This is a genomic window from Mesorhizobium sp. B2-3-4 (genome assembly GCF_006442315.1).
Taxonomy (GTDB): domain Bacteria; phylum Pseudomonadota; class Alphaproteobacteria; order Rhizobiales; family Rhizobiaceae; genus Mesorhizobium.
This window is the reverse complement of the sequence record NZ_VFVY01000021.1, coordinates 56,657-143,023: the sequence shown is the minus strand read 5'-3', so window position 1 is coordinate 143,023 and position 86,367 is coordinate 56,657. Positions and strand designations below refer to the sequence as shown.

Here is an 86,367-nt window from a genome sequence, read left to right as displayed (position 1 = left end):
GGCCCCTGTGCAATACAGGAACCAGCCCTTAAATCTACCAGCTCAATGAACCGTCCAACTTTCGGGGGTCAGTTCATTGCCCGGCCTTTTGCTTCAAAATCGAGCTACCGGCCTATTTGCACTTGGCGATCGAGGACAGCGCCGCCGAAATGCCCTTCAGCGAAAAGACGTAGGAGGTCGGGTTGCCGCGGCCCGATTTCGCCGTGACCTTCATGTCCGAGCCGGTCTTCATGGCGGCGATCAGCACCGGTTCCTCGGCGGCGTTCTCGACCCAGGCCGACTTGCCGCGGGTGAACATCGAGAACGACTTCTTGTCGATGGTGACGGTGGCTTTGGAGCCTTCCTGGAAATTATAGCCGGCGATGAACTGGGGCTCATAGGAGACCTGCTGGCCGGGCCGCTGGCTGACGAAGAAGAACATGTCGCCATGGTCGAGCGTCGGCGGCTGCTTGTCGGTCGGCACGGTCAGCACGTAGCAGACCTTGCCGCCCGACGCCTGGTAGCTGTAGGTGCCCCAGGCATTGTGCTGGCCGATCTTGGTGGCCTGCTGCGCCAGGGCCGGCGCTGCCGAGGCCGCCAGGACCAGGCTCGAAACTAGTGCAATCAATCCGCGCATCGTTTTTCCCGTATTCCAAATGGTGCGGAGGCTGGCCGCATGGCGTCCTGCCGTCGCTTCATTTTGATTTAATCTGGGTTACCAAACGGTGAAGTTCCCAAGAGAAAAGGACCTTCACCCCAGGAAACCGCCGCCATTCCCGCGCCGCCACCTTGAAAGCGGCTGGCGCGACGTCCCTTCGGCGACTTGGAGGCCACGAAAACGGCAAGAGTTTGACTTTTGGTCCGTCGCTGAACGGCCCTGTCCAGAGACCGGGCCGGCGCGGCGGCATTCAGCCGCGGAACTCAGGATCTATCCGCGATGGCGTCCTTGGCGGCCTGCCGGTGCGCCGGGGTGATATGGGCGCTGACGGCGGTGATCGCGGCGGTCAGCACTGCGATGTCGTCAGTGAAGCCAAGGCCGAAGATGAAGTCGGGAATGAGGTCCACCGGCAGCACGAAATAGCCGAGCGCGGCCACCAATATGCCCTTGGCACGCAGCGGCGTGTTCTTGTCCATGGCACAGTAATAGGCGGCGACGACGTCTTCCATGAACGGAATCTGCCGCGCGGCCCTCTTGGCCGTGCGCCAGAATTTTTCGCGCACTTCGCCTTCGCCGCCCAGCTTGTCGCCAAAGCCGAAGAAGTCAAAACCGGATTCCTGCGCCATTCATCTCTCCTGGCGGACCCCATGCGCGTCCAAGCGCATGCCCGCGGATCAAAATGTGGTGAAAGCCGGACCCGGCTGCAAGATGCGGGCTCAAAAACGCCACCACGGCGCGAACTGCTCTCCAGTTCGACGCATGCGCCCCAATCGTGGCCAATTGGGCTGACTCTTAACAAACGGCCCTGAAGGTGGGGTGCCGGCTTCGACACTCCTTCACGTCTCAGCCGCCGGCAAAACGGTTCATCTTCCTGGCCAGTTCGATGTCGAGCGCGGTGACGCCGCCGGCGTCATGGGTGTTCAGCGTCACGTCGACGGTCTTGTAGACATTCGACCAGTCGGGGTGATGGTCCATCTTTTCGGCGGCGAGCGCGACGCGGGTCATGAAGGCGAAGGCTTCGGAGAAATTCCTGAAAACAAAGCTGCGCTTGATCGAGGCGCCGTCCGTGGCCAGCGACCAGTCGCCGAGTTCGGCAAGGGCAGCGGTGATGGCGTCCCTGCTGAGTTTTTCTCTCGTCATGATGATTTCCCGTGCTATCTCGGATTTGACCCTCACCATAATGCAAGTCGCCCCGAAGTGCCTTGCGGTTTTGGGGTTCCAAATGCACAAATGGCGCATATCGAATGAGCATAAAGCCCATAAATTCCATTCTTTTCGTCTGCCTCGGCAACATCTGCCGGTCGCCATTGGCGGAAGGCGTCTTTGGCGCCGTCTGGGCGCAGCGCGGGCAGGGCATGCTGCTCGATTCGGCCGCCACCAGCGGCTGGGAGGTCGGCTCCGCCCCGGATCCGCGTTCGATCGCGGTCGCGACGCGTCACGGCATCGATATTTCGGGGCAGCGGGCGCGCCGGATCACGCGGGCGGATTTTCAGCGCTTCGACCTGATCCTCGGCATGGACCGGTCGGTTGTCGCCGACTTGAAGGCGCTGGCGCCGGCGGCATTGCGCGACCGTGTCCATCTGTTCCTGGAATTCGCGCAAGGACAGGGGCGCGACGTGCCGGACCCCTATTACGAGGACCAGGAAGCCTTCGCTTCGGTCTATCGCATGATCCGCGAGGCGTCGGAGGCGCTGGCGGCACGGCTGACGGCGCGTGTATCGACACCCGACAGCGGCCAGGCTTCCTCGACGATATAGGGGCCGCCGCCGACCGAATCGCGCGACGACATCAGGACGAAACGGCCGATGCGGAAGGGCAGCGTCGAGAAATTGCCGCGCGCCGAGAGATATTGGGCGACATCGAGCGGGCTCGAATTGCGCAGCCGCGCCAGCGTCACATGCGGCGTGAACTTGCGGGGGTCGGCGGGCAGGCCGAGCCGCTGGCAGATGCGGTCGATCTCGCCCTGCAGCGCGGTCAGGTCGGGTGACGGGGCAACGCCGGCCCAGACGGCATGCGGCTTCTTCTGGCCGAAGGCGCCGACACCCGAGAGAGTCAGCGAAAAGGAGGGGCGATGGACACGGTCGAGCGCATTGGCGATCTCGTCGGCGACGTGGCCCTCGACATCGCCGATGAAGCGCAGCGTCAAATGGTAGTTTTCGACATCGATCCAGCGGGCCCCGGGCAGGCCGCCCCGGAGCAGGGACAGCGAAAGGGCGGCATCACGCGGAATTTCGAGGGCGGTGAAAAGACGCGGCATGAAGAGCCTCCCTTCCTCGAATCGAACTGTCATCCGTAGCGAATCATCGATAGTCGAATGGAGCAAGAGGTTTATTGGTCACAGGCTTTGCTAAAAGTTTCCCTTGGGGAAGGCGGCTCCGCCGGCTCTCATGAACCTCCAGGCACCGCCGCGATGGCCTTCTCGACCGTCGGCAGGATGCGCTCGACCATCAGGTCGACACCCCCGGCATTCGGATGCAGGCCGTCCTCGAGCTGCAAAGCCGGCTGGCCGGCGACGCCATCGAGGAAGAACGGATAGAGCGCAACATCGTATTTGCCGGCCAGATCCGGAAAGATGGCGTCGAAGGCCTTCTGGTAGTCGGCGCCGAGATTGGGCGCGGCCCGCATACCCGCCAGAAGCACGGCGATCCTGCGTTGCTTCAGCTTGCCCAGCATCTCGTCCAGGTTCTTTCTGGTGATGTCGGGGGCGATGCCGCGCAGCATGTCGTTGGCGCCGAGTTCGAGGACGACCAGTTGCGTGCCGTCGGGCACCGACCAGTCGAGCCGCGCCAGGCCGCCGCTGGACGTGTCGCCGGAGACGCCGGCATTGGCGACGGTGACGTCGTGACCCCGGGCGCGGAGGGCAGCCTGCAATTTGTCGGTAAAGCCCTCGCCGGGGCCGAGGCCGAACCCCGCCATCAGGCTGTCACCGAAGCCGACGATCTTGAAAGGCTCGGCGCGCGCCGACGAAATGGCGCCGCAAATGGCGAGGACAAGGATCAGGCCTGCGGCAAAGCGGGGTTTGAAAGACATGCGGCGAGCCCCATATGACAGTGAATTCTTCCGGCGACGGCTTGCGACAGGCAGAGCCTGCCTTCCCATATAGGACGCTTTCATTTTGACAGAAGCCGTCATCGCGCTGAAAGACGTATCCCTGACACTCGGCGAAGGCGCTTCGTCGGTCCACGTGCTGAAGGGGGTCAGCCTCGAAGTGGCGCGCGGTGAGGCGACGGGCATCGTCGGCCCGTCGGGGTCCGGCAAGTCGACATTGCTGATGGTTCTCGCCGGGTTGGAGCGGGTCGATTCGGGTACGGTACGAATCGCCGGCGAGCTGCTCAACGGCAAAAGCGAGGATCAGATTGCTTCGTTTCGTGGCCGAAACATTGGCATCGTGTTCCAGTCCTTCCATCTCATCCCTAACATGACGGCGCTCGAAAATGTCGCAGTGCCGCTGGAACTGGCCGGCCATGCCGATCCGTTTTCGGTGGCGGAGTGGCAACTGGCGGCGGTGGGCTTGAGCGACCGCGTCACGCATTATCCAGGCGAACTCTCCGGCGGCGAGCAGCAGCGCGTGGCGATCGCGAGGGCGCTGGCGCCGGCGCCGCGCATCCTGATCGCCGACGAGCCGACCGGCAATCTCGATCAGGCGACCGGGCGGCAGGTGGCCGATCTCCTGTTCGCCAAGGCGGCCGAACGCGGCATGACGCTGGTGCTGGTCACCCATGATCCGGGGCTCGCGGCGCGCTGCTCGCGCCAGGTTTCGATGCGCTCCGGCCGCATCGAAACGCCGGCGCCGGTCAAGGTCACCGCCTGATGCCGATGGCGCGGACCTTGAAGCTCGCCATCCGGTTCTCGCTGCGCGAGATGCGCGGCGGCCTCTCCGGCTTCCTGATCTTCCTCGCCTGCATCGCGCTTGGCGTCGCGGCCATAGGCGGCGTCAATTCGGTCGCCCGCTCCATCACCGCCGGTGTCGCCGACCAGGGCCAGATCCTGCTGGGCGGCGACCTGCGCTTCCAGATCAACCAGCGCGACGCCAGCCCGGCCGAGCTTGGCTTCCTCGACGGGCTGGGCGTCGTCTCGCACAGCGCCGGCATGCGCTCGATGGCCCGCCTCGCCGACGGATCCAACCAGGCGCTGGTCGAGGCCAAGGCGGTGGACGAGGCCTATCCGCTCTATGGCGCATTGGAGACCGAACCGGCGCTGACCAAGCATGAACTGTTCGGCAGGCAGTTCGGTGTTTTCGGCGCCGCGGCTCCCGACCTTTTGTACGACCGGCTGAATCTCAAGATCGGCGACCGGCTGAAGCTCGGCACGGCGACGTTCGAGTTGCGCGCCAAACTCGTCACCGAGCCGGATGCCGTGTCGGACGGTTTCGGCTTCGCGCCAAGGCTGATGATCTCGACCGAAGGACTGGCCGCCACCGGGCTGATCCAGCCGGGCAGCCTGGTCGAGAATGCGTACAAGGTCCGGTTGCCGGCCGGTGCCGACGAGGCGCGGCTGAAGGCCGTCCAGGACCAGGCGGCCAAGGACTTTCCGGAGGCCGGCTGGTCGATCCGCACGCGCGGCAACGCTGCGCCGGCGCTGTCTTCCAACATCGAGCGCTTCTCGCAGTTCCTGACGCTGGTCGGGCTCACCGCTCTGGTGGTCGGCGGGGTCGGCGTCGCCAACGCGGTGCGTGCCTATCTCGACGGCAAGCGCGGCGTCATCGCCACCTTCAAGAGCCTGGGCGCCTCCGGCGGCTTCGTCTTTGCCGTCTATCTCGTGCAGATCCTGATCATCGCCCTGATCGGCATGGGCGCCGGCCTGGTGCTGGGCGCGCTGATGCCGTTTGCCGCCAGTGCCGCGCTACAGTCCGTCATTCCGGTGCCGGCGCAAGGCGGCTTCTACCCCGGTGCGCTCGCCATGGCGGCCCTGTTCGGCCTGCTGGTGACGCTTGCCTTCGCGCTCCTGCCGCTCGGCCGCGCCCGCGACGTGCCGGCAACGGCGCTGTTTCGAGAAATGGGGCTGGAAGGCCGGGGGCTGCCGCGCCCCGTCTATGTCGTTTGCACGCTCGGCATCGCGCTGTTGCTGGCGGCGCTGGCGATCCTGTTTTCGGGCGACCAGCGCATCGCTTCGATCTTCGTCGGCGCCACTATTTTTGCTTTCCTGGTGCTGCGTGTCGTCGGCGCGCTGGTGCAGTGGGCGGCGAGGAAGAGCCCGCGCGTGCGCTTCGTGGCGCTCAGGCTCGCCATCGGCAACATATACCGGCCCGGCGCGCTGACGCCCTCGGTGGTGCTGTCGCTGGGGCTCGGACTGACGCTGCTGGTGACGCTGGCGCTGATCGACGGCAATCTCAGGCGCCAGATCTCGGGCAATCTGCCCGAGCGGGCGCCGAACTTCTTCTTCGTCGACATTCAGGGCAGCGAGGTCGATGCCTTCTCCGCGCTGATTGCAAAGGAGGCGCCGCGGGGAGCGCTGGCCAAGGTGCCGATGCTGCGCGGCCGGGTGATGGCCCTCAACGGCGTCGATGTCGACAAGGTCAAGGTGCCGGCCGAGGGCGCATGGGTGCTGAAGGGCGACCGCGGCCTGACCTATGAAACAACGCAGCCGGAAAACGCGACGCTGACCGAGGGCAAATGGTGGCCCGACAATTATGCCGGCGAGCCGCTGGTTTCGTTTTCCGACAAGGAGGGCAAGGAAATCGGGCTGAAGCTCGGCGACACCGTCACCGTCAACGTGCTCGGCCGCAACGTCACCGCCCGGATCGCCAATTTCCGCCAGGTCGAATGGGAGACGATGGGGATCAATTTCGTCATGGTGTTCTCGCCCAACACATTTGCCGGCGCCCCGCATGGCTGGATCGCGACGCTCACCGAAAGGAACGCCTCGACAGCCGACGACGCGCGCGTCCTCAATGCCGTCACCCGCGCTTTCCCGGCGGTGACGACAGTGCGGGTCAAGGATGCGCTCGACATCGTCAACCGGCTGGTCGGTCAGCTCGGCACGGCGATCCGGGCGGCGGCCGGCGTTGCGCTGATCGCCTCGGTGCTGGTGCTTGCCGGCGCGCTTGCAGCCGGCAACCGGGCGCGCATCCATGACGCAGTGGTGCTGAAGACGCTGGGCGCCACGCGCATGACGCTGATCTCGGCCTTCTCGCTGGAATACATGCTGATCGGGCTTGCCACCGCGATCTTCGCGCTCGCCGCCGGCAGCGCCGCCGCATGGTTCGTCGTCGCGCGCATCATGACCCTGCCGTCGCATTTCATGCCGGAGGTGGCGGTGGCGACCATTCTGTTTTCGCTGGTCATCACGGTCGGCATCGGCCTTGCCGGCACCTGGCGGGTGCTCGGCCACAAGGCGGCACCCGTGCTGCGCAACCTGTGAGCTAGCGGCGGCGGCGCCAACGACACCAGGTTAAATCTTGGTAAGAATGACGTCCCAAAAGCCCGGTGAAACGGCATTTCGGCCTCTCACGAACCGTTACATCCGGTTACGGTCTTGTTCTTGACGCGAATAACCATCATATTTCGCCGCAGGCATGCTGGAGTCCCGCCAGCGGCGCCTGGGTCCGCAAGAGGCCCGACACCGGACGGGGCAGAAGCAACGAGGATTTCCAATGGCTGATCCCATTCGCAACTACCAGACGTCGGCGGTGCCCGGCGTCCGCGCTGACATCGATCAGGGTCTGCGCGCCTATATGATCAAGGTCTACAATCTGATGGGGCTTGGCCTGCTCATCACCGGTCTTGCCGCCATCGGCACGATCATGCTGGCCACCACCACCGATCCGGCCTCCGCGGTCGCGACGCTGCCGAGCGGCGAGATGCTGACCTCCTTCGGCTATGCGATCTTCGGTTCGCCGCTGCGCTGGGTCGTCATGCTGGCGCCGCTGGCCGCCGTGTTCTTCCTGTCGTTCAGGATCCAGTCGATGAGCGTCGCCGCCGCGCAGACGACCTTCTGGGTCTATGCCGGCCTGGTCGGCCTGTCGCTGTCGTCGATCTTCCTGGTCTACACCACGGCAAGCATCTCGCAGACCTTCTTCGCCACCGCCGCCGCCTTCGGCGCGCTGTCGCTGTTCGGCTACACCACCAAGCGCGACCTGTCGGCGATGGGCTCGTTCCTGATCATGGGCGTGTTCGGCATCATCATCGCGTCGGTGATCAACATCTTCCTGCAGTCGTCGGCGCTGACCTTCGCCGTCTCGGCGATCGGCGTGCTGGTGTTCGCCGGCCTCACCGCCTACGACACGCAGAAGATCAAGGAGATGTATTTCGAGGGCGACGCTTCCGATGTCGCGGGCCGCAAGGCCATCATGGGCGCGCTGTCGCTCTACCTCGATTTCATCAACCTGTTCATGTTCCTGCTGCAGTTCATGGGCGACCGCCGCTAAGGGCTAGCCTCGGACTTCACTGGACCATCGAGTTTGGAAAGGGCGGCCCAACGGCCGCCCTTTCTTTTTGCACCGGGCTTTGCTCTTATCGGAGGCACAGAAAGGGCATGCCTAAATAATGAGCAATATTGCAATACGGGCGGCGACCGAGGCCGACCTCGACACCATCACCGAAATCTATGCCGACGCGGTCACCCATGGCACGGCAAGCTATGAACTGGAGCCGCCCGGCCGTGTCGAAATGGGAACGCGATTCGCCTCACTGACTGGCGGCGGTTTTCCCTATCTGGTGGCGCAAAAGGATGGCGCCGTGCTGGGTTACGCCTATGCCGGGCCGTTCCGGCCACGGCCTGCCTATCGCTTCATCGTCGAGGATTCGGTCTATGTGGCGCCTGACGCCAAGGGCCAGGGCGTCGGGCTGAAACTGATGCAAGGCCTGATCGCGGCGGCCGAAGCGGCGGGTTTCCGTCAGATCATCGCGGTCATCGGCGATGGCCACGCCGACAGCGCGTCGGTCAAGCTGCACGAGAAGCTCGGCTTTCGCCATTCCGGACGCCTCGAGGGCTCCGGCTACAAGCATGAGCGCTGGCTGGACACGGTGTTCATGCAGCTGTCGCTGAATGGCGGTGCGTCAGTGCCGCCGGATCCGGATTCGCTGCCGGAGCGGAAGTTTCGCGGGCTGGGGAATTGAAGAACTGGGGAACTGGAGAATTGAAGAACTAAGGAAAATTGAGATTTCAGGTGCTTAGCGCCCTTTTCCTCAATTCATCAGTTCTTCAATTCCCCAATTCCAATTTCCCCTCAGACCTGGACGACCTTCAGCTTCGCGTCGAACACACCAAGCACCCGGCCGAGCTCCTGGCCGCGTTTGAGGATGCGTCCGCCCGCCGCGATGACGGCGAACGCGCCCTGCTTGCGCGCCAGCTTCGGGTCCTTGACGATCTGGAACAGCGGTATTTCGCTGGCCCGTCGGAAGACGGAAAACACAGCGCGGTCAGTGAGATGATCAATGGCATAGTCGCGCCATTCATTGGCGGCGACCATACGTCCGTAAAGTCTCAGGATCTGGTCAAGCTCGCGCCGCTCGAAGCGCACCGGCTGGTCGAGACGCTCGCGTCGCGCCTCGTTGAGCGGGATCAATATCGCGGATGCGTCTCCATCCCCCATCCCGCCGCCGTCATCGGTCATGCCTCGATCCTTCAAAATGAATCTTTGCCAACCAAAGTTGGCCTCTTCGCAGCGCAATTGCAAGAGCCGGCGAAGCGAAGGCGGCGGTGTGCGGTTTCCGTCACGTCCAGTCACTTTTGTAACGCGGCCTGTTGGAATTGGTGATGCTTCGCCACAATCTCGCCATTTTTTATCCGCGCTCATGCCCCAATGTCCGACGAATTTACCGGCGTTGCCTGAGACGGTTCGGTCCGGCACCGGCTCGTAAACCCCAAGCCCCCCGCCCACGGGTCTGCGTCGGATCGAACCAACCTCGGCTTTTCCTCGGAAAAGCCAGGTGCGACGATCCCAAAACCTAAATGACCGGCGTCAGAAGCAAGCTGACGTCGGTTTTTTCATGCCTGAAGCCGCTGAAGCGGATCAGAGCCGCCGCAATCGGCATCGACGTCCCGGCAGAGACCGGCGAAATGAGCGATCCCCTTCGTTGCAAAGCGCGGCAGACTTGGTCCCTGTTGCCCTCGCTTGCCATTTCCGATGTCACTTAATAAGGTGTTAAGTGAAACGGGAACGGCAATGCCACGAGCGTCCAACTCCGCGGTAAACGAGCTGAATGGCGTGGCGTCGGCCGCGCCGGAGGCCGGCGGCGTCGGCCCCCGCATCAAGGCGTTGCGCACGGCACGGCGCGTCTCGCTGCGCCAGCTCGCCGACATGACCGGCACGACCGCCAGTTTCATCAGCCAGCTCGAACGCAATCTGTGCGGCGCCAACACCGGCACGCTGCTGAAGATCGCCGGCGCTCTGGACCTTGGCCTCAACGACCTGTTCGAAGACGGTGGCCGTCCCTTGCACAAGGTGCTGCGGCGCGAGGAACGGCCGGTCGTTCCAGTCGGCATGCAAGGCCGCAAGATGCTTTTGTCGCGGCGGCCGATCCATCAGTTCGAGGTCTATGCCGGACATTTCGAGGTCGGCGGCTCGACCGGCGACGAGGCCTATGTCCATAGCGGCGAACACGAAATGTTCATCGTGCTGAAGGGTACCGTCGAATTGACGCTTGCCGACGAGCGCCATGTGATGTGCGCTGGCGACAGCGTCGAATACGCGACTTCGGTGCCGCACCGCACCGTCAATGTCGGCGATACACCGGCGGAGGTGCTGTGGATCATCGGCCCGCCCACCGCCGGCGCTCTCGAACTCGATCAATACAGGCCCGGAAACCGCTCGCATCCGGGTGAATGACAATGAACGCGGGCTCTGGAATGGGAGATTGGACATGAGACTGAAGTTTGGACATGCGGCGTGCGTCGCCGTGCTTCTGACGGCAACGGCCGCGCTGGCGCAATCGAAGCCGGTGGCGGGCGCGGTGGCAGAGGGCTCGCTGAAAGGCAAGACGCTGACATTCGTCTCTTATGGCGGCATCTACCAGGACGGCCAGGCGGCGGCGCTCAAGGAGTTCGTCGACAAGTCCGGCGTCAAGCTGCTCAATGACGGCCCCACCGAGATCGCCAAGCTGCAGGCGCAGGTCGAGTCCGGCAATGTGACCTGGGATGTGGTCGATACCGACGATCTGCCGCCCTATGTCTATTGCGGCAAGCTGTTCCAGAAGCTGGATCTGAACAAGCTCGACGTTTCGAAAATCCCGGAAGGCCAGGTCGGCGAATGCTCGGTGCCGGCGATGAACTACGGCGTCGTGCTGATGTACAACACCGAGAAGTACAAGGATAACCCGCCCAAGAGCTGGGCCGATTTCTTCGACACGCAGAAATTCCCCGGCGTACGCGGCATCGATGGCTCCGGCAGCCCGACCGGCGGCCTGCTGGAACAGGCGTTCAAGGTTGCCGGCGGCGACCCGAAGGCAATGACCGTGGCTGACATCGACAAGGCCATCGATGTGGTGCGCAAGCTCGGCCCCGATACGATTTTCTGGAAGACGGGTGCCGAATCGCAGCAGCTGGCGGAATCCGGTGAAGCCGACATGCTGATGATGTGGACGGGCCGCGCCATGACCGCGGTCAAGAACGGCGCCAAATACACGCCGGCCTGGCAGGACTGGCTGGTGGTGATGGACCAGATGACCATCCCGGTCGGCGTCAAGGATACGGACGCGTCCTACGCGCTGATCAATGCCTATCTCGGCAAGCATTCCCAGGAGGTCCTGGCGGAACAGACGTCCTACACGCCCATCAACAGCGAGGCGCAGCCCAAGGTCGACGCTTCCGTCTCCGCCTTCCTGACCAACTCACCCGAGCGCCAGAAGCAGGGCTACAAGCAGAACTTCAAGTTCTGGGTGCCGAACTTCGCGGTCGCGCAGGAGAAGTGGTCCGCCTTGATGGCCGGCAACTGACCGGCTCACGCGGGAGCAAAGCCAGGTGAGCGCGCTCGACCCGACGACGCCTTCGGCCCCGAAATGGGCCGGCAGGGCATGGCGGCCGTTCGCGCTCACGCTGCCGGCGCTTCTGCTGCTGGCGGCCGTTATCGGCTATCCGCTTCTCACCATCGTCCTGCGCAGCCTTTCGGAGCCGCAATGGGGCGCCCAGAACTATGTCTGGTTCTTCGGCACGCCGGTCAATCTGACGGTGCTCCAACGCACCTTCGTCATTTCGGCCTGGGTCACGCTGGTCTGCATCATCTGCGCTTATCCCTACGCCTACCTGATGACCGCCGTCGGGCCGCGCGTGCGGCTCGCACTGGTGCTCTGCGTGCTGATCCCGTTCTGGGTGAGCGGCGTCGTGCGCACGCTCTCCTGGGTGATCCTGCTGCAGGATTCCGGCGTCATCAACTCGCTGCTCAGATCGGCCGGTTTTGACGGCGTCCGGCTGATCCGCACCCAGACCGGCGTGGTGATCGGCATGGCGCAGGTGCTGCTGCCTTTCATGATCCTGCCGCTCTACTCGGTGATGAAAGGCATCGATCTGCGGTTGATGCGGGCGGCGCAAAGCCTCGGGGCGCGGCCATCCCGCGCTTTCTTCACCATTTATCTGCCGCTGTCGCTGCCGGGGGTGTACGCCGGCGCGATCATCGTCTTCATCCTGGCGCTCGGCTTCTACATCACCCCGGCGCTGCTCGGCGGGCCGCGCTCGACCATGTTGTCGACGCTGGTGCAGACGCAGGTGCTCAGCCTTCTGCAGTGGGGCCGGGGCGGCGCCATGGGCGTGGTGCTGCTGGTTGCCACCTTCGTGCTCCTGGCGCTGGCGGCGCCGGTGATGCGCTCACGCTACCGGGAAGCGGGGCGGCGCTGATGGAGATGAAGCCGCTCACCCGCGTCATTCTCGGCCTGGTCTGCGTGCTGGTGGCGGTATGGCTGGTCGCGCCGACGCTCGTCGTCATCCCGATGTCGTTCAACGAAAACAAGTCGCTGGCGTTTCCGCCGCAGGGTTTTTCCTGGCAGTGGTACCAGAATTTCTTCACCAATCCCGATTGGTCGTCGAGCTTCCTCAACTCGCTGAAGGTCGCCTCGATCGTCGCGGTGCTGGCGACAGTGCTGGGCACGCTGGCGGCCTTCGGCCTCGACCGGATGCGGGCACGGCCGGCCACCGTCCTGCGCATGCTGATGCTGACGCCGATGGTGGTGCCGGGCGTGGTGCTGGCGATCGGCATCTATGCCGTCTATCTCGACGCGCATCTGGTTGGAACACTGACCGGCTTCGTGCTGGCGCACACCATACTGGCGCTGCCCTTCGTTCTGATCGCCGTCTCTGCCAATCTGGAAGTGTTCGACAGGCGGCTGGAGACGGCGGCGGCAAGCCTGGGCGCCGGCGCGGTGACGACATTCCGCACCGTGACGCTGCCTCTGATCCTGCCCGGCATGCTGTCGGGCCTGCTGTTCGCCTTCGCCACGTCCTTCGACGAGATCGTCGTGTCGCTCTTCATCACCAACCCCTATCTCAAGACATTGCCGGTGCAGATCTTCGCCTCGATCACGCGCGACGCCGACCCGACGGTGGCAGCAGTCGGCACCATCCTGTTTTGCGCCACGACACTGCTGATCGGCGGCGGCATGCTGCTTCTCGGCCGCGAGCGGAAAGGACGCCTATGAACCCGCGAGCGGAAAATCGGGGTGCCGCGATCGACCTCGCCAAGGTCAGCAAGGCCTATGGAAACTTCAAGGCGCTGGACGGCGTGTCGCTCAGGATCGAACCCGGTGAATTCATGACGCTGCTCGGACCGAGCGGGTCAGGCAAGACGACGACGCTGAACGTCATTGCCGGCTTCACCGACGTGACCAGCGGCAGCCTGCTGGTCGGGGAAAAGAGTGTCGTCGGCGTGCCGGCGCACAAGCGCAATATCGGCGTGGTGTTCCAGCACTATGCACTGTTTCCGCACATGACGGTCGGACGCAATGTCGCCTATCCGCTGGCGCTGCGCGGCATTGCCGGGGCGGAACGCGAACGCCGTGTCCGCCAGGCGCTGGACATGGTCAAGATGGCCGATTTCAGCCATCGGTTTCCCAGTGAGCTTTCCGGCGGCCAGCAGCAGCGCGTGGCGCTGGCGCGCGCCATCGTCTTCGATCCGCCGCTGCTGTTGATGGACGAGCCGCTCGGCGCGCTCGACAAGAAGCTGCGTGAATGGCTGCAGCTCGAAATCAAGCGCATCCACCGCGAGCTCGGCACCACCTTCGTCTATGTCACGCACGACCAGGAAGAGGCGCTGGTGCTGTCGGACCGCATCGCCGTGTTCAACCGGGGCGGCATCGAACAGATCGGCACCGGGCGGGAACTCTATGACGAGCCGGCGACGTTGTTCGTCGGCAAGTTCATCGGCGATTCCACGGTGCTGCGCGGCGACGCTGCCACCTCCGGAGGCGAAACGGCGATCGAAATATCAGGCCAGAAAGTGGTGACGGCCAGGCGTCTCGCCAATGGCGGCCGGCCGGTCATGCTGCTGCGGCCGGAAAAGCTGGCGCTCGCCCGTCGCGGCGCGGCGGATGAAGGCCGCAATCGGCTCGCCGGGCGTATCGGCGAAGCCATCTATCTCGGTTCGGGTTCGAAATATGAGGTCGATCTGGCCGACGGCTCGAAGGCGATCGTGCGCTCGACGCTCGAGGCGCAGTCCTTCGCCATTGGCGATGAGGTCGATCTGCTGTTCTCCGGCAGCGACGTGAAGCTGCTCGCCGATGACGACCAGGCCGACCTGACCCTCACCTGATTTCGAAACGGATCTGAAAAAATGCAAGCCGAGCACAATGGCGACGTGTCGTTCTGGTATGCCGACATAGGCGGCGTGCCTCGATATCGCCCGCCTCTGCCTGGCGATATCGAGGCCGATGTCTGCATCGTCGGCGCCGGCTATACCGGGCTGTGGACCGCCTATTACCTGAAGAAGGCGCAGCCTGCGCTGCGCATCGTCATCGTCGAGAAGGAGTTCGCCGGGTTCGGCGCCTCGGGCCGCAATGGCGGCTGGCTGTCGGGTGGGTTCAGCTGGTCGCGCGAGAAATACGCTAAGAGGTCGTCGCGCGGCGCGGTGATCGACATGCAACGCGCCATGTTCGGTTCGGTCGACGAAGTGATCGCGGTGGCAGAGGCCGAAGCCATCGATGCCGATATCCGCCGCGTCGACAACATGACCGTCGCCACCAATGCCGCGCAGCTGCAGCGCGCCAGGGCCGAGTACGACGAACTGCTGGCGTGGGCGATGCCGCCGGAGCGGCTTGCCTTCCTCGACGCGCGCGAGGCGCGCCAGCGCATCGCCATCGACAAGGCGCTCGGCGGTTTCGTGGTCCGCAATGTCGCGCGCGTGCAGCCGGCCAAGCTGGTGCAGGGGCTGGCGGCGGCGGTGGCGCGCGCCGGCGTTCCGATCTATGAGCAGACGCAGGTCCTGGCGATCGAGAAGGGCAAGGTCACCACGTCAAGGGGCATCGTGCGGGCCGAAAAGATCGTCCGCGCCACCGAAGGCTTCACCGCGGGCATTCCCGGCTATGAGCGTCTCTGGCTGCCGCTGAACAGCGCCATCGTGGTGACCGAGAAGCTGCCGCAAGAACTCTGGGACAAGATCGGCTGGAACGGCTACGAGGTGCTGGGCGATGCCGCCCACACCTATTGCTACGCGCAGCGCACGCGCGAAGGCCGCATCGCCATGGGCGGCCGCGGCGTTCCCTATCGCTTCGGCTCGCGCACCGATGTGCGGGGCCAGACCCAGCAGGCGACGATCGATCAGTTGCACGAGGTGCTGACCCGGCTGCTGCCGCAGACCAAAGGCGTGCGCCTCGACCATGCCTGGTGCGGTACGCTCGGCGTGCCGCGCGACTGGTGCACCACATCAGGCTTCGACCGTGAGAGCGGCATCGGCTGGGCCGGCGGCTATGTCGGGCTCGGGGTGTCGAGTTCCAACCTGTCGGGCCGCACCTTGCGCGACCTGGTGCTTGGCCGTGACACCGAGCTGACCCGGCTGCCGTGGGTCAACCGCACGGTCAAGAAATGGGAACCCGAGCCGCTGCGCTGGCTCGGCGTCCACACCATGTACCAGCTCTACCGGATCGCCGACCGGCGTGAAGCGAACGGTTTGGGCCGGACCTCACGCCTCGCTGCCTTTGCCGATCGCCTGACCGGGCACTAGCACTGCTTGAGGGACCCGTGCGGAAATCGCCCGCAGGTCACTGCGCCGGAGCGCTGCCGCTTACGGTCGAGGCAGGCCCGGATCAGGGTTTGTGGATGAAAGCCGCACCCAGGATCGGACCCGGCAAGCCATCCTTGCCGACCGACTGCAGAAGCACGGCGCAGCCGCCCTTCTTGGTGATCTCGCTCAGCGGCAATTCGAAGCGCTGCGCCTTGCCGTGCCACATGCCGGCGGTCTGGATTCCGGTGACCGCGTTCCAATAGGTCATCTTGCGGCCGGAGTTCTCGCCCTGGGCGATTTTGACGGCCTGCGGCGCCTCGAAATAGACGATGACGACATGGGCATCGTTCGGACCCTCGCCGGCATCGCCGGTGTCGATGATGACGCGGTCGCTGGTGCGGCTGACCTTGATGGGCACGCGCATGCCTTCGCCGTTTCGGGCCATTCGGGCGAGCGCGCCGTCGACCTCGGCGCGATTGCCGCCGTTGACATGCACACGGCCGTTAATGACGGCCTGCGGCGTGTAGACCGAACGGCTGCCGAAATAGCGCATATAGTCATATTGCCGCTCGGTATTCTCCTTGCGGCCGAGCGTGTCCTTCCAGCCGAGATAGTCCCAATAGTCGACGTGATAGGCGAGCGTGACAAGGTCTTGCCTTGTCGCGAGTTCGGCGAAAAAGGCATCCGCAGGCGGGCAGGAGCTGCAGCCCTGGCTGGTGAACAGTTCGACCACGCCGAGCGGCTTGTCCTGCTGCGGCTTGTCCGCCTGAATTCGTTCGGCCTCGCCCGCATGCCCGGCACCGGCAAACGCCGAGAAAGCCAGCGCGAAGGCTGCCAGCCACAGGAATCTTCGCGAGGCCATGACCATTCCAATTCCCGCCGGTGATGCCGGCTTTGTTCTGCTTTGTCGAAGTATGTGGCAGAACCGGAAGTCAACGGGAAGTCACGTTGCGGTGAAATTTTACCGTTGCAACTAAGGGGTAAGCCCGCAATAGGAGAAGCCACTGCATTTCCAGGCGTGGTTCGATTCAGCGGCGGCATCATCCCCATGTGGCAGGTTCTCCTCACTCCCGTCGATCTCTATTGCGAGCGCACCGGCGCTGGACTTTGGTCCGAGCCGGTCAATGCTTTGACGAATCTTGCCTTCATTGCCGCTGGACTGTGGGGCGTACGGGAGGTGCGACGGCGCAAAACCGGCACCTTCGCCGAGATTCTGGCCTGGTGGGTGGTGGCGATCGGCATCGGCTCCACCATCTTCCATACCTTTGCCACCAAGGGCACCGTCTGGGTCGACGTGCTGCCGATCGCCGGCTTCACGCTGGCCTATACGCTGTTCAATCTGCGCCGCTTCCTCGGCCTGGACTGGGGCAAGGCGATCGTTATCTTCGTCGTCTTCTATATCGTTGCGGGCGCGATCACGTTCGTTGTGCCGGACTGGTTGCGCCAGGCGTCGAACGGCACGACGGGCTATCTGCCGCCATTCCTGGCGCTGGCCTTCTTCGGTGTGTGGGTGGCGGCGAGCGGCAACCGGGCCGGCTGGTACAATCTGGCTGGGTCGGCGATCTTCGTCGTGTCGGTCATCTGCCGCATGATCGACCCGGTGGTCTGCGCCAGCTTCCCGCTCGGCACGCATTTCCTGTGGCATCTCCTCAACGGGCTGATGCTGGGGGTGTTGCTGGCGGCGACGGCGCGGTTCGGGCGGGGCAGGCAGTAGTGAGTAGTGAGTAGTGAGACTGGTTTCCCTATTCACTACTTCCTACTCACTACTCCCTATCTTTATGCCGCCAGATCGCGCAGCACGTACTGCAAAATGCCGCCGTTCTTGAAGTAGTCGAGCTCATCCAGCGTATCGATGCGGCAGACGATCGGCACGTTCTTCACCGTGCCGTCGCCATAGGTGATCCTGGCGGTCATCGTCTGGCGCGGCTTGATGGCGCTGAGGCCGTCGATCTCGACCAGTTCGTCGCCCTTGAGGTTGAGGGATGCCCAGGAGGTGCCTTCCTCGAAGACGAAGGGGATGACGCCCATGCCGACCAGGTTCGAACGATGGATGCGCTCGAAGGATTGGGCGATGACGGCGCGGACGCCGAGCAGGTTCGTTCCCTTGGCCGCCCAGTCGCGCGACGAGCCGTTGCCGTATTCGACACCGGCGAAGATGACCAGCGGCACGCCTTCCTTCTTGTACTCCATCGCCGCGTCGTAGATCGATTCCTCTTCCTTCGACGGGTAATGGATGGTGTAGCCGCCTTCCCTACCGTTCTCGCCCAGCATGTGGTTGCGGATGCGGATGTTGGCGAAAGTGCCGCGCATCATCACCTCATGATTGCCGCGCCTTGTGCCGTACTGATTGAAGTCGGCGACGCCGACGCCATGGTCGGTCAGGTACTTGCCTGCCGGGGAAGCGGCCTTGATCGAACCCGCCGGCGAGATGTGGTCGGTGGTGATCTTGTCGCCGAACAGGCCGAGCACGCGCGCGCCCTTGATGTCGCCGATCTTGCCGAAGCCCGTGGTCATGCCGGCGAAGTAGGGCGGGTTCTGCACATAGGTCGAATTGTTGTCCCAGGCATAGGTCTGGCCTTCCGGCGCCTTGACGTTCTGCCAGTACTCGTCGCCCTTGAAGACGTCGGCATATTTGCGGGCGAACAGCTCGCGGGTGACGTTCTTCTCGATGAACTCCTGGATCTCGGCCGAGCTCGGCCAGATATCCTTGAGGTAGACCGGATTGCCGTTGCGGTCCTCGCCGAGCGGCTCGGTGGTCAGGTCCTTCGTCACCGTGCCGGCCAGGGCATGCGCCACCACCAGCGGCGGCGAAGCCAGATAGTTGGCCTGCACGTCGGGCGAGACGCGGCCTTCGAAATTGCGGTTGCCGGACAAGACAGCGGCGGCGATCAGACCCTTGTCGTTGATGGTCTTGGAGATCGGCGCCGGCAGCGGGCCGGAATTGCCGATGCAGGTGGTGCAGCCGAAGCCGACCAGGTTGAAGCCGATCTGGTCGAGTTCCTTCTGCAGGCCCGACTTCTCCAGATATTCGGCGACCACCTGGCTGCCGGGAGCGAGCGAGGTCTTCACCCAGGGCTTCTGCTTGAGGCCGAGACGATTGGCGTTGCGCGCCAGGAGACCGGCGCCGATCAGCACGCTGGGGTTCGAGGTATTGGTGCAGGAGGTGATGGCGGCGATGACGACATCGCCATGGCCGAGATCATGATCGGTGCCTTCGACGGCGTAGCGCTTGGAGATTTCGGCCGCCTTCCTGTACTCGGTCTCCATCGCCTTGGCGAAGCCGGCCGGGATGCCTTCGAGCGCGACGCGGCCCTCGGGGCGCTTGGGGCCGGCCATCGACGGCACGACGCTGCTCAATTCGAGTTCGAGCAGGTCGGTGAAGACCGGATCGGCGGAGCCGGCCTCGCGCCACATGCCTTGCGCCTTGGAATAGGCCTCGACCAGCGCGATGCGGTTTTCCTCGCGGCCCGACATGGTCAGGTAGCGGATGGTTTCCGAATCGACCGGGAAGAAGCCGCAGGTGGCGCCATATTCGGGCGCCATGTTGCCGATGGTGGCGCGGTCGGCCAGCGTCATGTTGGAGAGGCCCGGGCCGAAGAACTCGACGAACTTGCCGACGACGCCCTTCTTGCGCAGCATCTGGGTGACGGTGAGCACCAGGTCGGTGGCGGTGACGCCCTCCTTGAGCTTGCCGGTCAGGCGGAAGCCGATGACCTCGGGCAAAAGCATGGAGACCGGCTGGCCGAGCATGGCCGCCTCGGCCTCGATGCCGCCGACGCCCCAGCCGAGCACGCCAAGGCCATTGATCATGGTGGTGTGCGAATCGGTGCCGACGCAGGTGTCGGGATAGGCTGTGGTTTCGCCGTCCTCGGTGTTGGTCCACACGACCTGACCGAGATATTCGAGATTGACCTGGTGGCAGATGCCGGTGCCGGGCGGCACGACGCGGAAGTTGCGGAACGCCTGCTGGCCCCATTTCAGGAACTTGTAGCGCTCTTCGTTGCGCTCATATTCGAGCTCGACATTGCGGGCGAAGGCCATCGGCGTGCCGAACTCGTCGACGATGACGGAGTGGTCGATGACGAGGTCGACGGGCACCAGCGGGTTGATCTTCTGCGGGTCGCCGCCCAGCGAAGCCATGGCGTCGCGCATGGCGGCAAGGTCGACGACGGCCGGAACGCCGGTGAAGTCCTGCATCAGCACGCGGGCCGGGCGATAGGCGATCTCGACGCCGGCGGTGCCCTTGTCGGTCAGCCAGCCGGCGACCGCCTGGATCGATTCCTTGGTGACGGAGCGGCCGTCCTCGTTGCGCAGCAGGTTCTCCAGCAGCACCTTCATCGAATAGGGCAGCTGGGCGATGCCGGTGAGGCCGTTCTTCTCGGCCTCCACGAGGTCGTAATAGACATACTCGGCCCCGCCCGCTGTCAGCGTGCGGCGGCAATTGAAACTGTCGAGGGATTTAGACACGTGCGATCCGTCCTTGTCTGTTCAGCCTGAAAGGGAACGGACTCCGATGGCATGCAATCACGCGCAAAGGTGCGGGTACGGCCATTTCCGCTGTCCGCTCCCAAGCAACCCGAGCCGTTCAAGGCGGCGCGTGCGCTGGTTCGGCGCAAATTCTGTTCCCGTGCCGACCGCTGGCACGGATGACCCGCATATAGAGAATTTCCTGGAATAGTTCTAGACAGTTGCAAAGCAAATTTGTGCGATGCGGCAGCGACCGTGCCGCATCGTTGCGGGGACAGGCAAGGGATGCGGCTGATCGCCGAAAATCTGGGCGGCGAGCGCGGCGGCGAGGCGGTGTTTTCCGGCATCGACTTTGCGTTGGAAGCCGGGCAGGCGCTGGTCGTCACCGGGCCGAACGGTTCGGGCAAGTCCACCTTGCTCAGGGTGGTGGCCGGGCTGCTGCCGAAGGCTGAGGGCAAGGTGGTGGTCGAAGGCGGCGGCGATGAATTCCCGTCGGTCGCTTCGGCCTGTCACTATCTTGGCCATCAGAACGCGATGAAGACGGCGTTGAGCGTGGCGGAGAATTTGCGCTTCTGGCGTGACTTCAACGGCGAGGGACATCTCGGCGTCGGAAAGGCGCTGGAAACGGTTGGTCTTGATGGCATCGGCCATCTGCCGTTCGGCTATCTCTCGACCGGGCAAAGGCGGCGGGCGGCGATCGCGAAATTGCTGGTCAGCCATCGGCCGGTGTGGCTGCTCGATGAGCCGACGGCCGGGTTGGACAAGGCTTCGGAGGAACGGTTCGCGGCGCTGATGCGCGGGCATTGCGCGGAAGGTGGGATGATCGTCGCGGCGACGCATCTGCCGCTGGGGATTGATGGACAGGGGCTGGTGATGGGGGCGGCCGGTTGATGTTCGCGCGAGGCGCCCCTCTCTGTCCGGCCGGACCCGGCCCTTCGCTGCCGCTTCGGGCGTTCGTCGTTCGGAAAGCCAAGCAATTGGCTTCCCGTCCGCTTCGCGGACCACTCCTCACCCCCCTCAAGGGGGGAGATCAGATGTCGTCCCGACTTTCGCCAATCTTCAACCTTGGCAGGCTGGCGCGGCGTATAAGCTGCCAATCTCCCCCCTTGAGGGGAAGATGCCCGGCAGGGCAGAGAGGGGTGCCCGGGCGCGGGCGTCTCCCATCATGCTAGCCCTCTTTGCCCGCGACATCCGCCTCAATATCCGCGCCGGCGGTGGGGCGCTGACCGGCGTCATCTTCTTCCTGGCGGTCATCGCCACCATCCCGTTCGGTGTCGGGCCGGACCTCAAGCTGCTTTCCCGCATCGGCCCGGCGATCCTGTGGATCGGCGCGTTGCTTGCATGCCTGCTCGGGCTCGACCGGCTGTTCCAGGCCGACCGCGAGGACGGCTCGCTCGATCTTTTGGTGCTGGGCCATGACCGGCACATGCTGGCGCTGACGGTGCTGGTGAAATGCCTGGCGCATTGGGCCGGGAGCGTCCTGCCGCTGGTGGTCGCGGCACCCCTGCTCGGCCTGTTCATGAACATGGAGCCGCTGGCCATAGGCGCCACGGCGCTGACTTTGCTGGTCGGCACGCCGGCCATCACCTTTATCGGTGCCGTGGGCGCCGCGGTGGCGGTGGCGCTGCCGCGCGGCGGGCTGCTGATTTCGGTGCTGGTGTTGCCGTTGACCATCCCGGTGCTGATCTTCGGCGTTTCGGCCAGCTATGGCGCCACGGCCAATCCCGATCCGTTCCTGCAGCCTTTCCTCATTCTTGCCGCGCTGACGCTGTTTCTTGCCGTGCTGGGGCCGGTCGCGGCGGCGCTGGCGTTGCGCCATGGCGCGGATTGATCGGCCAGAGGGCTGCGGCGCGGCGGCCAATTGCGCGGGCGAAGGCGCGGGGTTAAGGGAAGGCATGGTCGAACGAGGCGGAAGGATCCGGTTGGCAGGCGGCGCGGCAATGGAGCGCCGCGCATGAGCGCGCACGCGCTCTATGTCAGCGCGGCCTACGGCATCACGGCAATCGTGCTGGCCGGGCTGATCGGCTGGATACTGCTCGACCGGCGAGCCCGCAAGCGCGACCTGGCCGAGCTCGAGGCGGCCGGGGTGCGCCGCCGTTCCGACAAGGCGGCCAAGCCATGAGCCTGGAGACGGAAACCCAGCCGGCCCGTCGCCGCCTGTTCGTGTTCTTGCCGCTGCTGGTGTTTCTCGGGCTCGCCGGTCTGTTCCTGTCGCAGCTTTTGTCGGGACGCGATGTCGCGGAAGTGCCCTCGGCGCTGATCGGCCTGCCGGCGCCGCCGACCAACCTGCCGGCGCTGGAGGGATCGAACCTGCCCGGGCTCGATTCGAGCGCCTTCGCCGGCAAGGTCACGCTGGTCAATGTCTTTGCGTCGTGGTGCGCGCCGTGCCGCGAGGAGCACCCGGTGCTGCTGGGGCTGGCGCAGGACAAAAGATTCGTTATGGCGGCGCTGAATTATAAGGACCGGCCGGAAAACGCCCGCCGCTTTCTCGGCGATCTCGGCAATCCGTTCCAGGCGATCGGCGTCGACGAGGCCGGCCGCACGGCGATCGACTGGGGCGTCTATGGCGTGCCGGAGACCTTCGTCGTCGGCAAGGACGGCAGGATCGCCTACAAGCATGTCGGCCCGCTGACGGCGGACTCGGCGCGGAATCTGTTGCTGCCGCAGATAGAAAAGGCGCTGGCGGCGCCGAATTAGGCGGTAGCGCCACGCCCCCTCATCCGGCCGCTACGCGGCCACCTTCTCCCCGTGGGGGAGAAGAGGAAGGCGTCGGCGCAAGACAGCTCCTCTCCCCTCGGGGGATAGGTCAGATTGCCCCGAATTGCCCTGCAATTCGGTTTTGGCAATCCGGGTGAGGGGGATTCCCTCAGCCAGGCTCAGCCGTAGATCTGTTTGTGGATCTGGTAGAGCATTTCCGAGCGGTCGGCGCGCATGTCGGCCAGATCACGGCTGGAGAAGCTGTCGATTTCGGCGACGAGGCGGTTGTAGTGCTTGCGCTTGGCGATGCTGGTGCGAGCGCGGGTCACGAGATCGTTAAACATGGCAAGGGTCCTTTCGTGCCGCATTTGTCGCGGCGAGTTCTTCCTCCCTTGGTCAATACGGAACATGACATAGGATTGGTGCGTTGCAAAAAGAAGATGTTGCAATGCACCATTGCATGCAGCGCATAGCCGGTTAATTGAACCCTAAGGCGCGTCCTGCCTGCACAGTCGCGGTCCGGACCTGGCCGGGCGGTCGTGCTCGCCGTTTTGTCATACAAATTGCGAAGGCTCCGTCTTGCCAGATCGATCGCGGGCTGGCTTGATCCGGCGTCACGTGATGCCTGGAGGATATGCATGGCGGCCGCAGATTATTATGAAGTTCTCGATCCGCGCTTCGCGCGCCTGTTCAACGGCAACGCCCAGGTGGACAAGCTGTTCACCGGTTGCCGATGGGCGGAAGGGCCCGCCTGGTTCGCCGCCGGGCGTTATGTCGTGTGGTCCGACATCCCCAACAACCGCATGCTGCGCTATGACGAGACCGACGGCAGCGTCAGCGTCTTCCGGCAGCCTTCGGGCAATTCCAACGGCAACACCGTCGACCGTCAGGGCCGGCTGGTCACCTGCGAGCATTCGGGCCGCCGCGTCAGCCGCACCGAACATGACGGCTCGGTCACCACGCTTGCCGCCAAATGGAAAGGCAAGCCGCTGAACTCGCCCAACGACGTGGTGGTGAGGTCGGACGGCTCGATCTGGTTCACCGACCCGACCTACGGCATCGACACCGACTATGAAGGCGACAAGGCCGAGAGCGAGATCGGCGCCTGCCATGTCTACCGGATCGATCCCGACAGCGGCGAGATCGAGGCCGTCATCACCGACATGGTCAGGCCGAACGGGCTTGCCTTTTCGGTTGATGAAAGCCTGCTCTACGTCGTCGACACCGGCCGTACCCATGGCGCGCAAAATCCGGCGCATATGCGGGTGTTCAATGTCGGCAAGCACGGCAAGAAGGTGTCGGGCGGCAAGGTGTTCGCCGATTGCACGGCAGGCCTGTTCGACGGCTTCCGGCTCGATGCCGACGGGCGCATCTGGACAAGCGCGGCCGACGGCATTCATTGCTATGATCCCGACGGGACGCTGATCGGCAAGGTCAAGGTGCCGGAGGTGACCGCCAATTGCGTCTTCGGCGGCGCCAAGCTGAACTGCCTCTACATCGCCGGCACCACCTCGCTCTACAGCGTCCGGTTGATGGTGAACGGAGCCAAGACCTATTGAGCCTGCTCGAAATCCTTCTCTGGCGGCCGCTGCTGGCGTTTATGCGGCTGGCCGCGGCGCCCGCCGCGCCACGACCTTGCGAGCCGCCGCCAGGCGCGTCGCCGGAGCGGATTTCCAAGCAGCCTCGTTTCGCAAACCAGCAAATCCCAGGGGAGGGCGTCATGCCATTCGTCAACATCCGCATCGTCAAGGAAGTGATCGCCGCCGATCCGGCCGGCAAGAAGGCTGACATCGCCAAAAAGGTGACCTCGGCCATCATGGAAGCCACCGGGCTCGGCAATGACGATGTCTGGGTGGTCTTCGAGGAGGTCAACGCCCGCGACTGGTATGTCGGCAAGACCGATGTCGAGACGCTGCGGAAGGGGTAACTTCGGCGCACGTTGAGGCACGGGCGCTCCCCTCTCCTTCGTCATCCTCGGGCTTGACCCGAGGATCCATTCCGTGACTTCGACGTAGGATGCGGCGGTGCATAATTCTGTTATCGTTGCAACGCTTTAGCGCCACGGCATGGATCCTAGGGTCTGCGCCGCGTCGCTGCGCTCCTTGCTCCGCCCTAGGATGACGACCTCATGTTTGCCGGCGGATGAAATCCGCGAAGGCCTGCACGGCTTCCCGCATTGCCTGCCGGTTCGCATCCTCGCCCAAAATCGCCTCGACCTCTGCCGGCTTCTTCCCCAGCAGCGCAATTTCCAGCTCGCCCTCGTAAAGCGAAAACGACATCGTCCGCATGATCTCGGCAAGTGCTGCGCGGGCAAACAGCGAGCGCGGCGAGGCGTGGACCAGCATCGCCGGCTTGGCGACGGCGGCGTCGCGGGACACCAGCCAGTCGAGCGCGTTCTTCAACCCGCCCGGCACGCCATGGGCATACTCCGGACAAGAAACGATGACGCCGCCGGCGCTGGTGACTGCATCGATCAGCCGTGCGGCTTCGGGTGGCGTACGCTCGCCCTCATCGTCGGGGTTGAATATCGGCAGCAGGCCGAGCCCGTCATAGATGGTTACGCGACAGTCCGCAGGCACGTTCGTGGCCAGCGCCGCCACCAGCGCGGAGTTGGTCGAGGCGGCGCGCAGGCTGCCTGATATGGCGACGATTTCGATCAAGGGAGAGAACCGGGCGAAAGAGTGAGTCGTCCGGGAAGGCTACCACATCGTCTGTTTGTATTCGTCGTCCAGCCAGCGGTCGGTCGCCTCGGCGGAATCGGCCAGCGCCAACTGGTCGCGCAGGATCTGGCCGAGCGTCGGCAGTGTGGCGCGATCATACCAGCTGTCGGGTTTCCACAAATCAGAGCGCATGAAGGCCTTGGCGCAATGCATGTAGGCGGCCTTGACGGCGACCACGATGACGCTGAGCGGCTCCTTGCCGTCGACGGCGAGCCGCTCGCGCAAGGTCGGGTCGACGGTGATGCGGGCATCGCCATTGACGCGCAGCGTCTCGTTCATGCCGGGGATGAGGAAAAGCAGCCCGACCGAGGGATTGCGGATGATGTTCTCCAGCGTGTCCAGCCGGTTGTTGCCGGGCCGGTCGGGAATGGCGATGGTCTTCTCGTCGATAATGGCGGCGAAGCCGGGCTTGTCGCCCTTCGGAGTAACGTCGGCATTGCCGTCGCCGTCGGAGGAGCCGATCAGCACGAAGGGGCTCTTGCCGATGAAGGAGCGGCAATGGCCGTCGAGCGCCTTCAATTCCTTGCGGATCGAGCCATCGGTCGGACGCGGCGTCTTGTAGATCGTCCGCAGCGCCGCGTGCGTGGTGATGAAGTCCATGGCTCTCCCCCTATTCGCAGGCCTATTTGCCGGCCTTCTCTTCTCCGCCGGCCTTCTCGTCCAGCGAATGGCGCAGGATCAGCGGCATCTGGCTGAAGGTGAACAGAAGCGTGATCGGCATGATGCCCCAGACCTTGAAGGTAACCCAGGCATCGGTGGAAAAATTGCGCCAGACAATCTCGTTGACGATGGCCAGGAACAGGAAGAACAGGCCCCAGCGGAAGGTGAGCTTGCGCCAGCCCTCGGCATCGAGCTTGAAGGCGGACTCGAAGACATAGCCGAGCAGCGAGCGGCCGAAGAACAGGCCGCCGAGCAGCACGCCGCCGAACAGTGTGTTGACGATGGTCGGCTTCATCTTGATGAAGATGTCATCCTGCAGATAGAGCGTCAGCGCGCCGAAGATGAAGACGACGACGCCCGACACCATCGGCATGATCGGCAGGGTGCGGGTCAGCAGCCATGAGGCGATCAGCGCGATCGCGGTGGCGGCCATGAACAGGCCGGTGGCGACGAAGATCGGGCCGCCGAATTCAGCCAGGACGGGAAATTTCTGTGTCAGCCATTCGCCGCGTGCGTTGGCGAAGAAGAAGACCAGCAACGGTCCGAGCTCCAGCACCAGCTTGAGCACGGGATTGACGCCTTCCTTCTTCTCTTTCTGCGGGTCTGACGGATCGCGTTCGAGAATGGGTGGGTTCATGGTTTCCTTCTTACGCATGACCGGCAAGGCCCGGGCCTTTCCGGCGTCATGCCGTTATGCCACTCCAGCGATCGCCCTGGCGAATTCGCTGGCCGAGAAAGGTTCGAGGTCGTCGACCTGTTCGCCGACGCCGATGAAATAGACCGGCAATCTGTGCTTTGCCGCGATCGCCACCAGAATACCGCCGCGCGCCGTGCCGTCCAGCTTGGTCATGACAAGACCGTTGACGCCGGCGATGTTGCGGAAGATCTCGACCTGGTTGAGCGCATTCTGGCCGGTGGTGGCATCGACCGTCTGCAGCACGGTGTGCGGCGCTTCCGGGTCGAGCTTGCCCAGCACGCGCACGATCTTTTCCAGCTCCGCCATCAGTTCGGTCTTGTTCTGCAGGCGGCCGGCGGTGTCGATGATCAGCACGTCGGAGCCTGCCTCCTTCGCCTTCTCGAAGGCATCATAGGCAAGGCCGGCGGCATCGGCGCCGAGCTTGGAGGCGACGACAGGCGATTTCGTGCGTTCGCCCCAGATCTTGAGCTGCTCGATCGCGGCGGCGCGGAAGGTGTCGCCGGCGGCCAGCATCACCGACAGGCCGCCATCGGTCAGCTTGGCGGCGAGCTTGCCGATGGTCGTGGTCTTGCCGGTGCCGTTGACGCCGACCACCAGGATGACATGCGGCTTGTGCGAGAGGTCGAGCTCGAGCGGTTTTGCGACCGGGGCCAGCACCTTCTCCACCTCGGCGGCCATGACGGCGCGGACCTCCGAATCGGACACATCCTTGCCGTAGCGGCTGGAGGCCAGGGAATCGGTGACGCGCAGCGCCGTTTCGACGCCGAGATCGGCGCGGATCAGCACGTCCTCGAGGTCCTGCAGCGTCTCCTCGTCCAGCTTGCGCTTGGTGAAGACGCCGGCAATGTTGCCGGTCAGCTCGCGCGAGGACCGGGCGAGCCCGTCGCGCATGCGCTGGAACCAGGAGCGCCGCGGCGCAGGCTCCGGGGCCTTTTGCTCGTCGGCCTTCTGCTCGACCTTTTTGGCGACCGTGACCTTGCCGGCTGATGGCGCGGGCCTGGGCTGTGGTGCTTCTTCCTTCTTCCCGTCACTATACGGGGAGAAGGTGCCGGCAGGCGGATGAGGGGCGGCGCCAACTTTGGAACTTGGCTGTACCGGGGCCTGCGTGGGCGGTGCTTCCACCGGTGCAACAGGTGGCACCTCCATCGGCGCCGGCGTCTCCACTGGAACCTCGACCGGTGGCGTTGGCACCTCGACCGGTGCGGGTTCCGGCTGTTCTTGCGGACGCGACGGAACGATTTCGGGTTCGGCCGGCGGCGGTGGGACGTCGTGCGGCTTCGATTCCGGCACGGGCTCGGGGACGGTCGGCGGTGCCGGGACTTCCTCGGGCGCCGGCGGTGGAGCGGGCGCAGGCTCGGGAGCCGGCTCCTCGACAGGGGCGGGCTCCGGCAGCGGTTCCGGCTCGGCAGGAACAATCGGCTCCGGCGCCGGCGGAATGGTCGGAGCGGGCTCGGGCTTGGGTTCCTCGGGAACAGGCTGCGGCGTGTCCCTTACCTCCCCTTCGATGGGGGAGGTCCCGAGCGAAGCTCCGGGGTGATTGGCGCTAGCGTCGGCGGCGTCGGCGCTGTCACCCCCCTCGGTCGCTTGGCGACCACCCTGCCCGTCGAGGGGAGGGTAAAGGGCCGGCGCTGCTTCAGCCTCGACTACCGGCGCCGGCCCAAGGTCGGGTTCGGGCAGCGGTTCGTCGCGCTTCAGAAACTCGGGCACGACCTGCTCGGCGGCCGGCTTCAGTGCATCGAGCTGGTCCCATTTGATCGGCGGCAGCGGGGCCGTCTCGTCGACGCGCTCCTCGACGACCTCTTTCTTGCCGAATGAAAATATCTTCTTGAAAAAACCAGCCATGCTTTTTGCGTTCTCAGGCGGCGCGGGCGGCAAGGGGGGCGGCGATCAGCCTGGCGCCGTCATGGCCCGATATTTCGGCCTCGACGATCTCTCCCGGCGCGCCGGCGCCGAGTGCGGCAAGGGTGAACCCTTCGGTCCGTCCAAGGCCGTCGCGCTCGATCAGGATCGATTGGCGGCTGCCGGCGAGCGACGACAGATGCCTGACATAGGCGGCTTCGCCGGCGGCACGCAACCGGGCGGCGCGCTGTTTGACCAGCTCGCGGCGCACCTGCGGCATGCGGGCGGCGGGCGTGCCTTCGCGCGGTGAAAACGGGAAGACGTGGAGATGGGTCAGGCCACACTCGGCGACGATCTTTTCCGAGTTCTCGAACATGGCGTCGGTCTCGGTCGGGAAGCCGGCGATGATATCGGCGCCGAAGACGATTTCAGGACGCAGCTTGCGCACATCCTCGCAAAAGCGGATCGACTGGTCTCGGCTGTGCCGGCGCTTCATGCGCTTCAGGATCATGTCGTCGCCAGACTGCAGCGACAGATGCAGATGCGGCATCAACCGCGGTTCGGTGGCGATGGCGTCGAGCAGATCGTCGTCGGCCTCGATCGAATCGATGGAGGAGAGGCGCAGCCGCCTCACGTCGGGCACCTGTCTCAGGATGGTTTTCACGAGTTTGCCAAGCTTCGGCGTGCCCGGCAGGTCGGCGCCGAAACTGGTCATGTCGACGCCTGTCAGCACGATCTCGGCATAGCCATTGCCGGCCAGCCGCTTGACCTGCTCGACCACGGCGCCCATCGGCACCGAGCGCGAATTGCCGCGGCCGTAGGGGATGATGCAGAAGGTGCAGCGGTGGTCGCAGCCGTTCTGCACCTGCACGAAGGCACGCGCCCGGCCCTCGATGGCGTCGACCATGTGGCCGGCCGTCTCGCGCACCGAGAAGATGTCGTTGACGCGCGCCTTCTCGGTGTCGTTGACGCCAAAATCCGGCAGCGCGCGGTAGGAATTGGCCTTGAGCTTTTCCTCGTTGCCGAGCACGAGGTCGACCTCGTCCATGGCGGCGAATTTCTCGGGCTCGGTCTGCGCGGCGCAGCCGGTGACGATGATGCGCGCGGCCGGGTTGTCGCGGCGCGCCTTGCGGATAGCCTGCCTGGCCTGGCGCACCGCCTCGCCGGTGACCGCACAGGTGTTGAAGATGACGGCGCCGCCGGTTAGCGCGCCGAGACCGGCGCTCTCGGCCTCGCGCCGCATTACCTCTGATTCATAGGTGTTGAGGCGGCAGCCGAAGGTCACCACGTCGATGCGGCTGGCTTGCTTCGCCTCGCCCACGTCCTTGGCAAGAGCCGACATCAGGCCGCGCTTTCGGTGTCGCGGGCCCAGTCTCCCGTCGCGGGATCGAAGCTGCCGGAAAACTCCCATTCGGCCGCGCCGGTCAGGATGACGTGGTCGTTATCCAGCCACTCGACATGCAGCGTGCCGCCGCCCGGGGTCAAGAGGTTGACGCTGCGGCCCGTGCGCCTGGTGCGCGCCGCCGCAACGACAGCCGCGCAGGAGGCGGTGCCGCAAGCCTTGGTGAGGCCCGCGCCACGTTCCCACGTGCGGATAATCATCGAGTCGGGCGAGGTTACCTGCGCGATGGTGATGTTGGCGCGCTCGGGAAAGATCGGATGGTTCTCCAGCAGCGGCCCGAAACGGTCGAGCTCATAGCTCCAGACGTCGTTGTCGACCCAGAAAATGGCGTGCGGGTTGCCCATCGAGACGGCCGAGGGCGAATGCAGCACCGGCGCATCGATCGGGCCGATCTGCAGTTCGATCATGCGGGTGTCGCGGAATTCCTCGGCCAGCGGAATCTCCTGCCAGTCGAAGCGCGGCGTGCCCATGTCGACCGAGATCGTGCCATCGGCATGTTCCACGGCGTTGAGGATGCCGGCGCGGGTCTCGAAGGTGAAAGTCTTCTGCCCGGTCTCCGCAGCCAGCGCCTGGACGACGCAGCGCATGCCATTGCCGCAGGCCTGCGCGCCCGAGCCGTCGGAATTGAGGATGTCGACGTAATAGGCGGTGCCCTCGGTTCGCGCGTCATGGATGGCCATGATCTGGTCGAACTTGGTCGCCGCGCCGGCGTTGAGCGCGATGGCGGCCGCGGCCGTCACCCGATCCGCACGGCCACGCATGTCGGCAACGATGATCTCGTTGCCGATGCCGTTCATCTTGGCGAAGGGGGCAGTCGCTGCCATTGCTCCGAAAATTCCGTGTCCGTTCGGCGCTATATGGCGGAAACGGGCGGCAATTACCAGTGTGCAGCGGTTTTACGTCACGGCGAAGATGCCGAGCACCACCAGCAGGAAGATGACCAGAACGATGCCGATGAGGACGCGTGCGCCGGTGGCCGCGGCTCCGGCCAGCGCCGGCATGCCGAGCAGGCTCGCCGCGGCGGCGACGATGAGAAGAATGATGATCCATTTGATCATGGCGATGCCTCGCAAGCCGGTGAATTTCGAACCGGTTGAAAAACGCGGCTGTCGTGCTTGGGTTCCCGAGGGTCGCGGGCGCCTTGCGGGCGTCGTTTCAGCCGGCGCCGATCGGCCTGATGACGCGGGCCGGATTTCCGCCGACAAGGGTATTTGGAGGAACGTTCCTGGTGACCACCGCGCCCGCGGCCACAACCGCGTTTTCGCCCACCGTCACCCCGCCGATGATGGTCGCGCCTGCCGCGATCCAGACGTTTCTCTCGATCACGATGGGCTTTCCGATGGTGGTGCGGCGCTGCGACGGGTCGAGCGCATGGCCCGTCGTGATGATGCTGACATTGGGGCCGATCATCACGTCGTCGGCGATGTCGAGGCCGCCGAGGTCATAGAAAGTGCAGTTCTGATTGATGAAGACGTTGCGCCCGACGCGTATTTCGTCGCCGCCGGCCGTATAGAATGGCGGGATCAGCAGAAAGCTGGCGTCCACCTCCCGGCCGACGAGCTGGCTGAACAGGGCCCGGACTTCATCCGCATCGTCGAACGTCAAGCGATTGAGCCGGGCGGTGATCGCCATCGCCCGTTTGACGTTTGCCAGCATCGCGGCCGATTCCGGCGTCCTGCGGTGAATTATCCTGGTGCCGTCTCCCTCGGACATGCCCGCGAACCGCCCTAACCGGCGATCTCGACATCCGTGCTGAAGGGCGCCGTCTTGCTCGAATTCTCGTCATGCATGACGAAGTCGCACCGGTATTTGCCGGGCGGCAGGCCGGTCAGGGAAAGGTCCAGCTTGAAGAACAGTTCGCGGTTGTGCGACCGCGAGGCAACCTGCACGCGGCCGATCTTTTCGAAAGTGCCAAGCTTTTCGCCGGCCTCGGAAAGGACGGTCAGGTCGACGGAGAGCGCTATCGAGCTGTTGCCGAGCCCGTCGGAGCCGTAACCGTAGCCGACCCGCTCCATGTAGAGAACGACCTGTTCGCCGGGTTTGTAAACGTGATTGGCACGCTCGCTGTAGATGCCGAAACCGGAAGCGCTATCGACCTGATTGACGTTCATCACGGCAAGCGGCATCGCCTTCCAGAACGCTTCCTCGGCGCTTTGGAACTTCGCCAGCGCAGCGGGGCCGTCACCCGACTGCAGAAGTTTCTCGGCCTCGGCCGCGCGGTCGCCGATCTCGCCCGCGAAAGCCGCCGGTACCGAGACGGCCAGCGCCAAAACACCCGCCATGATCGACTTCATCTGATTCCCCTATCCTTCTGCGCGGACGACCATCAGCGAAAACCTCGGCAGCGTAAACGGTCTTCTGGCCGTCGAGGCCATCAAATGCGTGGCACATCCCAGACTTCACCGGGCTGCAAGGCGCGAAAGCGCTCACGCGCGACGCCGCGATCGTCGAGCGCCTCGGCAAGTTTTCGCGCCGGCTCGTCGAACGGCTCGTCGGTAAGCTGGAACGTGCCCCAGTGGCAGCCGGCGGCAAAGCTGGCGCCGCACAACAACATACCCTGGACCGCTTCTTCGGGGTTCTGGTGCTGCGGCGCCATGAACCAGCGCGGCTCGTAGGCGCCGATCGGCAGGACGGCGAAACGGAAGCCGCCATGCTTTTGCGCCATCAGCCGGTAGTTGATGCCGTCGTGGAAGCCGGTGTCGCCGGCGAAATAGATTTTCCCGCCCGGTGTCTCGATGACGAAACCGCCCCAAAGCGCCATGCGCCGGTCGCGCGCCCCGCGCGCCGACCAGTGATGCGCGGGCTCGACGTGGATGGCGATGCCGTTGCTCAGGACCCTGTCGCCCCAGTCATGCGCCGAAAGCCGCATGCCCGGTATCGCGGCGGCGATGATGGCGTCGTTGCCGAGCGGCGTGATGACAAGCGGATCGTGCTTGTCCTTCAACTCTCTCAGCGTGGCGAGATCGAGATGGTCGTAGTGGTTGTGGCTGACCAGGACGAGGTCTATTCGCGGCAGGTCGCCGAAAGCGATGCCCGGTGCGTTGACGCGTCTGGGCCCGGCAAAGGAGAACGGCGAGGTGCGCTCGGACCACACCGGATCGGTGAGGATGTTGAGCCCGGCGGTCTGGATCAGCAGCGTGGAATGGCCGACCATGGTCACGGTCAGATCGGCACCATCGACCGTCGCGGCCGGCTTTGCCGGCGCGAACGGGCTCGGGCTGGCAGGCGGCCATTTCGAACGCTGGCCGCTGAACTGCCATTTCAGGAGATCGGTGAAGCGGCCGGGCATCCGGCCATCGGGATTGAAGAACAGGGTGCCGTCGAAATGGTCACTGGGCGGACCGCTGTAGTAGCGGTTGGCGGCTTTGTGTCTGGCGGCCACTTTTGCGGGCTCCGGCGGGTTGCGTTCCCCAGAGATAGGCCGAACGCCCGTCGGCGCAAGCTTGGGGCAGGCCAAGCGCCAGGGAGATGTGTCGGGTGAGATCTTCAAGGGCAACCGGCCGATGTTTCTTACTCTGGTGCCGGATCTGAATTCTACTGTAGGATCACCAGGCATATCGAGAGGAAGCACCATGCGCTGGCTGGCGGTTCTTGCGGTTCTCGGGCTCGTGTCGATCCCGCCTGCGGTATCCGCGCAGACACAGCCGGGCGCTTGCAGCTACGCGCCAACGATCCTGGCAGCCGCTGATTTTCTCCTTGCCGAACCGGCGACATTTCCGAATTTCTGGCGCGACCGTTACGGTGACGACGCCGCCTATCTCAAAATCCACTATGGGAACCTGAACGACACCGAAGGCTCGGCGCTGCTGTCGGGTCTGGAAAAACGCAGCCATCCGCCGCTGCGCATCGCCGAACTCAGGCTGGCCTACGCAACACCTGCCGAGCGGGCGGCCATCATTGCCGGGATGCAGCCGGCGCCCAACAAGAAATCGGTTGTGGGCCAGCTTGGTGAATCCGCCTTGCGCGCACTTGTCGCCGAGGACGGCGGCACCTGGCTGCTGGGCGAACTGGCGCGCCTGCAGACCTTGGATCCCGCCGATGCGTCGAGCGCCGCGACGGCGATCGCACAGACGCTGACGGATCTCGAGGCCGACGCAAAATCGCGCCTTGCCAAGCGAGCGCAAGACGCCGGTGTTGTGACACTGGCGCTGCCTCTGCTGGCTATCAAGGACAGTCTCGCGGACTACATGTCGTATCTCGATCGCCTTCCTCCGGCCGCGCTCCCGAACAAGGACAGCCGCGGGCAGATGATACGCAAGGCATTGTACGCGTCGGCCCTGCGTCCTTCCTTCGACATTTCGAAACAGCCCGCGGAGGTGCAGGCGGTCTATCGTCAGAACGATATGGCGAGGGCTTTGCAGCCGATCGGGCAATTGGTGAACCATGCTCCCGTGGCCGAGATATTGCTGACGGCGGTAAACCAGAGTGGCGACCTGCGCGTCGGTACCGTCGTTGCCGCCGGACTCAATGCGCGGATTTCGGCAAAGCAACTGGACCCGGTCGGCGATCCCGATGCCTTGATTGCCTCGATGGTCGACGGGCTCGACTATATATTCGGGCACTCTGGCCGCGAGGGCATTCTGGTGACCTTCGGAGTCACCGGAATGCAAGGTGAAACGGCCGAGGAGTTCGTCGACAGGGCTTTGGCGCGGGTGGCGTTGACACCGTTCCTGCAAGGCATCGCGGCGGAATCGCCATCCCGCCCCGCGCAGCTCGCGGCGACATTTCCCTGGGAGCTTTGGGTTGGACTGGCTGGTCGGCTGAAGGCTGGTGGAGCGATAACTTCCGAAGATCATATCGTGGCCGCCGACCTGATGCTCGCGGCCGGCCGGCCGGCGGACGCCCTGCGTGCGCTCGAAACGGCCAGCGACTGGAAGACGGCGCTGTTACGAAGCCACGGGCTGGCGTTCGCACTGGACCGCCGTTGCGCAAACCTTCTGGGTCGCCCGATACCGTTCTCGCAACCGCTCTATCGCTTCTGACCCCGCTGGGACATCATTCGAGCCAGAGCCAGTGATTCCGGGACAATGCCATGGCGATGAAGCGGACCAAGACCCCATGGATGAAGGCCGAGGATTTCGGCCGCTCGCTGCCGCGCGGCGTCGGCGTCAATCTGCTGGTATCCGACATGGCGGCGATGGAAGCGTTCTGCCGCGATGTCCTCGGTGCCCGCATCATCCATGCCGACGAGGATTTCGCGGCGATCGAGCTTCTGGGGTCGGTGTTCATGCTGCACGCCGACCACTCCTATCTCGACAATGCGATGAGCGGCGTCATAGCGGGCGCCGAGACACGCGGTGCCGGCATCGAATTGCGCCTCTATGGCGCCGATCCCGATGCTGTCGAGGCGGCGGCACTGGCCCACGGCCACATCGTGCTCGCCGGCGCGATCGACAAGCCGCACGGGTTGCGCGAGTGCTATATTGTCGGGCCGGACGGATATGTGTTCGTGCCGAGTGCCGCCCTGGCGCAATGATTGCGATAAATTTGCAACAATCTTGCCGCAAACCCTATTTTAACCATATCGGGTTGAAATTTCGCCACCTTCTCCATCTTGGTGGAGGTGAGATTGCGCGGACGGCATCCCCCCAGCCGGATCCGACGGAGGTTGTGATGAATTTTTCGAAAGGCGGCCTGGTGGCCGTATCCCTGGCTGCACTCGTTGCGAGCGGCTGCTCAACCTCACGCTTCTCGTCGATGGACGACCAGCAGCCGGCACCGCTGCAGCCGGCTCCGGCCGGCCAGGTGAGTTCGAATCAGTTGCCGCCGCCGGCCGCGCCCGGCACCACCGATCCATCGCAGTTCCCGACCGCGCCGGCAAACACGCAAGTGGCCTCCTTGCCGCCGGACGGCACGGCGCCGGCCGGCGCGGCGGACGTCAGCGCGGCAGCCGTCGCCGGTGTCTGGAACGTCAGCGTTTCGGGCCAGAGCTGCAAGGTGGCGACGCCGCAGACCAAGTTCGGTGCCGGCTTCCGTGCCGGGCCGCTGCATTGCCCGCCGCCGATCGACGGCATCAAGTCGTGGAACGTCGCCGGCAAGCAGCTGACGCTTTATGACGAGAATGGCGGCTCGCTGGCGCGGCTCTACTCCTCGGGCGGCTCGAAATTCGACGGCCAGACCTCCAACGGGCAGCCGATCTCGCTTACAAGATAGGCTAGATATGCCGATATCCAGGTGATGCCGGCCTGCGAACGGCGGCTTTCTGCGCTTCCGGCGCTCGCGTACTTTAAGTACGCTCCGCTCCGTTCTCGAAAGCCACCATTCTCGGCTCGGCCTGACCTGAATCTCGACACATCTAGTCCTCGTGGCCTCCTGTTCTGAACAAACGACGTGACCGATGCATCTGCGTGACGGCCTCCAGACCCATGCGACCGTCCGGCAGCGCTACGACCACCTGGTGGCATCAGGCGCGATTGAACGAGACGCGGCGCAGGAAGAGATCGCCGCCGCGCTCGACCGGCTGACCGTGGAAATCTCGGCCAAGCGGCTGGCGCACAAATCCAGTGCGCTGGGCTGGCTGTTTGCCCGCAAGCGCGAGACGCATGAGGCGGTCAGGGGCCTCTATATCCATGGCGGCGTCGGCCGCGGCAAGACCATGCTGATGGACATGTTCTTCGAGCTGTTGCCGGTCCGGCGCAAGCGCCGCGTCCACTTCAACGATTTCATGGCCGACGTGCAGGACCGTATCCAGAAGCACCGGCAGGCGCGCAAGGAAGGCACTGTCCGGGAAGACGATCCGATCCCGCCGGTGGCCAAGGCGCTGGCCGAGCAGGCCTGGGTGCTGTGTTTCGACGAATTCTCCGTCACCGACATCGCCGATGCGATGATCCTGTCCAGACTGTTCTCGGCGCTGTTTGCCAGCGGCGTCGTGCTGGTCGCCACCTCGAATGTCGCTCCGGAAAATCTCTATCGTGACGGGCTGAACCGCCAGCTCTTCCTGCCGTTCATCGCCATACTCGAGCGCCACGCGCAGGTGCTGTCACTGGACAGCGACAAGGACTACCGGCTGGAGAAGCTCGCCCGCACGCCGGTCTATGTTACGCCCGCCGATGCTGCGGCCGACCAGGCGCTGGACGAAGCCTGGAAGGCGATGACGCATGGAGCGCCGACTGCCCCGACATCGCTGGCGCTGAAGGGGCGGCAAGTGGTCGTGCCGTCCGCCGCAGGGGATGCCGCGCGTTTCTCTTTCGCCGATCTCTGCGAAAAACCTCTCGGCGCGCGCGATTTCCTGGCCATTGCCAATCGTTTCTCGACCATCTTCATCGACCATATCCCGGTGCTTGGCGAAGGCCGCCGCAACGAGGCCAAGCGCTTCATCCTGCTGATCGATACGCTTTACGACCATCATGCGCGCCTCGTGGCGAGCGCCGAGGCCCCGCCGCAGCATCTCTATGTGGCCAAGCGCGGCGTCGAGGTGTTCGAATTCGAACGCACGGCATCGCGCCTGATCGAAATGCAGAGCCGCGACTGGCTGGAGGATTGGGCGGAGCGGCGGAAGGCGAGGGCGGACGGCCAGGCGCAGAATACCATGCCTTCTTCCACGAGCACTCAAAGCTTATAAACATACATCACGAACGCTTCCGCCTCCTCACGCGGCTCCTGGCGCGCCTCATAAAGCGCGCGGGCGGGGCCGTTGTCCGGTTCGGTGCCGACCCAGGCCTCCTCGCAGCCGTTCTGCTTGCCGATCTCGAACATCGCATCCAGCATCTTGCGCGCGATACCCTGGCGTTGGAAGGCAGGGGAAACGCCGACCTCGTCTATGTAGAGTTCGCTGACCTTGTCGGGATGGCGGTGGATGACGGCGGCACACTGCCCGACGACGAGGCCGTCGGCGAACGCCACGACCATGAAATGACCCGGCGCGGCGAGGTAGGCCGCCAGCCGGTCAGGCCGGACGGGTTCGTCAAACACATCCGGCGCGATCCGCATCACAAGGGCGTCATCTCCGGGATAGAGCCTTCGGATGTTCACATTCATTGTGTAACTTCTCCCCAGTCGGCTTACAAATTTTGACGTTTACGTAAATCCCATACACTCTAACCGATTGAAAATGCTGAGTCGAAAATAATCGTTTGAATTTATCGCGCGCCGGAGCTATTGGGTGCGGCGAAATCAGCGGTTCCCCGCAGCATTCCGGCCTCTTCCTCGACGCCGTGTTGGCGCCGTCATCGACAAAGGGAAATCATCCTCACATGGCACGCAACAAGATAGCGCTTATCGGCTCCGGCATGATCGGCGGCACGCTGGCTCACATGATCGGCCTCAAGGACCTCGGCGACGTGGTTCTGTTCGACATCGCCGAGGGCATCCCGCAGGGCAAGGGCCTCGATATCGCGCAATCGTCGCCGGTCGATGGCTTCGATTCCCGGCTGACCGGCGTCAACGACTATGCCGGCATCGAGGGCGCCGATGTCTGCATCGTCACCGCAGGCGTGCCGCGCAAGCCGGGCATGAGCCGCGACGATCTGCTCGGCATCAACCTCAAGGTCATGGAGCAGGTCGGCGCCGGGCTGAAGAAGTACGCGCCCAAGGCGTTCGTCATCTGCATCACCAACCCGCTCGACGCCATGGTATGGGCGCTGCAGAAGTTTTCCGGCCTGCCCAAGACCCATGTCGTCGGCATGGCCGGCGTGCTGGATAGCTCGCGCTTCCGCTATTTCCTGGCCGAGGAATTCAAGGTCTCGGTCGAGGACGTCACCGCCTTCGTGCTCGGCGGCCACGGCGATTCCATGGTGCCGATGATCCGCTATTCCACCGTCTCCGGCATTCCGCTGCCCGACCTAATCAAGATGGGCTGGACCTCGAAGGAAAAGCTCGACCAGATCGTGCAGCGCACCCGTGACGGCGGCGCCGAGATCGTCGGCCTGTTGAAGACCGGCTCGGCCTATTACGCGCCGGCCGCCTCGGCCATCTCGATGGCCGAAGCCTATCTCAAGGACAAGAAGCGCGTGCTGCCCTGCGCGGCGCATCTCTCCGGCCAGTATGGCGTCAAGGGCACCTATGTCGGCGTTCCCGTGGTAATCGGCGCCGGCGGCGTCGAGCGCATCATCGAAATCGATCTCAACAAGAGCGAGCAGAAGATGTTCGACGCCTCGGTAGCGACCGTGCAGGGCCTGACCGACGCCTGCGTCAAGATCGCGCCGCAACTCGCCTCGAAGTAAACCCCAGCCGTTGATCTGGAGACAATCCCCATGAACATCCATGAATATCAAGGCAAGGCGCTGCTGAAGTCGTTTGGCGCGCCGGTGGCCGAAGGCGTGCCGGTGTTCAAGGCAAGCGAGGCGGAAGCCGCGGCCAAGGCGCTGCCCGGCCCGCTCTATGTGGTGAAGAGCCAGATCCATGCCGGCGGCCGCGGCAAGGGCAAGTTCAAGGAGCTCGGACCGGACGCCAAGGGCGGCGTGCGGCTGGCGAAGTCGGCGGCGGAAGTCGTCGCCAATGCCAACGAGATGCTCGGCCACACGCTGGTGACCAAGCAGACCGGCCCGGCCGGCAAGCAGGTCAACCGGCTCTATATCGAGGACGGCGCCGATATCGAGCGCGAGCTTTATCTGTCGATCCTGGTGGATCGTTCCGTCGGTCGGATCGCCTTCGTCGTCTCGACCGAGGGCGGCATGGACATCGAGGCGGTCGCGCATGACACGCCCGAAAAGATCATCACCGTCGCCATCGATCCGGAAAAGGGCGTCACGGCCGACGACGTCAAGGCGCTCAACGGCGCGCTGAAGCTCGACGGCGATGCCGCCAAGGACGGTGGAACGCTGTTCCCGATCCTCTACAAGGCCTTTGTCGAGAAGGACATGAGCCTGCTCGAGGTCAATCCGCTGATCGTCATGAAGAATGGCAGGCTGCGCGTGCTCGACGCCAAGGTGTCGTTCGACAACAACGCGCTGTTCCGCCATCCCGACCTGATGGAACTGCGCGACACCACCGAAGAGGACGAGAAGGAAATCGAGGCGTCGAAATACGACCTCGCCTATGTCGCGCTCGACGGCAACATCGGCTGCATGGTCAACGGCGCCGGCCTTGCCATGGCGACGATGGACATCATCAAGCTCTACGGCGCCGAGCCGGCCAACTTCCTCGACGTCGGCGGCGGCGCTTCGAAGGAGAAGGTGACGGCGGCTTTCAAGATCATCACCAAGGACCCGGCGGTGAAGGGCATACTGATCAACATTTTCGGCGGCATCATGAAGTGCGACATCATTGCCGAGGGCGTCATCGCCGCGGTCAAGGAGGTCGGCCTGAAAGTGCCGTTGGTGGTGCGTCTGGAAGGCACCAACGCCGAGCTTGGCAAGAAGATCATCAACGACAGCGGCCTCAACGTCGTGTCGGCCGACGACCTCGACGACGCGGCCAAGAAGATCGTGGCGGCGGTGAAGGGCTGAGCTCATGCCTCCGCGCAAGATAAACCTCGTCGAGGTGGCGGATCGGACGATTAAGAAGGTCTTCGATCCGCATGTCGCCGGCGATGTCAATGACAGCCAGGCCAAGGTCGCCAAGTTCGGCGAGATGTTCGATTGGCACGCGCATGAGCATGAGGACGAAGCGTTTCTCGTGCTGCGCGGGCGCATCGCCATCGATTTCCGCGATGGCGATGTCGAGCTTGGCGAGGGTGATTTCATCGTCGTGCCGCGCGGCGTCGAGCACCGGCCGCGCTCGCTGACACCGGAGCCCGTGGTGCTGATGTTCGAGCCGGCAACGACGCTCAACACCGGCAATGCCAAGAGTGACCTCACCGTCACCGACCTGAAGCGGCTCTGATGCGATGAACGCGGCCTCCTTCTCCTCGCTCTCGGCCGACCACCAGCGCCTGCAGGCGCTGGTCGGCGCGTGGCGCGGCGAGGAGGAGATTGCGGCGACGCAATGGGCCGATGAGGGTGCGGCAACCTCCGAAGTGACGGCGGAAGCGCAGTTCGGCGGCCTGTTCGTGGTGCAGCGCTACCGTCAGCGCCGCGACGGCACGATCTCCTTCGGCGCGCACAATGTGTTCGGCTTCGACCAGCAGAACGGCCTCGTCACCATGCATCAATTCGATTCCATGGGGTTCGTGCCGATGTCGCCCGCCACGGGCGCATGGAATGGCGACGAACTGGTGCTGGAGCGGTCGTCGCCGCGAGGCGCGGCGCGCGTGAGCTATGTTTTCAACGATGCCGACGCCTATCGCATGCGATTGCAGTTCAAACCCGCCGGCAGCGATGGCTGGCAAGACATGGTGAGCGGCGTCTACCGGCGCGTCTCGCTTTCCCCGATCAACGGTTAAAAAGGGCTCCGATGTCCATTCTTATCGACAAGAACACCAAGGTGCTGGTGCAGGGCCTGACCGGCAAGACCGGCACGTTCCACACCGAACAGGCGCTCGCCTATCACGGCACCAAGATGGTGGGCGGCATCCATCCCAAGAAGGGCGGCGAGACCTGGACCGGTTCGAAAGGCGAAAGCCTGCCGATCTTCGCCTCCGTCGCCGAAGGCAAGGAAAAGACGGGCGCCAACGCCTCCGTCATCTACGTGCCGCCGGCCGGTGCGGGCGAAGCCATCATCGAGGCGATCGAGGCGGAGATCCCGCTCATCGTCTGCATCACCGAGGGCATCCCGGTCATGGACATGGTCAAGGTCAAGGCGCGGCTCGATCGTTCGAGGTCGCGGCTGATCGGGCCGAACTGCCCCGGGGTGCTCACCCCGGACGAATGCAAGATCGGCATCATGCCCGGAAACATCTTCCGCAAGGGCTCGGTCGGCGTTGTTTCGCGCTCGGGAACACTTACCTATGAGGCTGTGTTCCAGACCACCAATGTCGGCCTCGGCCAGACCACCGCCGTCGGCATCGGCGGCGATCCGGTCAAGGGCACCGAGTTCATCGACATGCTCGAAATGTTCCTGGCCGACGACGAGACCAAGTCGATCATCATGATCGGCGAGATCGGCGGTTCGGCCGAAGAGGACGCCGCGCAGTTCCTCAAGGACGAGGCCAAGCGCGGCCGCAAGAAGCCGATGGCCGGCTTTATCGCCGGGCGCACCGCTCCCGCCGGCCGCACCATGGGCCACGCCGGCGCGGTCATCTCCGGCGGCAAGGGCGGCGCGGAAGACAAGATCGCCGCGATGGAATCGGCCGGCATCAAGGTATCGCCATCGCCGGCGCGGCTGGGCACGACGCTGGTCGAGGCGATCAAAGGTTAAGGCAGTAGTGAGTAGGCAGTAGTCAGTAGTGAAAAAGGGAAGATCAGGCGAGTAGCAGCCGAGCAGGAATTTCGTTTTTCTACTCACCACTGACTACTCACTATTCCCCTCGAAAGGAGACGGAGCCGGGCTCCGCGGACAAAATGGCACGACAAGATCAGGCCAACGACCAATTCTCGCTCACCTCGTTCCTCTATGGCGGCAACGCCGATTACATCGACGCGCTCTACGCCGCCTATGAGGATAATCCCGGTTCTGTCGATCCCGAGTGGCAGGAGTTCTTCGCCGGTCTGAAGGACGATGCCGGCGATGTGCGCAAGAACGCCAAGGGCGCCTCCTGGGCCAGGCCATCCTGGCCGCTGCAGGCCAATGGCGAGCTGGTCTCGGCGCTCGACGGCAATTGGGGCCTGGTCGAGAAGCATCTGGAGAAGAAGGTCAAGGAAAAGGCGGTCGTCAACGGCGTGGCGCCGTCCGACGCCGACGTCCACCAGGCAACGCGCGATTCGGTGCGCGCCATCATGATGATCCGCGCCTATCGCATGCGCGGCCATCTGCACGCCAATCTCGACCCGCTCGGCATCGCCAAGCCGCTCGAGGACTATAATGAACTTTCGCCCGAGAATTACGGCTTCACCGACGCCGATTACGACCGGCCTATCTTCCTCGACAATGTGCTGGGACTGGAATTCGGCACCATCCGGCAGATGCTGGAGATCCTGACCCGCACCTATTGTTCGACGCTGGGCGTCGAGTTCATGCATATTTCCGACCCTGAGGAAAAGGCCTGGATCCAGGCCCGCATCGAAGGCGCCGACAAGGAAATCTCCTTCACCGCCACCGGTAAGAAGGCGATATTGCAGAAGCTGGTCGAGGCCGAGGGCTTCGAGCAGTTCATCGACGTCAAGTACAAGGGCACCAAGCGGTTCGGCCTCGACGGCGGTGAATCGCTGATCCCGGCGCTGGAGCAGATCGTCAAGCGCGGCGGCCAGCTCGGCCTCAAGGAAATCGTGCTCGGCATGGCCCATCGCGGCCGCCTCAACGTGCTCAGCCAAGTGATGGCCAAGCCGCACCGCGCCATCTTCCACGAGTTCAAGGGCGGCTCGGCCGCACCCGACGAGGTCGAAGGCTCGGGCGACGTGAAGTACCATCTCGGCGCCTCGTCGGACCGCGAGTTCGACGGCAACAAGGTGCATTTGTCGCTGACCGCCAACCCCTCGCACCTGGAAATCGTCGATCCCGTCGTGATGGGCAAGGCGCGCGCCAAGCAGGATTATCTGTTCGGCCGCGGCCGCGAGGAGATCGTGCCACTGGAAGAGCGCGCCAAGGTGCTGCCGCTGCTCCTGCATGGCGACGCCGCCTTTGCCGGCCAAGGCGTCATCGCCGAAATCCTCGGCCTGTCGGGCCTGCGCGGACACCGCGTCGCCGGCACGCTGCATTTCATCATCAACAACCAGATCGGCTTCACCACCAATCCGCGCTTCTCGCGTTCGTCGCCCTATCCGTCCGACGTCGCCAAGATGATCGAGGCGCCGATCTTCCACGTCAATGGCGACGATCCGGAAGCCGTGGTGCACGCCACCAAGGTGGCGATCGAATTCCGCATGAAGTTCCACAAGCCCGTCGTGGTCGACATGTTCTGCTACCGCCGCTTCGGCCACAATGAGGGCGACGAGCCAGCCTTCACGCAGCCGCTGATGTACCGCAACATCCGCACCCACAAGACGACGGTGCAGATCTATGGCGACCGGCTGATCGCAGAAGGCCATATCAGCCAGGCCGAACTCGACCAGCTCAAGGCCGACTGGCGCGCGCATCTGGAAGCCGAGTGGGAAGTGGGCCAGCACTACAAGCCCAACAAGGCTGACTGGCTCGACGGCGCCTGGTCGGGCCTGCGCACGGCCGACAACCAGGACGAACAGCGGCGCGGCAAGACGGCCGTGCCGGTCAAGACGCTGAAGGAAATCGGCAAGAAGCTGACCGAGGTGCCGAAGGATTTCGAGGCGCACAAGACGATCATCCGCTTCCTCGAGAACCGGCGTCAGGCGATCGAGTCCGGCGAAGGCATCGACTGGTCGACGGCGGAGGCGCTGGCTTTCGGCGCGATCCTGCTCGATGGCAATCCGATCCGCCTGTCGGGGCAGGATTCCGAGCGCGGTACCTTCTCGCAGCGTCATTCCGTGCTCTACGACCAGCGCGACGAGACCCGCTACATCCCGCTCAACAATCTGTCGGCTGCCCAGGCCGGTTACGAAGTCATCAACTCGATGCTCTCGGAAGAGGCGGTGCTCGGGTTCGAATATGGCTACAGCCTGGCCGAGCCGAAGGCGCTGACGCTCTGGGAAGCGCAGTTCGGCGACTTCGCCAACGGCGCCCAGGTGGTGTTCGACCAGTTCATCTCGTCGGGCGAGCGCAAGTGGCTCAGAATGTCGGGCCTCGTCTGCCTGTTGCCGCATGGCTATGAAGGCCAGGGCCCAGAGCATTCCTCGGCACGTCTCGAGCGCTTCCTGCAGCTTTGCGCCGAAGACAACATGCAGGTGGCCAACTGCACGACGCCGGCCAACTACTTCCACATCCTTCGCCGGCAGCTGAAGCGCGACTTCCGCAAGCCGCTGATCCTGATGACGCCGAAGTCGCTGCTGCGCCACAAGCGGGCGGTGTCGACGCTGCCGGAAATCTCGGGCGAAAGCTCGTTCCACCGGCTTTTGTGGGACGATGCCCAGCTGTTGCCGAACCAGGCGATCAAGCTGACCAAGGATTCGAAGATCCGCCGCGTCGTGCTGTGCTCGGGCAAGGTCTATTACGACCTCTACGAGGAGCGCGAGAAGCGCGGCATCAACGACATCTATCTGCTGCGCGTCGAACAGCTCTATCCGTTCCCGGCCAAGGCGCTGATCACCGAGCTGTCACGCTTCCGCAACGCGGAGATGGTGTGGTGCCAGGAGGAGCCCAAGAACATGGGCGCCTGGTCGTTCATCGATCCGTATCTGGAATGGGTGCTGGCGCATATCGACGCCAAACATCAACGCGTGCGCTACACCGGCCGCCCGGCGGCCGCGTCGCCGGCGACCGGCCTGATGTCGAAGCACCTTGCCCAGCTTGCCGCCTTGCTCGAAGACGCGCTCGGCGAATAAGGCGGAATTGGGCGAACAAGAAACAGAACCGACAGAAAACGGACAGGCACAATGGCTACCGAAATCCGCGTTCCCACTCTGGGCGAATCCGTCACCGAGGCGACCATCGGCAAATGGTTCAAGAAGGTCGGCGATGCCATTGCCGCCGACGAGCCGCTGGTTGAACTCGAGACGGACAAGGTGACGGTGGAGGTGCCTGCCGCCGCCGCCGGTACGCTCAGCGAAATCGTCGCCAAGGAAGGCGAGACCGTGGGCGTCGGCGCGCTGTTGGGCTCGATTTCGGCCGGTGGCGCGGCTGCCGCTGCCAAGCCGCAGGCGGTGGCGCAAGCTTCTAGCCCTGAAGCCGCCCACACCACCAAGCAGGCCGCGGCCGAGACCGCCAAGATCGCTGGCGACGGCCCGGTCGAGCCGCGCACCATGCCGCCAGCGCCGGCGGCGGCAAAACTCATCGCCGAGAACAATCTGTCGGTCGACCAGCTCGCCGGCTCTGGCAAGCGTGGCCAGGTGCTGAAAGGCGATGTGCTCGACGCCATTTCCAAGGGCGCCCCCTCGCAGCCGGCTGAAACGCCCAAGGCTGCCCCGGCGCCCGTTGCCGTCCGCGCGCCATCCTCCGGCGACGACGCGGTGCGCGAGGAGCGCGTGCGCATGACCAAGCTGCGCCAGACCATCGCGCGCCGCCTCAAGGAAGCGCAATCGACCGCGGCCATGCTCACCACCTTCAACGAGGTCGACATGTCGGCGGTGATGGCGCTCAGGACCAAGTACAAGGACATTTTCGAGAAGAAGCACGGCGTGAAGCTCGGCTTCATGGGCTTCTTCACCAAGGCCGTCACCCATGCGCTGAAGGAAATCCCGGCGGTCAATGCCGAGATCGACGGCACCGACATCATCTACAAGAACTTCGCCCATGTCGGCGTGGCGGTCGGCACCGAGAAGGGCCTGGTGGTGCCGGTCGTGCGCGATGCCGACCAGATGTCGATCGCCGAGATCGAGAAGGAGATCGGCCGGCTGGGTATCGCGGCGCGTGACGGCAAGCTGTCGGTGGCCGACATGCAGGGCGGCACCTTCACCATCTCCAATGGCGGCGTCTATGGCTCGCTGATGTCGACGCCGATCCTCAACGCGCCGCAGTCCGGTATTCTGGGCATGCACAAGATCCAGGACCGGCCCGTGGTGGTCGGCGGCCAGATCGTGATCCGGCCGATGATGTATCTGGCGCTCTCCTACGATCACCGCATCGTCGACGGCAAGGAAGCCGTGACCTTCCTGGTGCGCGTCAAGGACAGCCTGGAGGATCCCGAGCGGCTGGTGCTTGATCTCTGAGGTGATCGGATGGCGGCTCATGCTCGGAGCGGCCTATGATGGCCCGTTTGCTTGCGCCCGTCACGGTCGGCTTAGTGCTGGCAGCAGCCAATGCTGATGCCGCCTGCCCGATTGAACTCGCCGTCTATGGCGACGCGCAGAGCGGCAGCGAGATCGACTTCACCCCGACTGGCACGTCCGCGACCGTCACCAACACGTTCCGGCTGATCCTCGACAATAATGTGGTGCTGAACGGCATCGTCATGTGGACCGCGGATGTCGCACGGCCGAACGGGGCGCTGATGTACAAGTGCCCGGAAGGCGACGTGACCGGCGCCGAGCTTGCCGCCTGCACGCTGTGGAACGGCGTGATCTATACATCAGACGACAAGGGCGCTGTCGGCCTGTTGCCGGCCGAGGGTGTGGCGGCGCCGCAGACGCTGATCCTGCCCGATCTCGGGCCGGTGCTCAGGCAATCCAAGGTTTACGGCGGCAGCGGCTTTTCGAAAGTGCCCTCGGATGTGTTCGCGATGAAGGGATGCCAGGAATGAGCGAGGCGCAAAAGGTGCTGCTGGTCACCGGCGGCAGCCGCGGCATCGGCGCCGCCGTCTGCCGGCTTGGCGCGCAGGCCGGCTATCGCGTGGCGGTCAACTACGTTTCCAACCAGGCTGCCGCCGAGACGGTGGTTGCCGACATAAAGGCCGGCGGCGGCGAGGCGTTCGCGGTCCGGGGCGATGTCGGCAGGGAAACCGATATCGTCGCCATGTTCGGCGCTGTCGACCGCGCCTTCGGCCGGCTCGACGCCTTCGTCAACAATGCCGGCATCGTCGACGTCAAGGCGCGCGTCGACGAGATGGATGTCGCGCGGCTGGAACGCATGATGCGCATCAACGTCACCGGCTCGTTTCTCTGCGCCCGCGAGGCGGTCAAGCGCATGTCGACCCGGCATGGCGGCAGGGGCGGCGCCATCGTCAACCTGTCGTCGGCGGCGGCCAGGCTGGGCGCGCCCGGCGAATATGTCGACTACGCGGCGTCCAAGGGTGCGATCGACACCATGACCATCGGGTTGGCGCGCGAGGTGGTGAGCGAAGGCATCCGCGTCAACGCGGTCAGCCCCGGCATCACCGAGACCGAAATCCACGCCTCCGGCTGCCAGCCCGACCGCGTGGCGCGGATGCAGGACCTGCTGCCGATGAAACGCGCCGGCACGTCGGACGAGGTTGCCAGCGCGGTTCTCTATCTTCTGTCGGATGCGGCTTCCTATATAACGGGCGCGATCCTGAATGTGAGCGGCGGCCGCTGAAGGCCGGCAAAAAGGACAAGACCATGGCTTATGACGTCGTAATCATCGGATCGGGACCGGGCGGCTATGTCTGTGCCATCAAGGCGGCGCAGCTCGGCCTGAAGGTCGCCGTGGTCGAGAAGAATGCGACCTTCGGCGGCACCTGCCTCAACATCGGCTGCATTCCGTCCAAGGCGCTGCTCTATGCCTCCGAAATGTTCGCCGAGGCCGGCCATTCCTTCGACACGCTCGGCGTCGAGATCGCGGCACCGAAGCTCAATTTGAAGAAGATGATGGCGCACAAGGACGCGACGGTGTCGTCCAACGTCAACGGCGTCGCCTTCCTGTTCAAGAAGAACAAGATCGATGCCTTCCGCGGCACCGGCAAGGTGATCGCCGCCGGCAAGGTCTCGGTGACGGCCGAGGACGGCAAGGTCGAGGAGATCGAGACCAAAAACATCGTCATTGCCACAGGCTCCGATATCGCCGGCATTCCCGGCGTCAAGGTCGATATCGACGAGAAGGTCATCGTCTCGTCCACCGGCGCGCTGGCGCTGGCCAAGGTCCCGGAGCGGCTGGTTGTGGTCGGCGGCGGCGTCATCGGGCTCGAGCTCGGCTCGGTCTGGGCCCGGCTCGGCGCCAAGGTGACCGTCGTCGAATTCCTCGACACCATTTTGGGTGGCATGGACGGGGAAGTGTCCAAGCAGTTCCAGCGCTTGCTCTCCAAGCAGGGCTTCGAGTTCAAGCTCGGTGCCAAGGTCACCGGCGTCGCCAAGGCCAAGAAGGGTGCCACCGTTACCTTCGAGCCGGTCAAGGGCGGCGCCGCCGAGACCATCGAGGCGGACGCAGTGCTGATCTCGACCGGACGGCGCGCCTTCTCCGACAGCCTCGGGCTCAAGGAAGCCGGCGTCGAGGTCGACGAGCGCGGCCGCGTCAAGACGGATGGGCATCTCAGGACCAACGTGCCCGGCATCTATGCCATCGGCGACGTCATCGCTGGACCGATGCTGGCGCACAAGGCCGAGGATGAGGGCGTGGCGGTGGCGGAGACCATTGCCGGCCAGGCCGGCCACGTGAATTACGATGTCATCCCGAGCGTCGTCTACACCAGCCCGGAGATCGCCTCGGTCGGCAAGACCGAGGAAGATCTGAAGAAGGCAGGGATCGACTACAAAATCGGCAAATTCCCGTTCACCGCCAACGGCCGGGCGCGCGCCATGCTGCACACCGACGGTTTCGTGAAGATCCTCGCCGACAAGACAAGTGACCGCGTGCTCGGCGTGCACATCGTGGGCTTCGGCGCCGGCGAGATGATCCACGAGGCGGCGGTGCTGATGGAATTCGGCGGTTCGTCCGAGGATCTCGCCCGCACCTGCCACGCCCACCCGACAATGTCGGAAGCGGTGAAGGAAGCGGCGCTGGCGACGTTCTTCAAGCCGATCCATATTTAACGGGCCAAGAGGCCCGGCGTCGTCGACGATATCGTCCGTTTCGCTGAGTGCTTCCCAAAACAAAACGGCCCGCCTTTCGGCGGGCCGTTCGTATTTGGTATCGCGCCGATCAGTTGGCCGGTGCAGGCGCGGGAGCTGGTGCCGGAGCAGGTGCCGGAGCGGGCGCTGGTGCAGGGGCCGGAGCGGGAGCCGGTGCGGGCGCAGGAGCAGGCTCTGCCGGCTTCATCGGTTCAGCCGGCGCGGGCGCCGGGGCCGGTGTGCTGGCCGCTGGCGGCTCGGCGGGTGCCGGGTGCTCGCCACTTCTTCCGAAAACATAATACGCGACTACAGCCAGAATAACGACGACCAGCGCAATCAGCCAGGGGCTGCCGCCACCGCCGCTCGGCCTGGGAGTGTCGTTCGATGGATTCGCCATAAAAGTGTCCTCCGTGGATGAAAATGATCAATCAACAGCCATCAACGCGCAACCGTTGAATGGGTTTCACGCTAGCGGACGAAAACGCCGGAAACGCGGCGTTTGCGAGCCTCCGCTGCCATCCGACTCAATTGACGGCGGCGACAGTATAGCCGGCTTTGCGGAAATCCTCGACCGGTCACTGTGGGAAGATGCAGCGCCGACGGCCATCAAGGCGTCGGCGTGGCGGCGTTTCGCCACGCAGCAGGCCAAACCAGCCGGTGATATCGTTGCTCAAGAGGGATTTGCCGGCATGACCTCCATTACACTGACTTTTCCCGACCCCGAAGGCGCTCTTGCCGGCGCTCAGTTCGCCGACCGATACGCGCTGACAACCGAGGGTCTGGCACTGACCGCGATGGGCGCGGCCGAACGCGTCCTGGCGCGAACACCGCGATGGGTCGGTCGCCTTACGCAGCTGCGAAACCTCGCCGTCGGTCCATTGGGGTTGAAGACCGGGGCGGATCCCGGCGCGCCGCCGGAAAGCAGGATCGGCATATTTCCGCTGATCAGTCAGGCACAAGGCAAGGTCGTCCTCGGTCTGGACGATTGGCATCTCGACTTCCGTGTGCTGGTGGAGGTGGCCGATCTGGGCGCGGGCCGGCAGGAGGTGGCCGCGTCGACGATCGTCAAGACGCACAACCTGTTTGGGCGGGCCTATCTCGCCATCATCAAGCCGTTCCATCGGATGATCGTTCCGGCGATGCTGGCCCAGGTTTTGGCCAAGTAAGGCTAAAGCCCCACAGCCGTCACGGTATAGCCGGCCTTGCGGAAATCCTCGACCAGTCCCTCCGGACCGGGAAGATGCAACGCGCCGACCGCCATGAAAGCGTTGCCCCTGGCCAGGATCGGCCCGGCATGATCGGCCATCACCTTGTTGCGGCTGGTGATCATGGTCTCCTCGAAGGCGGCATAGCCGGCGGGGTCGTTCTGCTCATCGGGCATGGCGGCGCGGAACAGCGGCCAGAACATCCCGGTGTCGCCGCGCTGGTAGAGCACGATCATGGTCTCGTTGATGTCGTTGACCTTGTCGCCCAGCTTCAGCGTGTCGACCAGGCCTTTCATGTGAAAGGCGAGTGGCAGCGAGGCCATGGCGCGTAGCTGGCTTTCGGCCGTTTCCAATCCTTCCACCGGCTTGCCGGCGGCCTTGGCGCTTTCGGCCAGCTTGACGTCGAGCACCGGCGCGCCGCCGGACTGGCGGGCGAGTTCGCAAGCCGGAAGCGCCATCATGGCCGACAGCATCCACGGCTTCATCTTGGCGACGGTTGCCGGCGGAATGCCGCGCGCGTCGAGCGCGGCATTCATGGCCGCCGCTTCCTGCGGCGACAGCAACGACGACAGCGTGGTGGAGTCGGTGAACATCATCAGGTCCGGCTCCTTCAGCATCGCCGTCATCATCTTCTGCTTGTCGAGCACGTCGGTGGTTTCGATGATGAGGGTGCCGGCGGCGTCGAACGCCTTCTGGGCATATGCCGGCAGCGTGGTGACGCGCGGATCGGTCATATGCATGGTACCGAACAGATAGGACGGCTGTTCGCCCGGTTTCTCCAGCTTCCACAACAGGCCCTTGCCGTTCAGCGTGGCGGCGGCCTCCGCCTCGATCTTGTCGTAGGTGGCGGGGTTGCTCTTCTGCAGAGCCGACAGCATGTCGGCACCGCTACAGGTCGGGACTTCGGCATGCGCCCTGCCGGCGGCGAACAGCAGGACGGCAAGGAAGGACAGGAAAAACAGCACGTTGAGCGCGACAAGCAGCTTCAGCGAGGCGGAAGCCGCACGGTCGGCGATGGCGATGACACGTTTCATGATGCCTTTCTAGGATCGAAAAGCGGCAAAACGGTTAATCGGGACGGCAAAATTGAAGGGTTCATGCCCTTGGATGGGCCTGCTCATAAATTTCCAGCAGCCTTGCGGTGTCGACGCCGGTGTAGACCTGCGTCGTCGACAGGCTGGCATGGCCGAGCAGCTCCTGGATGGTGCGCAGATCGCCGCCGCGGCCGAGCAGATGGGTGGCGAAGGAGTGGCGCAATGCATGCGGCGTCGCCGTGTCGGGCAGGTTCAGCGCCGAACGCAGCCTGGCCATGTCGCGCTGGACGATGGCCGGATTGAGCGGTCCGCCGCGCGCACCGCGAAACAAGAGCCCTTTGGGATCGAGATGATAAGGGCAGAGCCGGCGGTATTCGGCGATCGCGCGCAGCGCCACCGGCAGCACCGGCACCAGCCGCGTCTTGCCGCCCTTGCCGGTGACGCGCAGCACGGTGTCGGCCTCCGATGCCAGATCGCCGGCGCAGAGCCCAAGCGCTTCGGAAATGCGCAGGCCGGAGCCGTAGAGCAGCGTCAGCACGGCGGCATTGCGGGCCGCGATCCACGGCTCCTCGGCCAGTTGGCCCCCGATCGAAACGACCTGTCTGGCATCGCTCGCGGTCAGCGGCTTGGGCAGGGATTTGGGTTGGCGCGGCGCTCGCAAGGCGGCGGCACCGGCCGCATTGGCGAGGCCGCGCCGTTCCAGAAAGCGCAGCAGCGAACGGATACCAGCCAGTCCGCGGCCAAGCGTGCGTGCGCCCGCGCCGGCATTGCGGCGGGCTGCGAGGAAGCCGCGCAGATCGGCGGGGCGCAGGTCGGCAATGTCGGAAATGCCGGGCGGTCCGCCGATATGACCGGTGAGGAAGTGCAGGAACTGGCGTGAATCGCGCTCATAGGCTTCGACGGTTTCCGGCGACAGCCGGCGCTCGCGCGCCAGCATCTTCAGCCAGTTTTCGCGCGCCGCCTGGAGATCCGATTTTGCCGGGATGAGGAATTCGGGCATGGCGTCTGTTCCGGTTCGTCTGCATTTTCCGGCAGCCGGGTTAGGAAGCGGTGAAGAGGCCGTCATTGAAATGACAGCGAGGCGATCATTGAAATGACGCCGGGGCGGCGCTAGAGCAGGCCAAAGGATATTTCGCGATGATCAAGCCGCAAAACCCCGTCCAGATGGCCGTTATCGGTGCCGCCCACGGCATCAAGGGCGAACTCAGGGTGAAAACCTTCACCGGCGAGCCGATGGCGCTCGCCGATTATGGACCGCTCTATGCCCGGGACGGGCGCGCCTTCCAGATCACCGACATCAGGCCGGCCAACACGGTCGTGGTGGTGCGCTTCAAAGGGATCGGTGACCGCAACGCCGCCGAGGCGCTTGCCGGCACGGAGCTGTTCGTCGACCGTTCGATGCTGCCCGACGATGGCGAGGAGGATGAGTTCTACCATGCCGACCTGATCGGGCTCGAAATCCGGGATGATACCGGCGCGGCCATCGGCAAGGTCGTCGCGGTGCACAATTTCGGCGGCGGCGACATCCTCGATGTGACGCTCGCCGGGCGCAAGGGTGTGCTGATCCCGTTCACGCAGGCCGCCGTGCCAGCCGTCTCGGTCGCCGAGGGCTTTGTCCGCATCGATCCGGTGGCCGCCGGGTTGGTCGACGACGAGGATAGCGAGGCGCCGCGTGAGGACGATTTCGACCCCAAGGGCAGGCCGCGCGGCCCGCGCGATGCCGGGGGCAACCGGTGAGCTTTTCGGCCAGCGTGCTGACGCTCTATCCCGAGATGTTTCCGGGCGCGCTCGGCCTGTCGCTGGCAGGCCGGGCGCTGGAGGCCGGCACATGGTCGCTTTCAACGATCCAGATACGCGACTTCGCTACCGACAAACACCGCACCGTCGATGACACCCCGGCCGGCGGCGGCGCCGGCATGGTGATGCGCGCCGATGTGCTGGCCAAGGCGATCGACCATGCCGCGCCAGCCGGCGACCCGCGTCCCAAATTGCTGATGAGCCCGCGCGGCAAGCCGTTGACGCAGGCACGTGTGCGCGAGCTCGCCGCCGGGCCGGGCGCCGTCATCCTGTGCGGCCGCTTCGAAGGTGTCGACCAGCGGCTGATCGATGCGCGGGGATTGGAGGAAGTCTCGATCGGCGACTACATACTCTCCGGCGGCGAACCGGCGGCGCTCGTGCTGCTCGACGCGGTCGTGCGGCTGCTGCCAGGCGTCATGGGCAATGCGGTATCAGGCGAGGAGGAGAGCTTCGAGAACGGTCTGCTCGAGCATCCGCACTTTACACGGCCGCAAGAGTTCGAGGGCCGGCCGATCCCGGACGTGCTGATCTCCGGAAATCACAAGAAGATCGCCGAATGGCGGCGCAAGCAGTCGGAGCGGCTGACGCAGGAGAGGCGGCCGGATCTGCCGGGCGCTCAGCCCTTGGTGAAATAATAGAAGGCGAGAAACAGGCCGACCGCGATGACGAAGCCGCGCACCACGTTCTGCGGCACGCGCTTGGCGATCCAGACGCCGGCATAGCCGCCGAGCGCGCCGCCCGGGATCATGACGATGGCCTGCGGCCAGGCGACGACGCCGCCCGAGACGAAGACGATGATGGCGACAGCCGCGATGACCACGGCCAGCATGTTCTTCAGCGCATTCAGCCGGTGGTAGTCGCCGGCCTGGGTCAGGCCGAGCGTGGCCAGCATCATCACGCCCATGCCGGCGCCGAAGAAGCCGCCATAGATGGCGGTGACGAACTGCGCCAGCGATCCGGCGAGTGAACCCACCGCCGCCTCATGCCCGGGTTTCGGCGCCGGTTTCAGCCACGGTCCTGCAGCAAACAGCGCGGTCGCGCCCAGAAGCAGCCAGGGCACCAGGACGCGAAACGAAGGATTGTCGAGCGCCAGCAGGATCAGCGCGCCGGCAAGCGCGCCAATGGCTGAAATCAGGCAGAGCAGCAGCGCGCCGCGCCAGAAATGCCTGATGTCGGCCCAGTAGGCGAGCGTCGAGGTGATGTAGCCGGGAAATTGCGTCACCGAGGAGGTGGCGTTGGCCACGATCGGCGGCACGCCGACCAATGTCATGGCGCCGAAGGTGACGAAGGTGCCGCCGCCGGCGACCGCGTTGGCGGCGCCCGAGAGAAAGCCCGCCAGGAAGAGCAGGATGGCGTCGAAGACAGACATGGAGGCCGCCGTCAAGAAATGTGCTATGTCTGGCTTAGGAAGCTTGCCGGACCGGCGCAACCCGGCACGGCAGGATTACGATGGTGCCATGCCGGGAAGCCATGCCGGCAAAAAATGCATGGGCAAGGCGTGACAAAGCGCCGAAATAGCTGTATGTGCCCGCCCGTACCGGACAGAAGAATCTGCCGGACCCGTCAACAATGACGGTGTAGTCGCCCCTGTCCGATGTTTTTGAAGACAAATGTCTTGGAGACAAAGGACATAGCCGAGCGGTCGAAAAGTACTGCAAGGCGAGCGCCGGGCGCTCTGACTGTCGGAAGAACAAGAAGTGGATTACCGAGATGGATCTCATCCGTCAGCTCGAGGCCGAACAGGCCGCCAAGATCGAAGCCAAGCGCAAGCTTCCCGAATTCCAGCCCGGCGACACCGTGCGCGTCCAGGTCCGCGTGACCGAAGGCACCCGCACCCGCGTCCAGGCCTATGAGGGCGTCGTCATCGCCCGTTCCGGCGCCGGCTTCCAGGAAAACTTCACCGTCCGCAAGATCTCCTACGGCGAAGGCGTCGAGCGCGTGTTCCCGGTCTACTCGCCGATGGTCGAAGGCGTCGAGATCGTGCGCCGCGGCAAGGTGCGCCGTGCCAAGCTCTATTACCTGCGTGACCGTCGCGGCAAGTCGGCCCGTATTTCGGAAAACACCGGCGTGCGCGCCCGCAAGCTCAACGATGAGGAGCGCGACGCGCTGAACGCCGAGAAGGCCCGCATCGAGGCCGAGAAGGTAGCCGCCGCCCAGGCGCTGGCCGCCGAGACGGCCGCCAAGGAAGCCGCCGAGAAGAAGGCCGCCGCCGAGGCCGAAGCAGCAGCCAAGGCTGCCGCCGATGCAACTCCGGCCGAATAAGGCTCGACGCAAGATTTTTGAAAAGGCGGCTTCGGCCGCCTTTTTTCGTTTCACCGGACTGTGAACGTTTCCCGCCCCGGAAGTCGGGAGAGCTGGTTGACATCAAATTATATAGTGTACTAAATAATCGTGTACGATATAAATGGAGATTATGACATGGCACTCTACACGACACAGGCTCACGTTACCGGCGGCCGCGCCGGCCATGGTGAGACCAGCGACGGCCTGCTCAAGGTCGATCTGGCCATGCCCAAGGAGCTTGGCGGACCGGGCGGCGCCACCAACCCCGAACAGCTTTTCGCCATCGGCTACGCCGCCTGCTTCGAAAGCGCGGTGCGCTTCGTCGCGCGTAAGCAGAAGCTGCCGCTGACGGATGCGGCGATAACATCCACCGTCAGCCTGCTCCCCAATGGCGAAGGTTTCAGGCTCGGCGTCGCGTTGGCAGTGGAGACGAAAGGCCTTGATCAGGCGGCGGCGGAAGCGCTTGTATCGGAAGCGCATCAGATTTGCCCCTATTCGAACGCCATCAGGGGCAATGTCGAGGTGGCGCTTTCGGTAAAGGCGGCATGACGACAAAGACCGAAGCGAAAGCCAGCGAAGTCCCGGCGCAAGCCGCCGGGGCGATTCCGGTGCCGCGGCTCGATCAGCAGCTCTGCTTCGCGCTCTATTCCGCGAGCGGGTTGATGACGAGGGTTTATCGCCCGTTGCTGGCGCCGCTTGGCCTCACCTATCCGCAATATCTGGTGATGCTGGCGCTGTGGGAGCGCGCGCCGAGCATTGTGGGGGATCTCGGCGAGGCGCTGGGCCTCGATTCGGCGACGCTGACGCCGCTGCTCAAGCGCATGGAGGCGGGCGGCCTCGTCACCCGCAGGCGCGATCCCGCCGACGAGCGCCGGGTGCTGGTCGAGCCGACCGCGAAAGGCCAGGCGCTGCGCGGCGCCATGAAGGATGTCCAGGACGGGCTCGCCTGCGGCGTGCCGTTGAGGCCTGCCGAAGTGAAAGCCCTGCACGCCACGCTCACTCAACTTGTCGCGGGCCTGCGCGAAGCCACGGCCGATGACCGCCCGACGAAAACGGATGGCGCAGTCTCAGACAAGGACAAACTCTAGCTGCCAGGCGGGCGCCATTCAGGCAGCGGATCATTCCGAAATCCCAGGCCCGAAATCGTGGGATCAAGGTATTCGAATCCGTTTTCGCATGGGCTGACGAAGTGGAGCGTCTTGCATGACGCATGCGGAAAGCTAAAGTCGGCGCCGTATTTTCTGCAAGCCCGGCCGATATCCGGGCGCTTTCAATTTCCGGGAGTGTGTCATGACCAAGTCGAAACTGCTGCTGGCCGGCCTGCTGGCCCTCGTCCTGGCGCCTGTCGCCGCCTTCGCGCAGGCGTTGCCCGATCTCGGTGGCAAAAAGGTCGTGGTGGTGACCGAGAACGCCTATCCGCCGCTGCAGTTCATCGACCCCAAGACCAGCAAGCAGATCGGCTGGGAATATGACGCCATGAACGAGATCGCCAAGCGGCTGAATTTCAAGGTCGAGTACCAGAACACGTCCTGGGACGCGATGATCCAGGCGGTTTCCGACAACCAGTACAATATCGGCATGACCGGCATCACCATCAAGGACGACCGCAAGGAGAAGGTCGATTTTTCCGACCCCTATATGCGCTCGGAACAGTTCATGCTGGTGCGCGGCGATGAAAGCCGCTTCACCGACGCCAAAACCTTCGGCGCCTTCAAGGACGGGCTGATCGGGGCGCAGGCCGGCACAACGCCGTTCTACACCGCCGTCTACAGCGTGCTCGACGGCAATGAGCAGAACCCGCGCATCAAACTGTTCGAAACCTTCGGCGCCACCGTGCAGGCGCTGAAGTCGGGTGACGTCGATGTGGTGCTGACCGACGGCACCGCCGGCAAGGGCTATGTCGACGCCTCCGAGGGCAAGCTGAAACTGATCGGCGGCCCGCTCGGCACCGAGGATTTCGGCTTCATCTTCCCGAAAGGCTCGGATCTGGTGAAGCCGGTCAACGCCGCGATCGCGGCACTCAAGGCCGACGGCACGTTCGATGCGCTGAACAAGAAGTGGTTCCTCGATTACAAGATGGGGCAGTAGTTCCATTTTGTTGACGGCAGTGGCTGTGCACGAAATCGCGCCGGGATTGCGCCCGGGGCCCCCTCTCTGCCCTGCCGGGCATCTCCCCCTCAAGGGGGGAGATTGGCTGTTTCTTCCGCTTTCGCCAATCACCAACGCTGCAAGAAGAGTGCCGTCGACGAAGCTGCTAATCTCCCCCCTTGAGGGGGAGATGGCCGGCAGGCCAGAGAGGGGGGCCTGGGCGCTTCTGTCTCCGGATTTCTACGCCGGTTGCCTCGCCTGATGGCCGCACCCTCCACGACCAAATCCGAATTCCCCTGGTGGCTGGCCGTTGCCTGCGTGCTTGCCCTGGCGGCGGCTTTGTTCATCGCGGCCAGCGATCTCTATGCCCAAGTCTTCGCCACCGTCGCCAAGGGCATCGGCATCACCGTCTTCGTCACCGTGGTCGCTTTCGCGCTTGCCTCGGCGATCGGCCTCGGCATCGCGCTGATGGGCCTGTCGGGTTCGCAATGGCTGCGGCAGATCGCGCGTTTCTATGTCGAGATCATTCGTGGCGTGCCAATCCTGGTGCTGTTGTTCTGGATCGCGTTTGCCGGCGCGCCGGCCTTTGTCGCTGGCTGGAACGCGCTGACCGCACCATTGCAAAGCGCGGGCATTCTCGGCGAGTTGCTGGTGCGCGACGTGTCGTTGCTGTGGCGCGCCATCATGGCGCTGACCATCGGCTATTCCGCCTTCATCTCCGAGGTCTTCCGCGCCGGCATCCAGTCGGTCGAGAAGGGCCAGATCGAGGCGGCGAAGGCGCTTGGGCTGACGCGGGCGCAACGCTTCCGGCTGATCGTGTTTCCGCAGGCGATCCGCACCATATTGCCACCGCTCGGCAATGATTTCGTCGCCCTGGTCAAGGATTCCTCGCTGGTCTCGGTGCTCGGCGTCGCCGACATCACCCAGATGGGCAAGGTCTATGCCGCCGGCTCGTTCCGCTTCTTCGAGACCTATTCGATAACGGCCTATATCTATCTCATCCTCACCGTCGGCCTGTCACTCTCGCTCAGGGCGCTGGAGCGGCGTCTGCGCCGCCAGCACGAGGAATAGTTTTTCGGCAAGGACAGGGTTAGTGTCCTGTCGACATGGTTGGGGAGGTCTCATGATCGTCGACAAAGCCAATGCGGCGCTGGATTCCGTCTATGGTGCCGACAAGCCCGAAACGCTGGCGCAAGCCTATGCCGCATGGGCCGCGACCTATGACAGCGAAACCGCTTCGCTTGGTTATCTCCTGCCGTTCCTGATCACGGCCTGGGTGGCGCGGCACGTGCCGGCGGGCGAAGGGCCGCTGCTCGACGCGGGCTGCGGCACCGGCCTGTCCGGACCGTCGCTTAAGGCGCTGGGCTATGGCGACATTGCCGGGCTCGACCTGTCGGAGGACATGCTGAAGATAGCCGGCGGCCGCAATGCCTATGGCGAATTGAAGCAGGCGATGCTGGGCGGACCGTTGCCCTGGCCCGACGGTCATTTTCGCGCCTTCTTCTCGACCGGCGTGTTCACCATCAGCCATGCGCCGGCGTCGGGCCTGCACGAACTGGTGCGCATAACGAAGAAGGGCGGCCACGCCATCTTCACCGTGCGCGACCAGGTTTTTGAAAGCGGCGGGTTCCAGGCGGTGTTCGACGCGCTTGCCCGGGCAGGGAAGTGGCGGCTGGCCGAGGAGAGCCCCTGGTTTCGCTGCTACGCGATCGGCGACCCTGAGGCGCTGGTGAAGACGTTCGTGTTCAACGTGCTGTGAGGGGCACCCACTTCCTTCCCCCACAAGGGGAGAAGGGAAGAAGTGCACCGCCCACGCTGCAATTGCCGAAAAGCCAAAACATTGCTATCTACCCCGGCATGGAAAAGCTTTTCAGCGATCCGGCCTACAAGGGGTTCGTGCTGCAGGACAGAAAACGCCTGCCGTCGCGCTTCTCCGCGCGCGTTTCCGGCGCCCTGACCAGCCGACTTCGCTGATCCCTGACGGCCGGCCGCGGGCTTGCGGCATCAGCTTTTTCCCATTCTCATATCGACGGATTTACGCACATGAGCGCACCGCGCACCCTCTACGACAAGATTTTCGATGACCATGTCGTCGACCGCCAGGACGACGGCACCTGCCTGCTCTATATCGACCGCCATCTCGTCCATGAAGTGACCAGCCCGCAGGCCTTCGAAGGCCTGCGCATGAGCGGCCGCAAAGTCCGCCATCCGGAAAAGACACTGGCCGTGGTCGATCACAATGTCTCGACCTCGCCCGAACGCAAGTTCGGCATCAAGAACGAGGAAAGCCGCATCCAGGTCGAGGCGCTGGCCAAGAACGCCAGGGATTTCGGCGTCGAGTATTATTCCGAGAACGACATCCGCCAGGGCATCGTCCACATCATCGGCCCGGAGCAGGGCTTCACGCTGCCCGGCATGACCATCGTCTGCGGCGACAGCCACACCTCCACGCATGGTGCTTTTGGAGCATTGGCGCACGGCATCGGCACGTCGGAGGTCGAGCATGTGCTGGCCACGCAGACGCTGATCCAGCGCAAGGCCAAGAACATGCTGGTGCGCGTCGACGGCGTGCTGCCGGAAGGCGTCACCGCCAAGGACATCATCCTGGCCATCATCGGCGAGATCGGCACCGCTGGCGGCACCGGCTATGTCATCGAATATGCCGGCGAGGCGATCCGCTCGCTGTCGATGGAAGGCCGCATGACGATCTGCAACATGTCGATCGAGGGCGGCGCGCGTGCCGGCCTGATCGCCGCCGACGAGACCACCTTCGCCTATGTCAAGGACAAGCCGCGCGCGCCCAAGGGCGCCGCGTGGGATGCGGCGCTCGAATATTGGAAGACGCTGCAGTCGGACGAAGGCGCGCATTTCGACAAGGTGATCATCCTCGACGCGGCCAAGCTGCCGCCGATCGTCTCGTGGGGCTCCTCGCCCGAGGACGTGGTTTCTGTGCAGGGCGTCGTTCCCAACCCGGAAGAGATCACCGACGAGAACAAGCGCACCTCGAAGATCCGCGCGCTCGACTATATGGGGCTGACGCCCGGCACCAAGATCACCGACATCGCGCTCGATCGTGTCTTCATCGGCTCCTGCACCAATGGCCGCATCGAGGATCTTCGCGCCGTGGCCAAGGTGGTCGAAGGCAAGACGGTCAGCGCGCATGTCGATGCCATGATCGTGCCGGGCTCCGGCCTGGTCAAGGAACAGGCGGAAGCCGAGGGTCTCGACAAGATCTTCATCGCCGCCGGCTTCGACTGGCGCGAGCCGGGCTGCTCGATGTGCCTGGCCATGAACGACGACCGGCTGAAGCCGCATGAACGCTGCGCGTCGACCTCGAACCGCAATTTCGAGGGCCGGCAGGGTTTCAAGGGCCGCACCCATCTGGTGTCGCCGGCCATGGCGGCGGCGGCGGCGATCGCCGGCCACTTCGTCGACATTCGCGACTGGAAGTAGGCCGTCTCGATCCCGAGCGCATGTCAGGCCCCGGACGGCATTGCCGGCCGGGGTTTTTTCATGCATGCGGCCGCATACTCGGCTTGGCTTAACCGCTTGTTTGCGCTTGCCCTCTATGATCTTCCCCGACGTTAGCAGAGGGAAGTCACCGTCCTTTGGACACCGGCCTGTTCATAGCGTTGCTCAATCCAACGATCGCGCTGGCGCTCGGCGCGGCGTTCCTGGTGCTGTGGTTCCACCAGCGCCATCGCCCCTATCTGGCGGTGCTGGGGACAAGCTACGGCGTCTCGGCGGCCGGCTTCCTGCTCCAGTACTTCACCTTGCCGATCGGCATGCAGCTGACCAAGCTGGCGTCCAACATCTGCTTCACCTTTGCTGCCTGCTGCCTGTCCGGTGCCATCGTCGCCCGCTACAGCCGGAGGGTGCCTTATGTTGGTATCGGGGTGTTCGCGGGAGGCGGGCTGGCGTCGTTGTGCTGGTTCCTGTTCGTCGCGCCGGATCTGACCTGGCGCATCCTGGCGATGAATTTCGCCTTCGGCGGCCTGAGTCTGCTGGTCGCCGCCGAACTGCGGCCGGTGCGCAACCATGGGCCGACCGAAAAAATCTTGTTCGTGCTGTCGCTCTTGTCCGGGCTCAACTTCTTCGTGCGCACCCTTGTCGTCGTCATCGCGCATGGGCCGTTCACCAGCTATGACGGCTTCTACGGCTCGTCCTACTGGACGACGGCGCTGTTGTCGCACGCCCTGCTGTCGCTGCTGATCGCGCTTTGCCTGTTCACCGCCGCCGCGCTCGACGTGATGAAGGCGCTGAAGACGGAAACCTATACCGATCCGCTGTCGGGGTTGCTCAACCGCCGTGGTTTCGAGGAGCGTGCCGCCATGCTGTTGCAGCGTTGCGCCCAGGCCAGGTTCCCGGTGGCGCTGGTGCTGGCCGACCTCGACCATTTCAAGGCCCTCAACGACGTGCATGGGCACGCCGCCGGCGACCGGGTAATCGCCGACTTCGCCGCCAAGCTGCGCTCGGCCACGGGAGCACGAGGGGCGGCGGGGCGCATCGGCGGCGAGGAATTCGCCGTGCTCCTGCCGCTGACCGATCTTGCCGCCGCGCGGCTGTTCGCCGAGGCGGTGCGCACGATCTATTCGGCTGGCGGGGTCGACGGGCTTCCCGCCGGCACCAAGGTCACCGCCAGCTTCGGCGTCGCGGCCCGCAGCGGTGACGAGACGCTGGAACCCTTGATGCGCCGGGCCGACGAGGCGCTCTACAAGGCCAAGAAGAACGGCCGCGACAGCGTACGCCTGTCCTACGAACGACCCGAGACGGTGTTCGTGCCCGAGCCGCTCAAGGCCGGTTGACCGCGGGCTGCCGCGCCTGGCGTTAACGTCTTTTTCGCCCGTCGATGTTTAGCTGTCGGCAGGGTTTGAGGATTTATGAGCGGCGCCAACTTCATCCTGTTGATCAATCTGGCGGTTGCCGGCCTGCTGGCGGCTTCCTTCATGGCGGTCTCATTCCAGGATGTCGGGCGCGCGCCGGCGCGCTGGCTGGCGTCGGGGTATGTCCTGGGCATGGTCTATTCGGCCATCGAATTCAGCATACCGGCCTTCAGCGACGCGCGGCTCCCGGTGGTTGCCGCCTTCGCCGTTTTCCTTGGCGCCACCATTGCCTTCAATGGCGGGCTTGCTCGCAAATACGGCGTGGCGCCGCCATGGACGCCGATGCTGGCCTTCCTGGCCGCGGCCACCGTCGCGGTTTATGTCGTGCAGGATCTGCCGCGCCAGTCCCTTACCCGCATGATGGCCTATCAGCTTCCCTACGCGGCCATGCAGTTCGTCGGCCTCGGCATCGTCTGGTCTTCGAGGCAAAGCCGTGGTCGCCTCGACCTGATCCTGATGATGGTGCTGGCCGCCAGCGGCCTGCAGTTTGCCTCGAAGCCGTTCATCGCGCATGCGCTCGGCGGCTGGGGCGCCAATCCGCAGGCCTATCTGCAAAGCAGCTACGCGCTGGTGTCGCAATCACTCGGCACCGTCTTCGCGCTGGCGCTGGCGCTGCTTGTGCTGGCCATCCTGGTTCGCGACGTGCTTGCCGACGTGACGTCGAAGTCGCAAGTGGACACGCTGTCGGGCCTGCTCAACCGTGGCGGCTTCACACGTCACGCCGAGCTGGCCGTGAACGGCGCCACCCGGCTCGCCATGCCGGTGGCACTCGTCATTGCCGATCTCGACCATTTCAAGACCGTCAACGACAGCTTCGGCCATGCCTCCGGCGACCGGGTGATCGAGGCCTTCGCCGGCCTCTTGCGTGACGCAGCCGAGGGCCATCACGTGGTCGGCCGCATCGGCGGCGAGGAGTTCGCCGTTATCCTGACAGGAGCCAATCTCGCGGCCGCCCGGCTGTTCGCGGAAGGCGCCCGCAACGCCTTCGGCGCATTGCCCATCGACGGCTTGCCGGCCAACAGCCGCTGCACGTCGAGCTTCGGCATCGCCGAACTCCACGCGGGCGAAGGCTTCCCGGATCTGATGCGGCGCGCGGACGAGGCGCTCTATCTGGCAAAGAATGCCGGCCGCGATTGCGTGCGGGTCTCCACCGGGCCGTCCGATGGGCTGGCCGCGATAAGAGCCGGTCAGGTCCGTATCAACGGCAGGGGCTGAGCTGCGGCATCTCGCCTTCGGAAAGGCCGTACATATAACTGCGGCCCTTGACGAACACCGGCGGGCGATAGCAGTCGGCGCCCGATATGTCGTCTGATTCGTTCTGGTAGATCACCTTGGGCTGGCCGGCGCTGGTGTAGTCGGACAATTGCTTGGCCAGCCGGCCTTCGCCGACGAGGATGCGCTTGTAGCCGGCAGCGCTGTCGATGACGAGATTGCCGAAGGAATCCGCGTAGACGCGGTCATGGTGGCGCAAGCCGGCCTCGGCCGGTGCGGTCACCGCGACGGCAAGTGCCGCCAGGGTGACGGCGGCGAGGTTTGCCCGCACTGATTTCGAACGCATGTCGCTCTCCCTTTGTCGGCGCGGGAGGATCGCGCCGATCCGAATCGGAAATTAACCCTTTCTTAACCTTTGTTAAGAGGAGGAGCGCGCCGACGGCCCTTTCTTAAGGAACATGGTTAATTTTGCGCGGCCTGGCGAACTTGATCTTGGCGCGCCGCGTGGCTAGCGTGCCCGCACATGAGAGGGCAGTCCATGACGTTTGGCCGAGCGGTTCGGGTGTCGTTTGTTATTCCGCTGCTTGTCGCGGCCGGTGCCTGCGTGCCGGAGAATGGCGCGCCCAAGGCTGCGAACCCGGTGACGCCGGTGGTGTCGCCAACCGCTCCTGCCCAGCAACCGCCGGCGCCGCCGGCGACCAAGATCACCACGGACCTCACCGCGCCGCGCATCGCCACGGGCACGGCCACCTACAGATGCGGCAATGGCGGCATGATCACGATCCAGAATCTCGGCACGTCGCTGCGCGTGGTCGGCCAGGAAGGCACTACCGAGGACTTCGCGGCGTCGCCGGCCAACCAGAGCAGCCGCTACCAGGCGGTGACGCATGACGCAATCGTGATCGACGGACGCGAGGCGCTGGTGATGAAAAGAGGGTCGACCCCACAGACCTGCACCCGCTGAACCGGAGCGCGACGGGGTGGCGCCCGTTGCGGACATGTTGCACTGCAGCGATATCGAGCCGGCTTGCGGCTTCAGCCCCTAATCGATTGAAGCGCGGACCGGCCATTTATTCAGACTAAATTACGTTTTCGAAACGGTTTTCTGGCTTTGACGCGGTGCAAAAAGAGCATTAGAAACCGGCTGTCCGAAGTCGCAACCGGAAGCGGCAATGCCGCATTTCCACCTGAGGCGGGAGACGCCGAACTGGGGCAGCCATGAGCAAATCACCAGCCACCCAAGCCAGACGCGAACGGCCGCTTTCGCCGCATCTGACGATCTACCGGCCGCCGATCACGATGACGATGTCGATCATCCACCGCATCACCGGCGGGGCGCTCTATTTCGGCACGCTGCTGGTTGCCGTTTGGCTGATGGCGGCGGCAAGCTCGCAAGCGACGTTCGACTGGGTCAACTGGGCGTTCGGCACCTGGCTCGGCCGGCTTGTGCTGTTCGGCTACACCTGGGCGCTGATGCACCACATGCTGGGCGGGGTGCGCCATCTGATCTGGGACACCGGCGCGGGACTGGAGAAGCACACCGCCTCGAAGATTGCGTGGGCGACGCTTGCAGGGTCGGTCCTGCTGACGATCCTGATCTGGGTCGCCGGCTATATGGCACGGGGAGCCTGATTGTGAGCGGCAAGAGCAACACCGACATGCGCACGCCGTTGGCCAGGGTCCGCGGTCTCGGCTCGTCCCACGAGGGCACGCAGCATTTCTGGCGCCAGCGGCTGACGGCGCTCGCCAACATTCCGCTGACGCTGTTCTTCGTCGGATTCCTGATCGCGCTCAACGGCGCCGGCTACGCCGAGGTGCGGGCAGCGCTCGCCAACCCGTTCGTGGCGCTGGTGATGATCCTCTTCCTGATCTCCGGGCTCTACCACATGCGTCTCGGCATGCAGGTGATCATCGAGGACTATGTGACCAGCGAAGGTCTCAAGCTGCTGACGATCGCGCTCAGCACATTTTTCACAGTAGCGGTCGGCGTCGCCTCGATCTTCGCCCTGCTCAAGCTGGCATTCGGAGGCTGAGTTGGCCAAGGACGCGAAAACAGCCAACACGGCAGGCTACACCTTTGTCGATCACAAGTTCGACGTCGTCATCGTCGGCGCCGGCGGTGCCGGCCTGCGCGCCACGCTCGGCATGGCCGAGCAGGGCCTGCGCACGGCCTGCATCACCAAAGTGTTCCCGACGCGCTCGCACACGGTCGCCGCGCAAGGCGGCATTGCGGCCTCGCTGTCCAATATGGGCCCGGATTCCTGGCAGTGGCACATGTACGACACCGTCAAGGGCTCGGACTGGCTGGGCGATGTCGATGCCATGGAGTACATGGTGCGCGAGGCGCCGGCGGCGGTCTACGAACTCGAGCACTACGGCGTGCCGTTCTCGCGCACCGAAGAGGGCAAGATCTACCAGCGGCCGTTCGGCGGCCACATGATGAATTACGGCGACGGTCCGCCCGTGCAGCGCACCTGCGCCGCCGCCGACCGCACCGGGCACGCCATCCTGCACACGCTCTACGGCCAGTCGCTGAAGAACAACGCGCAGTTCTTCATCGAGTATTTCGCGCTCGACCTGATCATGGAGCCGGACGGCACCTGCACCGGCGTCGTCGCCTGGAACCTAGACGACGGCACAATCCACCGCTTCTCGGCCAAGATGGTGGTGCTGGCGACCGGCGGCTATGGCCGCGCCTATTTCTCGGCGACCTCGGCGCATACCTGCACCGGCGACGGCGGCGGCATGGCGGCCAGGGCCGGACTGCCGCTGCAGGACATGGAATTCGTGCAGTTCCACCCGACCGGCATCTATGGCGCCGGCTGCCTGATCACCGAAGGCGCGCGCGGCGAGGGCGGCTATCTCGTCAATTCGGAAGGTGAGCGCTTCATGGAGCGCTACGCGCCGTCGGCCAAGGACCTGGCGTCGCGCGACGTGGTCTCGCGCTGCATGACGCTGGAAATCCGCGAGGGCCGCGGCGTCGGCAAGAACAAGGACCACATCTTCCTGCACCTCGATCATCTCGATCCGGCGGTGCTGCACGAGCGTCTGCCGGGCATTTCGGAATCGGCCAAGATCTTTGCCGGCGTCGATCTCACCAAGGAACCGATCCCGGTGCTGCCGACGGTCCACTACAATATGGGCGGCGTGCCGACCAATTACTGGGGCGAGGTGCTCAACCCGACCGCTGAGAATCCTGACCGGGTCTCGCCCGGCCTGATGGCGGTCGGCGAGGCGGGCTGCGCCTCGGTGCACGGCGCCAACCGGCTGGGTTCGAACTCGCTGATCGACCTGGTGGTGTTCGGCCGCGCCGCGGCGATCCGCGCCGGTCAGGTCATCGATCGCAAATCGGCGATCCCGTCGCCCAACGAAGCCTCGGTCGAGAAGATCATGGACCGCTTCGACAGGCTTCGCCACGCCAATGGCTCGACGCCAACCGCCGCCTTGCGCGAAAAGATGCAGAAGGCGATGCAGGAAGACGCCGCGGTGTTCCGCACGCAGGAATCGCTGGAAAACGGCTGCAAGCGCATCTCGGAAATCTGGACCGAGCTGAAAGACATCAAGGTCTTCGACCGCTCGATGATCTGGAACTCCGACCTCGTCGAGACGCTGGAGCTGGAAAACCTGATGGCCAACGCCATCACCACCGTCTATGGCGCCGAGGCGCGCAAGGAGAGCCGTGGGGCGCACGCGCGCGAAGACTTTTCCGCCCGCGACGACGCCAACTGGCGCAAGCACACGCTCGCCCATCTCGGCGAGGACGGCAAGGTGACGCTGACCTACCGGCCGGTGCACACCGAGCCGCTGGTGGCCGAAAAGGACGGCGGCATCAGCCTGGCCAAGATCGCGCCGAAGGCCAGGGTGTACTGACGATGGCGATGGCGGCGGGATATTCCGGCACGCCCCTTCCGGCCAAGCTCGGTCTGAAGGACGGCATGATTGCCGCCTTCATCGCGCTGCCGCCCGAACTCGCTGATATCGCCGAGGCCGTCGATTTTGCCGAGGTCGACCGGCTCACCGAATGGTCCGAGATCTCGGACGCAACTCTCAAATACGACGCGGTTCACGCTTTCACCCGGCAGCGCGCCGAGATCGAGGATCGCCTCGGCGATATCGAGGCGGCGATTAAGCGCGACGGCATGGTCTGGGTGTCGTGGCCGAAGAAGGCCTCGAAGGTGGCCACCGACGTCACCGAAGGCGTTGTCCGCGCCGAAGCGCTGAAGCTCGACCTTGTCGATGTCAAGGTCGCCGCCGTCAACGAAATCTGGTCCGGGCTGAAGCTCGTCATCCGAAAGGACCTGAGGTAATGGTCGAACTCACGCTTCCGAAGAACTCGAAGGTCCAGCAGGGCAAGACCTGGCCCAAGCCTGAGGGCGCCACCAATCTGCGGGAATACCGCATCTACCGCTGGTCGCCGGACGATGACGAGAACCCGCGCATCGACACGTATTTCGTCGACATGGACGATTGCGGGCCGATGGTGCTCGACGCGCTGCTGTGGATCAAGAACAAGATCGACCCGACGCTGACCTTGCGCCGCTCCTGCCGTGAAGGCATCTGCGGCTCCTGCGCCATGAACATAGACGGTTCCAACACGCTGGCCTGCACCAAGGGCTGTGACGACATTTCGGGCGCGGTCAAAATCTATCCGCTGCCGCATATGCCCGTGATCAAGGACCTGGTGCCCGACCTTACGAATTTCTACGCCCAGCACGCCTCGATCCAGCCCTGGCTGCAGACCGTCTCGCCGACGCCGGCCAAGGAATGGCTGCAGAGCCACGAGGACCGCGAAAAGCTCGACGGGCTCTACGAGTGCATCCTGTGCGCCTGCTGCTCGACCTCGTGCCCGAGCTACTGGTGGAACGGTGACCGCTATCTCGGCCCGGCGACGCTTTTGCAGGCCTATCGCTGGCTGATCGACAGCCGCGACGAGGCCAAGGGCGAGCGGCTCGACAATCTGGAAGATCCGTTCCGGCTCTATCGCTGCCACACCATCATGAACTGCGCGCAGACCTGCCCGAAGGGCCTCAACCCGGCCAAGGCGATTGCCGAGATCAAGAAGATGATGGTGGAGCGACGGGTTTAGACGTAGCGGATTTGCTGCAAACCTCGGACGTAGCGATCCGCCGCGCCCTCCTCTGTCCTGCCGGACATCTCCCCACTTGGGGGAGATTGGTTGTCATCGCGGCTTTCGCCAATTTCCACTGTTGAAGGATAACGCGCTGTCGGCGAAGCTGCCGATCTCCCCCCAAGTGGGGAGATCGGCAGGACAGAGGGGGCGCTGTCCCGCCAGCCTCAGAAAGGATTGTAATCCAGTGAGCGAAGACCTTCCCATCCTGTCCCCCGCCGAAGCCCGGGTGCTCGGCTGCCTGATCGAGAAGAAGGAACTGACGCCGGACGTCTATCCGCTGACGCTCAACAGCGCGCATGCGGCCGCCAACCAGAAGACGGCGCGCGAACCGGTCATGGCGTTGGAGCAGACCGAGGTGCACCGGGCTTTGAAGCTGCTCGAGCAGAAGGGTCTGGTGCGGCAGATGTTCGGGTCGCGCGTCGAGCGCTACGAGCACCAGATGGCGCAGCGCTTCTCGCTGACCACGCCGCAGACCGCCTTGCTCGGCCAGCTCCTGCTGCGCGGGCCGCAGACGGCGCATGAGCTTCTGGCGCGGAGTGAGCGCATGGCGCGGTTTTCGTCGATCGAGGATCTGCGCGGCGAACTCGACATGCTGATCGGCCGCCGGCCGGCGCTGGTCCAGGAGATACCGCGCGGACCGGGCCAGCGCGAGGACCGCTACGTGCATCTGCTCGCCGGGCCGGTGGACATGGCTGCCTTGTCGGCGCAGCGGAGTGCGGCTGCCATGCCTGCTTCCGAACTGGAAGCGAGGGTGGAGGCGCTGGAGCAGGAAGTCGCGGCCTTGCGCGCGCGGCTCGACGCGCTGGGGGCTTAGCCGTAAACGGACAGGTTGGCGCGAGGCCCCCCTCTCTGTCCTGCCGGACATCTCCCCCTCAAGGGGGGAGATCAGATGTCATGCCGGCTTTCGCAAATCACCAACGTTGCAAGAGAAGCGCCAGCGCTGGAACTGCCAATCTCCCCCCCTTTGAGGGGGAGATGCCCGGCAGGGCAGAGAGGGGGGCGAAGGATCTCTGCCCCTCAGATAGAAACGCCGATCACCCCAGCTTCGCGTCGAGCGACACTTTGATCGCGCCGAGCGCCTTCGACACCGGGCATTCGGCCTTGGCCTTCTCGGCCAGTTCCTTGAACTTCGCCGCATCGATGCCGGGCACCTTGCCGACCAGCGTGATGGCGCTGCCGGTGATGCCGGTGCCGGGGACAAGCGTCACCACCGCCTTGGCGTCGAGTTCGGCCGCGGGCGTGCCGTTCTCGGCCAGGAAATGCGAAAGCTGCATGGCGTAGCAGCCGGCATGGGCCGCCGCGATCAGTTCCTCCGGATTGGTACCGGATTTGCCGGTCTCGTCCTGGAAACGCATCTTGAAGGAATAGGGTGCGCCTTTCAGGGCGCCGCTTTGCGTGTCGAGCGTGCCTTTGCCCTCGGTGAGATTGCCTTTCCAGACGGCGTTCGCGGTGCGGTCCATGGAGTCCTCCTTGGTTGTCGTGGCCTTGTATCGCCGGGTCGAACCCCGGCGTCGGGTCAACTATAGCGCGGGCGTCCGCGAAGACCACTGCGCCGTTTGCAGCACACCAAGATGACAGCGCAGCGCGCCCCCGCAAAAATAGCCGCGCGAAAATGTAGACTTCCGTCCGGTCCGGCCGTCCTGCGGTTGGCCATATCATCGGTGGCCGGATGGAGATTGTCATGGACGACATGTTTTTCACAATGTGGCAAAGGCCGGGCCGCGGCGCCGGGCGAAGGCAGGATTTCTGGCTTGATCCGCCGGCCTCGGGCCTTGGCCGCCTTCTGGCCGCGCTCGTCATCATCGGGGCCTCGGCCTGTCTTCTCGATCACGCGGCTGCCGGCAAGGCCGACATGCCCATCACCGCATCTTATGGTTCATCGCAGCAAGGGAGCTCGAAATGAAGTATGTCTGTCTGGTCTATGGAGAGGAAAAGGACCTTTACGCCCTCACCGCCGAGCGGGGGGCCAAGCTCAACGCCGACTCGCTGGCCTATGACAGGACACTGGACCAGCAGGGCAAGCTGATCGTCGCCGAAGCCCTTCAATCCGTGTCATCGGCCAGGACGGTGCGCCGGCGCGGGGGCAAGCGGCTGGTCCTCGACGGTCCGTTCGCCGAAACCAAGGAGCAATTGCTCGGGTTCATCATGGTCGAGGCGGGTACGCTCGATGAGGCACTCGACATCGCCGCCGGCATCCCGCTGGCCGAAATCGGCACGGTCGAGGTGAGGGCGGTCTACGACATACCGGGATCGTAGACTGGCCGGGATCGTAGACTGGCCGGGATCATGGCGGGCCGGGATCATGGCGCGGCCCTGACCCCGGCGGTCGTGCTGGCGGAATCAGGCTTGTTATCCGCCTAAGTTTCACCAGTCGTGAATTGAATTTTCTTCACGCAAGGCAACTCTTGCGTGTTGAAGCAGGGCGCGGGTTCTCCTATCGTCGCGGCGATTTCGAGGGGATTTCGAGATGCCTTTCCTGATTGCGATCCTTGGCGCGCTGGGCGCGGCGGCGTTCTGGTGGTACCGGATGAAGGCGATGAACGATGCCGCGCGCGAGGTCGCCGACGTCGTCGGCCGCGTGCAGGGCAACATCAGGCGCAAGAAGTTGCGCAAGCAGGCGGCGCTGTCGCCGCTGACAGCGATCGACGATCCGGTGGTGGCGGCCGCGACGCTGATCACCGCGATGGTTTCGGAAGACGGCCCGGTCCTGCCGCAGCGCGAAGCGGTCATCCGCGAGGTGATTTCGCAGATCGCCGATGGCCCCAAGAAGACCGATGAAGCGGTTGTCTACGCCAAGTGGGCCGCCGCGCAGATCGACGACACCACCATCGTCATCGACAAGCTGGCGCCGTTCCTGCGCGAAAAGCTCGATCCGCATGAGCGGGAAGACCTGCTGCAAATGCTGAATCGCGTGGCCCAGGGCGGCGAACAGCGCCTGAAAATCCAGGACCAGCGAGTGTTGCGGCTGAGGCAGAAGCTCGGGTTCGAGGTCAACTGAGCACGGAATCGGCTGAAGCCTCGGGTGCTGGCGAGGCTCAGATCGCCTCGCCCTTCAACAGCCTCGGTGTGCCGGCCGACAGCCCCGAGGCCTGGCGGATGAAAAAATCCTTCAGCCTCGGCATGCGCTCGACGAGACCAAGGCCGATATCGCGCACGGTGCGCAGCGGCGTGATGTCGTTGGAAAACAACCGGTTCAGCACATCGGTCGTGACGCCCATCTGCACGGTGTCGAAACGGCGCCATTGCTGGTAGCGCTCCAGCACGTCGAGCGCGCCGATGTCCTGGCCGAGCCGGTCGGCCTCGACGATCACCTCGGCAAGCGCGGCGACGTCCTTGAAGCCGAGATTGAGGCCCTGTCCGGCGATCGGATGGATGCCATGGGCGGCGTCGCCGGCGAGTGCGATGCGCGGTGCCACGAAGGCGCGCGCGATGGTCAGTCCAAGCGGCCAGGCGCGCGGCTTGTCCGCGACGCGGATCTCGCCGAGCTGCAGGCCGAAGCGCTGTTCGAGCTCATGCTCGAAGACGAGATCGTCGCCCTCGACGAGCGCCTTGGCATCTTGTGCCCGCTCGACCCAGACGATCGACGAGCGGTTGGTGCCGTCCTCGCCGGGTTTCAGCGGCAGCGTGGCGAACGGGCCGGCGGGCAGGAAATGCTCTTCGGCGCGGCCATTATGCGGCCGTTCATGCGCCACGGTGCAGACGATGCCGGACTGGCCGTATTCCCATTTGACAGTCTTGATGCCGGCCATGTCGCGCAGCCTGGAGTTGACGCCATCGGCGGCAACCAGCAGCCGCGCCGTCAGCGCGGCGCCATCGGCCAGATGCACCGATATGCCGGCGCCGCTGGTTTCGAAGCCTTGCACCGCCACGCCTTCGACGATGTCGATGCCGAGCTTCTCGGCCTTAGCCCGCAAGGCGCCGTTCAGCGCCCTGTTGGCGACCATGTGCGCGAAGGGTTCGCCCGCCGCCACTTCGCCGCCAAAGGTCAGGAAGACCGGGCGCACCGGATCGGCGCTGCGCGAATCGGTGATGATCATCTCGGTGATCGCCTGCGCCTGTGGCGCGATCTCAGCCCAGACGCCGAGCTGGTCGAGCATGCGGCAGGCGGCCGCCGCGATGGCCGAGGCGCGGCCGTCTCTTTGCCATGAGCCGGCGGGCGCGGCATCGACCAGCGCCACGGCAAGGCCTGGGCGGGCCTGCTTCAGCGAGACGGCGGCGGCCAGCCCGACATAGCCGGCGCCGGCGACGAGAACATCGAGCCCGGATCTGGTCTTGGCGTCCGCCTTGCGGTCCATTGTCTCGGCTCCTTCTCTCGGCGACCCTTTGGGCGTGCCTGCGGGGCCCTGCGCCCTTGACGGCTCGTGCTTCCTGTCGGAAACCGCCATAGCAATTTTGCGGCGAGGTCACAAAACATGATGGCGGCGATCGACGAGCTTCTGCGCATTCTCGACCTCGAGAAACTGGAACACAATCTGTTCCGTGGTCGCAGCCCCCAGGTGGAGTGGCAGCGCGTGTTCGGCGGCCAGACGATCGCGCAGGCGCTGGTGGCGGCGCAGCGGACGGTGGAGCCGGACCGTTTCGTGCATTCGCTGCACGGCTATTTCATGCGGCCCGGCGACATCAAGGTGCCGATCATCTATGAGGTCGACCGCATCCGCGACGGCGGCTCCTTCACCACGCGGCGTGTGCTGGCGATCCAGCACGGGCAGGCGATCTTCTCGCTGGAAGCCTCGTTCCAGGTCGACGAGAAGGGGCTCGAGCACCAGTTCGCCCTGCCCGACGACGTGCCGCCGCCCGAAGGGCTGAAGACGCAGCGCGAATTGCTCGAAACGGCCGACCGCGTGCCGGAAGCCGTGCGCCGTTTCTGGGCGCGCGAGCGGCCGCTGGAGCTGAGGCCCGTCAACCTCCAGCACTATGAGAGCCGCGACAAGCTGCCGCCCCGGCAGAATGTCTGGATCCGCCTGGCCGGACCGGTGCCCGACGACCGCGCGCTGCAGTCGGTGCTGCTCGCCTATCTCTCCGACATGACGCTGCTCGACACCTCGACCTTCGCGCATGGACGCGGCCTGTTCGACCCCGACATCCAGGCGGCAAGCATCGACCATTCGATGTGGTTCCACCGGCCGCATCCGCTCGACGGCTGGCTGCTCTATGCGCAGGACAGTCCCTCGAGCTCGGGATCGCGGGGTTTCAGCCGCGGCACGCTCTATGCCCGCGACGGTACGCTGATCGCCTCGATGGCGCAGGAAGGGCTGATCCGGCTCAAGCGTTGAGCACTCCCGACGGCAGAAGCTAGCGAATTAGGCAATTTCGAAAAATTGCTTAATTTCTGAGCATATGCTGTGCCGCGATTCATCGCGCGGGGCCGCCGCGGTGGCCTCAATCCCTTTATTTACAACAGGTTAACACCCTGCTTCGGCACTTGGCACGGAGCTTGAATCCTTGGGAGCACTCTCCGGCTCCTCGGGATCGGTGAAGGTGTGCAAACGCGGGAGACCGCAACAGCAAAGGGTGAAACCTTATGAAAATCGTGATGGCAATCATCAAGCCGTTCAAGCTGGACGAGGTGCGCGAAGCGCTCACCGCGGTCGGCATCCAGGGCCTGACCGTCACCGAAGTCAAAGGCTACGGGCGTCAGAAGGGACATACGGAAATCTATCGCGGGGCGGAATACGCGGTCTCTTTCCTGCCGAAGATCAAGATCGAGGTCGCGGTCGGCGCCGACATGGTCGACAAGGCCGTCGAAGCCATCACAGCCGCGGCCAAGACCGGCCAGATCGGCGACGGCAAGATCTTCGTCTTCGGTATCGACCAGGCGGTGCGCATCCGTACCGGCGAAACAGACAGCGACGCACTCTAAGCGGCGAACACGTATTCCAATGGAGATTTCAATGAATATTCCTTCCACCTTGAAGACGACGGGACGGGCGGCCCTCCTGGGTTCGCTTGCTCTGGCCGCGTTGGGCAGCGTCGCCGCCTTCGCGCAGGAAGCCGCACCGGCCGCTGCCGCCGCCGCGCCGGCCGCGACCCCCGCACCGGTGCTCGACACCGGCAACACCGCCTGGATGCTGACCTCGACGGCGCTGGTGCTGATGATGACCATTCCGGGCCTCGCGCTGTTCTATGGCGGCATGGTGCGCAAGAAGAACGTGCTCGCCACCATCATGCAGAGCTTCGCCATCACCTGCCTGGTGACGGTGCTGTGGTTCATGTTCGGCTATTCGCTGGCCTTCTCCGATGGCGGCAGCATGAATTCCTTCATCGGTGGCGCCTCGAAGTTCTTCCACCACGGCATCACCACATCCTCGCTATGGGCGCCCGGCGTGGCGAACATTCCTGAATTCGTGTTCTCGATGTTCCAGATGACCTTCGCCATCATCACGCCAGCGCTGATCGCCGGCGCCTTCGCCGAACGCATGAAATTCTCGGCATTGCTGATCTTCATGGCACTGTGGCTGCTGGTGGTCTATGCGCCGGTCGCTCACTGGGTATGGGGCGGCGGCTTCCTCGGCTCGGCCGGCGTGCTCGACTTCGCCGGCGGCACGGTCGTCCATATCAACGCCGGTGTCGCGGGCCTGATCTGCGCGCTGGTGCTCGGCAAGCGCCAGGGCTACGGCACCACCAATATGGCGCCGCACAACCTGGTCTATTCGGTGATCGGCGCCTCGTTGCTGTGGGTCGGCTGGTTCGGCTTCAACGCCGGTTCCGAACTCGCCGCCGACGGCCTTGCCGGTGCCGCCATGCTCAACACCCAGGTGGCCACCGCCGCGGCGGCCCTGGCCTGGATGTTCGCCGAATGGATCGTCGCCAAGAAGCCGTCCGTGCTCGGCATCATCTCGGGCGCCGTCGCCGGCCTGGTCGCGGTGACGCCGGCTTCCGGCTTCGTCAACCCGACGGGCGCGTTCATCGTCGGCATCGTCGCCGGCGTCGTCTGCTACCTCTCGGCGGTCAAGGTCAAGCATGCGCTCGGCTATGACGACTCGCTCGATGCCTTCGGCGTGCATGGCGTCGGCGGCATCGTCGGTGCGCTGCTGACCGGCGTGCTCGCCGATCCGGCGATCAACAGCCTGTCGTCGGGCGCCTCGCTCGCCAAGCAGGCTTACGGCGTCGGCGTCACCATCGTCTGGACGGCGATCGCCACCCTCGTGATCCTCTACATCGTCAAGGCCCTGGTCGGCCTGCGTCCGTCGACCCAGGAAGAGGTCGAGGGCCTCGACATCTCCCAGCATGGCGAAGTGGTGCCGTAAGGCATCCCCGCCAAGGGACCGGCGGAACCCTCCTCCCGCCGGTCCCCTGTCTCCACGCAATTCACAAGGGAAGCGAGAGGCACTTTCCCGGAATTGCTTCAATCCCGTCGTGAAGCTCCCCGCAAGGAGTTCACGCTTTGAGGCCCGGATCGCATCCGGGCCTCTTTTTTGGAATTCCGTTTCTGCCGCCCAATGATTTCGGTGGTCACGTTCTCGTGAAGAGGATTTTCAAGGAAACATCGACCGCCCTCTCTGCGAAGTCATGGAGGCGACCGTCGTTCCGACGCTCGTGTTTGAAAACACAGGGAAGGAGTTTTCTCATGAACCTCAAGAATATCTGCCTCGGTGCACTCGCGCTTTCCATGGTCAGCGGCTTTGCATTTGCCGGCGCACTGGACGAGCCGGACAATATGGCGCCGTTCTTCACCGATTCCAGCATGAAAACCATGAAGCCGATGGAAGAATTCAAGGCGGCGTTCATGGCCATGCCGAAGGAGAAGCAGGACGCCATGATGAAGGAATGCCAGGACGCGGCGATGAGCAAGCCGCACGCCGAGTTCTGCGCCAACCTGAACATGCTCGGCGGCGCCAGCAAATAAGGGCCTCACCCGAACGAACGGATGGCGGGCCAGGGCGCCCGCCATTTCCGTTGGTGCGGCGCATCGAAAGATTTCCCCGCCAAGCAAAGTCGCCGGCCGCCTTATAGTTAATGCGCCCTTAACCTTCCCCCGCCTAGTCTGGCATCCGAATCTGCCGGAGTGCGTCATGCGCTCGGGCCAGGCACGCACAGACGGGGAAGAGCATGCGTTCAGGGGCTTCAGCACCGCTCGCGCTGACCGATACGGGGCACGGCATCCAGGCGTTCGCGCGGCGCCAGGTCGGCCGGCTGGTCGGCGCCGGGCTGTTCGCCTTCACAGCCTTCGCCGTAGCCAGCCTCGCGACCTGGAACGTCGCCGATCCGAGCTTCTCGCACGCCACCGCCAACACGGTGACCAACGCCATGGGCTATGCCGGCGCGGTCTTCTCCGACCTCGCCATGCAGTTCTTCGGTCTTGCCGCGGTCGCCGCGCTGGTGCCGGCCGTCATCTGGGGATATCTCCTGTTTTCGGCGCGCGGCGTCGACAGGATGCCCAAGCGCGGGCTGCACTGGTTCGGCTTCGCGCTGCTCGCCGCAGCGATCGCGGGCTGCATCGTTCCGCCCAAAACCTGGCCACTGCCCACCGGCCTCGGCGGCGTGTTCGGCGACATGGTGCTCAAGATTCCCGGTATCCTCGTCGGCGGCTATCCGACCGGGCTGATCGCCAGCGTGCTCGCCGTTCTGCTGGCGGCACCCACGCTGTGGCTGTTCGCCTATGGCGCGGCGCTGATCGGGCGCAAGAACGGCTTCGCCGTGATGGAAGAACCAGCCGCCGCGGAACCGCGCGAGGACGAGCTGCTGTTCGACAATGACGAGGACGAAGGCGACGAGGGCATACTGGCGCTCGGCGCGATCACGCATTGGTGGCTCTCGCTGCGCGCCTGGATGCATCGCCGCGCGGTGCGCCGCAGGCAGGAGCGCGACGAGTTCGAACCCGAGATGGAGCCGCGCGCCAGCGCCTGGCGGCGCGCCGCCGAACGGGTCGAATCGGCCGAGTTCGCCGAATCCCGCATGAGCCAGGACGGCCGCGCGCGCGTCGAACCGGAATTCTTCGCCGCCATGGTCAATGACCGCAGCGTTTCCGTCGACCCGGACGATGACGATGTCTTCGACGATCGTTTCGAAACCGGCGAGGACGATATCGACCTCGACGACGAGCCGGTCGTCGCGCGCCGTGCCGCGCCTGGCGCCAAGGTCCAGCAGTTCCGTTCCGACGCCGCCACGCGTGTTGCCGCCCCGGCACCGCGCCCGGCTCCGGGCGCCCGCGTCCAGCGCGAAGCCCAGACCTCGCTGATCGGCTCAGATACGTTCGAAATGCCGTCGCTGCATTTCCTGTCCGAGCCGAAGAACGTCGCCAAGGATGTCAGCCTGTCGAAGGATGCGCTGGAGCAGAATGCGCGCCTGCTCGAGGGCGTGCTGGAGGATTTCGGCGTCAAGGGCGAGATCATTCATGTCCGTCCCGGCCCTGTCGTCACGCTCTATGAACTGGAGCCCGCGCCGGGCATCAAATCGTCGCGCGTCATCGGCCTTGCCGACGACATTGCCCGCTCCATGAGCGCGATCGCGGCGCGTGTCGCCGTCGTCCCCGGCCGCAATGCCATCGGCATCGAGCTGCCCAACGCCAAGCGCGAGACGGTCTATCTCAGGGAGATCATGGCCAGCCGCGACTTCGAGACCACGAAGATGAAACTGGCGCTGGCGCTGGGCAAGAGCATCAATGGCGAGGCGGTCATCGTCGACATCGCCAAGATGCCGCACGTGCTGGTCGCCGGCACCACCGGCTCCGGCAAGTCGGTCGCCATCAACACCATGATCCTGTCGCTGCTCTACCGGATGACGCCGCAGGAGTGCCGGCTGATCATGATCGACCCGAAGATGCTGGAACTTTCCGTCTATGACGGCATCCCGCATCTGCTCACGCCGGTCGTCACCGATCCGAAAAAGGCCGTGGTGGCGCTGAAATGGACCGTGCGTGAGATGGAGGACCGCTACCGCAAGATGTCCAAGGTCGGCGTGCGCAACATCGACGGCTTCAATGCGCGCGTGCAACAGGCCGAGAAGAAGGGCGAAAAGATCTCGCGCACCGTGCAGACCGGCTTCGACCGGGAGACCGGCGAGGCGATCTACGAGACCGAGAATCTCGATCTCGAGCCGATGCCCTACATCGTCGTCATCATCGACGAAATGGCCGACCTGATGATGGTCGCCGGCAAGGACATCGAGGGCGCGGTGCAGCGCCTGGCGCAGATGGCGCGCGCCGCCGGCATCCATGTCATCATGGCCACGCAGCGCCCCTCGGTCGACGTCATCACCGGCACCATCAAGGCCAATTTCCCGACCCGCATCTCCTTCCAGGTGACGTCGAAGATCGACAGCCGCACCATTCTGGGCGAGCAGGGCGCCGAGCAGCTGCTGGGCATGGGTGACATGCTCTACATGGCCGGCGGCGGGCGCATCCAGCGCGTGCACGGCCCGTTCGTCTCCGACGACGAGGTCGAGAAGGTGGTCGGCCACCTCAAGCTTCAGGGCGTTCCCGAATATCTCGACGCCATCACCGAGGATGATGAAGAGGACGAGGACGAGCCGTCCGGCAAGGGCGGCTCCGGCGGCGGAGGCGGCGGCAATTTCGAGGATTCCGACGACCCCTACGACCAGGCGGTCTCGGTGGTGCTGCGCGACGGCAAGGCCTCGACCAGCTACATCCAGCGGCGTCTGGGCATCGGCTACAACAGGGCCGCCTCGATCATCGAGAAGATGGAAAAGGAAGGCATTGTCGGCCCGGCCAACCATGCCGGGAAACGCGAAATCCTGGTGCCGACCGAAGACGACAAATTCTGACGGATGGGAGTTCGCCGCAACTTTGAACCTTCTGGCGCGTTCAAGCGACTGAGCAGCGATCGCATCGCCAAACTTCAGCCCAACTGGGGGTTCACGACAGCGACCAAATCAGGAATCAGACGAGAGTGACCGATATGAAAAACGATCTTTCAGCGCTCAGCGATCTTGCCCCGACACGGCGCCAGTTGCTTGGCTTCGGCCTGGTCATGGCGGGCGCCGCCGCGCTCAATGTCGTGCCCGGATTCGAACTGCTGGCCTCGGCGCAGGCAGCCGTGCCGGCGGCGGCGCAGAAGATCGCCGATCATTTCTCGGCGGTCAAATCGATGAGCGGCGAATTCGTCCAGTTCGCGCCGAACAATCAGCAGACCGGGGGCAAGTTCTTCCTGGAGCGTCCCGGCAAGATCCGTTTCAACTATGACGGATCGTCGAATTTCCGGGTGATTTCCGACGGCAAGTCGGTGGTCATCCTCAACAAGAAGCTCAACACGTCGGATCTCTATCCCCTGTCAAAGACGCCGCTGAAGCTTCTGCTCGACGACCACATCGATCTCTCGGGCGGCCGCGTCAAGAATATCAAGGAAGAGAGCGATCTCACCACGATTCAGCTCGCTGACAAATCGGTGTTCGGCAATTCGAAGATCACCATGATGTTCGATCCGAAGACCTATGAACTGCGCCAGTGGACGATCACGGATGCGCAGGGCAAGGATACGACGGTGATGATCTACAACGTCAAGGAAGGCGTCAGTTTCGCCGCCGACACCTTCGCCATCGACTATACGGCGAACCGCGAACTGAATACGAAAACCAGGTAGGTTTCGTCTCGGGCGCATCCCGGCGCCGCGATTTGACGCTTCCCTTGTCTTTCCGGCGTTCGGCTGGCAGTAGTTCGGCTCTCTCTTGCCGGACTTTGCCGTATGCCCTTTTCGATCGCCACCTGGAACATCAACTCCGTGCGCCTGCGCATGCCCATCATCGAACGCCTGCTCGACGAGTACGCGCCCGATGTGCTGTGCCTGCAGGAAACCAAGGTCCCGGACGAGCTGTTTCCGGAAAAGGCGTTCCGCCGGCTCGGCTACCAGCACATCGCCTTCCATGGCCAGAAGGGCTATCACGGCGTGGCGACGGTGGCACGGCGGCCCATCGAGGTGGTCGAAAGGCGCCGCTTCTGCGACATCGAGGACAGCCGGCACCTGTCGGTGAAGGTGCGGGCCGGCGGCAAGGCCATCCTGGTGCACAATTTCTACGTTCCGGCCGGCGGCGACGAACCGGATCCCGAAATCAACAAGAAGTTCAGGCACAAGCTCGACTTCGTCGCCGAGATGAATGCTATCCGGGCCGAGCACGACGAAGTGTCGGCCTCGGTGCTGGTCGGTGACCTCAACATCGCGCCGCTGGAGCATGATGTCTGGTCGCACAAGCAATTGCTAAATGTGGTCAGCCACACGCCGGTCGAGACCGAAAGCTTCGAGGCGATGCGGCTCTCCGGCGGCTGGGTCGACCTGATGCGGCACAACGTGCCGCCGGAACAGAAGCTCTACACCTGGTGGAGCTATCGCGCGCAGGACTGGGAAGCGTCGAACCGTGGCCGGCGGCTCGATCATGTCTGGTCGTCGCCCAACCTGGTGCCTGATTTCACCGGCTACGAGATTCTGCGGGCGGCGCGCGGCTGGGACCGGCCGTCGGACCATGTGCCTGTCGTTGCGCGGTTCAACCTGGATTGACGTGGCGGTTGGAAAGGCGCGCTGCCGGTCGCCATCCTAGTCCAGGGTCTGCGCGCGTCGCTGCGCTCCTTGCTCCGCCCTGGAATGACGAACCCGCTTTTGAGCCGTCTGTTGCGCCTCACCCCGAAAAGCGCGGACCCAGTGCCTCGATGCGGCGGATCATGGCCTGGAACTCCTCGGAGATGCGCTGATGCAGTTTCAGCGCCACTTCCGGATACTCCTCCAGGATGCGGCGGAACATCTTGCGGCTCAGCCTTATCACTTCCGCGTCGGTGGCGGCGGAGGCGCTGGTCAGCCGCCTGGTATCGGCGATGAGCGCCAGCTCGCTCAGCATGGTACCGGGTCCGGCGGTGCCGATCGGGATGCGCTCGCCGTCCTGTTCCCGGTAAAGGGCGATCTCGCCCGAGACCACGACATAGGCTGAATCGGCTTCGTCGTCCTCGCGGTAGAGCTTGCGGTCGGCATTGAGCAGCGTGGTCTCGGCACCGAAGGCGAGCAGGCGCAATTGTTCCTGCGTGAAGCCCTCGAAAAGCCTCACGGCGGACAGGATGCGGATGTCGTCATCCAGCGCCATCTAGCTGTGTCCCCGAACGGTCAGTCCAATCCCTCCTCTGCGGTACGGTCCAGAATCCCCCTCCAACAGGATCGTACCCGAAAGCGGCCCCCGCCCAGACCGCTTATTGGATCGTAAAATGTTTAAGGAACCAGCTTGTAGCCGCCGCTTTCTGTCACAAGAATTTCGGCATTGGAAGGATCGCGCTCGATCTTCTGACGCAGACGATAGACATGGGTCTCCAGCGTGTGCGTGGTGACGCCGGAATTGTATCCCCATACTTCTTCCAGCAGCACATCGCGCGTCACCACTTTCTGGTCGGCGCGATAGAGATATTTGATGATCGAGGCCTCCTTCTCCGTCAGCCGCACCTTGCCGCCGCGCGGGTCGATAAGCAGTTTCTGGCTGGGCTTGAAAGTGTAGGGGCCGACCGAGAAGGTCGCGTCCTCGCTCTGCTCATGCTGGCGCAACTGCGCCCGAATGCGGGCAAGCAGCACCGCGAAGCGGAACGGCTTGGTCACATAGTCATTGGCACCGGCCTCGAGGCCAAGGATCGTGTCCGAATCGGTGTCGTGGCCGGTCAGCATGATAATGGGCGCCTTGTAGCCGCCCTTACGCAGGATCTTTACCGCCTCCCGGCCATCCATGTCGGGCAAGCCGACATCCATGATGAGCAGATCGATGAGGCCGCCGCGCGCCGCGGTGACGCCTTTTGCCGCAGTGGCTTCCTGGAGGACGTCGAATTCCTCGTAGAGGGAGAGTTGCTCGACGAGCGTGCCGCGCAGGTCGTCATCGTCGTCGACGATCAGGATGGTGCGTGAAGTCATGGATCAATCCGTTGTTTTGAAAAGTGAATTCAGTTGACCGCTGCGTATTTATGCGGAAGCTGGCTGACACAATAGCCGATCACAGTGATTTGTTCCGTGGCACGATCATACAAGAAAAAACGCGATCGCAATGCAGCCGGCGCAATTTTGCCGAAAGGGCTGGGTGTGCTGACCGTGCGGGCCCGGCCCGGCCACCCCACTCAGGGCTTGCTGCAGGCCGGCAAAACGGTGTTTGCGTGCGCGTTGGGGCGCGGCGGCATCAAGGCCGACAAGCGCGAGGGGGACGGCGCGACACCGCTCGCTTCGATGCGCATCCTGGCGGGCTATTTCCGGGGGGATCAGTTCGCTGCCGGCCGCAGAACCCGCCTGGCGATGGCGCCGATCGGGTCTGATCTCGGCTGGTGCGAGGTATCGGACGACCGCAACTACAACAGGCCGGTCAAGATTCCCTATGGCGCCAGCCACGAACGGATGCGGCGCGACGACCGGCTCTATGACGCCTGCCTGGTGCTCGACTGGAACATCGCGCCGCGCCGCCGCGGGCGCGGCAGCGCCATCTTTTTCCACCTGGCGCGTCCCGGCTTCACGCCGACGCAAGGCTGCGTGGCGGTGACCGCGCGCACGATGGCGCGGCTTTTGCCGCTGCTGTCGGATCGGACGGTGGTGAGGGTGGTGAGGTAGGGAGTAGGGAGTAGGGAGTAGGGAGTAGGGAGTAGGGAGTAGGGAGTAGGGGTTCTCTTCTAATGCCTACTGCCTATTCCCTACGGCCCAATCCCTATCTCCTTGGCTGCTGCCAGCCTATGTCCAGCAGACCGATCCGGCCAAGTTCCCGGTCCATCGCCTTCGCGACGTCCTTGCGGGCGGCGCCGATATCGCGCAGCTGGCGCTCGGACAGGTCCTCGACATTCTGGTGCGGAAGGTTGACCGCGACCCTGGCCTGACGCAGCCAGTCACGGACAGCCGACAGCCAGCCCGGCCGGGCGATGTATGCAGGGTCAAGAGCGATGTGGGACATGACGTGATCCGTATTCTCCGGATATCAAATCCGGTTTGATGGTGTTTTGATGCTGCAATCATGCCGGATTGAAAAACAAACGGGAAACGAGTAGTTCTTTTCAGATCATCAAGTTTTATTTGAGGATCAAGAGGCCATGAGCCGCCGTTGCCGAGTGACACGCTGATGGCAATTCTCTTGCCGGGGACGCGAGCGCTCAGAACGCTGGAAGCGGCGGCCCGGCACCTCAATTTCACCCGCGCCGCCGAAGAGCTCGGCCTTACGCCGGCCGCCGTCAGCCACCAGATCAAGGAAATCGAGGATCAGCTCGGCATCGTCTTGTTCACCCGCACCAGCCGTACCATCCGACTGACGGAGGCGGGCACGGTGCTGTACGAGGCGGCGACCGACACGCTCGATCTGCTTGGCCGGGCCGTCATGCGGGCACGCAAGCTGGCGCGCGGCACCGAATTCCTGAAGGTGACGCTGGACGCGCAGTTTGCGGCGAAATGGCTGATGCGGCGCGTCGAGAATTTCCGCAAACAGTACCCGGGCATCGAGCTGAGGTTCGACATCGCCTATGGCTTGCGCGATTTCGATCTCGACGACGTCGATGTCGGCATCCGCTTCGGCGCCGGTAAATATCCGGGGCTTTGCGCGCATCGCCTGTTCGACAACATCATCATTCCCGTGTGCAGTCCGGGTCTTCTGACATCGGGACCGCCCTTGCGCGAGCCACGCGACCTGTTCAACCACACGCTTGCCCATATCGAATGGGCGCGGCAGGGCGTGACATGGCCGAACTGGCGCATGTGGATGGCGGCGGCCGGCGTCGACGATTTCGACGACAGCCGCACCGTTGTCTTCGGCACGTCGACGGATGCTGTCCAGGCGGCGCTCGACGGCAATGCCGTGGCGCTCGCCGATTTCGCCATGGTGGCAAACGACCTGTCCGAAGGCCGGCTGGTGCGGCCCTTCGAACTCAGCATCAGGGTTGCGCCGGAATTCGCCTATTTCCTGGTCTATCCGCAGGCGATGACCGACGATCCCCGCATCGTCGCCTTCCGCGAATGGATTCTGGAGGAAGTTGCCAGGACGCGAACGGCGGACAAGGTCTAGGCCGCCCTCGGCCGGCAACGTTGTCTCAGGACCGGGCGTTGTGGCCGAAAACCATCCTGGTGTATTTCTTCCACTTCCATTTCAGGCTTTTGTACAGACGCGGATATCGCTTCGCGGAAATCGAGGTCTCGAACGCTCCGTTCTCGCTTCCCTGCTCGACGATCGGCCGTTCGAACCACAGCATCTCGACGCCGAGCTTTTCGTCCATCTGTTCGACCTGGTGGTCGATCGAGGTGGATATCCTGTTCTGCGCGATCCAGGCGCAACGGGCCTCGGCGACCGGGCGGGTGATGAGGTAGGAATCGGTGCATCTGGCATGGAGCGCGGGGTAAAGCCTCTGGCCTTTCCGCAAGTTCCAGCTCGGCGTGTAGTAGTTGCTGCCATTGCCGAGATAGATGACGGCTTTGCGCGCCGGGCTGCCCAGTTCGGCGAGCCCTTGCCGGAATTTGGCGACGAAATCGCGCGCGAGGAAGACGTCATCCTCGAACACCAGGCAGTAGGGCAGGTCGGTTTCGAGGAAATCGCGCCAGATGCCGAGATGTTTCAGCGCCAGCGAGACGGCCGGTGGATGTTTGAAGGCCGGAGCGACGAGCTCGGCCCGGATATCGGCCGTAATGTCGGGCTGGTCCCAGTCGGTGTAGAAGGTGACGGGCACGCCGCGCCGCTCGAACTCGCGCACGATGTGCCGGCGCCGGTCGTCATAACCGTTTTTGACATGACAGATCCGGCTGAACACCAGGTCGCGTGGAAAGCCGGGTTCGTCCGCCATCAAAGCACTATCATCCCATTCAAGCCGCGACGGCGCCGAACCAACCGATCACCGCGCCGATGATCAGCAGGACGCCGAGCCAGTGGCCGCCATCGATCAGGGTCAGGTCCCAGCCGAAATTCTCGTAGCGGTGGTTCACCGACAGCGTCGTGGCGACAAAGCCCAGCCAAAGCACGAAGCCGAAGATCAGTCCGGCGAGCCAGGTCGGTTCCCCACCGGTCATCGCGCCGACGACCAGGGCCATGACCAACGCCATGATGAGCTCGGCGATGAAGGAGATGACGAAAGGCAGCGGCGATTTCTTCATCGTCGCCGGGTCGAGCCTGGCGGCTTTCAGCCAGGGCTTGCCGAGCGCCATGTACCAGACGGCGCCGAACAGCCAGGCGACGATAGCGGCGGCAACCACCGCTACCCAGTTCACTGCGGAAAAATCCATGAGTTCCCCCTCTGTGCTGTTTTATGGAAAC

At 64.4% G+C, this 86,367-nt stretch carries 95 protein-coding genes (1 of these 95 running past the window's edge); 63 read left to right on the top strand and 32 right to left on the bottom strand.

Annotated features, from left to right (window positions below; genetic code table 11):
* Positions 1-112: 112 nt before the first annotated feature.
* The 3 genes from FJ967_RS26920 to FJ967_RS26910 all read right to left on the bottom strand — a co-directional run bounded on the left by FJ967_RS26920 (position 113) and on the right by FJ967_RS26910 (position 1,777).
* On the bottom strand, positions 113-616 hold the full coding sequence (locus tag FJ967_RS26920) for an invasion associated locus B family protein (RefSeq protein ID WP_140735344.1): 504 nt from the start codon (positions 614-616) through the stop codon (positions 113-115).
* A gap of 284 nt (positions 617-900) precedes the next feature.
* Complete coding sequence (locus tag FJ967_RS26915) at positions 901-1,263, bottom strand: YkvA family protein (protein WP_140735343.1); 363 nt, start codon at positions 1,261-1,263, stop codon at positions 901-903.
* Between the two features lie 217 nt (positions 1,264-1,480).
* Positions 1,481-1,777 (bottom strand): 4a-hydroxytetrahydrobiopterin dehydratase, encoded by a 297-nt coding sequence (locus FJ967_RS26910; RefSeq protein WP_140735342.1) that lies wholly within the window; start codon positions 1,775-1,777, stop codon positions 1,481-1,483.
* Positions 1,778-1,881: 104 nt separating this feature from the next.
* Here FJ967_RS26910 and FJ967_RS26905 point away from each other — a divergent pair, with 104 nt between their 5' ends.
* A complete protein-coding gene (locus FJ967_RS26905) occupies positions 1,882-2,394 on the top strand; it encodes a low molecular weight protein-tyrosine-phosphatase (protein ID WP_140735341.1) in 513 nt (170 codons plus the stop codon).
* On the opposite strand, the gene thpR is transcribed toward FJ967_RS26905, so the two are convergent.
* On the bottom strand, positions 2,298-2,894 hold the full coding sequence (gene thpR / locus FJ967_RS26900; RefSeq protein ID WP_140735340.1) for an RNA 2',3'-cyclic phosphodiesterase: 597 nt from the start codon (positions 2,892-2,894) through the stop codon (positions 2,298-2,300). The two genes, FJ967_RS26905 and thpR, sit on opposite strands and share 97 nt — an antisense overlap.
* Before the next feature lie 128 nt (positions 2,895-3,022).
* Complete coding sequence (locus FJ967_RS26895; protein WP_140735339.1) at positions 3,023-3,667, bottom strand: arylesterase; 645 nt, start codon at positions 3,665-3,667, stop codon at positions 3,023-3,025.
* Positions 3,668-3,752: 85 nt separating this feature from the next.
* Here FJ967_RS26895 and FJ967_RS26890 point away from each other — a divergent pair, with 85 nt between their 5' ends.
* The 4 genes from FJ967_RS26890 (at position 3,753) to FJ967_RS26875 (ending at position 8,694) form a co-directional block, all read left to right on the top strand.
* On the top strand, positions 3,753-4,448 hold the full coding sequence (locus tag FJ967_RS26890) for an ABC transporter ATP-binding protein (RefSeq protein ID WP_140735338.1): 696 nt from the start codon (positions 3,753-3,755) through the stop codon (positions 4,446-4,448).
* A complete protein-coding gene (locus FJ967_RS26885) occupies positions 4,448-6,997 on the top strand; it encodes an ABC transporter permease (RefSeq protein ID WP_140735337.1) in 2,550 nt (849 codons plus the stop codon). The genes FJ967_RS26890 and FJ967_RS26885 overlap by 1 nt, the downstream gene beginning before the upstream one ends.
* A gap of 232 nt (positions 6,998-7,229) precedes the next feature.
* Positions 7,230-8,003, top strand: coding sequence for a Bax inhibitor-1/YccA family protein (locus FJ967_RS26880; protein ID WP_140703759.1), 774 nt, complete (start codon positions 7,230-7,232; stop codon positions 8,001-8,003).
* Positions 8,004-8,121: 118 nt separating this feature from the next.
* Entirely contained in the window at positions 8,122-8,694 is a 573-nt protein-coding gene (locus FJ967_RS26875; protein WP_140735336.1) for a GNAT family N-acetyltransferase, read from the top strand.
* A 110-nt stretch (positions 8,695-8,804) separates the two neighbouring features.
* On the opposite strand, the gene FJ967_RS26870 is transcribed toward FJ967_RS26875, so the two are convergent.
* Positions 8,805-9,191 carry a DUF2794 domain-containing protein gene (locus FJ967_RS26870; RefSeq protein WP_140735352.1) on the bottom strand — a complete coding sequence of 129 codons (387 nt, stop codon included), beginning with the start codon at positions 9,189-9,191 and terminating at the stop codon, positions 8,805-8,807.
* A gap of 552 nt (positions 9,192-9,743) precedes the next feature.
* On the opposite strand from FJ967_RS26870, the gene FJ967_RS26865 reads away from it, so the two are divergent.
* Genes FJ967_RS26865 through FJ967_RS26840 form a run of 6 tightly spaced genes read left to right on the top strand, consistent with a single transcriptional unit; the run spans position 9,744 to position 15,719 of the window.
* Positions 9,744-10,406 (top strand): XRE family transcriptional regulator, encoded by a 663-nt coding sequence (locus FJ967_RS26865; protein ID WP_140735335.1) that lies wholly within the window; start codon positions 9,744-9,746, stop codon positions 10,404-10,406.
* A 34-nt stretch (positions 10,407-10,440) separates the two neighbouring features.
* The gene (locus tag FJ967_RS26860) at positions 10,441-11,511 is read left to right on the top strand and encodes a PotD/PotF family extracellular solute-binding protein (RefSeq protein WP_140735334.1); all 1,071 of its coding nucleotides are present in this window, start codon (positions 10,441-10,443) and stop codon (positions 11,509-11,511) included.
* A 25-nt stretch (positions 11,512-11,536) separates the two neighbouring features.
* Positions 11,537-12,406 carry an ABC transporter permease gene (locus FJ967_RS26855; protein WP_140735333.1) on the top strand — a complete coding sequence of 290 codons (870 nt, stop codon included), beginning with the start codon at positions 11,537-11,539 and terminating at the stop codon, positions 12,404-12,406.
* Positions 12,406-13,203: an ABC transporter permease gene (locus tag FJ967_RS26850; protein WP_140735332.1), complete on the top strand. Its 798-nt coding sequence runs from the start codon at positions 12,406-12,408 to the stop codon at positions 13,201-13,203. The genes FJ967_RS26855 and FJ967_RS26850 overlap by 1 nt, the downstream gene beginning before the upstream one ends.
* Positions 13,200-14,312, top strand: coding sequence for an ABC transporter ATP-binding protein (locus FJ967_RS26845; protein ID WP_140735331.1), 1,113 nt, complete (start codon positions 13,200-13,202; stop codon positions 14,310-14,312). The genes FJ967_RS26850 and FJ967_RS26845 overlap by 4 nt, the downstream gene beginning before the upstream one ends.
* Positions 14,313-14,333: 21 nt before the next feature.
* On the top strand, positions 14,334-15,719 hold the full coding sequence (locus tag FJ967_RS26840; RefSeq protein WP_140735330.1) for an FAD-binding oxidoreductase: 1,386 nt from the start codon (positions 14,334-14,336) through the stop codon (positions 15,717-15,719).
* An 82-nt stretch (positions 15,720-15,801) separates the two neighbouring features.
* Here the strand turns inward: FJ967_RS26840 and FJ967_RS26835 are convergent, their stop codons facing one another.
* Positions 15,802-16,587 carry a thioredoxin family protein gene (locus FJ967_RS26835; RefSeq protein WP_140735329.1) on the bottom strand — a complete coding sequence of 262 codons (786 nt, stop codon included), beginning with the start codon at positions 16,585-16,587 and terminating at the stop codon, positions 15,802-15,804.
* A gap of 180 nt (positions 16,588-16,767) precedes the next feature.
* Between FJ967_RS26835 and FJ967_RS26830 the strand changes: the two genes are divergently transcribed.
* Entirely contained in the window at positions 16,768-17,433 is a 666-nt protein-coding gene (locus FJ967_RS26830) for a ceramidase domain-containing protein (protein WP_140735328.1), read from the top strand.
* A gap of 62 nt (positions 17,434-17,495) precedes the next feature.
* Here the strand turns inward: FJ967_RS26830 and acnA are convergent, their stop codons facing one another.
* Entirely contained in the window at positions 17,496-20,186 is a 2,691-nt protein-coding gene (gene acnA / locus FJ967_RS26825; protein ID WP_140735327.1) for an aconitate hydratase AcnA, read from the bottom strand.
* A gap of 285 nt (positions 20,187-20,471) precedes the next feature.
* On the opposite strand from acnA, the gene ccmA reads away from it, so the two are divergent.
* The 4 genes from ccmA to FJ967_RS26805 all read left to right on the top strand — a co-directional run bounded on the left by ccmA (position 20,472) and on the right by FJ967_RS26805 (position 22,883).
* Positions 20,472-21,077 (top strand): heme ABC exporter ATP-binding protein CcmA, encoded by a 606-nt coding sequence (ccmA, locus tag FJ967_RS26820; RefSeq protein WP_140735326.1) that lies wholly within the window; start codon positions 20,472-20,474, stop codon positions 21,075-21,077.
* A 274-nt stretch (positions 21,078-21,351) separates the two neighbouring features.
* Positions 21,352-22,017: a heme exporter protein CcmB gene (ccmB, locus tag FJ967_RS26815; protein ID WP_140735325.1), complete on the top strand. Its 666-nt coding sequence runs from the start codon at positions 21,352-21,354 to the stop codon at positions 22,015-22,017.
* A gap of 123 nt (positions 22,018-22,140) precedes the next feature.
* Positions 22,141-22,308, top strand: a complete 168-nt coding sequence (gene ccmD, locus FJ967_RS26810) for a heme exporter protein CcmD (protein ID WP_140735324.1) — start codon at positions 22,141-22,143, stop codon at positions 22,306-22,308.
* Positions 22,305-22,883 (top strand): DsbE family thiol:disulfide interchange protein, encoded by a 579-nt coding sequence (locus FJ967_RS26805; RefSeq protein ID WP_140735323.1) that lies wholly within the window; start codon positions 22,305-22,307, stop codon positions 22,881-22,883. Before ccmD ends, FJ967_RS26805 begins: the two co-directional genes overlap by 4 nt.
* Positions 22,884-23,062: 179 nt before the next feature.
* On the opposite strand, the gene FJ967_RS26800 is transcribed toward FJ967_RS26805, so the two are convergent.
* Positions 23,063-23,227, bottom strand: coding sequence for a hypothetical protein (locus FJ967_RS26800; protein WP_140735322.1), 165 nt, complete (start codon positions 23,225-23,227; stop codon positions 23,063-23,065).
* 294 nt (positions 23,228-23,521) lie between these two features.
* On the opposite strand from FJ967_RS26800, the gene FJ967_RS26795 reads away from it, so the two are divergent.
* Positions 23,522-24,442 carry an SMP-30/gluconolactonase/LRE family protein gene (locus FJ967_RS26795; protein ID WP_140735321.1) on the top strand — a complete coding sequence of 307 codons (921 nt, stop codon included), beginning with the start codon at positions 23,522-23,524 and terminating at the stop codon, positions 24,440-24,442.
* 161 nt (positions 24,443-24,603) lie between these two features.
* Positions 24,604-24,810, top strand: a complete 207-nt coding sequence (locus FJ967_RS26790; RefSeq protein ID WP_140735320.1) for a 4-oxalocrotonate tautomerase family protein — start codon at positions 24,604-24,606, stop codon at positions 24,808-24,810.
* A 199-nt stretch (positions 24,811-25,009) separates the two neighbouring features.
* On the opposite strand, the gene FJ967_RS26785 is transcribed toward FJ967_RS26790, so the two are convergent.
* From FJ967_RS26785 to FJ967_RS26740, 10 genes are all read right to left on the bottom strand, one after another.
* Positions 25,010-25,543: an NADPH-dependent FMN reductase gene (locus FJ967_RS26785; RefSeq protein ID WP_140735319.1), complete on the bottom strand. Its 534-nt coding sequence runs from the start codon at positions 25,541-25,543 to the stop codon at positions 25,010-25,012.
* 39 nt (positions 25,544-25,582) lie between these two features.
* On the bottom strand, positions 25,583-26,203 hold the full coding sequence (locus FJ967_RS26780) for a pyridoxamine 5'-phosphate oxidase family protein (RefSeq protein ID WP_140735318.1): 621 nt from the start codon (positions 26,201-26,203) through the stop codon (positions 25,583-25,585).
* A gap of 22 nt (positions 26,204-26,225) precedes the next feature.
* Positions 26,226-26,900 carry a septation protein A gene (locus FJ967_RS26775; RefSeq protein ID WP_140735317.1) on the bottom strand — a complete coding sequence of 225 codons (675 nt, stop codon included), beginning with the start codon at positions 26,898-26,900 and terminating at the stop codon, positions 26,226-26,228.
* Between the two features lie 54 nt (positions 26,901-26,954).
* A complete protein-coding gene (gene ftsY, locus FJ967_RS26770) occupies positions 26,955-28,802 on the bottom strand; it encodes a signal recognition particle-docking protein FtsY (RefSeq protein ID WP_140735316.1) in 1,848 nt (615 codons plus the stop codon).
* A gap of 13 nt (positions 28,803-28,815) precedes the next feature.
* Positions 28,816-30,141: a tRNA (N(6)-L-threonylcarbamoyladenosine(37)-C(2))-methylthiotransferase MtaB gene (gene mtaB / locus FJ967_RS26765; RefSeq protein WP_140735315.1), complete on the bottom strand. Its 1,326-nt coding sequence runs from the start codon at positions 30,139-30,141 to the stop codon at positions 28,816-28,818.
* Positions 30,141-31,025: a diaminopimelate epimerase gene (dapF, locus tag FJ967_RS26760; RefSeq protein WP_140735314.1), complete on the bottom strand. Its 885-nt coding sequence runs from the start codon at positions 31,023-31,025 to the stop codon at positions 30,141-30,143. The genes mtaB and dapF overlap by 1 nt, the downstream gene beginning before the upstream one ends.
* A 72-nt stretch (positions 31,026-31,097) precedes the next feature.
* Complete coding sequence (locus FJ967_RS26755) at positions 31,098-31,259, bottom strand: DUF1328 family protein (RefSeq protein ID WP_027059387.1); 162 nt, start codon at positions 31,257-31,259, stop codon at positions 31,098-31,100.
* A gap of 97 nt (positions 31,260-31,356) precedes the next feature.
* The gene (locus FJ967_RS26750) at positions 31,357-31,857 is read right to left on the bottom strand and encodes a DapH/DapD/GlmU-related protein (RefSeq protein WP_246675394.1); all 501 of its coding nucleotides are present in this window, start codon (positions 31,855-31,857) and stop codon (positions 31,357-31,359) included.
* A gap of 71 nt (positions 31,858-31,928) precedes the next feature.
* On the bottom strand, positions 31,929-32,495 hold the full coding sequence (locus FJ967_RS26745; protein ID WP_140735312.1) for a hypothetical protein: 567 nt from the start codon (positions 32,493-32,495) through the stop codon (positions 31,929-31,931).
* Between the two features lie 80 nt (positions 32,496-32,575).
* Complete coding sequence (locus tag FJ967_RS26740; protein WP_140735311.1) at positions 32,576-33,583, bottom strand: MBL fold metallo-hydrolase; 1,008 nt, start codon at positions 33,581-33,583, stop codon at positions 32,576-32,578.
* A 190-nt stretch (positions 33,584-33,773) separates the two neighbouring features.
* Here FJ967_RS26740 and FJ967_RS26735 point away from each other — a divergent pair, with 190 nt between their 5' ends.
* The 4 genes from FJ967_RS26735 to zapE all read left to right on the top strand — a co-directional run bounded on the left by FJ967_RS26735 (position 33,774) and on the right by zapE (position 37,762).
* Entirely contained in the window at positions 33,774-35,183 is a 1,410-nt protein-coding gene (locus FJ967_RS26735; RefSeq protein WP_140735310.1) for a hypothetical protein, read from the top strand.
* Positions 35,184-35,233: 50 nt separating this feature from the next.
* Positions 35,234-35,677: a hypothetical protein gene (locus FJ967_RS26730; protein WP_140735309.1), complete on the top strand. Its 444-nt coding sequence runs from the start codon at positions 35,234-35,236 to the stop codon at positions 35,675-35,677.
* Between the two features lie 137 nt (positions 35,678-35,814).
* On the top strand, positions 35,815-36,354 hold the full coding sequence (locus FJ967_RS26725; protein ID WP_140735308.1) for an AprI/Inh family metalloprotease inhibitor: 540 nt from the start codon (positions 35,815-35,817) through the stop codon (positions 36,352-36,354).
* 184 nt (positions 36,355-36,538) lie between these two features.
* Positions 36,539-37,762 carry a cell division protein ZapE gene (gene zapE / locus FJ967_RS26720; protein WP_140735307.1) on the top strand — a complete coding sequence of 408 codons (1,224 nt, stop codon included), beginning with the start codon at positions 36,539-36,541 and terminating at the stop codon, positions 37,760-37,762.
* Here zapE and FJ967_RS26715 read toward each other — a convergent pair.
* A complete protein-coding gene (locus tag FJ967_RS26715; RefSeq protein ID WP_140735306.1) occupies positions 37,750-38,178 on the bottom strand; it encodes a GNAT family N-acetyltransferase in 429 nt (142 codons plus the stop codon). The genes zapE and FJ967_RS26715 overlap by 13 nt on opposite strands.
* Before the next feature lie 215 nt (positions 38,179-38,393).
* Here FJ967_RS26715 and mdh point away from each other — a divergent pair, with 215 nt between their 5' ends.
* From mdh to FJ967_RS34105, 11 genes are all read left to right on the top strand, one after another.
* Complete coding sequence (gene mdh, locus FJ967_RS26710) at positions 38,394-39,362, top strand: malate dehydrogenase (RefSeq protein ID WP_127276270.1); 969 nt, start codon at positions 38,394-38,396, stop codon at positions 39,360-39,362.
* Between the two features lie 30 nt (positions 39,363-39,392).
* Positions 39,393-40,586: an ADP-forming succinate--CoA ligase subunit beta gene (gene sucC / locus FJ967_RS26705; RefSeq protein ID WP_140735305.1), complete on the top strand. Its 1,194-nt coding sequence runs from the start codon at positions 39,393-39,395 to the stop codon at positions 40,584-40,586.
* 4 nt (positions 40,587-40,590) lie between these two features.
* A complete protein-coding gene (locus FJ967_RS26700) occupies positions 40,591-40,962 on the top strand; it encodes a cupin domain-containing protein (protein ID WP_140735304.1) in 372 nt (123 codons plus the stop codon).
* A gap of 4 nt (positions 40,963-40,966) precedes the next feature.
* A complete protein-coding gene (locus FJ967_RS26695) occupies positions 40,967-41,461 on the top strand; it encodes a DUF1579 family protein (protein WP_140735303.1) in 495 nt (164 codons plus the stop codon).
* Between the two features lie 11 nt (positions 41,462-41,472).
* Positions 41,473-42,375, top strand: coding sequence for a succinate--CoA ligase subunit alpha (gene sucD, locus FJ967_RS26690; RefSeq protein ID WP_140735302.1), 903 nt, complete (start codon positions 41,473-41,475; stop codon positions 42,373-42,375).
* A 143-nt stretch (positions 42,376-42,518) separates the two neighbouring features.
* Complete coding sequence (locus FJ967_RS26685; protein WP_140735301.1) at positions 42,519-45,506, top strand: 2-oxoglutarate dehydrogenase E1 component; 2,988 nt, start codon at positions 42,519-42,521, stop codon at positions 45,504-45,506.
* Positions 45,507-45,557: 51 nt separating this feature from the next.
* Positions 45,558-46,829, top strand: coding sequence for a 2-oxoglutarate dehydrogenase complex dihydrolipoyllysine-residue succinyltransferase (gene odhB, locus FJ967_RS26680; RefSeq protein WP_140735300.1), 1,272 nt, complete (start codon positions 45,558-45,560; stop codon positions 46,827-46,829).
* 38 nt (positions 46,830-46,867) lie between these two features.
* On the top strand, positions 46,868-47,359 hold the full coding sequence (locus FJ967_RS26675) for a hypothetical protein (protein ID WP_181176152.1): 492 nt from the start codon (positions 46,868-46,870) through the stop codon (positions 47,357-47,359).
* Entirely contained in the window at positions 47,356-48,111 is a 756-nt protein-coding gene (locus tag FJ967_RS26670) for an SDR family oxidoreductase (RefSeq protein WP_140735298.1), read from the top strand. Before FJ967_RS26675 ends, FJ967_RS26670 begins: the two co-directional genes overlap by 4 nt.
* 23 nt (positions 48,112-48,134) lie before the next feature.
* Positions 48,135-49,541, top strand: a complete 1,407-nt coding sequence (gene lpdA, locus FJ967_RS26665) for a dihydrolipoyl dehydrogenase (protein ID WP_140735297.1) — start codon at positions 48,135-48,137, stop codon at positions 49,539-49,541.
* A gap of 428 nt (positions 49,542-49,969) precedes the next feature.
* Positions 49,970-50,725, top strand: a complete 756-nt coding sequence (locus FJ967_RS34105; protein ID WP_348643112.1) for a DUF2867 domain-containing protein — start codon at positions 49,970-49,972, stop codon at positions 50,723-50,725.
* Positions 50,726-50,727: 2 nt separating this feature from the next.
* On the opposite strand, the gene FJ967_RS26650 is transcribed toward FJ967_RS34105, so the two are convergent.
* The gene (locus FJ967_RS26650) at positions 50,728-51,798 is read right to left on the bottom strand and encodes a TraB/GumN family protein (RefSeq protein WP_140735296.1); all 1,071 of its coding nucleotides are present in this window, start codon (positions 51,796-51,798) and stop codon (positions 50,728-50,730) included.
* 61 nt (positions 51,799-51,859) lie between these two features.
* On the bottom strand, positions 51,860-52,798 hold the full coding sequence (locus FJ967_RS26645) for a tyrosine recombinase XerC (RefSeq protein ID WP_140735295.1): 939 nt from the start codon (positions 52,796-52,798) through the stop codon (positions 51,860-51,862).
* Positions 52,799-52,935: 137 nt separating this feature from the next.
* Here FJ967_RS26645 and rimM point away from each other — a divergent pair, with 137 nt between their 5' ends.
* A complete protein-coding gene (gene rimM, locus FJ967_RS26640; protein WP_140735294.1) occupies positions 52,936-53,535 on the top strand; it encodes a ribosome maturation factor RimM in 600 nt (199 codons plus the stop codon).
* Positions 53,532-54,230 (top strand): tRNA (guanosine(37)-N1)-methyltransferase TrmD, encoded by a 699-nt coding sequence (trmD, locus tag FJ967_RS26635; RefSeq protein ID WP_140735293.1) that lies wholly within the window; start codon positions 53,532-53,534, stop codon positions 54,228-54,230. Before rimM ends, trmD begins: the two co-directional genes overlap by 4 nt.
* Here trmD and FJ967_RS26630 read toward each other — a convergent pair.
* Positions 54,212-54,964: a sulfite exporter TauE/SafE family protein gene (locus FJ967_RS26630; protein WP_140735292.1), complete on the bottom strand. Its 753-nt coding sequence runs from the start codon at positions 54,962-54,964 to the stop codon at positions 54,212-54,214. The genes trmD and FJ967_RS26630 overlap by 19 nt on opposite strands.
* 341 nt (positions 54,965-55,305) lie before the next feature.
* Here FJ967_RS26630 and rplS point away from each other — a divergent pair, with 341 nt between their 5' ends.
* The 9 genes from rplS to FJ967_RS26570 all read left to right on the top strand — a co-directional run bounded on the left by rplS (position 55,306) and on the right by FJ967_RS26570 (position 64,064).
* A complete protein-coding gene (gene rplS / locus FJ967_RS26620) occupies positions 55,306-55,857 on the top strand; it encodes a 50S ribosomal protein L19 (protein WP_140735291.1) in 552 nt (183 codons plus the stop codon).
* 156 nt (positions 55,858-56,013) lie between these two features.
* A complete protein-coding gene (locus FJ967_RS26615; protein WP_140735290.1) occupies positions 56,014-56,427 on the top strand; it encodes an organic hydroperoxide resistance protein in 414 nt (137 codons plus the stop codon).
* On the top strand, positions 56,424-56,966 hold the full coding sequence (locus FJ967_RS26610) for a MarR family transcriptional regulator (protein WP_140735289.1): 543 nt from the start codon (positions 56,424-56,426) through the stop codon (positions 56,964-56,966). Before FJ967_RS26615 ends, FJ967_RS26610 begins: the two co-directional genes overlap by 4 nt.
* 202 nt (positions 56,967-57,168) lie before the next feature.
* The gene (locus FJ967_RS26605; protein ID WP_140735288.1) at positions 57,169-57,966 is read left to right on the top strand and encodes a transporter substrate-binding domain-containing protein; all 798 of its coding nucleotides are present in this window, start codon (positions 57,169-57,171) and stop codon (positions 57,964-57,966) included.
* Positions 57,967-58,227: 261 nt separating this feature from the next.
* Positions 58,228-59,037: an amino acid ABC transporter permease gene (locus FJ967_RS26595; protein ID WP_140735287.1), complete on the top strand. Its 810-nt coding sequence runs from the start codon at positions 58,228-58,230 to the stop codon at positions 59,035-59,037.
* Between the two features lie 52 nt (positions 59,038-59,089).
* On the top strand, positions 59,090-59,725 hold the full coding sequence (locus FJ967_RS26590) for a class I SAM-dependent methyltransferase (protein WP_140735286.1): 636 nt from the start codon (positions 59,090-59,092) through the stop codon (positions 59,723-59,725).
* Between the two features lie 284 nt (positions 59,726-60,009).
* Complete coding sequence (gene leuC, locus FJ967_RS26580; protein ID WP_140735285.1) at positions 60,010-61,419, top strand: 3-isopropylmalate dehydratase large subunit; 1,410 nt, start codon at positions 60,010-60,012, stop codon at positions 61,417-61,419.
* A gap of 155 nt (positions 61,420-61,574) precedes the next feature.
* Complete coding sequence (locus FJ967_RS26575; RefSeq protein WP_140735284.1) at positions 61,575-62,771, top strand: GGDEF domain-containing protein; 1,197 nt, start codon at positions 61,575-61,577, stop codon at positions 62,769-62,771.
* 75 nt (positions 62,772-62,846) lie between these two features.
* The gene (locus FJ967_RS26570) at positions 62,847-64,064 is read left to right on the top strand and encodes a GGDEF domain-containing protein (RefSeq protein ID WP_140735283.1); all 1,218 of its coding nucleotides are present in this window, start codon (positions 62,847-62,849) and stop codon (positions 64,062-64,064) included.
* Here the strand turns inward: FJ967_RS26570 and FJ967_RS26565 are convergent.
* Positions 64,048-64,407, bottom strand: a complete 360-nt coding sequence (locus FJ967_RS26565; protein WP_140735282.1) for a hypothetical protein — start codon at positions 64,405-64,407, stop codon at positions 64,048-64,050. The two genes, FJ967_RS26570 and FJ967_RS26565, sit on opposite strands and share 17 nt — an antisense overlap.
* A 192-nt stretch (positions 64,408-64,599) precedes the next feature.
* Here FJ967_RS26565 and FJ967_RS26560 point away from each other — a divergent pair, with 192 nt between their 5' ends.
* The 7 genes from FJ967_RS26560 (at position 64,600) to FJ967_RS26530 (ending at position 70,006) form a co-directional block, all read left to right on the top strand.
* Positions 64,600-65,025: a hypothetical protein gene (locus tag FJ967_RS26560; RefSeq protein WP_140735281.1), complete on the top strand. Its 426-nt coding sequence runs from the start codon at positions 64,600-64,602 to the stop codon at positions 65,023-65,025.
* A 254-nt stretch (positions 65,026-65,279) separates the two neighbouring features.
* Positions 65,280-65,693 (top strand): succinate dehydrogenase, cytochrome b556 subunit, encoded by a 414-nt coding sequence (gene sdhC, locus FJ967_RS26555; protein WP_140735280.1) that lies wholly within the window; start codon positions 65,280-65,282, stop codon positions 65,691-65,693.
* 26 nt (positions 65,694-65,719) lie between these two features.
* Complete coding sequence (gene sdhD / locus FJ967_RS26550; RefSeq protein ID WP_181176155.1) at positions 65,720-66,094, top strand: succinate dehydrogenase, hydrophobic membrane anchor protein; 375 nt, start codon at positions 65,720-65,722, stop codon at positions 66,092-66,094.
* Between the two features lies 1 nt (position 66,095).
* Positions 66,096-67,931, top strand: a complete 1,836-nt coding sequence (gene sdhA, locus FJ967_RS26545; RefSeq protein ID WP_140735278.1) for a succinate dehydrogenase flavoprotein subunit — start codon at positions 66,096-66,098, stop codon at positions 67,929-67,931.
* A 2-nt stretch (positions 67,932-67,933) separates the two neighbouring features.
* Positions 67,934-68,368: a DUF3052 family protein gene (locus tag FJ967_RS26540; RefSeq protein WP_140735277.1), complete on the top strand. Its 435-nt coding sequence runs from the start codon at positions 67,934-67,936 to the stop codon at positions 68,366-68,368.
* On the top strand, positions 68,368-69,147 hold the full coding sequence (locus FJ967_RS26535) for a succinate dehydrogenase iron-sulfur subunit (protein WP_140735276.1): 780 nt from the start codon (positions 68,368-68,370) through the stop codon (positions 69,145-69,147). Before FJ967_RS26540 ends, FJ967_RS26535 begins: the two co-directional genes overlap by 1 nt.
* A gap of 229 nt (positions 69,148-69,376) precedes the next feature.
* On the top strand, positions 69,377-70,006 hold the full coding sequence (locus FJ967_RS26530) for a YceH family protein (protein ID WP_140735275.1): 630 nt from the start codon (positions 69,377-69,379) through the stop codon (positions 70,004-70,006).
* 220 nt (positions 70,007-70,226) lie between these two features.
* On the opposite strand, the gene FJ967_RS26520 is transcribed toward FJ967_RS26530, so the two are convergent.
* A complete protein-coding gene (locus FJ967_RS26520; protein ID WP_140735274.1) occupies positions 70,227-70,652 on the bottom strand; it encodes an OsmC family protein in 426 nt (141 codons plus the stop codon).
* Between the two features lie 221 nt (positions 70,653-70,873).
* On the opposite strand from FJ967_RS26520, the gene FJ967_RS26515 reads away from it, so the two are divergent.
* The 3 genes from FJ967_RS26515 to FJ967_RS26505 all read left to right on the top strand — a co-directional run bounded on the left by FJ967_RS26515 (position 70,874) and on the right by FJ967_RS26505 (position 72,190).
* Entirely contained in the window at positions 70,874-71,095 is a 222-nt protein-coding gene (locus FJ967_RS26515; protein WP_140735273.1) for a hypothetical protein, read from the top strand.
* Positions 71,092-71,448 (top strand): YciI family protein, encoded by a 357-nt coding sequence (locus FJ967_RS26510; protein ID WP_140735272.1) that lies wholly within the window; start codon positions 71,092-71,094, stop codon positions 71,446-71,448. Before FJ967_RS26515 ends, FJ967_RS26510 begins: the two co-directional genes overlap by 4 nt.
* A 211-nt stretch (positions 71,449-71,659) precedes the next feature.
* Positions 71,660-72,190 (top strand): hypothetical protein, encoded by a 531-nt coding sequence (locus tag FJ967_RS26505; RefSeq protein WP_140735271.1) that lies wholly within the window; start codon positions 71,660-71,662, stop codon positions 72,188-72,190.
* 37 nt (positions 72,191-72,227) lie between these two features.
* Here FJ967_RS26505 and FJ967_RS26500 read toward each other — a convergent pair whose 3' ends face one another.
* Positions 72,228-73,487 carry a ubiquinone biosynthesis hydroxylase gene (locus FJ967_RS26500; RefSeq protein WP_140735270.1) on the bottom strand — a complete coding sequence of 420 codons (1,260 nt, stop codon included), beginning with the start codon at positions 73,485-73,487 and terminating at the stop codon, positions 72,228-72,230.
* Between the two features lie 117 nt (positions 73,488-73,604).
* On the opposite strand from FJ967_RS26500, the gene tesB reads away from it, so the two are divergent.
* From tesB to xth, 7 genes are all read left to right on the top strand, one after another.
* A complete protein-coding gene (tesB, locus tag FJ967_RS26495; protein WP_140735269.1) occupies positions 73,605-74,465 on the top strand; it encodes an acyl-CoA thioesterase II in 861 nt (286 codons plus the stop codon).
* Between the two features lie 248 nt (positions 74,466-74,713).
* Complete coding sequence (locus FJ967_RS26490) at positions 74,714-75,052, top strand: P-II family nitrogen regulator (protein WP_137930438.1); 339 nt, start codon at positions 74,714-74,716, stop codon at positions 75,050-75,052.
* A gap of 31 nt (positions 75,053-75,083) precedes the next feature.
* A complete protein-coding gene (locus tag FJ967_RS26485; RefSeq protein ID WP_140735268.1) occupies positions 75,084-76,439 on the top strand; it encodes an ammonium transporter in 1,356 nt (451 codons plus the stop codon).
* Between the two features lie 320 nt (positions 76,440-76,759).
* Positions 76,760-77,038 (top strand): hypothetical protein, encoded by a 279-nt coding sequence (locus tag FJ967_RS26480; protein WP_140735267.1) that lies wholly within the window; start codon positions 76,760-76,762, stop codon positions 77,036-77,038.
* 203 nt (positions 77,039-77,241) lie between these two features.
* Positions 77,242-79,914 carry a DNA translocase FtsK gene (locus FJ967_RS26475; protein WP_140735266.1) on the top strand — a complete coding sequence of 891 codons (2,673 nt, stop codon included), beginning with the start codon at positions 77,242-77,244 and terminating at the stop codon, positions 79,912-79,914.
* A 134-nt stretch (positions 79,915-80,048) separates the two neighbouring features.
* Positions 80,049-80,729: an outer membrane lipoprotein carrier protein LolA gene (locus FJ967_RS26470; RefSeq protein ID WP_140735349.1), complete on the top strand. Its 681-nt coding sequence runs from the start codon at positions 80,049-80,051 to the stop codon at positions 80,727-80,729.
* Between the two features lie 102 nt (positions 80,730-80,831).
* Positions 80,832-81,638, top strand: coding sequence for an exodeoxyribonuclease III (gene xth, locus FJ967_RS26465; RefSeq protein WP_140735265.1), 807 nt, complete (start codon positions 80,832-80,834; stop codon positions 81,636-81,638).
* Positions 81,639-81,756: 118 nt separating this feature from the next.
* On the opposite strand, the gene FJ967_RS26460 is transcribed toward xth, so the two are convergent.
* Both FJ967_RS26460 and FJ967_RS26455 read right to left on the bottom strand, forming a co-directional pair.
* Complete coding sequence (locus tag FJ967_RS26460; RefSeq protein ID WP_140735264.1) at positions 81,757-82,212, bottom strand: cyclic nucleotide-binding domain-containing protein; 456 nt, start codon at positions 82,210-82,212, stop codon at positions 81,757-81,759.
* Between the two features lie 122 nt (positions 82,213-82,334).
* Positions 82,335-83,018: a response regulator transcription factor gene (locus FJ967_RS26455; RefSeq protein ID WP_140710149.1), complete on the bottom strand. Its 684-nt coding sequence runs from the start codon at positions 83,016-83,018 to the stop codon at positions 82,335-82,337.
* 144 nt (positions 83,019-83,162) lie between these two features.
* On the opposite strand from FJ967_RS26455, the gene FJ967_RS26450 reads away from it, so the two are divergent.
* Positions 83,163-83,699 carry a L,D-transpeptidase gene (locus FJ967_RS26450; RefSeq protein WP_181176154.1) on the top strand — a complete coding sequence of 179 codons (537 nt, stop codon included), beginning with the start codon at positions 83,163-83,165 and terminating at the stop codon, positions 83,697-83,699.
* Between the two features lie 94 nt (positions 83,700-83,793).
* Here the strand turns inward: FJ967_RS26450 and FJ967_RS26445 are convergent, their stop codons facing one another.
* Positions 83,794-84,033, bottom strand: a complete 240-nt coding sequence (locus FJ967_RS26445) for a hypothetical protein (protein WP_140735262.1) — start codon at positions 84,031-84,033, stop codon at positions 83,794-83,796.
* Positions 84,034-84,198: 165 nt separating this feature from the next.
* Between FJ967_RS26445 and gcvA the strand changes: the two genes are divergently transcribed.
* Positions 84,199-85,131 carry a transcriptional regulator GcvA gene (gene gcvA, locus FJ967_RS26440; protein WP_140735261.1) on the top strand — a complete coding sequence of 311 codons (933 nt, stop codon included), beginning with the start codon at positions 84,199-84,201 and terminating at the stop codon, positions 85,129-85,131.
* Positions 85,132-85,156: 25 nt separating this feature from the next.
* Here gcvA and FJ967_RS26435 read toward each other — a convergent pair whose 3' ends face one another.
* The 3 genes in view from FJ967_RS26435 to FJ967_RS26425 are tightly spaced (at most 21 nt apart) and all read right to left on the bottom strand, a layout consistent with a single transcriptional unit that may run on beyond the window.
* Positions 85,157-85,900 (bottom strand): glycosyltransferase family 25 protein, encoded by a 744-nt coding sequence (locus tag FJ967_RS26435; RefSeq protein WP_140735260.1) that lies wholly within the window; start codon positions 85,898-85,900, stop codon positions 85,157-85,159.
* A 19-nt stretch (positions 85,901-85,919) separates the two neighbouring features.
* Positions 85,920-86,336 carry a DUF1761 domain-containing protein gene (locus FJ967_RS26430; RefSeq protein ID WP_140735259.1) on the bottom strand — a complete coding sequence of 139 codons (417 nt, stop codon included), beginning with the start codon at positions 86,334-86,336 and terminating at the stop codon, positions 85,920-85,922.
* Positions 86,337-86,357: 21 nt separating this feature from the next.
* Positions 86,358-86,367: the 3' end of a methyltransferase gene (locus tag FJ967_RS26425; RefSeq protein WP_181176151.1), read on the bottom strand. The gene runs 716 nt beyond the window's last position; the window shows 10 of its 726 coding nt (coding positions 717-726); its start codon lies beyond the right edge, outside the window; it ends in the stop codon at positions 86,358-86,360.

Excerpts from the sequence above, each read along its gene's own strand:
- FJ967_RS26920 (WP_140735344.1), bottom strand. The coding sequence starts at position 616 with ATGCGCGGATTGATTGCACTAGTTTCGAGCCTGGTCCTGGCGGCCTCG.
- FJ967_RS26915 (WP_140735343.1), bottom strand. The coding sequence starts at position 1,263 with ATGGCGCAGGAATCCGGTTTTGACTTCTTCGGCTTTGGCGACAAGCTG.
- FJ967_RS26910 (WP_140735342.1), bottom strand. The coding sequence starts at position 1,777 with ATGACGAGAGAAAAACTCAGCAGGGACGCCATCACCGCTGCCCTTGCC.
- FJ967_RS26905 (WP_140735341.1), top strand. The coding sequence starts at position 1,882 with ATGAGCATAAAGCCCATAAATTCCATTCTTTTCGTCTGCCTCGGCAAC.
- thpR (WP_140735340.1), bottom strand. The coding sequence starts at position 2,894 with ATGCCGCGTCTTTTCACCGCCCTCGAAATTCCGCGTGATGCCGCCCTT.
- FJ967_RS26895 (WP_140735339.1), bottom strand. The coding sequence starts at position 3,667 with ATGTCTTTCAAACCCCGCTTTGCCGCAGGCCTGATCCTTGTCCTCGCC.
- FJ967_RS26885 (WP_140735337.1), top strand. The coding sequence starts at position 4,448 with ATGCCGATGGCGCGGACCTTGAAGCTCGCCATCCGGTTCTCGCTGCGC.
- FJ967_RS26880 (WP_140703759.1), top strand. The coding sequence starts at position 7,230 with ATGGCTGATCCCATTCGCAACTACCAGACGTCGGCGGTGCCCGGCGTC.
- FJ967_RS26875 (WP_140735336.1), top strand. The coding sequence starts at position 8,122 with ATGAGCAATATTGCAATACGGGCGGCGACCGAGGCCGACCTCGACACC.
- FJ967_RS26870 (WP_140735352.1), bottom strand. The coding sequence starts at position 9,191 with ATGACCGATGACGGCGGCGGGATGGGGGATGGAGACGCATCCGCGATA.
- FJ967_RS26865 (WP_140735335.1), top strand. The coding sequence starts at position 9,744 with ATGCCACGAGCGTCCAACTCCGCGGTAAACGAGCTGAATGGCGTGGCG.
- FJ967_RS26860 (WP_140735334.1), top strand. The coding sequence starts at position 10,441 with ATGAGACTGAAGTTTGGACATGCGGCGTGCGTCGCCGTGCTTCTGACG.
- FJ967_RS26850 (WP_140735332.1), top strand. The coding sequence starts at position 12,406 with ATGGAGATGAAGCCGCTCACCCGCGTCATTCTCGGCCTGGTCTGCGTG.
- FJ967_RS26845 (WP_140735331.1), top strand. The coding sequence starts at position 13,200 with ATGAACCCGCGAGCGGAAAATCGGGGTGCCGCGATCGACCTCGCCAAG.
- FJ967_RS26840 (WP_140735330.1), top strand. The coding sequence starts at position 14,334 with ATGCAAGCCGAGCACAATGGCGACGTGTCGTTCTGGTATGCCGACATA.
- FJ967_RS26835 (WP_140735329.1), bottom strand. The coding sequence starts at position 16,587 with ATGGTCATGGCCTCGCGAAGATTCCTGTGGCTGGCAGCCTTCGCGCTG.
- FJ967_RS26830 (WP_140735328.1), top strand. The coding sequence starts at position 16,768 with ATGTGGCAGGTTCTCCTCACTCCCGTCGATCTCTATTGCGAGCGCACC.
- ccmA (WP_140735326.1), top strand. The coding sequence starts at position 20,472 with ATGCGGCTGATCGCCGAAAATCTGGGCGGCGAGCGCGGCGGCGAGGCG.
- ccmB (WP_140735325.1), top strand. The coding sequence starts at position 21,352 with ATGCTAGCCCTCTTTGCCCGCGACATCCGCCTCAATATCCGCGCCGGC.
- ccmD (WP_140735324.1), top strand. The coding sequence starts at position 22,141 with ATGAGCGCGCACGCGCTCTATGTCAGCGCGGCCTACGGCATCACGGCA.
- FJ967_RS26805 (WP_140735323.1), top strand. The coding sequence starts at position 22,305 with ATGAGCCTGGAGACGGAAACCCAGCCGGCCCGTCGCCGCCTGTTCGTG.
- FJ967_RS26800 (WP_140735322.1), bottom strand. The coding sequence starts at position 23,227 with ATGTTTAACGATCTCGTGACCCGCGCTCGCACCAGCATCGCCAAGCGC.
- FJ967_RS26795 (WP_140735321.1), top strand. The coding sequence starts at position 23,522 with ATGGCGGCCGCAGATTATTATGAAGTTCTCGATCCGCGCTTCGCGCGC.
- FJ967_RS26790 (WP_140735320.1), top strand. The coding sequence starts at position 24,604 with ATGCCATTCGTCAACATCCGCATCGTCAAGGAAGTGATCGCCGCCGAT.
- FJ967_RS26780 (WP_140735318.1), bottom strand. The coding sequence starts at position 26,203 with ATGGACTTCATCACCACGCACGCGGCGCTGCGGACGATCTACAAGACG.
- FJ967_RS26775 (WP_140735317.1), bottom strand. The coding sequence starts at position 26,900 with ATGAACCCACCCATTCTCGAACGCGATCCGTCAGACCCGCAGAAAGAG.
- ftsY (WP_140735316.1), bottom strand. The coding sequence starts at position 28,802 with ATGGCTGGTTTTTTCAAGAAGATATTTTCATTCGGCAAGAAAGAGGTC.
- mtaB (WP_140735315.1), bottom strand. The coding sequence starts at position 30,141 with ATGTCGGCTCTTGCCAAGGACGTGGGCGAGGCGAAGCAAGCCAGCCGC.
- dapF (WP_140735314.1), bottom strand. The coding sequence starts at position 31,025 with ATGGCAGCGACTGCCCCCTTCGCCAAGATGAACGGCATCGGCAACGAG.
- FJ967_RS26755 (WP_027059387.1), bottom strand. The coding sequence starts at position 31,259 with ATGATCAAATGGATCATCATTCTTCTCATCGTCGCCGCCGCGGCGAGC.
- FJ967_RS26750 (WP_246675394.1), bottom strand. The coding sequence starts at position 31,857 with ATGCTGGCAAACGTCAAACGGGCGATGGCGATCACCGCCCGGCTCAAT.
- FJ967_RS26745 (WP_140735312.1), bottom strand. The coding sequence starts at position 32,495 with ATGAAGTCGATCATGGCGGGTGTTTTGGCGCTGGCCGTCTCGGTACCG.
- FJ967_RS26735 (WP_140735310.1), top strand. The coding sequence starts at position 33,774 with ATGCGCTGGCTGGCGGTTCTTGCGGTTCTCGGGCTCGTGTCGATCCCG.
- FJ967_RS26730 (WP_140735309.1), top strand. The coding sequence starts at position 35,234 with ATGGCGATGAAGCGGACCAAGACCCCATGGATGAAGGCCGAGGATTTC.
- FJ967_RS26725 (WP_140735308.1), top strand. The coding sequence starts at position 35,815 with ATGAATTTTTCGAAAGGCGGCCTGGTGGCCGTATCCCTGGCTGCACTC.
- zapE (WP_140735307.1), top strand. The coding sequence starts at position 36,539 with ATGCATCTGCGTGACGGCCTCCAGACCCATGCGACCGTCCGGCAGCGC.
- FJ967_RS26715 (WP_140735306.1), bottom strand. The coding sequence starts at position 38,178 with ATGAATGTGAACATCCGAAGGCTCTATCCCGGAGATGACGCCCTTGTG.
- mdh (WP_127276270.1), top strand. The coding sequence starts at position 38,394 with ATGGCACGCAACAAGATAGCGCTTATCGGCTCCGGCATGATCGGCGGC.
- sucC (WP_140735305.1), top strand. The coding sequence starts at position 39,393 with ATGAACATCCATGAATATCAAGGCAAGGCGCTGCTGAAGTCGTTTGGC.
- FJ967_RS26700 (WP_140735304.1), top strand. The coding sequence starts at position 40,591 with ATGCCTCCGCGCAAGATAAACCTCGTCGAGGTGGCGGATCGGACGATT.
- FJ967_RS26695 (WP_140735303.1), top strand. The coding sequence starts at position 40,967 with ATGAACGCGGCCTCCTTCTCCTCGCTCTCGGCCGACCACCAGCGCCTG.
- sucD (WP_140735302.1), top strand. The coding sequence starts at position 41,473 with ATGTCCATTCTTATCGACAAGAACACCAAGGTGCTGGTGCAGGGCCTG.
- FJ967_RS26685 (WP_140735301.1), top strand. The coding sequence starts at position 42,519 with ATGGCACGACAAGATCAGGCCAACGACCAATTCTCGCTCACCTCGTTC.
- odhB (WP_140735300.1), top strand. The coding sequence starts at position 45,558 with ATGGCTACCGAAATCCGCGTTCCCACTCTGGGCGAATCCGTCACCGAG.
- FJ967_RS26675 (WP_181176152.1), top strand. The coding sequence starts at position 46,868 with ATGGCCCGTTTGCTTGCGCCCGTCACGGTCGGCTTAGTGCTGGCAGCA.
- FJ967_RS26670 (WP_140735298.1), top strand. The coding sequence starts at position 47,356 with ATGAGCGAGGCGCAAAAGGTGCTGCTGGTCACCGGCGGCAGCCGCGGC.
- lpdA (WP_140735297.1), top strand. The coding sequence starts at position 48,135 with ATGGCTTATGACGTCGTAATCATCGGATCGGGACCGGGCGGCTATGTC.
- FJ967_RS26650 (WP_140735296.1), bottom strand. The coding sequence starts at position 51,798 with ATGAAACGTGTCATCGCCATCGCCGACCGTGCGGCTTCCGCCTCGCTG.
- FJ967_RS26645 (WP_140735295.1), bottom strand. The coding sequence starts at position 52,798 with ATGCCCGAATTCCTCATCCCGGCAAAATCGGATCTCCAGGCGGCGCGC.
- rimM (WP_140735294.1), top strand. The coding sequence starts at position 52,936 with ATGATCAAGCCGCAAAACCCCGTCCAGATGGCCGTTATCGGTGCCGCC.
- FJ967_RS26630 (WP_140735292.1), bottom strand. The coding sequence starts at position 54,964 with ATGTCTGTCTTCGACGCCATCCTGCTCTTCCTGGCGGGCTTTCTCTCG.
- rplS (WP_140735291.1), top strand. The coding sequence starts at position 55,306 with ATGGATCTCATCCGTCAGCTCGAGGCCGAACAGGCCGCCAAGATCGAA.
- FJ967_RS26615 (WP_140735290.1), top strand. The coding sequence starts at position 56,014 with ATGGCACTCTACACGACACAGGCTCACGTTACCGGCGGCCGCGCCGGC.
- FJ967_RS26610 (WP_140735289.1), top strand. The coding sequence starts at position 56,424 with ATGACGACAAAGACCGAAGCGAAAGCCAGCGAAGTCCCGGCGCAAGCC.
- FJ967_RS26605 (WP_140735288.1), top strand. The coding sequence starts at position 57,169 with ATGACCAAGTCGAAACTGCTGCTGGCCGGCCTGCTGGCCCTCGTCCTG.
- FJ967_RS26595 (WP_140735287.1), top strand. The coding sequence starts at position 58,228 with ATGGCCGCACCCTCCACGACCAAATCCGAATTCCCCTGGTGGCTGGCC.
- FJ967_RS26590 (WP_140735286.1), top strand. The coding sequence starts at position 59,090 with ATGATCGTCGACAAAGCCAATGCGGCGCTGGATTCCGTCTATGGTGCC.
- leuC (WP_140735285.1), top strand. The coding sequence starts at position 60,010 with ATGAGCGCACCGCGCACCCTCTACGACAAGATTTTCGATGACCATGTC.
- FJ967_RS26570 (WP_140735283.1), top strand. The coding sequence starts at position 62,847 with ATGAGCGGCGCCAACTTCATCCTGTTGATCAATCTGGCGGTTGCCGGC.
- FJ967_RS26565 (WP_140735282.1), bottom strand. The coding sequence starts at position 64,407 with ATGCGTTCGAAATCAGTGCGGGCAAACCTCGCCGCCGTCACCCTGGCG.
- FJ967_RS26560 (WP_140735281.1), top strand. The coding sequence starts at position 64,600 with ATGACGTTTGGCCGAGCGGTTCGGGTGTCGTTTGTTATTCCGCTGCTT.
- sdhC (WP_140735280.1), top strand. The coding sequence starts at position 65,280 with ATGAGCAAATCACCAGCCACCCAAGCCAGACGCGAACGGCCGCTTTCG.
- sdhD (WP_181176155.1), top strand. The coding sequence starts at position 65,720 with ATGCGCACGCCGTTGGCCAGGGTCCGCGGTCTCGGCTCGTCCCACGAG.
- FJ967_RS26540 (WP_140735277.1), top strand. The coding sequence starts at position 67,934 with ATGGCGATGGCGGCGGGATATTCCGGCACGCCCCTTCCGGCCAAGCTC.
- FJ967_RS26535 (WP_140735276.1), top strand. The coding sequence starts at position 68,368 with ATGGTCGAACTCACGCTTCCGAAGAACTCGAAGGTCCAGCAGGGCAAG.
- FJ967_RS26520 (WP_140735274.1), bottom strand. The coding sequence starts at position 70,652 with ATGGACCGCACCGCGAACGCCGTCTGGAAAGGCAATCTCACCGAGGGC.
- FJ967_RS26515 (WP_140735273.1), top strand. The coding sequence starts at position 70,874 with ATGGACGACATGTTTTTCACAATGTGGCAAAGGCCGGGCCGCGGCGCC.
- FJ967_RS26510 (WP_140735272.1), top strand. The coding sequence starts at position 71,092 with ATGAAGTATGTCTGTCTGGTCTATGGAGAGGAAAAGGACCTTTACGCC.
- FJ967_RS26505 (WP_140735271.1), top strand. The coding sequence starts at position 71,660 with ATGCCTTTCCTGATTGCGATCCTTGGCGCGCTGGGCGCGGCGGCGTTC.
- FJ967_RS26500 (WP_140735270.1), bottom strand. The coding sequence starts at position 73,487 with ATGGACCGCAAGGCGGACGCCAAGACCAGATCCGGGCTCGATGTTCTC.
- tesB (WP_140735269.1), top strand. The coding sequence starts at position 73,605 with ATGATGGCGGCGATCGACGAGCTTCTGCGCATTCTCGACCTCGAGAAA.
- FJ967_RS26490 (WP_137930438.1), top strand. The coding sequence starts at position 74,714 with ATGAAAATCGTGATGGCAATCATCAAGCCGTTCAAGCTGGACGAGGTG.
- FJ967_RS26485 (WP_140735268.1), top strand. The coding sequence starts at position 75,084 with ATGAATATTCCTTCCACCTTGAAGACGACGGGACGGGCGGCCCTCCTG.
- FJ967_RS26480 (WP_140735267.1), top strand. The coding sequence starts at position 76,760 with ATGAACCTCAAGAATATCTGCCTCGGTGCACTCGCGCTTTCCATGGTC.
- FJ967_RS26475 (WP_140735266.1), top strand. The coding sequence starts at position 77,242 with ATGCGTTCAGGGGCTTCAGCACCGCTCGCGCTGACCGATACGGGGCAC.
- FJ967_RS26470 (WP_140735349.1), top strand. The coding sequence starts at position 80,049 with ATGAAAAACGATCTTTCAGCGCTCAGCGATCTTGCCCCGACACGGCGC.
- xth (WP_140735265.1), top strand. The coding sequence starts at position 80,832 with ATGCCCTTTTCGATCGCCACCTGGAACATCAACTCCGTGCGCCTGCGC.
- FJ967_RS26460 (WP_140735264.1), bottom strand. The coding sequence starts at position 82,212 with ATGGCGCTGGATGACGACATCCGCATCCTGTCCGCCGTGAGGCTTTTC.
- FJ967_RS26455 (WP_140710149.1), bottom strand. The coding sequence starts at position 83,018 with ATGACTTCACGCACCATCCTGATCGTCGACGACGATGACGACCTGCGC.
- FJ967_RS26445 (WP_140735262.1), bottom strand. The coding sequence starts at position 84,033 with ATGTCCCACATCGCTCTTGACCCTGCATACATCGCCCGGCCGGGCTGG.
- gcvA (WP_140735261.1), top strand. The coding sequence starts at position 84,199 with ATGGCAATTCTCTTGCCGGGGACGCGAGCGCTCAGAACGCTGGAAGCG.
- FJ967_RS26435 (WP_140735260.1), bottom strand. The coding sequence starts at position 85,900 with ATGGCGGACGAACCCGGCTTTCCACGCGACCTGGTGTTCAGCCGGATC.
- FJ967_RS26430 (WP_140735259.1), bottom strand. The coding sequence starts at position 86,336 with ATGGATTTTTCCGCAGTGAACTGGGTAGCGGTGGTTGCCGCCGCTATC.